Source organism: Candidatus Pelagibacter sp. PS_23 (genome assembly GCF_059417905.1).
This window is the reverse complement of sequence record NZ_CM182071.1, coordinates 743,274-857,464: the sequence shown is the minus strand read 5'-3', so window position 1 is coordinate 857,464 and position 114,191 is coordinate 743,274. Positions and strand designations below refer to the sequence as shown.

Genomic DNA, 114,191 nt, shown 5'->3' with positions numbered 1-114,191 from the left:
AATGGTAGATTCTTTAATGCGCAAATGGAAGGAACTCCACTTGTACAAGTATGGGATGGACAAATTCTTGACTATGAATATTTTGCATTAGTTAAAGATGGTCCAGGTTATGCTGACGGTAGCGCTATGAAAGTACTTAGAGAAATGACAAGTACTGAAGGTTTAGCTGGAAGTGCTAAGTATATTGCTTACGCTCCTTGGAGAAAATCTTCAATCGCTATTATAGATGCTGGAGAGCCATGGTTTAAAGATGGTAAAACAAGCATGGTACAACACATGCCTACAGCACCTCAAAATACAAAAAGATATATCCTAATGAACCCTGATTTCTGGGCAGATAACCAAGATGAAATCGGTGAAAAATGGGAAGCAATGAAAGCTGGTCTATAATTTAGTTTTATAGATTAAGTTTTTGTTATAAAATACTAGGGCGGTTACACAATAACCGCCCTTTTTTTTTAAAAAAATTTTATATATGAGTACAGAAAAAATATTATCATCAGACGGGATACCTCTAGAGATAAGCCTAAAAAAAGCTGAGAGAAAAAATAAGCTAAAGGCTTTAATGCTTGTAGGTCCGTTATTTTTATTCCTTATAATTACATACATATTTCCAATAGGAGACATGCTATTTAGAAGTGTAGATGATCGTATGATCACACAAAAATTACCTAACACATTTGCTGCTTTAGAAAAATGGGATGGAAAAGAATTGCCTGATGAAGCAACTTATGAGGCGTTTTATAAAGATTTCTATCCATTGGCTATAAACAAAGAAGCTGGAAAATTATATCAGAGATTAAACTATGAAAAATCTGGTTTTAGTAGTGGATTAAAAAAAACAAATAGAACAATTAAAAAATTTGAAAAAGCTAATTATAAAGAACAATTTATGGCAACCCATAAAATATGGAAAGACGTGGATTATTGGATTGCTTTAAAGAATACTGCTCCAAATTGGTCTTATGCAAAATATCTAAAAGGTCTTGATTTAAAATTTGATCAAGACAGAAATATTATTCAACAAGATGAAGACAGGAGAATTCATAAAATCCTCTGGTTAAGAACTATAAAAGTTGCATTCTGGGTAACTGTATTCTGCTTTTTGCTTGCTTACCCAATTTCACATTTATTGGCCACACTACCAATGAAATATAGTAATTTATTGATGATATGTGTGTTGTTGCCCTTTTGGACATCACTATTAGTTAGAACTTCTAGCTGGATGGTTTTACTTCAACAACAGGGCCCTATAAACGACCTAATTGTTTGGCTAGGTTGGGCTGCTGATGATAATAGACCTGAGTTAATGTATAATGTTGTTGGCACTTTTGTTGCAATGACACAAATTTTATTACCTTTTATGGTTTTGCCACTTTACAGTGTGATGAAAACAATATCTCCAAGCTTAATGAGAGCTGGAAAATCATTAGGTGGAACTCCATTTACTGCATTTAGACAAATTTATTTTCCATTAACAATTCCAGGAATTGGTGCAGGCTGTTTATTAGTTTTTATTTTAGCTATAGGTTACTATATCACTCCAGCATTAGTTGGTGGAGCGAGTGGATCATTGATTAGTAATACGATTGCGTATCATATGAAGAGTTCTTTAGATTGGTCGTTTGCCGCAGCACTAGGTTCTATGCTGTTAGTTGGAGTGTTAACAATCTACTGGATCTATAATAAATTAGTGGGAATTGATAATATTAAACTAGGATAAATTATGGCATTACCAACTTACACATCCTGGAATTATAGAATTTGGCATTATACTTATTTAACAATTTGTGGGTTGGTATTTTTCTTTTTAATAGCACCGCTATTTGTAATTTTACCACTTTCATTTAATGCAGAACAATACATTCACTTTTCCAAGGGAATGATAGCCCTTGACCCAGACGCATTTTCATTAAGATGGTACGAAGACATGATCTATGGGACTAAAAATCCTTGGGGACTTGCGACAAAAAACAGTTTAATAATAGCTTTCTTTGCTACAATTGGATCTACAGTACTTGGAACGGTAGCTGCTCTAGGGTTAAGTAGTAGGCATATGCCATATAAAGCAGCGTTCATGGCTTTATTAATATCTCCAATGATTGTGCCATTAATTATCTCAGGAACAGCAATATTCTTCTTTATGGCAAAAGTAGGTTTAGCTGCAACACATACAGGAATAATTTTATCTCATATTATTTTGGGTACACCGTTTGTAGTTATTACAGTTACAGCAACTTTAACAGGTTTTGATCATAGTGTAACACGTGCTGCATCAAGTTTGGGTAGTAATCCAGTTAATACTTTTATGAAAATAACATTGCCATTAATTTTACCTGGTGTTATTTCTGGTGCATTATTTGCTTTTGTAACTTCATTTGATGAAGTTGTTGTTGTGTTATTCTTAGCAGGACTTGAAAACACTACTATTCCAATTCAAATGTGGGTTGGTCTAAGGGAACAGCTAAGCCCAACAATAATGGCAGTGGCAACTTGTTTAATTATAATGTCCACATTAATTCTTGTTAGCGCAGAACTTTTAAGAAGAAGGTCTGAAAGACTAAGAGGGATTAATAGGTAATTGATTTACTAAGATCATTTTTTTTATTATAAACAATTCTTCAATTTTTAAATATTATGGAAATTAAAAAAGTAGTAGTTATAGGTTCTGGAACTATGGGTAGTGGAATTGCAGCGCATTTGTGTAATGCAAATATTCCAGTTACTTTATTAGATTTAAAAACTGAAATAAGTGAGCAAGCACGGGATAAAATTTACAAATCGAGACCACCACTTTTGTTAGATAAGTCCAAAATAAAAAACATTAAAGTAGGAAACATTTTAGATAATTTTGATGAAGTAAAAGAAGCTGACTGGGTAGTAGAAGCTGTTGTTGAAAGAATAGATATTAAACATGATATCTATAAAAAAATATTCAAAGAAAGAAAAAAAGGTGCGATAGTATCTTCAAACACATCATCTATTCCTATCAAAATATTATCTCAACACTTATCAGAGGAAGAAAAAAAAGATTTTTGCATTACTCACTTTTTTAATCCAGTCAGATACATGGGATTATTAGAGATAGTTAAAAATGAAAATAATGATTTAGATAAAATAAACTCTCTAAAAGCTTTTTGTGAAACAGAACTTGGAAAAGGTGCAATTATTTGTAATGACACGCCAGGCTTTTTAGGAAATAGAATAGGTGTTTTTGCAATGCAAGTTGCAATGACTGAAGCTTTTAAAATGAAACTTAGCATAGAAGAAGCTGATGCAATTTTTGGAAGACCAATGGGTATACCAAAAACAGGTGTGTTTGGTCTTTATGACTTAATTGGTATTGATTTAATGGCCGATGTTTTAAAAAGTTTTATTAAAGAATTATCAGAAAATGACCCTTTTCAAGTAGTTGCAAAAGAAATTCCTTTAGTAAAAAAATTAATTGAAACAGGATATACCGGTCGAAAAGGCAAGGGCGGATTTTATAGAGTTAATAAAACTGGTGAAGTTAAGGTTATGGAAGCAATTAATCTTGAAACTGGAGAATACTCTGCAAGTAAAAAAATTAATATTAAATCAGACAAAATAGACCTTAAAGAATTAATTTCTAGAGAGGATAAGTATGGTGAGTATGCTTGGTCTGTTATTTCTAAGATTATCAAATATGCTTCTTCTTTAGTTCCATCAATTACAAAAGATTTCAATGATATTGATGAAGCAATGAGATTAGGTTTTAATTGGACTAAAGGTCCATTTGAAATGTTAGAAGAAATCGGAGTTGAAACTTTTTTTGGTAAAATAGACGACTTTAAGGGAAATGCTTTTTTAGAAAATTTATCTAAAAATAGAAATCAAGATTTTTATGGATCTAGACAAAAATACACTGACATTGAAACGTTTGGAAAAGCTAAAAAGAAAGCATTAAGTGTAGATGGAAACAGTTCAGCACAGATATATAGATTTAATGATTATAATATTGTTGAGTTTACCACTAAAGCAAATGCTCTAGATTATGATTCAATGGATGCTTTAAAAAAAGCTACAGACAAACCTTTGATTATAATAAATGAAAGCATGCAGTTTTCTGCTGGAGTAAACTTGAGTTATACAATGGATTTTGCGAACAAAAGTGATTTTAAATCCATAGAAAAATTTATTAGATATTTTCAAGAAACCTGCAAGCATCTTAAGTATTCTAATCACCCGGTGATATCTGCACCATCAGGTTTAACTCTTGGAGGTGGATTTGAAGTAATGGTCCAAAGTAATTTTGTTGCTTCACATACAAATATTGTAGTTGGATTAGTGGAAACAATAGTTGGACTGATACCAGCTGGAGGTGGATGTAAGGAAATGTTGGCAAGATGGCTTGATACAGACGAGGCTAAAAAAGATCCTCATTATGCACCACTTAAAGTATTTGATATTATTGGTTATGGAAAAACAGCAACTTCACCAATTGAGGCAGAACCATTAAAATATTTAAGACCAGAAGATAAAAAAATAATGAATAGAAATAGTTTACTAGAAGTTTCAAAAAAGATCTTAGACGACAATAAAGAATTTAAAACTCCATCAGAGACTGAATTTAAACTACCAGGAAAAGAAATTTTAATAGAAATGAATAAAATTATAGAAAACCTTTATAATGAAAAAATAATTCGTGATCACGGTGTTACTGTTGCAAAAGAACTCGCTCATGTTTTGAGTGGAGGAGATACAACTATAGATAAAACTTTATCAGAAGATGATTTATTTAAATTAGAATTGGATGCTTTCATGAGATTAATAGAGACAAAAGAAACTCAAGACCGTATTAAACACACACTAGCAACAGGAAAGCCTTTAATTAACTAATATCTATCATCTTCTTCTTTCTTTACCTCGTTTTCTAATATTTCTTCTTTTTTTTCTTCTATTACTTCTTCTTTTTTAAATTCTATTATCTTTTCACTTTGTTCTTTTTCTTTAATTAATTGGTCATTAAACTTTTTAATCAATTCTTCTTCTTTTGCTATTTGCTCCTCATCAAATTTCCTTTCCCACTCTTTTATTCTCTCTTCTTCATCTTTAATTCTTTTTTCTTCGAGAATTCTAGCTTGAATTATTTTTTGTTCTCTTAAATTTTCTAATCTTATTTTTTCTTCTTTTAGTTGTAATTCTTCCTGGATTTTTCTTTGATTGAGTTCATTTAATCTTAATTCGTTAAGTTCTTCTATTTCTAATTGTTCTTTTAGTCTAAGTTGTTTTTCTTTTTCTCTTAACTCATCAGCTTCTTTTAATATTTTTATTTCTTTTTCTCTTATTCTTTCAATTTCAATTTTTTTGATACTTTGTTCAATTTCTTCAAGTTTTTGTTTTTGATAATTTAATTTATGTTCTTCTTCAATTAACTTTTGCATATTTTTTTTTTGTTTATCAATCTCAATATTTTTTAATCTTTCTTCTTCATCTTTTATTTTCTGTTTAGCTTCACGGGCTTTTTGTTTCTCAAGAGCCATTAATTTATCATTTTCAATTTTAGCTTTTTGTTGCTCTTGTCTTATTCTTTGTTTTTCAAAAAATTCTAATTTTAGTTTTTCTTCTTTTAATTTTAAATCATCTTGTCTTACTTTTTCCTCTTCTTCATCTCTTAGTTTTTGCTCTTCAGCTTTAATTCTTTGAGATTCAAGTTTAATTTTTTTTCTTTCAATCTGTTGCTGTTGTTTTATAATTTTTTCTTTCAGTTTTTCTTCATTAGCTATTCTTTGTTTTTCTTCCTTTATTAGATTTAATTCATTTTGTTTAATTAACCTTATTTCTTCATTTTTTTGTTTTTCTTGTTCTAACTTTTCTTTTTTTAATTCTTTAATTTTTTCTTCTTTTATTAATTTAATTCTATGCAGTTCTTTTTGTTTGGCTCTTTCTTTGAAATTATTGTATTTTTCTATTAGAGAAGATGATGTGAATTTTGTTAATTTTTCTATATTAATCTTTTTTAAAATTTTTAAGGGTTGTTCAATTAATTTTTTTTTACTTAAATTAATTTTTTTCCTAATTGTATTTTTTAGGACATTTTTCACTAACGTATCTCATCAATTTTCAATTAATAATAATAGTTATAGAGTGACTAAAATGGGTTCAACCTGAAATTTTATTCATTGTTAATTAAGCATTTTAAAGGAATTAATAAAATCTGGTCTTAATATATACTCTGAGCGTTTATCAGATTTTATTTTTTTCAATACTTCTAAACCATAAAGAACTTTTCCAACGGGTGTATATTCGCCTTCAAATAATGGTTCATCCTGTAGGATTATAAAAAATTGACTGTCTTCAGTATCATTCTTAAATGTTCGAGCTAATCCGACACTACCTTTGGTATAATTAAAATCATTATCAATTTCTGATTTAATTGTACCTAAACCTGATTTTCCAGTTCCAATTTTTCCATAATCTAAATTTCCTTTTTTTCCAAACTCTAAGTCACCAGCCTGGATAAGTTTATTTTCAATTACTCTATGAAAAGCAATATTCTCATAAGCGTTAGATTTAATTAAAGTTACAAATCTTTGAACAGCATTAGGTGAAATATTAGGGTAAAGTTCTATAATTACATTTCCACAAGGTGCATTTAAAACTGCGATATTATTTGGATTTTTAAAAGTAATATTCTTTGGATCAATATTTTTGACAAATAAACATTTATTCTTAACTATAAAATATGTGCAGAAAGTTGTGATAGCTAATAGGATTAAAAAAATAAAAATAAGTTTTTCTGATTTAGAAGCTTTAATTTTTTTTATCATTAAAAAGTAAATGTTTTATCTATTTCTTTTATTTTATTTTCAATATATGAAATTTTATTATTCAAAATAGGGTCTGATTTACGAATTTGGTTAATTTCTTTTTCCTTTAAAAATATCATGTGTGAGTAAACTTCCGCCATATCCTCTGAGGCTGTTGATTTAGAGTATTCTGTAAAAAAACCTTTCGTTTCTTTGTATTGTTCTAACCCTATATTTTCTGTACATGTAGAACATTCAGCATATTTAAAGTTAGAATTATTAAATTTAATCCACTCTTCTTCATTAAAAACCTCTTTATGTTGAAGATGTATTACATGAAAAACTTCATGATGGATTACTCTTTCAAAGTAGTTTTCATTAAATTTAATATCTAGTATTAATGTTTTCATTACATTATCTGGAATGCCAGCTGTATACAATTCTGAGATAGATAAATTTTTACACATAACAATATATTTCAGATTAATTTTTTTTAAATAATCATAAGAATATCTACTAAGATTTTTAAGAATAATTTTATATTTTGCATCCAAATCTTTTTTATTTGGATTTGAACAAACAATATTTTTTTGAGTACCTAGTCTAAAGGGTCTGACAGCATAAAAATACTTAAGTTTATTTTTAGTATTTATTTCATAAATCTCTAAATTAGGTATTTTGATGAGATTATAGATAGTGTTAGCTTTTACTGGTGTAATAAAGATTATTAATAGTAAAACGGCTCTTATTAGGTTCATAATTATAAAGATAGAAGATATTCCATTATTAAAGAATGTGGTACATTTTATTTATAAATGAAAAAAGAAAGAAATAAAAACCCAATTCAACCTGTTAGTGGAACTAAAGTTCCAAGATTTGCTGGCCCATCTACATTTGCAAGGTTGCCAGAATTGAGAGATGTTGAAAGTTGTGATGTAGCAATTGTTGGAATTCCATTTGATGCTGGAACTAGTTACAGACCAGGAGCAAGATTTGGTCCAATGAGTATTAGACAGGCTTCAAGACATTTAAGAACTAATTATCATCCAAGTTATGATGTTGAGCCTTTTAAGGTGCAGCAAGTTGCTGATGCTGGTGATATCACTTGTAATCCATTTAGCATTGATGAATCGATAAAACAGATTGAAACTGGTGCAACAGATTTATTAAATAAAGTTGGTGGTATAATTAGTCTAGGTGGTGATCATACAATTGCAGTACCTTTATTAAGAGCAATCAATAAAAAATGTAATGGACCAGTTGCCTTAGTGCATTTTGATGCACATTTAGATACTTGGGATACATATTTTGGAGCTCCTTATACACATGGAACTCCTTTTAGAAGAGCAAGAGAAGAAGGTTTATTTTTAGATGATGCTTCAATGCATGTTGGAATTAGAGGTCCTCTTTATAGTAGGGATGATATTAAAAATGATGAAGAATTTGGTTTTAAAATTATTCACTGCGATGAGTTTCAAACACAAGGTACAGATAAAATTGCAGAAAGAATTAAAAAAAGAGTCGGTAATAATCCACTTTATTTGTCTATTGATATAGATGTTTTAGATCCAGCTTTTGCCCCAGGTACAGGTACTCCTGAAATTGCTGGAATGACTACAAGAGAAATGGTCAATGTTTTAAGAGGTCTGTCTGGTTTAAATCTTGTTTCTGCTGATGTGGTCGAAGTTTCTCCAGCATATGATCATGCCGAAGTCACTTCGTTAGCTGCAGCAACTATTGTTTACGAACTAACAAATTTATTTGCAAAATCATAAAGAAAGGATAGTTTCTCAAAATGCTAGATAAGAAAAAATTTTACATTAATGGTGAATGGGTTTCTCCAAAAAAACCAAATGACTTCAAAGTAACAGATCCCTCAACAGAAGAAGAGTGTGCTGTTATATCTTTAGGTGGAGTAGAAGATGTAAACGATGCAGTAAGTGCAGCAACTAAAGCTTTTGAAACATGGGCATTTTCAACAAAAGAAGAAAGATTAAAATATTTAGAAGCTTTATATGCTGTTTATAAAAAGAGATGGGCTGATATGGCTAAGGCTATAACTCTTGAAATGGGAGCACCAATTGATTTTTCGACACAATTACAAGCAGGAACTGGAGCTAGCCATATAAAATCTTATATAAAAGTTTTAAAAGAATATACGTTTGAAGCAAAGTTAGGAGAGCATGCACTTAATAATAACATTTTACACGAACCAAAAGGAGTTTGTGCATTAATTACTCCATGGAACTGGCCAATGAACCAAACTTGTTTAAAGGTTATTCCAGCAATTGCTGCAGGATGTACAATGGTACTTAAGCCATCTGAAATAGCCCCATTATCATCAATGATTTTAGCAGAGATGATAGATGAAATTAAATTACCAAAAGGTGTATTCAATTTAGTTAATGGAGATGGAGCAGTTACTGGAAATGCATTAACAAGTCATCCTGATGTAAATATGGTTTCATTTACAGGATCTACTAGAGCAGGTGCTTTAATTTCTCAAAATGCAGCAAATGATTTTAAGAGAGTTAGTCTTGAACTTGGTGGAAAAGGGGCAAATATTATATTTAAAGATGCTGATGCCGAAGCTGTTGAAAGAGGTGCTCTAAGATGTTTTAGAAATTCAGGGCAATCTTGTAATGCACCAACAAGAATGTTAGTTGAAAAATCTATTTATGATGAAACTGTTGAAAGAGTAAAAAATTTTGCTAATTCAATGAAAGTTGATATTGCAACAAAAGAAGGTGATCATATTGGACCTGTTGTTTCAAAAGCTCAATTTGATAAAATCCAAGCTTTAATTCAAGTAGGCATTGATGAAGGCGCTAAACTAGTTGCTGGTGGAACTGGCAAACCAGATGGACTTGATAAAGGATATTTTGTTAAACCTACTGCTTTTGCAGATGTTAATAATCAAATGCAAATTGCAAGAACAGAAATATTTGGACCTGTTTTATCAATTATACCCTTTGAAACTGAAGAAGAGGCTATCGCTATTGCCAATGACACTCCCTATGGATTGTTAAACTTCATTCAAACTCAAGATCAAGAAAAAGCTAATCGTGTTGCTAGAAAATTAAGATCAGGAATGGTTGATATTAATGGTGCAGGCTTAGCACCCGATGCTCCTTTTGGTGGATATAAACATTCAGGTATTGGTCGTGAAGCAGGTAAATTAGGCTTAGAAGAATACTTAGAAGTTAAAGTAGTAAGTGGTTGGAACGATTAATTAGTTCACACTTAATGTTCATTATAGGTTTTTAAAAATTAAATAATCCTTATTTTTATTGGTTAATTTTACAAACTTAAGGTTGTATGTTTTTATTCTTTGACACAACATTTATAATCCATAATGTCGCACTAGTCGTTACCATAACTTTTTAATAGTTAGTAAGAGTAACAAAAATAATAGGGAGAAATAAAATGGGTAGATCGTCAAAACTCTACAATTCAGATTTGGCTCCAACTCCAAGTAGTAAGAAAAATTGGGGATGGTTTGAAATCTTTAACGTGTGGGCTAATGATGTTCAAAGTTTATTTGGTTATACTTTGGCAGCATCATTGTTTTTAGCATCAGGACTGAATGGTTGGGCTGTATTTGCTGCATTAATTCTTGCAGGATTTTTTATCATGTGGCTAGTAAACCTTTCAGGTAAACCAAGTGTAAAACATGGAATACCATATCCAGTTTTTGCCCGTGTTAGTATGGGTGTATTTGGAGCTAACTTTCCAGCAATGGCCAGAGGTCTTGTTGCAATGTTTTGGTATGGAGCACAAACTTATGCGGCATCAACAGCTGTAGCGCTTTTAATTACTGGAATTACAGGAATGGAAGGTGAAGTTATGCTTCTTGGCATGACAGGTGTAATGTGGGTTTCATTTATATTTGTTTCAGCATTCCAAGTTTATTTATTTTGGCAAGGTGTTGATCTTATCAAAAAATTCTTAAACTTTGCTGGACCAGCTGTTTATGCGGTAATGATTGTTTTAATGTTGGTTATATGGGCTAAAGCTGGTGGAGGACTTTTTTCAGAAGTAGGAACTATATTTTCTGGAGGAGAACGAACTGGTGGTTTTGAAGGCTTAGGATCATTTGGGGCATTCATAGCTGTATTTGGTATTATGGTTGGATATTTTGCTGCCGTAGTAATCAATTTTGGTGACTTTGCTAGATTTGTTAAAAATGAAGATGAAATGAGAAAAGGAAACCTATGGGGATTAGTAGGTAACGTGATCTTATTCTCTTTTATTACTTTAATGATCACAGGTGGAACAATCGCAATTTTTGGCGAATATGTTGCAAGCCCAACTGAGATGGTAGCTAAAGTAGACAACTTAGGATTAACAATTATTGCTGCATTCGCATTTTTTGCAGCGACAGTTGGTATTAATATGGTTGCGAACTTTATACCTCCAGCATATGACTTGGCCAATTTAATGCCAGATAAAATAAATTTCAAAACTGGTGGATTAATTACTGCTGGTTTTGGTTTTATCATTGGTGGTATGTGGGTTGCTGTTATTACACAAATGGGTCTATTTCCATTTGTTAATACACTAGGAGCAATTCTTGCACCTGTATTTGGTATTATGATGGTTGATTATTATATCATTAAAGATGAAAAATTAGATGTGGATGCATTATTTGATGATAGTCCAAAAGCTAAATATCATTACAGTGGTGGCTTTAATACTAAAGGAATGTTAGCGTGGGTACTTTCAGGTTACATCGCTGTTGGTACTGTTTGGCCAAACATTTTAATTTTAGGTTTAGGTGATTTCTTCGCTAACTTAGGCGGCGGCGGGGGATATGCATGGATAATTGGAGCATCATTAGGTGCCGTAGTTCATCTAGCTATATCAAAAAGATAAGTAAAGTTATAACTTAAAGCCCATCAATTCATTGGTGGGCTTTTTTTATATTTTAAATTCTAAAGTGATATTTTCTTTATTCAAATCATGAAGAACTAGATTGTCACCTTCACCTTTTCTATCAACAACCAAAAAATTCATATCCTCAGTTGCAATTAAAGGAAAATGCCAAATGCCAGCATTATAATTGACTCCAATTCCGTTTGGAATAATAAAAGCCTCTACTTTATTTAAATCAGGTTTATCACCTTCAGGAGCAACAAAAGCTAAAAATGTTGTTTCTTTCATTGGTATAAAGGCTTGGCTACCAAGTGGATGTTTTTCCATCATATCAACCTTCATAGGAAAAAGTCTTTTTAAAGCTGAAAAAATACTAATTATAGACTCTCCACCATCTTTCTTTGCATCCAGGTTAGCAATTCCATCATATCGTTTTGCGTAACCATCATTTATTTCTAAAGGCTTGATATCATCTGTTGTGATCATATCTCCAAACTTTTTAAAATTTTCTTTATTAATAGGTTTGGGTTTGATTGTTAAGTTAGTCATACATTTTTTCCATATATTCTAAATCGAGATATCCCACCATCCGGAAAAATATTAATTTTTATAAAATTAATTTTATCTTTTTTCATTAGGTTATTTTTAAAAATATGTACTTTGTTAGAGGATAATTTTGCATCTTTTAATAAATACTTCCATTTGACTGAAGAATTTACAATTTGTATAGAGCCTTTTATTGTTGGTAAATAAGCAGCTTGTAAAGAGCAATAGCTTGGAAAGTTACCTTTAAAGTGATGAGTAGAAATTTCAATTTTATCAATTTCTTTTCCATCTAAAGAATTTAATATTAGCCAATCAAATCCTGGGCCACGTCTTCTCCTTGTTTCCCATCCATCTCCCATATTTTTAGCTTTACCAGGGGCTAAAATATTTTCAGCCTTACCAAAGTGTTCATTGTTACAAGCAATAACAGAGGCACCATCTAATAGTGATGCAAGATTTGTTTTTTTATTTTTCAATTTATTAGATTTAGCAATTGAGCCAAATAACCTCAATCGAGCAACCCCACCATCAGGAAAAATATTAAATTTTATATGTGTAAATTTTTTTTTACTATTTGTAGTAAAGAAGTGATGGCTATTGGCTTTAGTTTTTTTCTTAGAAAGTAATGGTTCCCACTTTAATTGACTTATTTTATTTGAACTTGAGCTTGTTCCTTCAATAGAAATCATTGCTGGCTGATTTCCATTAAAATGTGATGTATCAACATCAACTTTTTTAATAGAACCAGGTTTTCCTAATTTTAAAATTATATAATCATGCCCTTTAGTTCTTTTTCTTCTAGATTCCCATCCATCCATCCATTTACCATTTTTATCAAACAATCCATCTTTAAAAATTGCTGGTAAAGGACTAATAATTCTATTTGCTGAAGCAAAAAAATCATCAGTTTTGAATATAACCTTAGTTCCCAATCTAGGTTGAGCTAAATCGATAAGACCATTTGTAAAAATAATTTTTTTTGACATTATTAAGAATAGTTTTTAATCCAATGTTTGGCTATATCAATTCTTTTACATATCCATACGTCCTCATGTTTAAGAATATAATCTAGAAATTTCTTTAAAGATTGAACCCTTCCAGGTCTTCCAATTAATCTACAGTGTAATCCTACTGACATCATTTTAGGGTTTGTTTTTCCTTCCTCATATAAAACATCAAAGCTATCTTTTAGATAAGAAAAAAAATGATCACCTGTATTAAACCCTTGATTGGTAGCAAATCGCATATCGTTGTTATCTAGAGTATAAGGAATAATTAATTGTTTTTTCTTATTTCTAGTTTCCCAGTATGGCAAGTCGTCACTATAAGAATCACTGTCATATAAAAAACCGCCATCTTCCATAACCAGGTCTCTAGTATTGGGGCTACATCTACCAGTATACCAACCACGAGGTCTTTCCCCAAAAATTTTTGTATGAGCTTGAATGGCAAGTTTCATATGTTTTTTTTCATCTGTTTTTTTAATATTTTGATAGTCAATCCATCTCCACCCATGAGATGCAACCTCATAATTAGCTTCTATTATAGCATTACAAACTTCAGGATTTTTTTCTAAAGCCATACCGACTCCAAAAACTGTTATAGGAATTTTTTTTTCTTGAAATAGTTTATGCAGTCTCCAAAATCCTGCTCTTGAACCGTACTCATAGAGAGACTCCATATTTATATGTCTACCTTTTATAGGCTGAGCACCAATGATTTCTGATAAGAAAATTTCTGAGTTATTGTCACCATTTAGAACACAATTTTCAGCACCTTCTTCATAATTCAAAACTATTTGAACAGCAATACGTGCATTATTAGGCCATTTAATCTTTTGATCTCTGGAACCATACCCAATCATATCTCTTGGATCTTTTTTAGACATAAAAAATTATAATTTACTTTGTATTGTTTAACAATTTATTAATTTGAAACAGATTCTGCTTTGATACCATCAAGTAAGTTTAAACATTTTTTAAGCTCATCCAAAACAATGAACTCATCAATTTTATGAGCTTGTTCAATTGATCCTGGACCACAAACCACTGTGCTAATCCCAATTTCTTGAAATAATCCAGCCTCTGTTCCAAATGAAACAACTTGCCTAGAATTATCACCTGTTAAACTCGAAATTAATTCACAAGCATCTGACTTATCTTGTCTATCAAACCCAACTATTTCACCAATAATATCTTTTTCAATTGAGGCATTAGGAAAAACTTTTTTCATTTCAGGTAATAACACCTCATTTGCATACTTGTCGATTTCTTGATTTAAAAATATCCCATCTTCTTTAACAACTGGTCGAGTTTCCCAATTAACATGACATTTGTCTGCTATTACATTGTGAGCAATACCACCAAACACACCACCAATAGAAAGGGTAGAGTGTGGTGGGTCAAAAATAGAGTCTTTTGGTGCTTTACTTTTAAGCTTCTCTCTAAGCTCAATTAATTTATTTACATATCTCGATGCATATTCAACAGCGCTTACACCTTTATGGGGTGCCGAACTATGTCCCGCTAAACCTTTAAAATAAGTTGTATATTCATAACATCCCTTATGAGCATCAATAATTTTCATATTAGTTGGTTCACCAATAATACAAATACCATCTTTAATATCTCTTTTTTTTAATTCCTCTATTAGTATAGGAGCACCTTGACATGCAGTTTCTTCATCAAATGTAAATGAGAAATGAATGTCTCTATCTAAATTTGATTTAGAGTAAATAGGAGCATAAGCTAAAGTGCATGCAATAAAACCTTTCATATCACATGAACCTCTACCGTATAATTTATCACCTTTAATAGTTGCTATAAATGGATCAGAGCTCCAGCCTTTTGAAACTGGAACAACATCAGTATGGCCTGATAATATAATTGGTTTTTTTTTATTTGAATTTTTAGCTTTTAGAGTAGCGAATAAGTTCACTCTTTTCTTTTCATCATCATAAGTTCTAAAAGAGGTAGCACCTAATTTTTTTAAGATACCATCACAATAATCAATTAATGAGCTATTATCTTCTCCTGAAATAGTTTTAAAAGCTATTAAGTCAGTTAAAATTTGAACTGAATTATTATACAATAGCTCTGAATTATTTTCTGTACTCATATTTATCAACCATTATATATTAAATATATGAAAGAACAAATCACCTATGATGACTTTGATAAAATAGATATTAGAGTTGGAACTGTAATCTCTGTAAAAAAAAATGAAAAAGCACGTAAACCTTCTTTAGTTATTGAAGTAGATTTTGGTAAAGAAATTGGAATTAAACAGTCTTCAGCTCAAATTACCCATTATTATAATGAGGAAAATTTAAAAGGAAAACAGGTTGTGGGTATTTGTAACTTTCCTGAGAAAAATATTGCAGGAATTGTTTCACAAGTTCTTATCTTAGGTTCAATTGATAAAGAGGGTAAGGTCATATTACTTCATCCATCTCAAGTATCTGAAAACGGTCTTCCAATAGCTTAATTTTTTATGCATCCAGAATTATTATTGCTAATAGGAATTTCTTTATCTTTAGGTTTTACACCAGGACCCAATAATGCTGTTGCAGCTTACTCAGGGTTTAATTTTGGTATCAGAAAAACTTTACCATTAATCTTAGGGGTTGGTTTTGGTTATACAGCTTTAATTATATTAATTAATTTTGTTTTAATATCAACTTTCAAAAATTATCCAATCATTCAGGAAATTATCAGAGTTCTTGGAACAATCTTTTTAATTTATCTAGCTTATAAAATTTCATTTTCAAAAATTTCTTCAGATGGAAGAACAGAAAATCCAGTAAAGTTTTTAGATAAATTTATTTTTCAGTTTATAAATCCAAAAGGAGTAATGGCGGGAGTTACATTGAGTTCAAATTTTGTAGAACAAGGAGAAAATTATTTGAATCACTCTATTTGGGTAATTACAGTTTGTAGTATAACAGCATTTTTAAGTATCACTTCATGGACATTTTTAGGTAAGTTTTTAAGGAAATTTGCCACAAATAATAATTTTATTAAACGATTTAATTATGCTATGTCATTGCTACTTATCGTTTGTATAATAGGGTTCTACATCTAAAAACTAAATGAAACCAGGGAATAAAAATTCATATAACTCATTAAAATCTATCAGTATAAATGATACTGAATACAAATATTATTCATTATCAGAAGCAGAAAAAAATGGTTTAGATGGAATTTCAAAACTTCCAAAATCCCTAAAAGTCTTATTAGAAAATTTATTAAGATACGAAGATGATTTATCAGTTACTAAAAGCCAAATAGAAGCAATTAAAGAATGGTTAAAAACAAAAAAATCATTGACTGAAATAGCTTATAGGCCAGCTAGAGTTTTGTTACAGGATTATACGGGAATACCAGCAGTTGCTGACCTTGCAGCCATGAGAGAAGCTGTTAAAGAAAAAAATAAAGATCCCAATACAATCAATCCACTTTCTGCAGTTGATCTTGTAATTGATCATTCGGTTCAAGTAGATAAATCAGCAAATAAAGATTCTTTTGAAAAAAATGTTGATATTGAATTTAAAAGAAACGGTGAGAGATACTCCTTCTTAAAATGGGGTCAACAAGCATTTAATAACTTTAGAATTGTTCCTCCTGGAACTGGAATTTGTCATCAAGTAAATTTAGAATATTTATCGAAAGTAGTCTGGTCTGAAAAATTTCAGGATGAGGATTATTTGTTCCCTGACACGTTAGTTGGTACTGACAGTCATACTACTATGGTTAATGGCTTATCTGTTCTTGGATGGGGTGTTGGTGGAATTGAAGCAGAAGCTGGAATGCTAGGTCAGCCAATTTCTATGCTAATTCCTGAAGTAATTGGATTTGAAGTTAAAAATAAAATGCCAGAAGGCACGACTGCAACAGATTTAGTTTTAACGGTTGTAAAAATGTTAAGAGATAAAGGGGTTGTTGGAAAATTTGTTGAATTTTATGGAGAAGGTTTAAAGAATTTAACTCTTGCTGATAGAGCAACAATTGCAAATATGGCACCAGAGTATGGTGCAACATGTGGCTTTTTCCCAATTGATGAAGAGACATTAAAATATTTAAGATTTTCAGGAAGAGATGAGAATACAGTAAACATAGTTGAGAAATATGCAAAAGAACAAGGTTTGTGGGCAAATGATCAAGTTGAATTTACAGATGCTTTATCATTAGACATGTCTACAGTTGTTCCGACAATTTCAGGACCTAAAAGACCTCAGGACAAAGTTTTATTAACAGATGCATCTACTGGATTTAAAAAAGTTTTTGAAGATGCAACTAATAGAAAAAAACACAATGTTTCAAAAGTATCAGGAACAGATTATGAAATTAAAGACGGTTCAATATTAATTGCAGCTATAACTTCATGCACTAATACATCAAATCCAAATGTATTAATTGGTGCTGGGTTATTAGCAAAAAAAGCAGTTGAACTTGGTTTGGAGACCAAACCTTGGGTTAAAACATCATTAGCACCAGGCTCACAAGTAGTTACAGATTATTTAGCAAAAGCAGGACTGAATGTATTTTTAGATAAACTTGGTTTCAATTTGGTTGGATATGGTTGCACGACTTGCATAGGAAATTCAGGCCCTTTACCAGAGGAAATTGTTAAAGCAATAGACAAGGAAAACATCTACGCTGTGTCAGTTTTATCTGGAAATAGAAATTTTGAAGGAAGAATATCTCCACATATAAAAGCTAATTACTTAGCATCACCACCACTTGTAGTAGCTTATGCACTTGCTGGTCACATGGAATTTGATTTATACAAAGAGCCTTTAGGAAAAAGTAAAGATGGTAAAGATGTATTTTTAAAAGATATTTGGCCATCTAATAAGGAAATTGAAGACACATTAAGAGAATCTCTAAATGCAGAGATGTTTGTTAAAAGATATTCAAATGTTTCAGAAGGCCCTAAACAGTGGCAAGAAATTAAAACTGAAAATACCAGTATTTACAATTGGGATTCAAGTTCAACTTATGTGAAGAAACCACCATTTTTTGAAAATTTATCTGATCAACCTGAGGGCTTTAAACCTATTAAAGATGCAAGACCACTTTTGATTTTAGGGGATATGGTTACAACTGATCATATTTCTCCAGCAGGAAATATTCAAAAAGAAAGCCCAACAGGTGAGTATTTTATGGAACATCAAATACTTCCAACAGATTATAACTCTTACGGATCAAGAAGAGGAAACCATGAGGTAATGATGAGAGGAACTTTTGCAAATATTAGAATAAGAAATGAAATGGCACCAGGAACAGAAGGTGGGTTTACAAAATTATATCCAGAAGAAAAAGTAATGCCAGTTTATAATGCTGTTGAGGAATATAAAAAAAGAGGCACAGACCTTGTTGTTATAGGTGGAAAAGAATATGGAACAGGATCGTCAAGGGATTGGGCTGCTAAAGGAACAAAACTATTAGGTGTTAAAGTTGTAATAGCAGAAAGTTTTGAAAGAATTCATAGATCTAATTTAATTGGAATGGGTGTTTTACCTCTACAATTTACCGAAGGACACGATAGAGTAAACTTAAAATTAATTGGTTCAGAGTTGATAACAGTTCTTCAAATTGAAGAGGGTATAAATGCATCAGATCATGTTCAAGTTGAAATAAAATATGCCTCGGGAGACATTAAAAAGATCAAAACGCTATGTAGAATAGACACTAAAAACGAATTAGAGTATTATAAAAATGGTGGAATACTTCAGTATGTATTAAGGAATATGATATAGAAATGGACGAAGAAATTACAATCATAGATACAAACGCAAGAAATGAGAGAATAAAGAATTTTTTTATAGATAATAAAAAAAAACTTATAATAATTATTTCAATAATATTACTAATTATAATTGGCTATCTATCATTTGAAAATTCTAGAGAAAAAAATAAAATTAAATTAGCTAATCAATACAACTTAGCATTAATAGATCTTAATCCTGAAAATAAACAAAAAACAATTGATGAAATGGTTAATGTTGTAAAAAGTAATGATGCAACTTATTCTCCATTAGCTTTATACCATCTACTAGACAATAATTTATTAGAGAACAATGATGAGATAAATATATTATTTAATGAGTTAATTGAAAATACAAAACTTGATAATGAAATTAAGAATTTGATTATATATAAAAAAGCATTATTTAATTCAGACTTTGTTAGCGAAAATGAATTATTGAAAATACTTAATCCAGTAATTAATTCTGAAAGTATCTGGAAGTCCCATGCATTATACTTACTTGCAGAATTTTTTTATTCAAAAGATGAAAAACAAAAAGCTAAAGAATTTTTTAACCAAATTATAATTTTACCTAATGCTAACGGCACAATTAAAACTGAGTCACAAAAGAGACTAAACAGAGACCTTGGTGAATAAAGTACTATTATCAGTCCTAATCCTCTTAATTTTAAACAACTGCTCAACTAGTAAAAAAGCAGGTTTTTGGAATAAAGATGACAAAAATCAACAGCAAATTGAAAATAACAAAACTATTTTAACCAAACAAATAAGACCTGAAGAAGAATTTAATTCAAATCTTTATGTTAAAATATCAAATGGCAAGCTAAATCAAAACAGCTTGAATGATCAAAATGATACTGGCGAACTAACTTATGAAGGGGTCTTAGAAAAAATTGGAAAATATAACTTTTCTAAATTTAATGATTTTGATTTTATAAGTCCCAGCCCTTTATTTTATAATAATAATTTAGTTTTTTATGACAACAAAGGAGAAATAACTCTTTACGATGAAAACCAAAAAACTTTATGGAAAAATAATTTTTATAATAAAAGTGAAAAAAAAATTAGGCCAAGACTAAATTTTGCATTAAAAAACAATATATTAATTGTAACAGATGATGTGGCAAAATATTATGCAATTAATATTGATACAGGAGAGCTATTATGGACAAAAACAAACATAGTTCCTTTTAACTCTAACATTAAAATAAAAAATGATGTTTTTTATGTGGTCGATTATAAAAATATTCTAAGATCAATATCAATAAAAGATGGATCAGAAATATGGAATTTAAAAACTGAAGAGTCTTTAACAAAATCAAATACCCAAATATCAATTGCGCTCGATGATAAAAATATTTATTTTAATAATTCAATTGGAGACATCACAGCGGTAGATATAAAATCTGGTCAACTGGTGTGGCAACTACCCACACAAAATAATAATATTAGTCAAAATGCATTTCAATTATCTAATTCAGAATTAGTTATCAATGAAAACACAATATTTTTCTCTAATAATAAAAATGAATTTTATTCTATTGATAGTGCTACAGGATTAATTAATTGGAAAACTGAGATCAGCTCAGATCTTAAACCTGTTGTTATTGGCAAACTTATAATAACCATATCTGAAAAAGGATATTTATATATTATTGACAAAAAATCAGGGAATATAATAAGAATTAACGATTTATATAAAAACTATAAAGATAAAAAAAGAAACCAAATAAAACCTACTGGTTTTATCGTAGCTTTGAATAAAATATATTTAACTAATAGTGACGGAAAATTAATTATTGTAAATAGTAATGAAGGTAACATCTTGAATGTAGTAAAAGTTTCAGGAAGTAAAATTTTGCAGCCATTTATAAATGAAAATAATCTTTTTTTAATAAGCAACGGTTCTATTATCAAATTTAATTAGTAATGTTTCTTAAGTTACTCGATAAATTAGGAAGAAAAAAAGTTGTTTTAGATCGTGGACCTTCCCACCCCAAATTTAATGAAGCTAAACCCTGGATGAATAGATATTATGTTTTATTAAGACATAGGCCTAAATGGTTTCCATTTAATATTTTATTACATGAAATGTTAGCAGACGATCATGGGGAAGGGGTTCATAATCACACATTTCCTTACATAACTGTTATATTAAGAGGGGGGTATTGGGAAACGTTAAAAAATGGAAGATTTTGGAGACCGCCTGGATATATTGGTTTTAGATCAGCAAATAATTTACACAGAGTTGATCTTAAACCAGGAACAAGACCTCTTACATTATTTTTATCTGGTCCTTTTGGATTAAGAAAAGGGCCTAGATCAGAATATGGTATAGATTTTAAAACAACAAATGAATTTAAATAAATTATTTCTTAGTTATTGTAAAATTAACAATTTAGAAATTAATCCCAATCAATTAGGCTCAATCGATGAGCTGAATTTATTCTATAATCAAAACTTTAATAAATCACTTCTAAAAAAAATATTTACTAAACAAAATTATAAAACAGGGTTTTATTTACAAGGGGATGTGGGTGTGGGTAAAACCATGATACTAAATTTTTTTTATAATAAATTTGATAAAACTAAACAAAGATTTCACTTTAACGAGTTTATGATTAGTTTTCATGACTTTGTATTTAAAAACAAAGAAAATAAACAAGAAAATATTATAGATAAATTTGTTCAAAAACTAAAAAATAAATCTAAATTAATTTATTTTGATGAGTTTCAGGTTACAAATATTGTAGATGCTATGATTTTAGGTAGCTTATTCAAAAAAATATTTGATGAGAATATTAAAGTTTTATTTTCATCAAATACTAAAATAAATGATCTTTACAAAGATGGATTACAAAGAGATCAATTTCTTCCCTTTATTAAAATAATGAAGGAAAGATCTTATGAGACACAATTAATTATCCAAGATGATTATAGGAAGTCTGTAAAAAACAGAAATGAAAGATATTTTTATCCATTAAATGAATCAACTAATTTTAAACTTAATAAATTTTTTAGAAAAATAACAAAAAATCTTACTAATCAAGAAATGATCTTAAGTATTAAAGGTAGAAAGCTTACTATTAAGAATTACTTTAATGGAATAGCACGTTTTGATTTTAAAGAGTTATGTTCTAAAAATATTGGAGCTGAAGATTACATTAAAATAACTGAAGTATGCAATTTTATTGTTATAGAAAATATTCCAATTTTTAATAGTGATAATTCTAATCAACAACAAAGATTTATTACTTTAATTGATATTCTTTATGAAAAAAATATACCACTTATGATAACTTCTCAATTACAATTAGATTTATTAAGCTCTTCTGAAGATTTAAAAAAAATATTTAAAAGAACTATTAGTAGGTTGTATGAATTAACATCTATTAAGTATACAAAGTTATGAGACAAGAGTTTTTTAACTTAGAATTGAGTACTAATGGCCAGAGTCTCTATGAATTTACAAGTCAAACTAACAAATGGATCAAGGATAATGAATTTAATAATGGAATTATCAATATAAGCATTCAACACACCAGTGCTTCTTTAATAATTCAAGAGAATGCTGATCCAGATGTTCAAAGTGATTTAGTAAATTTTTTTAATAAGCTCGTACCTATGGACAATTCCCTTTACATCCATACAGCTGAGGGAAAAGATGACATGCCTGCACATATAAAATCTGCGTTAACTAATAATCAAATCTCTTTAAGCGTTAAAAGCAATGAGTTATTACTTGGTACCTGGCAGGGTTTATATCTTTTTGAGCACAGAATTGAGAAGCAAAAAAGATTGATTATTCTTCATTATTTAGGAGATTAGTTTTTTTTAATTGTTTTAAAAGCATCTAGAGCAGCATTTCTTGCTTCAACGTGATCTACAATTGGTTTTGGATAGTTGATACCAACAATTACTTTAATCTGTTCTTGGAATTTGGTTTCAAGTTCCCATGGCTTGTATAAAAATTTATTAGGCATGTTTTTAAGTTCAGGAACCCACTTTTTTGTATAAATCCCATCTTTGTCAAATTTTTCACCCTGGAGAATAGGATTGAAGATTCTAAAGTATGGAGCTGCATCTGCACCACATCCTGCAACCCATTGCCATTGAGCAACGTTACTAGCTTCATTATAATCAACTAAACAATTTTTAAAATGTTTTTCACCCTCCATCCAATGAATTCTTAAATGCTTAACAAGAAAAGAAGCAACAATCATTCGAACTCTATTGTGCATCCATCCTGTTTCGTATAGTTCTCTCATTCCAGCATCTACAATAGGGTATCCTGTCATGCCTGCTTTCCAAGCTTTAAGAAATTTATCATTTTTAACCCAAGGAAAATTGTCAAAATCTTTTCTAAGATTGCCTTTTAACATTTGTGGAAAGTAATTAATTAAACTATGAGAAAATTCTCTCCATCCTAATTCATTAATATACTTTCTATATCCAATTTTTTTAATTTTAATGTCTTGGCATTTCTTCCAAATTGTTTCTACATGTATTTGACCAAATTTTAAGAAAGGAGATAACTTGGAGGTTCCATTAACACCTGGAACATCTCGTGCATCACCATAGTCCTCAATTTTATTATTTATTAATTCTTGTAAATATTTTTTAGCTTCTTTTTCTGATGGGTTCCAGTATTTCTCAAATTTTTTATACCAATTTTTTTTAGGTAAAATTTCTTTTATAGAAATTGAATTTTTAAATATGTTTATCTTTTTAGTTTTTGATTTAACTTGTATTAATTTTGAAGGTGCTTTTGAAATATAATGCTGTTCAGTTTTTTTCCAAAATGGAGTGAATACTTTATAGGGAGTGCCATCGTCTTTAGTCATTTCTTGAAATTCTACAAGAATGTTTCCTTTAAAATATTTATATTGAATCTCATTTTTAATAAATAGATCTCTTATCTTTTTACCTTTATTAATTACATCTGGCTCATAAACTTTACTCCAATAGACAGTAACATCATCTTTCTTTTTTAAAATTGATAATACTTCTAGTTCATCACCTAACTGAACTTCCAATGTGATATTTAATTTCTTTAGATCTATACTTAAATTTTCTAATGATTTAGATAGCCACCATTTTTGAGCCTCTCTTTTTTTATCAAAGTTTTTTGGGTTATATATATAAAGGGCACTTACATACTCATGATTTTGAGTTGCTGTCGCTAAGGCTTCGTTATATTCAATTCTAAAATCTTCTCTAATCCAAACAATGGCTTTTTTTGTCATATTTACTCAGATTTTTTGCAATCCATCACTTAGTAGTTTTTGATACATTGCACTATCAGTTAAACCTTCACAACCAAATAAAAGTACATTTGATTGTTCATTTAACTCTAGCTTATCTAAGTATTCTTTATTGTTAAATGAGCTTATTAACGCGATTATACCTGGGACCGCACATTCACCAGCTATTATTTTTTCATCGGATAAACGCTTTTCTGCTAGCAATGCTACAGTAGTTGAGATTGCTTCATCAGATATAGTTAAACAATAATTTGAAGAATTTTTTAAAATTTCCCAGGCAATACTTGATACATCACCACAAGACATTCCACCCATTACTGTTTCCTTTTTAATATCAACACTTGTGGGTTTATTATTCTTAATACTTTGAAATACACAGTCTGCATTTTCTGGTTCAACAATAATAAATTTCGGAATATTTTGTGATAATTTTGCAAAGCCAGCAATCATTGCTGCAGCCATCCCACCAACTCCAGCTTGAAGAAATACGTGTGATATTGAATTAGATTTTACTTCATCTAAAATTTCTTTAATCATTATAGTGTATCCAGCCATAATTAATTTTGGTACTTCCTTGTAACCTTCCCAAGACACATCTTGTACAATTTCCCAATTATTTTCTTTAGATTGTTTTATGCATTCTTTTAATGAATTGTCATAATTACCTTTAACTCTAATCACTTCAGCATCCAATTTACGCATTGCTTCAGCTCTAGATTCACTAACAAATTCACTTATAAATATTTTACATTTTAATCCAAGTCTTTGAGCTCCCCAGGCTACAGATCGACCATGATTTCCAGCTGTTGCTGTTGATACAGTTATATTCTCTTTTTCACTGGCAATCTTGTAGACAGCAAAAGCTCCACCTAAAGCTTTAAAAGATTTTAGATCAAACCGTTTATCCTCATCTTTGTAGTAAATATTTTTAAATTTTAATTCATCATTTAGTTTATTTAATTTAACCAATGGAGTGGGGGCATAATTATCCCAACTAGATATAGCCTTAATTGCTTCTTCTATAAATTTTTCTGGAAGTTGCGTAAGTATATTTTCTTTATTAAATTTATAATTTTTATTCTCTAAAAATGATGTAATAGACCAAAGGTCTTTCTGCATGATTGATTTCATTTATTAACAATCAAGAGTGCTATTTTTTTCCCAGTGAGTTACCGAGCTTTTTTTATCAAATTTTTCTTCTTGATTAAAATCATTAATTTCAGACCTTTTTAACTTTAGATAGCTTTTAATAGTATCACCACCAAATGCTTCCTTAATTTCTTTACTATTTTCTAGTTGATCTAATGCATCTTCAATTATGTCAGGTAATTTTTTTAGATTAGGGTAATTTTTATGATCAGTATACATATTACAAGATAAAGGTTCACCAGGATCTATTTTATTATTTATTCCATGCAAACCAGCGGCTATTACTCCAGCTTGAAGCAAATAAGGATTTACTGCTCCGTCCATTAACCTTAGTTCAAATCTACCTTTATCTGGAATTCTTATCATATGAGTTCTATTATTTCCTGTATAAGAAATACTACTAGGTGACCATGTAGCTCCCGATTTTGTTGGTGGTGCATTTATTCTTCTATAACTATTAATTGTCGGATTAAAAAATGCTGTCAAAGGCTGAGTAAGTTTCATAATTCCACCTAGAAAATTATATGCTAATTTGCTCAAACCTAATTTGTCTCCATTATCTAGAAATTTATTAATTTTTCCATTCCATAAAGAGATGTGAGCATGACAGCCATTTCCTGTTAGATTGCTAAAAGGTTTTGGCATAAATGTTGCTCTCAAACCATGTTTTTCAGCTAATGATTTCACCATATATTTAAAGAATACATGTCTATCAGCTGTAGTTAAACAATCTGTATAATCCCAATTCATTTCAAACTGGCCATTAGCGTCCTCATGATCATTTTGGTATGGGTTCCAACCCATAGTAATCATGCTATCGCATATTTCTTTGATTAAATCATATCTCCTCATTAAAGCAGACTGATCGTAACAAGGTTTTGATTGAGTGTCTCTTGCATCAGCAATTTTACTCCCATCTTCTGAGATCAAAAAATATTCACACTCTACACCTGACTTCATGACTAAATCTTTTTTATGTAATTTATTAATTTGCTCTTTGAGCATTACTCTAGGTGAAGCCTTAACTGGTTTACCATACATATATAAATCAGAAGCTAACCAGCCAATTTCTTTGTTCCAAGGCAATTGAATTAAACTTTTAGGATCTGGTAGAGCAAACATATCCCCATCTGCAGGAGACATATCTAGCCAAGTTGCAAAACCCGCAAAACCCGCCCCATTCTTTTGCATGTCTGCAATCGCTTGTGCTGGTACTAATTTTGATCTCAAGACACCAAAAAAATCTACAAAACTAATCAAAAAATATTTTATTTTTTTAGCTTTAGCAATTTTAGATAAATTAATAGGCATATTTTATTTCTTAATTTACAACTGTTAATTAGTCTTCACAATACTATTTTTTATTTTTTAGTCCTGGTATCCAATCTGTTCCAGCCAGCGGAACTCTTGCCATTGCTGCAGCTTCTACTGTTAAAGCTGCTAAATCTTCAGGTTCTAAATTTCTTACATCTGATTTTCCATTTGCTCTTGCCAATGTTTGCAACTCTAGGGTTAATGTGGATAAATAATTTTTTAATCTTTTTCCACCCTCTATAGGATTAAGTCTTTTTTCTAGTATAGGATCTTGTGTAGCAACACCAACAGGACATTTTCCTGTATGACAGTGATGACAATAACCAGGTTCTGTTCCAAGTTTTTCATAATCTTTTCTATATAGATCAGCATTACAATTTAATGCCATCATAGCTGCAGATCCTATTGATACAGCATCTGCCCCCATTGCAATTGCTTTTGCAACATCAGCACCAGTTCTAATTCCACCAGAAACAATTAATTGAACTTTTCTATGCATTTTTAATTCTTTTAAAGCATCTACAGATTCTCTTAACGCACCAAGTGTTGGTATACCCACATGTTCTATAAAAACATCTTGTGTTGCGGCGGTTCCGCCTTGCATTCCATCTAATACAACAACATCAGCACCAGCTTTTATTGCTAAAGTTGTATCGTAGTAAGGTCTTGCTGCTCCAACTTTTATATAAATTGGCTTTTCCCAATTGGTAATTTCTCTTAACTCCTGAATTTTTATTTCCAAATCATCAGGTCCAGTCCAATCAGGGTGTCGGCAAGCACTTCTTTGATCTATACCTTCAGGCAAAGTTCTCATACTCGCAACTCTTTTATTAATTTTTTGTCCAAGAAGCATTCCACCACCGCCAGGCTTTGCACCTTGTCCTACAACTATTTCTATAGCATCAGCTTTTCTTAGATCATCTGGATTCATGCCGTATCGAGAAGGTAATAATTGATATACTAGATATTTAGAGGATCCTCTTTCTTCTTTTGTCATGCCTCCATCTCCAGTGGTTGTCGAAGTTCCCATAGCAGAAGCACCTCTGCCCAAAGCTTCCTTTGCATTGGCACCTAAAGCTCCAAAACTCATTCCAGCAATAGTAATTGGTATATCTAATTTAATAGGATTTTTTGCAAAACGGTCTCCAAGTATTACAGAGGTATTACATTTCTCTCTATAACCTTCTAATGGATATCTAGACATGGAAGCTCCTAAAAATACCAAGTCATCAAAGTCTGGAACTTTTCTTTTAGCACCCAATCCTCTAATTTGGTAAATTCCTTCCTTAGCAGCTCTTTGAATTTCTTTAATTGTTGAAGATGGAAACGTTTTAAATTCTTTTAAATCTTTTTTCATAACTAATATGAGCTCACATTATCAATTTTAAAATTATATAAATTTCTTGCAGATCCATATCTTTTAAATTTTTTTGCATCTTCAGATATATTCAAATCTTTAAAAATTTTATTTAATTCCTTTATATTTTTATCATCCATTTGTTTTTCTATACAATCAGAACCTAAACTTTTAACCTTACCTTTAACAAATATTTTTGCCTCATAAATTGAGTCTCCTAAATCAGCATCAGCGTCTCCCAAAATAATTAAATTACCTTTTTGTGCCATAAATGCTGACATATGACCAACAGACCCCTTTACTATAATGTTAATCCCCTTCATTGATATGCCACATCTTGAGCTAGCGTCTCCTTCAATAATTAAAGAACCGCCATGACCAGTTGCTCCAGCAGACTGCGAAGCATTACCTTTGATAATTACTTTACCAGACATCATGTTTTCAGCTACACCCGTTCCAACATTTCCGTGTACGGTAATAGAAGCATTTTTATTCATCCCAGCACAATAATAGCCAGTGTGTCCTTTTATTGAAACTTCAATATCATCTTTTAAACCTGCACAAATAGCGTGTTGACCTTGGGGATTTAAAATTTGGAAACTTCTGTTATTTTTTTCTCTACCAACGTTTTGTAGTAGTTGATTAATTTCTCTTAGTTTTTTTTTATTTAGATCTAAATTCATAATTTACCAGTGATAAACAATACCAGGTTTTGGTTCAAAAATTTTAGCTGTGTTTACATTTGGCAAGTGCGCCATACATTGAAATTCTGAAGCAACCGCTACATAATCTTTTGTTTCTGCAACAACTGCTGGCTTGCAAGCTATTTCATCTCTCAACAATGCAAAACCATCTTTAGTACCAGCTATAAAGGTGTAGAAACCATCTAAATCTTTTAGGCTATTTTTTAGGGTTTCTTCTAGATTTTCTCCTTTTGAAATTTGATTAGAGATGTAACCAGCCGCAACCTCAGTATCATTTTCTGAATTAAATTTCTGACCTTCTTTTTTTAAAGACCTTCGTACGTTGTTATGATTTGAAAGAGATCCATTATGAACCAAGCACTCATCTTCTGATGTAGAGTAGGGGTGAGAACCTTGAGTTGTAATTGCACTCTCTGTTGCCATTCTAGTATGGCCTATTGCATGAGTTCCTGAAAAAGAAGATAATTTAAATTTTCTAACGACATCTTTAGGGTTTCCTGTTTGTTTAAAAATATTAATACTTTTACCATAGCCCACCAAAGAAACTTCTTTTAATTTAGTATCTAGGATTTCTAATACCTTTTTGGGTTTTTCCTCTGTTTCAAGAATTACATGATCCGAAAAAGTTTTAAGTGTTATTTTTTTTAAAAATTTAGATATTTTTTTTTTAAATTCTTTATCTGTTAATTGATTTAAACAAATAGAGTATTTAAATTTATTTTTATTTTGCTTTGTATATATTGCAAATCCAGCACTATCAGGGCCTCTAGTCGCCATACCATCAAGCATTCCAGATAAAAATTTACCAAGATCTTTTTCGTATTTCTTTGTTTTAAGATAAATCCCTACAATTCCACACATAAATTTTTAAGTTTATTTTATTAAAGATAGTAAGAATTCCTTATAGTAGAAAATATTTCCCACTACAATGATGATGATAGCTGCTATTACTCCGTACTTTGCTTTTGGAAAAACAACACCTCTCATCTTACTTGGTCTTTGATTTTCTTGATTATTCTCATTCATATAGAATTTTTATAAAAAAAAGGGCGCCACAATTAAGCAGCGCCCAAAGTTTATTTAATATTACCAGTCGGTAATATTGCTTTTATGATCATTTGCACCATGTCTTTTCTTAGCTAATCTTGAGAGTTTTTCACTCTCAGATTTAGCTGTGATGACATGCCACCCAATCCAAAAAACTACACCAAGAATAACTAGCAAAGTTTCAGTGGATCCAGCTCCCGGATAAATGGCTCCGACAACCTCTTCTGCACTTAAATGATCTATCCAGTTTGTAACTGTAGCCATATTTTTCTCCTTTACCTAGTTGCAGAGGCGACCGCTTTTTCAGCTTCTCTATCGTCCTCCATTATTTCATAGTCTAGTCCAGCTATTTCAACTTCACGTGGTATTCTTAATTTGCCAAATGCGCTTAGTATTCTAGCTAAAACATAACCTGGTAACATTCCAAGAACTCCGAACATTATAATTGCTCCAAGGAATTGTCCCAGTGGATTGATTGATGCATAAGTTGATCCGTCCCACATAGCTCCAACACTGTATCCAGATGAAGGATAGCCATTTAAAACAAATCCACAAATTACAAGACCAACAAACCCTGCATAACCATGCACTGCTACTGCACCAACTGCATCATCAATTTTGAACTTACGTTCAACCCAGTAATGCATTTTATATGAAATAACTACACCGATTGCACCAATAAGCATTGCTTGTATCGGGTGATACAAATCATTACCTGCAGATGCACAGATGATACCAGCCAGTCCACTTGAGTAAGTCCAGAATGGATCACCTTTAGCGACCACGTATCCAGCCAATAATCCACCTGATAGTGACATCAAGAAGTTATAGGTTATTCCACTCAGTGTGGTTGGGGTTACATATATGTTTGTTGCTGTCCAGTATGTGACACCTTCCATTCCATACTCAGGTCCAAGATCAAATATTGGTATATTACATGCCGCATAAAATCCCCAGAAACCAGTATAGATTAAAAATAATCCAACTGTAACTAGCCATGGATTTCTTGGTCCTATATTTCTTGGTTCACCACTTGATGAGAATTTTCCAATTCTAGGTCCTAGTACGATTAGAACACCTAAAGCAAATCCACCCGCAATTGCGTGAATTACTCCTGATGCATAAGCGTCATGATACCCTAAAATTTTAAGCATCCATCCATCAAAGTGCCATCCCCAAGCAGCATCAATTACCCAGAAACACGAACCAATTGCAATTGCTAAAATACCAAATGCAAAAGTTGTAATTCTTTCAATGATTGCTCCAGAAACAATTGAAGCAGCTGTCCATGAAAATAGTAAGAATGCAGCCCAGAATACTCCACTTATACGGTCACCTAAGTTGACAGCCATAAATTCAGTATTTGCCACATACCATTTCGCACTAAAAGTACTTTCATCAGTAATTAATGCTGAACTCTCATTCATTATTGAAGGTGCTATTCCCGGTCCTGTTGGGAATGCCCAGTAAATCCACCAACCAAAGAAAAACCAGGTTACCGTTACTAGTGGTATTACCATGGTATTTTTCATTAAAGTATGTTGGTGATGCTTGTATCGTGAGGCTCCAACTTCATACATACAAAACCCGACGTGAATCAGGAACATTAATACCACTGTTACCCAGTAGTAAAATTCTGTAAATATAACTGTAAGAGCGCCTAATTGATCATCCATAATCTCTCTCCTATTAGTTTTAAGAAAGACTATAAAATTTATAGAGACGTGACAAACTATACATTGCTTAAATAAGCAAGTAATAACTACAAGTTTTGAAAAATAATCAACCTTTGATTGAGGTACTAAAACTTAAGGTAAGCTTTTTTCAAATCAACAAGAGGGTGTTTTTTAGACATTTGAAACTTAACTAAAAGCTCTCTTGCGATCATATCTCTGTCTTGTTGGTTGTTTGGCAATTTGATTGATTTTGGAATTGTAACCCAGCCATTTGCATTTCTACAAAATACAGCAGGTCTATCTTCTTCATAACCCATGTGTATATCTTCTAGCCAATTAAGATCATCCCATCCCATTGCTTCAATATACTTTTTTAAGAATGGAGTGATTTTTTTATAATCAGGGAGTAAGTTAACATCATATCTATAACCAATATGTTGCCCAATCATTTTTTCTCTAGCAGTTTCTTTAGACTTTCCACCTAGATTTTCTTTTTTTACTTTTATTTTCGTTTTTTTCTTAACCATATTTACCTCTTATATTTTGTGATAGTTATCAACACCAACAGTGAAGTTGGTTCCTGTTAAAGGAACTTTTGCTAGTGCAGAAGCTTCCATTGTTAGTGCAGCTAAATCCTCTGGTTCTAATGAGTGAATATTAGTTTTACCACAAGCTCTTGCTAAAAGTTGAGCCTCTAATGTCATTGCATGCAAGTAATTATAAACTCTTAAAGCAGCATCATCAGGATTTAATCTAGCTCTTAATTTAGGATCTTGGGTTGCAACACCAACTGGACAACGACCAGTGTGGCAGTGATAACAGTCACCAGCCTTAACACCCATCTCTTTTTCAAAGTTTGCTTCTGGAATATCTTTATTGCAGTTTAAGGCTATTAAAGCACCAGTTCCAATTGCTATTGCATCAGCACCTAAGGCTAAAGCCTTCGCCATATCAGCACCATCTCTAATACCACCTGCATAAATTAAAGTTACCTGTCCAGTTTTACCCACATCATCAATAGCTCTTCTTGCTTCTCTGATTGCAGCAATTCCTGGGATACCAGTATTTGCAGCAGCTATATGTGGACCAGCTCCAGTTGAACCTTCCATACCATCTAAAAAGATTGAGTCAGGATTACATTTTGCAGCCATACGAACATCATCATAAACTTTTGATGCACCTAGTTTTAACTGAATTGGTACTTTGTTTTTTGTAAGTTGTCTTAATTCTTCAACTTTTAAAGCTAAATCATCTGGACCTAGCCAGTCGGGGTGTCTTGCTGGAGATCTTTGATCAATACCAGATGGTAAAGATCTCATTTCTGCAACTTGATCAGTAACTTTTTGACCCATTAAATGTCCACCCATTCCAACTTTTTGTCCTTGACCAATAAACACTTCTATTGCATCAGCAAGTTGAGCGTGGTGAGGGTTAAACCCGTATCTTGATTGAATACATTGATAGTACCATTTTTCAGAATATCTTCTTTCATCTGGAATCATTCCACCCTCTCCTGAACAAGTAGCACTTCCAGCCATTGTTGCTCCTCTTGCTAAAGCAGTTTTAGCTTCATAAGAAAGCGCACCAAAACTCATACCTGTAATATATACTGGTATATCTAGTTCAATCGGGTTCTCACAATTAGGACCGATAATAGTTTTTGTTTCACATTTTTCTCTATAACCTTCAATTACAAATCTAGTAAGAGTTCCTGGTAGGAATACTAAATCATCAAATGTTGGAATTTTTTTCATTAATGCCATTCCACGCATTCTGTATCTTCCAAGTTGAGCTTTGATGTGAATATCGTCTATAACTTCAGGAGTAAAAATAGCATTGTGACCTAATAGACTTTTATTTCTTTTACCATCTTCATGTGCATGAACATCAGCTTTTCCACCAACACTACCTTTAGCTTTTTTTAATTTTTTTTCATTTTTTTTTGTTTTCTTTTTAGCCATTAGATAGCTCCTTTCTTTTCATGAGGTTCTAGATTGTCATAGTTCCAAAGTTTTTTACCAGCTACAATTTTAGTCATTTTACTAACATCAAATTTTTCACCAATTTCTGCAACTTTTAATTTTCGTTTTAACCAATCTTGATCACTAGCAGTTAGATCAGCAGGCACAGCATCACTTCCAAATGATCCTATTTTTCCACCAATAAAGATTGTGCCATCATACATAGAGTCACCTAAGTTTATTCCAACATCACCAAGAATAATTATTCTTCCTCTTTGCATCATAAAACCAGTGAACGCTCCAGCATCACCACCAACAATGATAGTTCCACCCTTCATGTCAATTCCAGTTCTTGCACCAACACTTCCTTTGCAAATTAAATCACCACCTCTTATAGCGGCACCAAAGCAAGACCCTGCATTTTTCTCTATAACAACTTTTCCTGCCATTAAGTTTTCTGCACAAGACCAACCAACTCTACCATTAATTCTAACAGTAGGTCCATCACATGAACCCATACCAAAATAACCTAAACTTCCCTCAAAAATTAAATTTAATTTATTTAAAATACCAACCCCTAAACTATGTTTACCTTGAGGGTTTTTAATAACAATTGTGCCAAATCCTTGGCTCATTAAGTTATCAATTTCTTTATTAGCTTCTGGAGCTGTCATATCTTTAACATCTAGCTCTGTTCTTTTATTAAAATCTACATCGTAAGTTCCAAAATAATAAAGGTTTTCACCTTCATCAGGATTAAAAAACTTTTGTTGAGTTCTTCCTGTTAAAACTTCTGAGTGCATACCCATTGACTGGGCTTTAGTTTTTTTCTCTGTATTCTTTAAATTTGCCATACTTTTACCTCTCCATCAAATGGATCATATGTATCTATCTCTTGTGGTAGAACTGATCTGATTGCTATTTCTTCTGAGCCCATTGCCACTAAATCATCTGACTCATAAAGAACCAAAGGTTTTGCAGCCATAGTATCTTTTGCCATTCCTAAAGAATCTTTAGTTGCAACAAAATATGTAAACACTCCATCAAGACCTGTTAATGAAGCTTTCATGCCCTCTTCAAGGCTTGCTCCTTCTTTCATTTTTTGAGCAATATAAACCGCTATTAATTCTGAATCGCACTCAGACATAAATCTCATGCCTTTATTTTCAAGCATTCTTCTATTGTTCCAATAGTTAGTTAACTGACCGTTATGAACTACTGATACATCACTGAAAGGATAACCCCAAAAAGGGTGGGCTGATTTAATATCTACACCAGATTCTGTAGCCATTCTTGCATGGCCAATTGCATGAGTTCCAACTACTTTACCTAAATCATACCTATCAAGAACCATTTGAGCATTTCCTAAATCTTTAATTACCTCTAAGGATTTTCCCATAGATAAAATTTCAACACCTGGAATACTTTCAATCTTTTGTGAAAATTCTAGTAGATCTTTTACATCATAATCAAGCTCATATCTCAAAGAGTAGGGTAAAATTCTTTCCTCTTTTACTATTTTAGCACCTAGTTCAGATAAATATTGATCAACAATTTTCTTTCTTTTGTCATAAACAGAAACATCTTCCATTATGGATGAACTTCCTTCACCAACATTTTCTCCAACTTTAAAACGCATGATAAAATTTTTACCATCAGTATCTCCATACAAAGCATAACCTGTAGAATCTTCTCCTCTATGTTTTAAAGCTTGAAGCATTCCTTGTAGCTCACTTCCTACATTGGATGATTTTCCTCTATGTATTAATCCTGCTATTCCACACATATATTTCCCCTATTTTATTAAAGATTACGGTAGACAATCTAGATAAGTATCTAAGTCCCACTGAGTTGTTGCCCCTAAAAATCTTTCCCATTCATCATTTTTATACCAATGGAAAACTTTATACATTTCATCTGGCATAGCTGCTTTGATCACTTCATCTTCTGCCAGACGATCTAAAGCTTCACCTAGACTTAAAGGTAATTTTTTAACTTCTTTACCAGCTGCCTGAGCATCGTACATACTTCTAGATTCTGGTTTTCCTGGATCAATATTATTTGTTATCCCATCATCAAAACATTTCAATAATCCTGAACCCATCAAGTAAGGATTATGCATTGAGTCAACTGAACGATATTCAAATCTTCCTGGTGCAGAAACTCTTAATCCACATGTTCTGTTTTGAAATCCCCAATCAGCATAAACAGGAGCCCAAAAACCTGTATCCCATAATCTTCTATAAGAGTTTACAGTTGATGATCCAATTGCAGTTAATGCACCTAAATGTTTCATTACTCCACCAATTGCTTTTAATCCAACCTTACCTGGTAACTGAATATCTTTAGTATCAGGCATAAAGTAATTAGTTCCACCTTCAACATAAGTGAAAACTTCATCCATCGCTGGTATTGATTTGTGGGATAATTTATTAACTTTATCTTTTCCACCTTTCCACAAAGACATATTAGTATGACAACCACTTGCTGACACTCCCATAAAAGGTTTTGTCATAAAGCAAGCTATCAAATTAAACTCTCTTGCAACTTGAGCACAAATTTGTCTATAAGTTGAAAGTCTATCTGCATTTCTTAATACGTCATCATACATCCAGTTTAATTCTAATTGTCCTGGTGCATCCTCATGATCACCTTGAATCATGTCAAAGCCCATTGCTCTAGCGTATTCAAAAACTTTCATAAATACTGGTCTTAACGACTCGAATTGATCAATATGATAGCAGTAGGGTTTAGAAAAACCTTTACCTGTTGGTGAACCATCTTCATTTTTAGTTAACCACATCATTTCAGGCTCTGTTCCAACTCTTAATTGGTAGCCGTGTTTCTTTTTAAATTCTTGAGCGTGTATTCTTAAATTTCCACGGCAGTCTGAAGTTAAGTGTGCACCTGGGTTTTCTCTTTCTTCTCTATTTCTAAAGCAAGTAACAAACACTCTTGCAACTTTTTTATCCCAAGGGAGTTGGCAAAAAGTTTCAGGATCAGGAATACCAACTAGCTCTTTTGCTTCTGGACCATAACCAATATAATCTCCATGACGATCAACAAATAAGTTAGCTGTAGCACCGTAAACTAATTGAAAACCTTTTTCGCAAGTTCTTTCCCAGTGATCAGTAGGAATACCTTTACCTACAACTCTTCCAGTTACTGAAATAAATTGAAAAAAAATATATTCAACACCTAGCTCATTAATCTTAGCTCTAACTTGCTTTACTAATTTGTCTCTACCAGGTTGTCTTACGTGTCTATCTAAATCTGTCATTATCTCTCCCTCTAATGAATTTTTATTTAACGAACCGTAACTGAAAAATTTATTAGTGTCTAGGCTTGAAGTTTAACTCCAAGGGAACGGACTGTTAGAAGTTGGGTGAAGTTCACCTTTCTCGTAACGGTTGAATCTAAACGGTTTTAATAAATCACTTTCAGTTCCAAGAATTTCTTTTGCAACAAGTTCACCAACACCAATCATTTTGTAACCGTGGTTAGCATCAGCAATCATGTAAACATTTTCTAAAAATTTATCAAAAATTGGAAATGAGTCAGGGGTCATGCAACCAAGTCCACCTGAAGGGCCTTTTCTATAAAGATCAGATTTTCCTTCAAATCTTTTTTGACAATGAGCTAAAGCTGAGCACCACATATCATTAAACTCTTCTGTAGTTTGAAATTCAGGAGACTCAATTCCATAGGGGTCAACATTAACTTTATCAAAATGTTTATCAACTATGTAGGGTGACGTTCCACCTTGTACTCCCAAACCTTCGATATCAGGTTTATAATAAATTCCCCAAATTTTATCAGTAATTAATTTTTTTGTTTTATCAGAATATAAAGGAGCCGTAGAATCGACATGAATTACAGGTGGTTGACCACCATTATCCATTTTTAAAAAATCCTCATCAACACCAATTACACCTTCCTGTAGCATCCAGTATTTCCACATTTCAGTTTCATGAAATTTACCATCTTTATCTTTAATTTTTGCAGTTTTTGGTAGCTCTAGCATATTCCAAAAATCTCTCACCCAAGGACCAGCACCAACAACAACTTGATCGCACTCAATAATACCTTTGTCTGTTTCAACACCTGTAACAGCTTTACTGTTACTACCTCTTTTAAAACCTGTAACAGTTACCCCTTTAACAACCTTGACCCCATTTGATGTTGATTTTTCTTCAAGCGCTTTTATAGAATCTTTATTAAATGCATAACCACCTTTTTTTTCATGAAGAACTGAAGTTATCCCTTGAGCTTGCCAGTCACCAAACATATTTTTCATATACTTCATGCAGTCTGCTTCACCTTCTATAAATTCTGAATCATATCCTATTGCTTTTTGTTGTTTAGCTATTGAAGCAACATCTTCGTGCATAACTTCCGGTGAAATTTGCAAATAACCGACAGAGTTATATTTAAATGCTTTGGGATCACTTTCCCAAACCGATACTGAGTGAGCCATTAATTCTCTCATAGCGGGCTGAAAATAATTATTTCTAACAACACCACAAGCAATTCCACTTGCACCTGCTGCGATATCTTTTTTTTCTAGAACAACTATGTCATTTTCGTTTTTATAAGTTTCAGAAAGTTTCCATGCTGTACTTAAGCCATGAATCCCACCACCTATAATTACGACTTTTGCTTTTTTTGGTAAAGTTGACATAGCAAAACAATATTTTTTTGGATAAAAAAAAATACAATTTTTTATAGATCTATAAATTATATATATAAATTATATATTATAGATTTTTTTAAAAAGTGACTAATAACTTAACTTTTGCAGTGTATTTAAATATTCTTTAAACTCATTAATAAAAGTCTCACTAGGCACTATGTTTTTTATTCGCTGGTCAGTTGAAGTCTTTTCAAGACGAAAGAATCCTTTTTCACAAGCTTCATTAATAATCAATGCAGATTTTGGTCTAGAAGTTTTGAATAGTTTTGTCTTTAGCCCTTCAACAGATAACTTTTCATTATGTTTGTAAGCTGACATTACAAGTAGCATCATATGATAATGAGAAGGGGATTTTCTAAAAAAATAGTTGCTTGAAGTATGGGATTGCTTCATTTGGTCTTCCCAAAAACTTAAAAGATCTTTACTGTTATTAGGCATTTATTACGCTCTAACTCTTGATTTTGTTGGATCGTAGAAAGGAAAAGGTACAACTTTCGCTCCAATTCTTTTTTGATGACCATCAAGTTTACCAATTTCAACTTCAGTTCCAATCTCAGAATATTTTACATCTATTCTACAAAGCGCAATATTTTTTCCAAGTTTAGGGGATAGCATTCCACTTGTTATTACACCTACTTGACCACGACCTACATGAACACAATCTCCATGTAATGCCGGTTCATGACCTACTAATTCCAGACCAACTAATTTTTTTTGTGGATTTGCTTTTCTTTTAATTAATTCTTCTTTACCTATAAAATCATCTTCCTTAGTTTTAAGTGGAACTGTAAAACCAATTCCAGCTTCAAATGGATCTGTTTGATCGTCAAACTCATAACCATAAAAAATAAGGCCAGCTTCTATACGAACCATGTCTAAAGCTTCTAAACCTAATGGGGTAATATCAAACTCTTTACCAGCTTCCCAAACTTTATCCCAAACTTCTGCAGCATCTTTTGGATGACACCATATTTCATAACCAAGTTCACCCGTGTAACCTGTTCTTGAAATAACAATTGGCGTACCTGTTTCATGATCTATTCTTGCAATATTAAATCTGAACCATTCAAGTTCAGTGATTGATGGTTGGATTGGCGCCGTCCATACAAACTTTTCTAAAATTTTTCTACTATTTGGACCTTGAACGGCAATGTTATGAATATGATCTGTTGCAGATTTTATCCAAACTTTGTAATTTTTCTTCTTAGCTTGTTCTTTTAACCATTCACCACTGTATTCATCTCCACCGATCCATCTAAAATTATCTTGTCCTAATTTAAATAAAGTACCGTCATCTAGCATACAGCCATTTTCATAACACATAGCTGTATAAACAACTTGTCCGATAGATAGTTTTTTAACATTTCTAGTAAGTGTGTATTGCATTAAATTTTCTGCATCAGGTCCAAGAATTTCAAACTTTCTAAGAGGTGATAAGTCTGTTGCAATCGCACTTTCTCTACAAGCCGTATACTCTTTTATTGTTCCTGAATTTGTAAAATTATTAGCAAGCCAAAAACCTTTATACTCAACAAAATTTCTTGTTAGCTCAGAAGTTTTTTTATGAAACCCTGTCTCTTGTGTTAATTTAGGCTCTGAGTCTGTTTTCATTCTAAATGCTATTGCTTTTGAATATTTTTTTTCCTTTGAATAAGTCCTAACAAAAATATCAGTTGGATTCCAGCCATTTGCAGCATCTACATCACATGGGCAAGCAGAGGATATACAAGTTAAATCTTTTAAAGCCCTAAACAAAACATAATCCCCTGGTCTTGACCAAGGCTCATCAAAAGATGCAACATTATTAGCGTCAATAGCAGTATTGAAAAAAAGATTTATTGCAGACCAGCTTTTTCGAGAATTGATGTCATATTTATCCAGCCTATTATTAAAATTATCTGTACAATTTATGTGCCCCATATATCCCATGTCTTCATAGTATTTTGATGTGCAAGCAAGATTGAAAGTATCATGTCTTCCAACGGTATCTCTCACAACTTCAATCATAGCTTCATGATCGCCGTCATAAAACTTTGAAAATAATCCTGGCCCAGGGTAGGCACCACCCATAAAGGTTCGTGTTGTTTTATCATCAATAATGTTTTCAATACCGTCATTTAATTTTTGTGTATCAAAAGCTAAAAAATCAGAACACTGTCTTCCACCTGGATCAATTATTTGAATATATTCACCAGCTTTAACACTGTAGGTTTCAGCAGTTCTTCTTTTTACAAGTTGTTCTATAATTGGATCACTAAGTGGATCTGGTAAGATAAATTGTTCATCAGTTTCAATAAATTTAGCTTTATTTAAATAAATCGTTAAATCTGTTGGAGGATTTTGTTCATGAACATTCATTGCATCACCAGGTGCAGCAATCATTACAATGCATTTATCTTTTGAGGTTAGTGTTATTTTTTCACCCATCAAGCAATCATCGTTAAAAATGATAGATGCTTTAGCATTACTTAAATTTAAGTTTTTTTTCTTTAAAATTTTTGAAATTTTTTCATCGTTTGAGATAGTTTTTTTTGAAAAATCTGCGTTAGAATTTTCTTTTAAATTTAAAATAGATAAATCAGATTTACCTTTTGAATTAAAAACAATTATTTCACAAATTTGTTTTCCTTCTTCATTTATTATTTCTATTTTATCTTCTGGTAAAACTTCTATAATTGATAAACCTCCACCTCTTACAAAATATCTTTCAACTCCAGGTGGTAACGTTCTTAAACCAGGACTTCGTATATCTTTACTAGTATGTAGCATTGCCAGTGTAAATTTTGATAAATTACCTTAAGCATAATATATTCATAAGGGATTGACTATAAATTTAATAAATGAGAACATACTTTTATAACTTAATATTAAGGGAGAGAGAATAATGAAAAAAATAGTATCATTAATGTCTGCCCTAGTAATTTCAGTAGTAAGTTTCGCTGGAATTTCTAATGCAGCAGACAGTAAAAAGCCCATCGTAATTCCAACTCATAACTGGTCAAGCCAAATTGTAATGGCTCACGTTATTGGTGGAATTTTCGAAAGTATGGGAAATAACGTAAAATACGTAAATACTGATTCACAAGCTGTGTATGAGTCAATTCGTCTAGGTGATGTAAGTTTATCTCATGAAGTTTGGGAATCTGCTTTTGGTAAATCATTTACTACAGCGCTTGATAAAGGTGGTTTAGTTGATTGGGGAGATCATGAAGCTCGAACGCTTGAAGATATGGGATATCCAAACTGGGTTGCTGAAAAAGGATTATGTCCAGGTCTACCAGATTGGACTGCTTTAAAAAATCCAGCTTGTGCTAAAAACTTTACAACACCTGACTCAGGTGGAAAAGGAAGAATGTTAGAAGGACCTCAAACTTGGCATGGAGATTTGATACCTCAAAGGGTTGATGCTTTAGGCTTAGGAGATCTTTGGACAGTTAAATTTGCTGGAAGTGCAGATGCACTTTGGGCAGAATTAGTAGCTGCTGAAAAAGAAGGAAGAGGAACTATAATATTCAACTGGACACCAAACTTTACAGATGGTGCTGGTTTTACATTTATAGACTTCCCTCCATATACTGCTGGTTGTAGACCAGAAGATGGTGGTGACGGTAAATGTGGTTCGCCTGATGGTTACTTGAAAAAAGCTGTAAATGCAGACTTTCCAAAAACTCATCCAGCTGCGGCTGCAACGTTTAAAAAGATGTCATTCTCTACAAGTCACATTGGTGCAATGGCTGCTTTAGTTGACGTTGACAAAATGACTCACGAAGATGCAGCTAAAAAGTGGCTTGCAGATAATAAGTCAGTTTGGACTCCTTTTACTAAATAAGGATATAAACAAATAATTTAAGATCTCCCCCAATATTTATTGGGGGGGATTTTTTTATAGGTAATTTTTCAAGAAACATTCATATTATTAATGAAAAAAATTATACAAGTTATGAAATATTTTTTTTACATTTCCATAAGTTTATTTGTTTTTAATTTTTCTTTAGCACAAGATGTGAATATAGAGGAAAATATTAGTCTTAGCTTTGTATGTGAATTAGAAAAAAAAATAGTTAAGAATGCAGAATATAATTATCAAACTTTTTTAGCTAAGGATTTAGAGGATAAAGATTTAGATAAATTTGAAATCAATGCAAAACAACCAAAAACACTTTTAATAAATGGATTATCTTCATTTCTTTCAAAAAAAGAAAAACTAACAGTTAGAATAGTAAACAAAGACGTAGTTTTATTTAAAGCTATTGATGAAGAAAAAAACTACTCTGAATCAGGAATTATAAATAGAAAATCTGGTGAATTAATTCATGAAATTACAAGAGACATGAAAAGTGAAAACTCTGAAAAAGATATTTCTTTTTATTCATGTAAAAAAAATGAGAAAAAAGTCTGATTTTTTTTTATCTAATTTTGTGTAAAATATAATAATGAAAAAATATCTTATTTGTATTATTTTAAGTTTTTTAACCACATCTATAGCCCTAGCCCGAAGTACCGGATGTAAAGAGGGAAACTGTGAAAACGGCTTTGGAAAATGGGTGTACACAGATAAAACCACCTATGAAGGAGAGTGGGTTCAGACGCAAAAAGAGGGTAATGGAACTGAAACTTGGCCAAATGGCTATATTTATAAAGGTGAATTTAAAAATAGCGAATGGAGTGGTCAAGGTATTTTAACTTTTCCTGATGGCTCAACTTATGATGGGGAATGGACTAATGGCTTCATGAATGGTGAAGGAAAATTTACCTGGTCCGATGGAAAGGAAAAAATAGGAATTTGGAAAAATGGGAAGTTACAAGAATAATTAAAATAATAATGGAAAAAAAATATTTAGATAAATTAAGAAACTTACCTCATGCACTTAATCAATTTGTTGGTCTTATTTCAGTTACCGTTGTTGTAATTTTATTTTTTGTAACTCTAAATATCTTTTTTGGTCAAGGAGATGAATTAGTTAAAAAGATGAAAATAGAAGAAGAAAGAATTGCAAAAGAAAGAAAACTAAGTGAACTGACATCAAGTCTTCCATCAGGTATTTTAGTAACTTTTGATGGAACGAATCATTTTAAATTAACAGATGAATTGTATGAGGCAGTTTGTAATGCAACAAAACTTATTCCACAACGTGCAATTATGGGTGCAAATTTTTTAAATTTTAAGGCACATGAAATTTATACTAAGAATGGAAATCTAATTGATGAAACATTTGTTAAATGGGACAAAGACAAAAACAAATGTATTACAGGTTATACGGTAAGTGGAAATAACATTGGGATAGATGAAACAATTACTGTTACTGGTGAAGCTTTAAGTTTTTTAAGTACTGGTATTGATACAAGAGTTTATTTTATTAAAAATTTTTAAGGAGGAAAAACAATAAATAAAAATAATATACAGTGTATTTTATTTCTATTTCGTATAACTTATTAATACATTATGAGCGATCCTGTAATTAAATGTGAATCAGTTTACAAAATTTTTGGCTCTAACGCCAAGAAGATGCTTCATGAAGCAAATGGAAATGTGGATGCAAAAACATTTCAAGATAATGGGTGTATAGTTGGTGTAAATAATGCCTCTTTTGAAGTTGTAAAAGGTGAAATGTTAGTTGTGATGGGGCTATCTGGTTCAGGAAAATCAACATTACTAAGATGTATTTCTAGATTAACAGATGCAACAAGCGGAAAAATTTATATAGACGGTCAAGATTTACTTACACTAAATAATAAAGAATTAATTGAACTTAGAAGAAATAAGATGGGAATGGTTTTTCAAAGTTTTGCTTTACTGCCTCATAAAACAGTTGTTGAAAATATTGCTTTTCCACTTCAAATCAAAGGGATTAAAACTCAAGATAGCATCAATAAAGCAATGGAAATGGTTAAACTTGTAGGTCTTGATGGAAGAGAAAACTACTTTCCAAGAGAACTTTCTGGTGGACAACAACAAAGAGTAGGTATTGCTCGATCATTAGCGGTTGAGCCCGATATTTGGTTTTTAGATGAACCATTTTCTGCATTAGATCCATTAATTAGAAAAGAAATGCAGGATGAATTTTTAAGACTTCAAGAAAAGTTACAAAAAACAATTATGTTTATTACTCATGATTTTGATGAGGCATTAAGACTTGCTGACCGTATTGCAATTATGAAGGATGGAGTTATTGAGCAATTGGATACACCCGCCAACATTGTCTTAAATCCAGCAACTGAATATGTAAGAAAATTTACCGAAGAAGTACCTAGGGGAAAGGTTCTAAAAATAGCAGATCTAATGGAAAAACCAGAAACTGAAAATTTAAGTGATTTCAAAGTTTCGAAAAATGAAATAATTGAAAATGTGGCTGAAAAAATTTTAACTCAAGAAAAATCTGTAGCTGTTACAGATGAAAATAATAAAATTGTTGGAAGCGTTCACCCCTCAAAAATAATTCATACTGTTTTTTCAAGGGAGAAAAAATAAAGGCAAAATATGGAATTATTAAAAAAATATCCAAAATTTTTTCAATGGTTATTTTTGTTAATTGTATTTTTTAGCTTATGTTTTGCAATAGAAGTTCCTGAAACTTATAATTTTATAAGAGGCCAAGCCGAATTCATTAAAGACCCTAATCAAAGTACTTACACATTATTTGGTGCTGAGGTGAGATATTATGCGTTTGATGTTTTTTGGAGACTACCACCTTTACTTGGATGGTTGCCTATTTGGATAAACGATTCTTTATTTTTTTTAATGAATGAATGGATGCCAATGGAGTTTTGGAATGAAGACATTCAAGAGTTCAGAACTCAACCTCTACTTTTACAAATTACAAGAAATTTAACTTCATTTATGACGTTTCTTATAGAGTTAATAAGAGAAATTTTATTAGGAGGTGTTGAAACAATTGTTTCATTTAGTAGTTGGGATTGGATAGATGCAAATCCATGGGCAGAACTGCCAGGATTACCTTGGACAATCGTTACAGCAGGTGCGGTAATACTTGGATATAAATTAAGCGGTAAAGGCTTAGCTTTATTTGCAGGTTTAGTCATGATTTATATTTCTGTTTTTGGTCAATGGAAACCTTCGATGCAAACTCTTTCTTTTATATTAGTAGCAGCACCACTTTCTTTTCTTTTTGGTTTAACTTTTGGAGTTATGGCATTTAAAAGCAAACGTGTAGAAAAATTCTTATATCCAATACTTTTGGTTATGCAAACTATGCCTCAATACGCAGTATTAGTTCCTGCAATTGTTCTTTTTGGCATTGGTGATCATGCTGCAGTTATTATAACTATGGTTGTAGCGGTTCCACCAATGATATTATTAACCTTGTTAGGTCTAAGAGGAATACCCTCTGAGGTTATTGAGGCTGGTAGAATGAGTGGGTGTAATAATTGGCAACTGATGACTAAAGTATTAATTCCTACTGCTAGAAGAGACATTTTAATTGGAGTTAACCAGGTCATAATGGTGTGTTTTTCTATGGCAGTTATTTCAGCTTTTATAGGAGCAAAAGGTTTAGGGTTTAATTTATTATTAGCATTAAACCAGCTAAATATTGGATTAGCATTAGAGGCTGGTTTATGTATTAGTTTGATTGCAATACTTTTGGATAAGATGTCCTTAGCTTGGGCAAATAAGCAAATAGATTATTTTGGTAACTTGACTTATTTTCAGCGTAATAAAAATATATTATTTTTTGCAGCTGCTGTAATTCTAGGAATTATTTTTTCATATCTGGGGTCATTTTATTTTAAAGATGGGTCTAATTATTTATTTGAAGTTCCTCACAATAAAGGAATATCAACAGCAGATTTTTGGAATAAAGGTGTGGATTGGATTTGGGATACTTTCTTTCATACTTTAAAGATTTTTAATACTTGGTTGATAGTAGATGTGTTGCAACCCATGAGAGCTTTATATTTAAGAATGCCAGCAGTTGCTACTTTAGTTTTAGTCATTGGAGCGGGTTATATAATTGGAGGAATTCGTTCAGCTCTTGTAGTGGGCGGATTAACTTTATTTATCGCATTGAGTCCTTGGTGGGATAGAGCTTTAGTTACATTGTACATGGCAACTTTTGGAGTTTTTATATCCACTATAATTGGATTTACAGTTGGAATTATATCATTTCAAAACAAGCATACTGCAAATTTTATGCTGGGCGTTTGTGATATCTTTCAAACCTTCCCTTCGTTTGTATACTTGATTCCTGTGATGATGCTTTTTGGAGTTACAGATACTTCAGTATTAATTGCTGTAATAGTTTATGCAACTATACCTGCAACAAGGTATACTATTGAAGGTTTAAGAAGTGTTCCAGAAGCTTTACATGACGCTGCCACAATGTCAGGTGTAACTAAAGTACAAAGGTTATTAAAAATTGAATTCCCTTTAGCTTTTCCTCATATGATGCTTGGTTTAAATCAAACAATTGTATTTGCTTTGTTCATGGTAATTATCGGGGCTTTTATTGGAACAGAAGATTTAGGACAGTACATTCTAAAAGCTCTATCTGATAAAAAGGGTGCAGGTATAGGATTGACATTGGGACTTTGTGTTGCTTTTATTGGCCTAATATTTGACCATTTAATCAGAACGTGGGTTGGAAAAAGAAAAAAACACCTTGGTATAGGATAGCTAACATTTTCTTAAACTAGTTAATAAATTTTTTATTTATTTAAAAATGTTTTTAAAGAGTCGTCCATAGCTTCTTCCCATGGTGTATGGTGAATTGGTCCAACAGAGCCTGTCACTGGTGAAGCAAATGATTTATTTCTATAAGTCATTATATTTTCCACTTTATGATGTTCCCATTCTTTAAAAGTTTTTCTAATTAATTCAAAATCAATTTTAGGATAATCAGATAAATCATGAAGTTCTTTGGTGTACTCAGTTTGAAAATCTATCATTTGTTCAGGATTTTCTAATTTTTCTTCCATTGATACCCATTTATTAATATCTTTTTCAATTTCAGATTCATTTGGAACTTTAATTTTCCCCATTATAACATCCCTTGCAAACCAAGCCTGACAATCAAACATATTAAAAGTATGAAATTGATCTTGCATACCTAAATACATTAATTTGTGATTATTTTGCCAAACCACACCTTTGTATAGCATTGGTGGATACAATCTATTGCCAGTTTTTAATTTAAGATCTTCAGATATAAAAGGGAAATGATGAAGATATCCAGTACATAAAATTACAGCATCTGCTTCTTGCACGTGGCCATCTTTAAATATTGCCTTATTTCCCTCAAGTCTATCTAAGTGAAAAACTTCTTTCATGCCTTTGGGCCATTTAAATCCCATCGGATTGTGTCTATAACCAATAGTAACACTTTTTGCCCCATACTTATGACACTGAAGAGCAACATCTTCAGCAGAATAACTACTTCCTAAAACAACAACATTCTTGCCTCGAAATTCTTCTGCATCTCTAAAATCATGAGAATGCATTATTCTTCCAGGAAATGATTTCATTCCAGGATATTCTGGGATGAATGGAACCGAAAAATGACCAGTAGATACAATTACGTAATCAAAAATATCTTTCGAAATTTTGTCATTTTTTTTATCTCGATAAGTAACCTCAAAGTTACTGTTTACATAAGAAATATTAGTAACAGAGGTGTTAAATTTTATTTTAGATTTTATATTTCCCTTTTTAACTCTACCTAAAATATAATCATATAAAACTGCTCTAGGTGGAAAAGAAGGAATTGGTTTTCCAAAGTGTTCATCAAATGAGTAGTCAGCAAATTCTAAACATTCTTTAGGGCCGTTTGACCAAAGATATCGATACATACTATTAGGTACAGGGTCACCGTATTGATCAGATCCAGTTCTCCAACTGTAGTTCCATAATCCTCCCCAATCTTCTTGCTTATCAAAACAAACTATTTCAGGTATTTTTTCACCATTTTTTTCTGCTTGTTCAAAGGATCTTAAAGCGGACAAACCACAAGGGCCAGCGCCAATAATAGCTACTTTTGTCATAATATCATCTCTCTCTATAAATTTATAACTGTACTTTACCAACAAAATGCTAAAAGTTAATATAAAAAAATACTAAATTATGAAAAAAATTATTATTATTGGTGCTGGAGCAATGGGATCAGCTTTTGCTGTACCATGTCTTGAAAACCAAAATGAGGTAACACTCGTTGGTACGCATTTAGAAGATGATTTAATAAATAATATTAAATCTAATAACAATCTTCATCCAGCTTTAAATATTGAATTACCATCAAAACTGAAGGTAGAAAAATTTGAAAAATTACAATCAATACTTGAAGAGGGAGTAGACATCATGGTTGCTGGAGTTAGCTCGGTAGGAATTGAATGGTTTGTTAAGCAAATTACAAAGAGCTACAAAAAAAATCTTCCCATTATTTTATTAACCAAAGGCCTGGCTATTGAGGGTAATGAATTAATAACGCTTTCAGATAAAATTAAAAAACTTCTCAAAGATCAAGGTCATACACAAGTAAATGTTTCAGCGATTAAAGGACCCTGTTTGGCAACTGGTCTTGCATATAAAATGAGGACAGGCACAGTTATTGCAAACCCTGATATTAAAGAAACTGAAAAATTAAAAAAAATTATATCAACAGATTACTATTCAACAGAAGTATCAGATGACTTAACTGGCATTGAATTATCAGGTGCAATTAAAAATATTTACTCTATGTTAATTGGAGCCTCAGAAGGGTTAAGTAATTCAAAAGCACCTAAAGAAATTCAATCTAAATATTATTTAAATACATCAGCCTCATTAATTCATAGATCAATATCTGAAATGGTTGAGTTTGTTTCTTTCTATGGAGGAAGACCTGAAACTGTTTATGGCCTAGCTGGTTTAGGTGATTTATATGTTAGTGCAATAGGAGGAAGAAATAGCTTGATGGGAAAATATTTAGGTGAAGGATACCTTTATAAAGAAGCTAAAGAAAAATTTATGAAAAATATTACAGTTGAAGGTGCACAACTTGCATTGGAAATTGGTCCTAAAATTTTACAAGATCTTAATTCTAAACATTTTCCATTAATGTTTAGTATGTTAAATACTATATGTGATAATAAGAAATTAGAAATTCAATGGTAAAAAATATATTAATATTTGTTTTTATAATACTTGGAATGGTGGTTATTTTAAATTTTAGCGACCATAATCTTAAAAGAGCAGTAGATGCCTGTTTAGCTGGAAGCCAAAAACTATCTAAATCTAAAATTACTGACCTTGCGGAAGCTAAAAAATTTTGTGAAGAAGAAATTAAAAAAAATAAAAATTAGAAAAAGACTTGCTCATGAATTCAAACTGGAATTATCCAACAACTATGTGGGTTGGCAAAGGTAGAGTTAAAGACCTTAGTATTGCTTGTAAAACTTTAAATATTAATAAACCATTACTGGTAACCGATAGTGGTCTAGCCAAATCAAAGATTGTAATTAACGTTTTAAATAATCTAAAAGAAAATGGTATTACAGCTGAATTATATTCAAACGTTGTTGGTAATCCAACTGGCACCAATGTAAATGAGGGTGCTGATTATTATAATAAAAATAATTGTGATGGAGTAATAGCTTTTGGAGGAGGTAGTGGCTTAGATGTTGGTAAAGCAATAGCATTTATGTCGGGTCAAAATCTACCTATTTGGGATTTTGAAGATGTTGGTGATAACTGGACTAAAGCAAACTCAGATAAAATTGCACCAATTATTGCTGTACCTACTACTGCGGGCACTGGTTCTGAAACTGGCAGAGCATCAGTAATATTAAATGAAGAAACAGGCGTGAAAAATATTATTTTTCATCCAAAATTTTTACCATCAATAGTTATTTTAGATCCAATTTTAACAGTTGGATTACCAGCAAAAATGACTGCAGCAACTGGAATGGATGCACTAGCACATAATTTAGAAGCCTATTGTGCACCAGGCTATCATCCGATGGCAGATGGAATTGCTTTAGAAGGAATGAGATTAATTGATAAGTGGCTATTAGAAGCTGTTAGCAATGGATCTAATATTGAAGCAAGAATGAATATGTTAACAGCAGCTAGTATGGGCTCAACTGCATTTCAAAAAGGACTAGGAGCAATTCATTCTCTAAGTCACCCTGTCAATGCATTAAATAATATTCATCACGGTTTATCTAATGCAATATTTATGCCTTACGTGTTAACTTTTAACAAAGATGTAATTGAAAAGAAAATAATTAAAATTTGTGACTATTTAGAACTTAAAGACAAATCTTTTGATGGTTTTGTTAACTGGGTTTTAGATTTAAGAAAAAAACTTGATATGCCTCATAAATTATCAGAAGTGATTGATGAAAAAGATTTTGATATTGATAGATTATCAAAAATGGCTTTAGCAGACCCATCTACTGGAGGAAATCCAAAAAAATTAACTGAGGATGATATGAGGATAATGTACCAGAACAGTATGACGGGTGAATTGTTTAAATGAGTGATTTAAATATTTTAATTGTTGAAGGAAATATTAGAGAAGATAGTGAGTTTTTTATTAAAGCAGCTGGAGCTTCTGCAGCAGATAATTTAAAAAATTTAATCTTAAAAATAGAACCATCTGCAATTACTGAAATTATAAATCCTGGTAATGATGATGAGACTACGAATGCTCTAAAAGACATGAGTAAATATAATGGTATTGTCTTTACGGGTGGTGCAATGCGAATAAATGATATGACGGATGTGATTAAGAAACATATTAATTTTGCATCAAATTGTTTTACTCAAAAAAAGAAGATTTTAGCTATTTGTTGGGGATTACAAGTTTGTTCTACAGCAGCTGGAGGCAAGGTAAACCCTGGTAAAAATGGTGCTCACATTGGAATTGCATCAGATGTAATTATTAATAATGAAGGTGAGAAGCATTTTATTTACAAAGATAAGAAAAAAATTTTTACATCACCCGCATTTAATTTTGATGAAGTAAGTGAATTACCGGAAAATGCTATTCTTCTATCAAGTGATAAAGTTAACAATGTAATGGGTGTTAGTTTTAGAGCGGGAAACTCTGAAATTATTGGCTTACAGTATCATCCTGATTATGAGTACTTTCAGATGCTTAAACTTATTGAAGGTCGTAAAGAACGACTATTTGTAAATAAAAATTTTTTAAATGAAGAAGAGTATGAAAGTCATATCTCATACATAAAATCTCAAAACGAACTATTAGATTTTAATGACAGAACATGTGAAGTTAGAAACTGGCTTAATTATCTGCGTAACTAGTTTCTAAAATAGACCTTCAATTTCACCATCTTTATTTAGCTTAATTGAATCTGCTGCTGGAACTCTTGGTAACCCAGGCATCGTCATAACAGCTCCACATATAACAACAATAAACTCTGCTCCAGAAGAAAGTTTAATCTCCCTAATTGGTAAAGAGTGTCCTGTTGGTGCACCTTTTAAGCTTGGATCTGTTGAGAAGCTGTATTGGGTTTTTGCAATACAAATTGGAAAGTCACCATATCCAGCATCTTCAAAGCTTTTTAATTGATCTCTAATTTTAGTATCTGCAATAACCTCATCTGCTCTATAAATTTCTTTTGCAATTGTTTCTATTTTTTTAAAAAGAGGAGTTTTACTTTCATATAAGAATTTAAATTTATCCTCATTTTTCTCACATAATTCAGCAACATGACTTGCAAGTTCTTTTGTACCTTCGCCACCATTTGCCCAATGAGTACAAAGACTTGCTTTAACTCCAATAGTGTCACAAAATTCTATCAAAGCTTTTACTTCATTCTCTGTATCTTTAATAAAATGATTAACAGCTACTGCAACTGGTAAACCAAATTTTTTTACATTTTCTACATGTCTTTGAAGGTTAACTAGACCTTTTTTTAAGGCTTCTACATTTTCTGTTTTAAGATCATCTTTTGCTACACCACCATGCATTTTTAATGCTCTAATAGTTGCAACAATTACAACACAACTAGGTTTTAAATCTGATTTTCTACATTTAATATCAAGGAATTTTTCTGCACCAAGGTCTGCACCAAATCCTGCTTCTGTCACAACATAGTCAGCAAGTTTTAGTCCAGTCTTTGTTGCAATTACAGAATTACAGCCATGAGCAATGTTAGCAAAAGGGCCACCATGAATAATTGCAGGATTATTTTCTAAAGTTTGAGTAACGTTAGGTCGAATTGCATCTTTTAATAATACTGTCATTGGACCTTGTGCTTTTAAATCTTTAGCATAAACAGGTTTTTTATCTCTAGTATAAGCAATTGTAATATTTCCTATTCTCTTTTCTAAATCTTCTAAATCATTTGATAAGCAAAAGATTGCCATGATTTCAGATGCAACAGTAATATCAAAACCATCTTCTCTTGGAAAACCATTTGCAACTCCACCTAAGTTTATATTTATAGATCTTAAAGAACGATCGTTCATATCGATTACTCTTTTCCAGACAATTCTTCTAACATCTATATCAAGTTTATTTCCCCAATAGATATGATTATCAATTAAGGCTGACAACAAATTATGAGCTGATGTTATTGCATGAAAATCTCCAGTAAAATGTAAATTAATTTGTTCCATTGGAACTACCTGAGCATAACCACCACCTGCTGCTCCACCTTTCATTCCAAAAGAGGGACCAAGGCTTGGTTCTCTTAAACAAACAATGGATTTTTTTCCAATTTTGTTTAATCCATCATTTAAACCAACTGAAGTTGTGGTTTTTCCTTCTCCAGCTGGTGTAGGAGTGATTGCCGTCACTAATACAAGTTTTCCATTTGGTTTATCTTTTAAAGTGTCTAAATATTCTAAATTAATCTTTGCAATGTGTCTTCCCATTGGACTAAAAGCTGAGCTTTCATCGGGCACATTTATCTTGGCTAAAATATCATTTATAGGTTGCATTTTAGCTTCTCTAGCTATTTGAATGTCTGACTTAACTTCGCTCATTTTAAACTCCTATAAAATTAATTTTTAATGCCCAATTGATATCTTATTTTAAATTTTTGGAAACTTCTAAAAAATATATATAAAAAAAATAAGAACTATTTATATTCCTTTGTATAAAATTATTTTATGCAAAAATATTCTATATTTAATTTGATCAAAAATGCCTTCTCTGGTCATCAAAATTGGGATTTGGCTTGGAAAGATCCAACTCCTAAAAAAGAATATGATGTGGTTATAATTGGTGGAGGTGGTCACGGCCTAGCAACTGCTTATTATTTAGCTAAAGAACACAATATCACAAACGTTGCTATCATTGAAAAAGGTTGGATCGGGGGTGGAAATGTTGGAAGAAATACCACAATCATTAGATCGAACTACATGCATGACGATAATGCATTGTTCAGTGAGTTTGGAATGGATTTGTGGAGAAAGATGAGTCAGGATTTAAATTACAATGTAATGTTTTCTCCAAGAGGAATTATTAACCTTGCTCACTCAGATGCCCAGATGAATGTTTTCGCAAGGAGAGGAAACTCAATGCGATTAAATGGTATCGATGCAGTTTTATTAAATAGAGAAGAGGTAAAAGAAATTATTCCAATGGCTGACTTTTCAGACAATGTAAGGTTTCCTATATTTGGTGGACTGATGCAACCAAGCGCTGGAACAGCAAGGCATGATGCTGTTGCTTGGGGTTATGCACGTCAAGCGGATTCAATGGGTGTAGATATTATTCAAAATTGTGAAGTAACAGGTTTTGATGTTGTAGGTGGAAAAATTCAAGGAGTTAGAACTTCACGAGGAGATATTAAAGTTAAAAAAATTGGACTGTGTGTTGCAGGTAGTACAAATGTTTTAGCAGAGAAATTAAATATGACAGTACCAATTGAAACACATCTTCTACAAGCTTGTGTTTCAGAACCAGTTAAACCTGTTTTAGATAAAGTTGTAACTTTTGGTGCAGGACACTTTTATATTAGTCAGTCGGATAAAGGTGAGATGGTAATGGGAGGAGATTTGGATGGCTATAATAGCTATGCGCAAAGAGGAAACCTTCCAACCCTTCAACATGTTTTAACTGAAGGAATTGCGATGATGCCTTTTCTTAGCAAACTAAAAATGCTTAGAACTTGGGGTGGGATAATGGATATGTCTATGGACGGCTCGCCTATAATAGATAAAACTCATATTGAAGGATTATATTTAAATTGTGGATGGTGTTATGGTGGATTTAAAGCAACACCAGCATCAGGATGGACATTTGCACATACAATTGCACAAGATAGAGTTCACAAATTAAATGCTGGATATAGTTTAAATAGATTTCACACAGGTCACTTATTAGATGAAAAAGGACTTGGAACTAAAACGTGGATTTCATAAATGCTTCATATTAAATGTCCTCACTGTGGGATGAGATCTCAAAATGAATTTTCATACGGTGGTGATGCAACCGTTAAAAGACCAGAACTTAATAAAGAAGTTTCAGATCAAGATTGGGATAATTTTGTCTATAATAGAAAAAGTTTAAGAGGAAAACACAAAGAGCTATGGCAACATATATCAGGATGCAGACAGTGGATTAAAGTAGAAAGAGACACTGCAACTCACGAAATATTTAAAACCGTTAAAGCTAGCGAAGATATTTAATATGACACAAAATTATAGATTAGATAATGTTGGATTAATAAATAGAGATAAAAAAATCTCATTTAAGTTTAATGGAGTAACTTACTTTGGTTACGAGGGAGATACCTTAGCTTCAGCATTACTGGCTAATGGAGTTCATTTAATAGGAAGAAGCTTTAAATATCATAGACCCAGAGGTTTTTTTGGTGCAGGTGTAGATGAGCCATACGCAATTGTTCAATTATACAGAAATAATGAAACTGAACCGAATGTAAAAGCTACAGAACAAGAGCTCTTTGAAGGTTTGGAAGCAACAAGTGTAAATTGTTGGCCAAGTGTTAATTTTGATATTGGTGCTATCAACAATTTGTTAAAAATATTTCTTCCAGCAGGATTTTATTACAAAACGTTTATGTGGCCAAAAAGTTTTTGGTACAAAGTTTATGAGCCATTTATAAGAAAAGCAGCAGGACTTGGGGTTGCATCAATTGAACATGACAAGGAAAGATACGAACATAAATATGAGTATTGTGATTTGTTAATTGCAGGTTCAGGACCCTCTGGTTTAGCAAGTGCATATGCTGCTGCTAAAAATGGAGCAAGAGTAATTTTAGCAGAAGACAAGCCTAGATTTGGTGGAACTTTATTAACTAGCGAGGTTAATATTGGAAATCAAACAGGAAAAGAATGGGCTGAAAATATTATTTCTGAACTTAAAGAAATGCCTAATGTTATTGTTAAAAATAGATCTCAAGTATTTGGTTACTATGATCACAATATGTTAGTGATGTCAGAAAAATTAAGTGATCACTTACCTAAAACTAAAAAATATAATCCAAAACAAAGACTTTGGTATATTAGAGCAAAAGAAGTTTTAATTTCATCAGGATCAATTGAAAGACCTTTAGTATTTGGAAATAATGATACACCAGGTGTGATGCTGTCTTCTGCAGCAAAAGAATATTTAAAAGTTTATGGAGTGTTAGTTGGTAAAAAACCTTTAATATTTACCAATAATGATAGCGGATATGAAACGGCTATAGAGTTTAAAAAAAATGGTGTTGATCCAATTATTTTAGATACAAGAAAAGAACCAAAGTCAGAAATTATAGATGAAGCAAAAAAACTAGATATTGAAATTAAATTTTCTTACGTAGTAGTTGCTGCTAAAGGGTATAAAAAAGTTAAATCAGCTGAAGTTGCTAAAATTTCTGATGATAAAAACGAACTAGGAACTTTAGAAAATATTAATTGTGATTGTATTTGTGTTTCAGGCTTTTGGACACCAACAATACATTTAGCTTCTCAATCAGGAAATAAAACTACTTTTAATAAGGATATAGATGCATTTGTACCTGGATTATCAAAACAAAATGAAACAACTTTAGGCGCTGCTAATGGAACTTTTACATTAGAAGAAACTTTAAAAAGTTCATTTGAAACTGGATATGAACTTTCAAAAAAAATTACTAATAATGATAACAAAACATCATCACCAACAGTTATGGAAAAAAAATCTACCACCCATGATAAATTTTGGTGTGTGCCTTTGCCTAAAGGAAAAACATATAAAAGATTTTTAGATTTTCAAAACGATGTAGCTGTTTCAGATGTAGAAATTGCACTAAAAGAAGGGTATCGATCCATAGAACATGTAAAAAGATACACGACACTAGGAATGGCCACAGACCAAGGAAAAACAAGTAATCTCAACGGTTTGCAGCTAGTTTCAAATATTGAAAATAAAATAGTGCCAGAAGTAGGTCATACAACTTTTAGGCCTCCATATACACCAGTTACTATTGGTGCAATTGTTGGAAGAGAAGTTGGCAAACATTCAAAACCAACAAGAAAATCACCAATGCACACTTGGCATGAAAAAAATAATGCTGTGTTTGTAGATGCAGGTGTTTGGTTGAGACCAAGATATTATAAAATTGGAGAAGAAACTTTATTTGAAGGTTCAAAAAGAGAAGCTAAAAACGTTAGAACAAATGTAGGTGTTTGTGACGTAACTACTTTAGGTAAAATTGACATTAAAGGACCTGATGCAGCAGAGCTACTAAATAGAGTTTACACTAATGCTTGGTTAAAACTGCCAGTCGGTAAAGCAAGGTATGGTGTAATGTTAAGAGAAGATGGAATTGTTATGGATGATGGAACAACAACAAGAATTTCTGAAAACCATTATCATATGACAACAACAACAGCACAAGCAGCGAATGTTTTATCTCATCTTGAATATTATCTACAACTTGTATGGCCAGAACTAAATGTAAATGTGGTTTCAACTACAGAGCAATGGGCAGGAGCTGCAATTGCTGGGCCAAAATCTAGAGACTTATTACAAAAATTATTTCCAAATATTGATGCTTCAAATGAAGGATTACCTTTTATGGGATATTTAGAAGCAGATTTATTTGGAGTTCACGCACGAATTTTTAGAATCTCATTTTCAGGAGAGCTTGCTTATGAAGTTAATGTCGAATCTGATAATGGAAACTTTATGTGGGAGAAGATAATGGAAGTAGGACAAGAATTTAAAATTCAACCTTATGGCACTGAAGCATTATCAACTCTAAGAATTGAAATGGGTCACATTGCAGGATCAGAACTTGATGGCAGAACCATTCCTTATGATAACTCTTTAGAAGGACTGGTTAGTAAAAAGAAAGATTTTATAGGGAAACGCTCATTAGAAAGAGAAGCATTTATAGCTGAAGATAGACAAAAAGTAGTAGGGGTTGTTCCAATTGATAAGAAAACAAGTATCCCGGAAGGGTCTCATTTAGTTAAAGATGCAATGGCTCCAACACCAAATCCTAAATTAGGATATATTTCAGCATCTTGTTGGAGTGTTGAATACGATAATCCATTTTCACTAGCAATTCTTAAGGATGGAAAAAATATGATAGGGAAAAAACTATTTGCAATGTCTCCTTTAAAAAATAAAACAATACCAGTTGAGATTGTTTCATCGCATTATGTTGATCCAAAAGGTGAAAGAGTAAGATCATGACTTCAATTTCTGCTTTAAAGAATATTCATATCAAAGGTTTATTTGGTGATCATGAAGGAAAAAATGATAAAGAGCTGTTAAAAATAAGCGAATTAAGCGACTATCTAATCATTCAAATTGTTAAGTATAATAGTTCAGCAATAACTATTGAAAATATTAAGTTAGATGATTTGAACTTAAAAAATGAAACTCAAAATATAAGCTGTAACACCAATACAAGAATTTTATGGAATGGACCAAATAACTGGCTTTTAGTTTCTTCAAAGAAAGAAATTTTAAAAGAAATTAATGAAAAATTACCAGAAACAGATTTCGCCATAACAAATATATCTCATAGCAGAGCGATAATTCAAATAGAGGGAAAAAATACAAAAGAGATATTAAAAAAAGGATGTCCTTTTAATTTTAATGAATTGAAAAAAAATACTTGTTTAAATTCAATTTATAACGGAATGTCAGTTACAATTGATATGCTAGATGACAATCCAGATAAAGTTAGAATATTTACATTAAGAAGTTTTGGAGAATCTTTTTATCATTCAATTACTGATGCTTGCTTAGAATTTGGTTATAAAGGAATTTAAAAATTTATTGCTTTCTTGTTGCAATATAAACACCAAAAGTTGCCACAGCAAAACCAACTAAATCTAGATTATTCAATTTTTCATTCAAAAATATCCAGGCCATTATTGCAGTAGTAGGGGGTATTAAAAAAAATATAGAAACAGTTTTACTTGCTGAGTTGTTCTTAATTAAAAACATTAAGATTGTGAAAGCTCCAAAAGATACAAGGAATATCTGATGACTCATTGCTATTAAGAATGTGGATGTAAAATTAATATAAGGTTCACTAAAAATTAAAATAATTATTATATGAAAAGAACAGCCACCTATTGCTTGATACATATTACTTACAGACAAAGGTAAATCATTACTTATTTTCTTTTGCCATAAAGTTGATGTTGTAATAGCTAGAAGAGCAACAAAAGAAGCTATCACTCCCAAAACAGGAAGGCTTGATCCAATATCGAAACCTAAAACTAAAGTAGCACCAATAAATCCAAGGATCACTCCAATCCATTGTTTGAAAGTAACTTTTTCACCTAAAATTTTTCCTGCTAAAGCATTAGTTAAAATAGGCTGCAAAGTTACAATTAATGCAGCAATACCTGTAGGCATTCCTATTGAAACTGAATAAAAAACACCCCCCAAATAAATACCATGAAAAAGTACTCCACTAAAAAGTGACTGCAGAAGGTTTCTTAAATTTGTCAAAATTTTTTGTTTTGTATAAATTGAAAAAATATAGAAACCAAAAGCTACAACAAAAAATCTAAAGGCTAATGCAGCAAAAGGATCACTATTGTCTATTATTGGTTTTGTTGTCACAAAAGCTGAGGACCACAAAATGATAAAAATAAATGGAAAAATTTTAACCATACCGAAGTTATAGGTCATATTTTATATCAATATTAGAGATTAATATCCAAAATGAACACTTTCTCTCTTGAGTTGTACTTATAAATACTTAGGATTAGGTAGGAGTATAATGATTTTAAATAAAATAATTGCTGGATTATTTTTGTTATTTTTTCTTAATGGTTGTGTGCAAAGTGCAGCTTTATTAGGACCTGCCTATACATTAGCTAGTTCTGGTAATATCTATCAAGCTGGCCTTTCATATGGTTCTAATCAAGCAGTTAAAAAAATTACTGGTAAGTCTCCTACTGAAAATATTCAAAATCTTGTAGACAATAAAAAGAAAAAAATTAAGGAAGAAGAAAAACAGGAAGAGTTTTTTGCTTTAGTAAAAAGTAGAATAGAAAAAACAAGTAAAATTATTCAAATAGCTAATCAGTAATACCTAATAAAAGCTGTTCAGATTGCCCAGTTTCTTTACACCACAGCTCATAGCTTTCACACATACGCCATAAGAATTGGTGTGCTCTATCAGAAGCTTCGATGAGAGTATTATTTTCAGTTTCGTAAAGTTTAGGAATTTTAATTAAATTTTTAACAGTCATATCTCTTTGAATTTCTAGAAGTTTAATAGTTTCATCTGGTATTTTATTCCTAGTATCTTTGTCTAGATATTCATTTTTTTTTAATTCATCAAACCATTCATCATGTAATGCACCAGTACTTAATTTTATAAATTCATTAGTTTCCATGAATTTATTAATAGCTTGTTTTACATCAAGCTCCGGATCTTTATTTTTTTCAATAGAAACGTAGGAGTAAATAATTTCAGCCATATATATAACATATGGTTTTTTGACTTTTATATTCATCATCTATTTTTTATATTTTGCCATACAGGAGTTGGCTAATATTAAATTAGGATCAAGGTACAATTTTGAAACTTTAGCATTTTGTAAAGATTTATATGCAAAAATTGCAATAGGTATCTCAGTGCAGCCAAGTATTATTTTTTTACATTTTTGTTTGATTAAATATTTAATTGCAGGCTTAATAGTTTTTTCTGCTAGTTTTATATTGCCCATTTTTACATGTTTGATTGTTTTGTTTACTGAACTTGTTTGTAAATTACTTAAAGGTTTAATCAATACATAATCCTTTTTAAAAATTTTATCATAAATCTCAGTTTTTAAAGTTCCCTCTGTTGCAAGAAGTCCAATTTTAGAATTTTTTTTACAACTTTTTTTTGTTTGTATAAAAACTTCTTTAGGCATGTTAATGATCGGTATCTTGATTTTTTTCTTTAAATCTTCATACCAATAGTGTGCAGTGTTACAGGGTATAACAATAAATTTGCACCCACTTTTTTCTAATGATTTACATCCATCTAACAAACTTTTTAAAACTCTATTATATTTTTTTGTATTTTTTGAGTTTCTTGGAATTGTAGATAATGATTTAGTTTGAACACCAATAGATTCTGGTCTTCCAGGAATATTTGATTTGTTATAAAGCATGAATAAAGGGTATTCTTGATCACTTTTTCCTCTATTTAACATTGCGAGTTTATTGCAAAAATCAAGTCCCGCTTGAGTTCCCATTCCGCCTAAAATTCCAATCATAAATATATATTTTCTATTAAATTTATTTAATAATTCCTTAAAGAGGTTTGTTGATACCTCTCATAAAAACTAAAATTAAGCAACCATCTTTAGTAAAGGATGAGTGTGTAGAGCCTGGTTCAAAAGTAACAAAATCACCTTTTTTAAAAACTTTATTATCTGGATCAGTTAATTCACCTTCTAACATCAAAAATTCCTCAAAGCCTGTATGCACATGGGGCAAACTTTTAGCATTTGGTTCCATCTTTAAAAGATAAGTTCCATTACCACCATTTTCTTTATTATAGCTAATTTTATGCCAACTCATTCCAGGCACAACAACCCCATAATTATCAAATGGAGTGAATTCAACATCATAAAGGTCAGTTATTTTTCTATTTGTCATACTTGTTAGTTACTTATTATTAAATTGTTATATTCGATGATTATTAATAAAATATAAATATGCAAGATATATTTATTGAAGATATGGGAAGTGGCACTCCACTAGTGTTAGTGCATGGTTTTTTAGGATCATCTGAGATGTGGACTTTGCAAACTGACTTTTTTAAAAAGAATTTTAGAGTTTTGGCACCAGCATTACCCGGTTTTGGAAAAAGTAATAAAGTTAACTCATATAATTCAATTGAAGGTATGGCTAAATCTATATTGACAAGTTTAGAAAAAAAGAAAATAGAACGTTTTTATTTATTAGGTCACTCAATGGGTGGCATGATTGTGCAAGAAATGGCAAAGTTAGCAGGTGAAAAAATATTAAAGTTAATTTGTTATGGCACAGGACCAAGAGGAAATATACCTGGCAGGTTTGAAACCATAGATGCTTCCAGAGACAAACTAAAAACTAATGGACTGGATAATACAGCTTATAGAATTGCAAAAACATGGTTCATTGAAGAGGATAAATCTAAATATTTTTATTTATGTGAAGAAGCGGGTAAACAAACTTCTTTAGAGGCTGCGGACAATGCTCTTGTTGCTATGAAAAATTGGAGTGGTATTGAAAATTTAAAAAATATTAAGAACGAAACTTTGATAATTTGGGGAGATCAAGACAAAGCCTATAACTTCAACCAAGTAGAAACTTTAAAAGAAAATATTATAAATAGTGATCTTAGAATAGTTAATGGCTGCTCTCACAATGTTCATTTAGAGAAGCCAGATGAATTTAATACAATAGTGAGTGAATTTCTTAAAAAAAACTGATTGGTATTGGCTGAAATATTTAGCTAAATAATTAAAAAATTAATTTAATTAAAAAATCGCAGCCAATAGAAAGTGTGAATATTATGCAGTTTTTAAATTTACCGCTGAAGGACCTTTTGGACCATCTTCAACTTCAAAAGTCAAAGCTTGACCTTCATCTAAACCGTTCATACCAGCATCTCTAACAGCTGAAACGTGAACGAATACATCTTTTTCTTTATCTTCTCTTTCAATAAAACCAAAACCTTTAGTTGGATTGAACCATTTTACTTTTCCTTGTAGACTCATATTTATCTTCTTACTTTTTATTGTGTTACTTTTATTACTTATAATTAAGTAATTCACGCTTTGTTTAGATTTATTGAGGTTTTGTCAACTAAATTTAAAAGAATAAATAATTAAAGACTTATTTGTTGCTTATTAGCATGGTCATATAAATAGAGTTGATATCTTTTTTATAATGAGAGAAGGGCTCGCAGGGCTCAAAACCACACTTACTAAATAGTTTTCTGGCATTTAAAAAGAACTCACCAGCACCTGTTTCTAAACTTAATCTTTTAATATTAAGTTTTTTTGCCTCATTAATTAGATGATTTATGACTTTTGTACCATTTCCTTTACCTCTAAAGTTGTCACTAACCCTTATAGATTTGAATTCACCATGTTCATTATCTAGGAATTTTAATGCGCCACTTCCCATTAGGTTATTTTCTTCCCACAGGCTCCAAAATTTAATAGTTGGATCTTTTAATCCAGCTATATCAAGTACGTGAGCACTACCTTCAGGTGACACAGATCTTAACTCAATGAAATGCTTTATAAGTAGCTCATGAACTTCTGGATTATCAAAATTTCCTTCGATTGATTTTAGCATATGAGTAATATCTACTTAAGAAGAGTTGTTAGGTGCCCCATTTTTCTTTTTGGTTTAATTTCTTTTTTAAGATAATCAAAGAAAAATTCATTTTCATTGTGTTCTTTATTTCTGTAATTAGTAATTTGATCTCCAATTATATTTGTCATCATTGCATTGGATATTTTTTTAAGAGGTATTTGCTCTAGTTTACAAACTGCTCTTACATGATTTTCAAATTGACTTACATTATACGCATTAATTGTTAGATGCCCTGAGTTATGAACTCTTGGTGCAATTTCATTTACATAAAGGTTATCATTCCTGTCAATGAAAAACTCAACACACAAAGTTCCAACATATTTTAATTCTTCTGCAATTGTTGTAGCCCATAGTTTTGATTGTTCTAATATTTTATCACTAATCTCTGCTGGAATTTTAGAATTTCTTAAGATTTGATCTTCATGTTCATTTTCAATGGGTTCATAAATTTCATATTTTTGAATACCAAACCTAGTAATGATTATTGAAATTTCTTTTTTTAATTTTACTAATTTTTCTAAAATATAACCTTTTGAATAATCAACATCAATTGAGTCTAAATTTTCTAAACTGTTAATAGGGTGTTGACCTTTGCCATCATATCCTAATGTAGTAGTTTTGAGTATACCAGGTAATAAATCTTCAACAGAATCTATTTCAGATTTTTTTTCAATAGATACATATCTTGTAGTTCTTATATTTAGATTATTGATAAAATCTTTTTCTGCTAATCTATGCTGAATTATTCTATTTACAGAAGGTTTTGGTAAAACAGGTTTTATTTTATTAATTTCATTTAATGTTTCATAGGGAATATTTTCAAATTCATAAGTTACAACATCAACTTTACTCAAAAACTCATTAATCTTGTTTTTATCATTATATTCACCTTGTACAAAATCATTAGAAAAATTTTGGGCAGGAGCATCAATATCATTGCAAAAAATAACTGTTTTAATTTCAAGTTTATTTGCAGCAATAGCAAGCATACTACCTAACTGACCTCCCCCTATAATTCCAAGAATTGGTTTAGACATATTTTACAACTATTTGGGTTTTTTTTTAACAGATTTGCTTTGATTTAAACGAAACTGATTTAATTTTCTCTTAACAGTTAAATCACTAAGACCAATAATAGATGCAGCTAATAAGGCAGCATTAATTGCACCATCTTCTCCAATTGCTAATGTTCCAACAGGTATTCCTTTTGGCATTTGTGCAATGGATAGAAGACTATCAAGACCTTTCAGCTTTTTACTTTCAATTGGAACACCTAGTACCGGTAGAGAAGTAAGGGCTGAAATCATTCCTGGTAAATGTGCAGATCCACCAGCTCCAGCAATAATTACTGCAATACCATTTTTTTCAGCATTAATAGCAAATTCATACATTCTTTTAGGGGTTCTATGAGCTGATATTATTTTTGTTTCAAATTTTATGTTTAATTTTTTAAGAATATTTTGACAAAATGTCATGGTTTTGTAGTCAGATTGACTACCCATAACAATTGATACTTTGTTTAATTTATTTTTAGCCATTTGTTGTAATTTTATTCTAACGTAAATTGTTATTTCAAATTAAGCCTAAAATTTCAATAAAATTAATAGAATTTATCTATCTTATTGGTATTCTTTAAAACAAAGAAGATCACAATGAATTTTAAAATTGATAATTTACAATATTGTAACTGGTCTAGAGAAATTTTTCAGATCAATAAACAAGCAGGACTGGATGCAATCCATGTAACTATTGTTTACCACGAAGATTTTGATGAGCTAAAAACGGTATTAAAAAATTGGGAAAATCACTTTTCAGAAAATTCCGACTTAATTTTTCACGGTAAAAGTTTTAAAGATATTGAAAAAGCTAAATCTGAAAATAAAACTGCAGTTTTTTTTGGTTTTCAAAATTGTTCACCTATAGAAGATGATATTGGATTGGTTGAAAAAGTTTATGATTTAGGATGTAGGTTTATGCAGCTTACTTATAATAATCAGTCCTTACTAGCGACGGGATGTTATGAAGCAATAGATAGTGGGGTTACTAATTTTGGTAAAGAGGTAATTAAAGAGATGAATAGATTAGGTCTTGTAATAGACATGTCTCATTCAGCAGAAAAAAGTACAATTGATGCAATTGAGATAAGTGAAAAACCAATTGCAATAACTCATGCAAATCCATCATTTTGGCACCCAGCTAAGAGAAACAAATCAAACGAACTATTAAAAATTTTATCCAAACACAAAGGAATGTTGGGTCTATCTTTATATCCTCATCATTTAAAAGATGGAACAGATTGTTCTTTGGAAAGCTTTTGTGAAATGACAGCTAAGACTGCTGAGATTATGGGAGTTGAAAAAATTGGAATAGGTTCAGATCTTTGTTTAAACCAACCAGATACTATTGTTGAGTGGATGAGAAATGGTACTTGGACTAAAAGCAAAAATTATGGAGAAGGGTCTAAAAACAAACCTGGTTTTCCAAAACAACCTGATTGGTTTAAAGATGCAAGAGGATTTGAAAACTTAGAGATAGGACTTAAAAAAGTTGGTTTTTCAGAAAGTGAAGTAAATGGAATTCTTGGAAACAACTGGTACAATTTTTACAAAGAAATGAATCAATGAATATTTCTTTAAGAGATCCCAATGTAGTAATGAAGCTATCAAGACTTGGGTCTTTTCATCAATCTAAACTTTCATTTTTAAGAAGTTTTTTAAAAGAGTTTAAGGATTGGGATTACAAAAGAGATTTATTTGAATTAAACGAACATGGTTATGGTACTGCAGTTTATTCATTTAAGAAAAAAAATAGAGTGTATTCATTAATTTGTTTTGCAAATGAATTAGATGATAATGAAAGATCAGATAGAGTTATAGCTACCAAATGGGATGCAGCCTTCACACTTTTTGATGGTGTTCCAAAAAAACAAGATATTGAAAGATTAAAAAACGAAGTACCAAAACAAGAATTTGGCAGACTTTCTTATAAAGAGTTAACTCTTTCAAGAGCTAATAAATCAGTAAGAGTTTTCAATCATGTGGTTGAATGTTTAAGCGAAGGTAAGCAGCCTGATAATGATTTGTTAACTAGTGTTGGTTATTTATATAGAACCACAGCAGTTTATGGGTCAGGTAAATTTGGCTTAGCAGACAGATTTAGAATTAAAGACCGAGAAGAAATATATGGTCCATTTAGATTGGAAATGATGTTGGTTTATCTGGTAAGACAATTTACTTTTGATCAAGTTAATCACGTTGCAAAAAGTAAGAATCCAAAAAAAGCTGTAAATCTTGATATAAATATTTGTAAAGGTTTAGGAATAGGAAATTCTACAGGTCTTGGAATGGCTCCATTTATTGTTAATCATCCAACTCTTTTAAATAACTGGATTTCAGCAAGAGAAATTTCTTTAAAAAAAATAAGAGAGATAAAAACAATATCAGAGAAAGATAAAAACTTATTTTTAAAATGTTTAAAAAAATCAATAAAGAATATCACTTCTTGGAATACTGAAAGTAAATATCAAATAAATAAGATTAAATCTTTATTGAAAGATCTTAATGAATTTATTGTCTATCTAGATAATGAATTTGATTTTGAGCAAGATTATGCCTTTAACGAATTATATCTGTATTTAGAAAAAAAATATTGTGAAGAATGCATTGAATATGTCGTCTCAATGATGATGGAACCTTATGATGATATAACGTCCCCGTTAATTAAAGAAATGAGCTCTGAAGAAGAAAAATATTTCAATATTCCAACTGAGCGAACGGTAGAAGACTTAAAGCTAATTTTAGAAAAAAAATATCCAGATATCTTAACAATAGATTTTACCAAAGATGAAAATAATTTAAATTTTTGGTTTATCTCAAAAAATAAAGAGGAACCAAGACTAGCAAATAGATTTGATGAAGTGGGTGCTGAGTTAGAGCAACCCTTAGCAATTGCAAGAGATATTAAAAAACTTTATGAATCGTTAACGGTTGCTAAAAATAGTTGGACTATTGCTAAATTTTTATCAACCAATAATGAGTTAAGACACGTTGTAAGAAGAGCATTTATAGTAGAGAAATTTCCTTATTCTGAAATACAAGACAATACTATTGGCCAAGAAATAATGCCTATTGATATGTTGAGACTAAAATTATCTTTTTTTGGAGCATTAAAATTTGATCCACGTTCTGATAAGTGGCTAAGAATATGTATGTTTCAAGGAGCACCCCTACCAGAGCAATTAAAAAACTATGATGAACATTGGGTTTATAATTAATCATCATGAGATCATTAAGCGAAATAGATACAGTTTCTAAAAGATCAAGTAGAGCTGCAGGATATTCATGGGGGATTGCAGAAGAGATTGGAAAAAATATAAGACTACTCGAAATTTTTAGTTTGCCTGGAATTAAAAACTTAAATAGTTTTTTTAAGAAAAAAAAAGAAATAAGGTTAGAGAATATCAGCATCATAAAGCAAGACAATGAGGCTGGTAAAAATGAATATTGCCCAATAATCGCAGGGGTAAATTTTTTAGATCAGATTAAAACTCTAGAAACTTTAAATGAGATAACGTTTAAAAAAGTCTCATATCCATTACTTTTCCTACCATTTGTAAGTAGAGCAGCTGAGGTAATCGGTAAAAGAATATTCTTAAAAATGGATGACAGGGAGTTTTTATTAAACTTTAATAATAATATTTATTCTAATTACACTAAAAACGAAATTATTGAATCTGCTGAAAATATTTATTTAAAAGTTTTAGAAAACAGAGACTCGTTTGAAGAAAAAGAATGGAATGAGCTTTATAAGCTTTCAGAAGAAACGTTTGTTGAAGAAAATGAAAGCTTAAAACAAGGTGGAGCAGGAGCTGGCCTTACTGATAATGACTAAAGATTTTGATGATCAAGATAATAATGATGAAGAAGTTCTTCAATTAGATAATTTTTGTGAAGAGTGTAAAAAAGAAGACCCGAGTGTTTCTCAAAATTTAATTTTAACAGGATTTAAAACCTGTAATTCTTGTAAGCTTTCAAAAACTATATTTCCAATTTAACTGATATTGCTTATAGGCAAAGCATTCATTTTGCTCATTACAAAAGATATTGAAAGAAAAGCAATTATTAAAAAAGCTAAAAAGACTATTCCAAATGATTTAAAATTAGACTTTAGATTTAAAACTTGTTTTGTTGAAATGATTAATCCAGCAAATATCCAGAACTGAGTTAAAAATATAATTGGGATCATTAAATCTGGTGTTACAGCAAAAAATCTTAAAAGCCCTGGTGCATGAGCAAACCCAACAGCTGTTAAAACTTTTTTAAATGAAACTTTAGTATCTTTATCTGGAAATAATTTTACACCGATCACATAAATAAATAGTCCCCATACAAACCAAGTAAGAATGGCAGTTAAACCAGACATTGCAACAGCAGTTTTAATAACAGTGTTTGCTGCAACAGCTCCTGCTAACCCGTCTAGTATCATGATAAGGCCCGCAAAATATATTGCAGCTTCACCAAAGTTCTTATTATCTTTGTAAAGAGATTTATCTAATTTAATAGACCGAACAACTATATTTAAAAATTGACCAAACATTATTTATTTTTTTTACTATTTTTCTGAGCTTTGTAAGAAACAAATAGTGGAAAGAGTATTAAAGCAATTATTATTATTATGCAAATTACGATTAGGAATGATTTTGTCATTATTAGTGGGGGAGAATTAAACTCCCCCAAATAATTAATTTAACCTTTAACGACTTCTCTTGTGTTTGCGTTAAACGATTCTGTAAATGGAATATCCACTACCACAGCATCAACAGGCGTTCCTGGTGTGTCAGAATATTTAGCAGGTAAGTGAACTTTGTACTTAGTTCCAACTTTACCTTTTGGGAAACCATTAGCATTTAATGTTCCATCAAATGGCACATATCCCATTGCTATATTTTGACCTTTTTCAGGGTGATACCAAGGTGATGTGATAAATCCTACAGGATCTCCACCACTCTCAGGTGACACTAACCAAAAGTCAGGAGCATATTCTTCAATTGGTTTTCCGCCCAACTCAAGACCTACTAACTGAAGTTTGTAAGGTTTTTGACCAGCCTTAAGATCTGCACCCATTTTCTCTAATGCAGCTTTTCCAACATAGTCAGCTTTTTTATTCCACTCGCCTTTACCTGATAGTGATACTTGGTAACCAAGGTTACACTGGAAAGGATTGTGTTGATGATCCATATCTTGTCCCCAAGAAAGAATTCCAGCTTGAATTCTTCTGTGGTGAGCAGGGGCTATAACCATTAGGCTATGTTTTTTTCCAGCTTCAAGAACAGCATTCCACATATCATCAGCGTATTTAGTTGCCTCTCTTAAGTAGATTTCATATCCAGCTTCACCTGAGAAACCAGATTGTGAAATAACACAACTTCTGCCACCAACTTTTGCTTCAGCTAAACCATAGAAAGGCATGTTATCTAGATCCACTTGATCTCCAATAAGATCCTTCATTAAAGCTTTTGATTTAGGTCCTTGAATTTGCACTGGGCAAACATCAATTTCTTCAATTGTACAATCAAATCTTCCATCAGCGTTAACACCTTGAAGATACATTCCAATATCAGAGTCTGATAGTGAGAACCAAAATTCATCTTTTGAAATTCTAAGAAGAATAGGATCATTTAAAACACCACCATAAGCATTACATAAAATTACATATCTTGCTCTCATGGGTGAGATTTTAGTTGCATCTCTAGTTATAACGTAGTCAGTAAACTTTTCTGCATCCGGACCTTTAACTCTAATTTGTCTTTCAACAGCAACGTTCCACATTGTAACGTGATTTTTAATTGCTTCATACTCAACCATCGCTCCACCATCTTCAGGTTTTACATAACCTCTTGGGTGATAAATACGATTGTAAACAGTTGCTCTCCAACAACCAGCTTCCATTGATAGATGCCAGTATGGGGATTTTCTTACTCTTGTTGAAATTAACATTTCAACTTTTGTAGGTCCACTCTGTCTTAAGTTGTATGGTACTTCACGATCTGATTGATCAACTGAAGTCACATGATTTAGTTTAGTATAGTCAAATTCATTAGACATAACCGTTCTCCTTCAACCACTTGTTAGTTTCCTTCAAGCCGCCGAATGTATAAATGTGGAAGTTACCAGTAAACTCTTTCACTTTCCCAATTAATTCATTAGGGTCTTTAGGTTTCAATAAATCTAATGCCTTACTAAAATTAGACTTAAGAAAATTTATAGAATTTTTCGCCCCGACAATATTAGCAAATTTAATTAAGCTAGTTATTTTCATTGGCCCAGTAATTCCTACATGCACTGGTACTGACTGCTTAGAAATGAAATCTACGATAGGTTGACTTTCTAATAACCACTGGGTCACTATATAGTCGGCGTAAGGTTTTTTATCTATCATAGCTTTTTCTAATTCTTTATCAGAAATATCCTGACTTCCCTCTGGATGTCCTGCTATTCCTATTTTAATTCCATCAAAAAATCCTGTTTCTAAAATTTGAATTGAACTATCAAATTTTCCAACTGGCTCTCTACTTCCTCCAATAACTAAAGCTTGTTTAGCACCCACATCTTTACATCTTACAATGTAATCTTTAAGCTGAGCATCATCCGTAATTGATCGTGCTGGAAAATGTGGAACTGGATTAAATCCTTTTTTAACTAACGCCGCTGTTTGGTTAGCTGTCTCTTTATAGTCTCCTCCTGGAAGCATAGTTACATAAACATCCTTAACGGGAGGCAGTGTATTAAGATCTGTTTGAGGTCCAACCTCAAGTGAAAAATTCATTTTTCCTGATGATTATCTTTTTTGTATATGCTGTCAAAGAAATTCATCTTGTGGATAAAATATTTGTTGCCAAAAATTGTGCTGGTGATAATTTTTTTTAATGTCTGAAAATCTTAAAAATCTTCAACTTTCAAAAATCTTGGACTTGGAAAAAATTAGAGTGGTTGGGAACCCCATCGAGAAAGCCCATGGCCTACCAAACGAGTGCTACACTAGCTCTGATTATCTAAGCATTGAAAGAGAGAGGATTTTCAAGGATAAATGGACGGTGATTGGCGTTGGAAGTTCTGTGCCAAATGTAGGAGATGCTCAACCTTATAATTTACTAGGCATCCCTCTTATTATTTTAAGAGATAAAGAGAAAAAAATAAGGGTATTTCACAATGTCTGTAGCCATAGAGGCTTCAAGCTTTTAGATGAGGCTTGTGCTTTGAAAAATGTCTTAAGATGTCCATACCACTCCTGGTCCTACGATTTTGATGGAAAGTTGGTTGCGACACCTCACATAGGAGGCCTAAATGTTCATGAGACAGAAAAATTCAATAAATCATCGAGCAATTTAAAAGAGGTTAAAACCAGAATTTGGATGGATATAATATTTATCAATATAAATAGTAATGAATTAGAGTTTGATGAATATATCAAGCCTCTCGAAGAAAGATGGTCAAAATTTATATCTAAGGAAGATCAAAAATTACTTAAGCACTCAAAAGATCATGGATACTTCAGTCTTGATGTTAAGTGTAATTGGAAGTTTGCAATAGAGAATTACTGTGAAAGTTATCACTTGCCTTGGATACATCCTGAATTAAATAAAGTTTCAAATATTAGTGATCATTACCATATTCAAGGTTTACCAAATAGATTTGCTGGCCAAGGAACAAATAAATATGATCAACCTGTTAAAGGAAATCAAAGTTTCAATAATTTTCCAAATTGGCCTAAAGACTTATTCAAAAAGGCTGAGTATATCGCTTTATTTCCAAATGTAATGATTGGGCTTCATGTAGACCATTTTTATGTTTTTTGGTTAGAACCTAAGTCTATTAGTGAAACTAAAGAGCACTTAATGATGTATTATGTTGGTGATGATAGTGCAAATGGTTCTGAGTTTACTGAGATGAGAAAAAAAAATGCAGAATTTTGGAAAGAAGTAATGATTGAGGACATAAAAGCTATTGAGGGTATGCAAGAAGGTAGAAATTCACCCGTATATAATGGTGGGAATTTTTCACCCGTAATGGATAACCCTACACATGAATTTCATAAATGGGTTGCAACAAACTTAGTTTAAAATGAAAATAATATTAATTATGGGTCTTCCAGGATCTGGCAAAACAACTTTAGCAAATGAAATTGCTCCATTACTAAATGCTAAAAGACTTAATGCTGATGAAGTTAGAAAAGAAGCTAATGATTGGGATTTTTCAAAAGAAGGCAGAACAAGACAAGCAAGTAGAATGGCAGATTTTGCAAAAAAATTAAAAGATGATGGAAATTATGTCGTAGCAGACTTTGTTTGCCCAACACCGGAGGCAAGAAACTTATTTCCTGCAGATTATATAGTTTGGGTAAATACAATAAAAGAGGGACGTTTTGACGATACTAATAAGATGTTTATAAAGCCTGAAAAATTTGATTGTCAGGTTACAACTCAAGATGCTAAACATTGGGCACCAATAATTATAAAGGAGATAAAATAATGGCTTACGAATGGGATAATAAAAAACCAACAGCACAAATGCTTGGCAGATGGCAACCATTTCATGATGGTCACTATGCTTTATTTCAAGAAATTATTAAAAAAACAGGTCAAGTTTGCATTCAAATAAGAGATGTTCAAGGTGTTGACGATAATCCGTTTGATTTTGACACAGTTAAAAAAAATATTGAAGAAAAGTTAAACCCAGAATTTGAAGGAAGATTTAAAATAATGATGGTTCCTAATATTACTAATATTTGTTATGGAAGAGGAGTTGGTTACAAAATAGAAGAAGTTGTTTTGTCAGAAGAAATTCAACAAATTTCTGCAACAAAAATTAGAGCCAAAATGAGAGAAGATGGCAAACTTAAGTAATATTAAAATTAAACTTTTAAATAAAGATATTGCTTCAATCATCATTAATGAGCCAAAAACCTATAACGCTCTTTCATTAAAAAATTTAGGAGATTTAATTAAAGCTTTTAAAAAACTAGATGAAAACAAAAATATTAAGGTAATAATTATCGAAGGGTCTGGAAAAGGTTTTAGTGCGGGTCACAATTTAAAAGAAGTAAGTGGATTAAAGAAAAGAGAAAAATATCAAAAACTTTTTAATCTTTGCTCAAAGTTGATGCTTCAAATAGTTGAAGGAAAAAAGCCAGTTATTGCAAAAGTTCATGGAGCAGCATTTGCAGCAGGTTGCCAGTTAGTTGCAAGTTGTGATCTAGCTTACAGTACTAATGATGCAATTTTTGCAACACCAGGTGTAAATATAGGCTTATTTTGTAGCACACCGATGGTTGCTGTTAGTAGAAAGGTTAATAGAAAAAGAATGATGCATATGCTGTTAACGGGAGAGCCTATTAAAGCAGATTACGCAAAAGAAATTGGACTAGTTAATAATCATTTTTCCAAATCAAAATTAAACAATGAAGTATTAAAAGTTGCTAAAACTATTGCTTCAAAATCAAGTCTTACAATTAAAATTGGAAAACAAACTTTTTATAATCAATTAGAAATGCCATTGAGAAAAGCTTACGCATACACTAGTAAAATGATGACTAAAAATATGATGGCAATGGATGCTAAAGAAGGCATATCAGCGTTTCTACAAAAGAGAAAACCTAAGTGGAAACATAAGTAGTGAACGATAAAATAAAAGAAATTCTCTCAAAGTATAAAACAATAGCGATGGTGGGTGTTAGTAAAGATGATAAAAAGCCATCAACAATAGTGATGAAGTATATGCAAAAATATGGTTTTAAAGTTATTCCAGTTAACCCAAGTGCCAAAGGTCAAAAGATTTTAGGAGAAGAGGTTTTTGAAAAACTTGAAGATATTAATATACCTATTGATATCGTAGATGTATTTAGACCATCAACAGAAGCTAACAAGTATGCTGAAGAAAGTGTTAAAATTGGAGCAAAAGTTCTTTGGTTACAACTTGGAATTAGAAGTAATGATGCCAAAGAATTGGTGGAGAGTAATGATATTGAGTATATTGAAAATAGATGTACAAAGATGGAATATCAAAAGCTTTTTTTAAATATAAACCCAGCTTTTCCAGTTTTACAAAGTTAAATGAATATAGTTAATTTTACTCCAATCTCTGCATTTCTAGGTGGATCCTTAATTGGTTTAGCGGTAGTTATTTTTTTTGTATTTAACGGTCGATTAATTGGAATAAGTGGAATTGCCAGTAATTTTTTAACTTCAAAAGTTAATAGATTTGATAATTTTTTATTTTTAATTGGATTAATTATTGGACCTATTGTTTATAAAATATTTACTCAACAGGAAATCAATATCACAATTTCAAACTCATTTTATTTATTAGCAATTGCAGGCTTATTGGTTGGAGCTGGTACAAGAATAGGGGGAGGCTGTACTAGTGGACACGGCATCAGTGGAATTGGAAGATTTTCTTTAAGATCAATTATTGCAACAGTAACATTTATGATTGTTGGAATTTTAACTGTTCTGGTAAAAAATTTAATATGAATATGATTATATCTTTAATTTGTGGAATAATTTTTGGAATAGGTCTTACTGTTTCACAGATGATAGATCCCGCTAAAGTCTTAGGTTTTTTAAATATTTTTGGAGAATGGGACCCATCACTAGCATTTGTTATGATTGGAGCTTTAATAATATCCTCACCATTTTTTCACTTATTTAAAAATAATAAGAAACCAATTTTTGCTGATAAATTTTCTTATTCAAATAATAAAGAACTAAATAAGAAATTAATTATAGGTTCATCGCTTTTTGGTGCAGGCTGGGGCTTAGCTGGATTATGTCCAGGACCTGCAATAGCCTCACTGGCTTTATTAAATTTAAATTCTGTAAGTTTTGTAATCTTTATGTTTGTTGGGTTTTATTTGGTTAAATTATTAGATTTAACAACCCAAGCACGATGATAAAAATCATCTATATTTTTTTGAATTAAACTCTTAGCTAAATTATTAGCTTCAATCTCCTCAAAAGGTCCAAATTTTTTTTCTGTATCTTTAATGATAGTTTCAATTTTATTTGGATCTTTATGAATACCAGCAACTACGTAAAAATTTTTCATAGATTTTTAATTTTTCTAGTCTATACACCCTTAATGTAATGAAAAAAATATTTCTTTTATACGGGCACTATAATGAAAAGTCTTTTAATGCAGCTATTAGAGATACATTTATTAAAACAGCAGAAAAAAACGGTAATACAGTTGATTGTGTAGATTTATATAAAGATAAATTCAATCCAGTTTTTGCTGGTGAACAAGCTGGAGAAGACGTTCTAGATCATAGAAGACGTATTGAGAAATGTGATACTATTGTTCTAATTGCACCTATTTGGAACTTTAGAATGCCAGCTATTGTAGAAGGCTGGATAGATAAAGTTTTGTCACCCCCATGGGCTTACACATTTAAAAAATTAGTTGGAAATTATGGTTATCCAATGGGAAACTTAAAAGATAAAAAAGCTATAATCTTTTGTACCTATGGATCCCCAAGGTTAGCGGTTACAACATTTTTTTTAAATTTACCTATTAGAAGGCTAAAAAGAGGTGTGTTTCATATGTGTGGCATTTATAATATTGTATACAGAAGATATTTTGCAGTACCGTTTGTAACAGATGAAAAACGAAAAGAATTTCTTGAGGACGTTAAAAAGACAGCAAATAATATATAAAACCTTATTAATTTACTTTCTAAGTCTTACAATTTCACAAGCAGAATTAATAAAGCCTAATAGTAATATTGATCCATACCAGGTTGTGGAAATTCAGTTGAAAAGTTTACAAAAAAACAACTCTCCCACTATAGATAATGGCATTGAACAAACCTGGGAATTTGCTCATCCTAGTAATAGAAAAAGCACAGGACCTTTAGATAGATTTAAGACCATGCTGAAGGGCAAGTCATATAAAATATTATTAGATCATTTAGACCATGAAATTGTTCAAGAAAACCTTAACAATTCAGTAGCCTTGTTTGAAGTTAGTGTTCTTGGAAAAGACAAATCCTATTACAAATTTAAATGGCAGGTTGAAAAGTATAAAATAGATGGTCCCTTCAAAGACTGCTGGTTGACCACAATGGTGTCCGCTCCAATGCCCCTAGGATCTTCAATTTAATTTAGAGGGTAAACGAATTTTGTTTCGTTCGTAATGAAAATTTAGTAGGAATCGTGTTAATGAAATCTAAAGCTAAAGTTGTTGTAGTTGGTGGTGGTGTAGTAGGAGTTAGTGCTCTTTATCACTTAGCAAAAAAAGGCTGGTCTGATGTTGTTTTAATTGAGAGAAAAGAATTAACATCTGGATCTACTTGGCATGCAGCAGGTCTACTTCCATTATTTAATATGAGTTATTCGGTTGGACAGCTTCATAAGTATGCAGTGGATCTTTATAAAAAATTAGAAGAAGAGACAGGACAAAATGTTGGTTTCAGTGTTGTATCAAATATTCGTTTAGCAAGCACTAAAGATAGAATGGATGAGTATCATCAATATGCAGGTGTTGCTCAAACAATTGGTGTGGATGTAAAATTTTTAACACCAGATCAAGTAAAAGAAATTTGGCCATTGTGCCGTACAGAAGATTTACTTGGAGCAATCCAACACCCTGAAGATGGATACATTCAGCCAGCTGACTTAACACAAGCAATGGCAACAGGTGCTAGAAATTTAGGTGCAGAGATTTATAGAAACACAGCTGTAGTTGGAATGAAACAAACTAAAGATGGCTGGATTGTTGAAACAGATAAAGGTGCTATTGAATGCGAACATGTAATTTCTTGTTCTGGAAACTTTGCTAGACAAACTGGAAAAATGGTTGGATTAGATATTCCAGTAATACCAGTTGAACACCAATATATTGTAACAGAACCTCATCCAGATATCGTAAAAAGAAAAAAAGATGGCTTACCTGAAATGGGAGTTTTAAGAGATAGCGACAGCAGATGGTATATGAGAGAAGAAGCAGGTGGATTAATATTAGGACCATACGAAGATGGTGCGCCAGCTTGTTATGTTGATGGGCCATCAAAAGATTCAGAGTATGAACTATTTCAAGAAGATTTAGATAGATTAGCACCGCATATAGAAGGAGCTATTCATCGTGTACCAGCTTTTGGAGAAGTTGGAGTTAAGAAAGTTTATAATGGTGCAATTTGTTATACACCAGATGGAAACCCAATTGTTGGACCTGCATGGGGATTGAAAAATTTTTGGATTAATGAAGGACACAGTTTTGGAATAACTGCAGCAGGAGGAGCGGGTTGGCAACTTGCAGAATGGATAATTGATGGTGAGCCAACAATAGATATGCTTGGAGTTGAACCAAGAAGGTTTGGTGATTATGCAACAAAATCTTATTTAAAAGAAAAAAATGAAGAAGCTTACAATCATGTATTTAAAGTTCACTACCCAGATGAAGAAAGAGAGGCTGCTAGAGAATTAAGAACATCACCTTGTTATGACAGAATGAAAGCATTAGGTTCAGTATTTGGTCAAAAATTTGGTTGGGAAAGACCCAATTTCTTCGCAATTGACGGGATGGAGCAAAAAGATGACTGGTCATTTAGAAGATCAAAATGGTTTAAAGCAATTGAGCAAGAATGCAAAAATGTAAAAGAGAATGTTGGTCTTTTAGATATGACGGCATTTGCTAAATGTAGAATTAAAGGACCTGGTGCTGAAGAGTTTTTAGATTATTTAGTTGCAAACAAACTTCCTAAAAAAATTGGAAGAATTGGATTATGTCATGCACTTAATACTAAAGGTGGAGTGCACTCTGAATTTACAATCATGAAAGAAGCTGAGGGAAGTTACTATTTAGTTTCTGCAGGAGCAAACCAAAGATTAGACCATGACTGGATTCAAAAGTGGATGCCAACTGATGGTAGTGTTCAATTTGAAAATTTAACAAACAGTATGGGAGTTCTAGTTGTATCTGGCCCTAAAGCTAGAGAGCTAATGACAAGAGTTTCAAGAGATGATTTTTCAAATGAAAATTTTAAATGGTTGAGTGCAAAAAATATTGATGTTGGTAATGCACCAGTTAACGCTATGAGAGTAAACTTTGTAGGTGAGCTTGGCTGGGAGTTACACCATCCAATTGAATATCAAAATCACATCTTTGATAGATTAATGGAAGCTGGAAAAGATTTAGGTCTTAAGCCTTATGGAATTAGAGCAATGAATAGTTTGAGACTTGAAAAATCTTATAAACTTGTTGGCACAGAATTATCAATTGAATATTCACCTTACGAATCTGGGTTAGATAGATTTGTTCATCCCAACAAAGGAAATTTTATAGGATTGGATGCTTTGAATAAATGGAGAGAAAAAGGATTTTCAAATCAATTGGTTACCTTGGAAGTTCACAATATAGAGGATGCAGATGTTTTAGGGAATAATCCAATTTATGATAATGAAAAAGTTATAGGACGTGCAACTGGTGGAGATTTTGGATTTAGACTTGGAAAATCAATCGCATTAGGAATGGTCAAACCAGAGATTGCGACACCAGGGCAAAAATTGAAAATTGATATTCTTGGTAAAATGTACGATTGTACAATTTTAGAAGAAAGCCCATATGATCCTGAAAACAACTTATTAAGAGCATAATGAAAATATTAGTCGCTGTAAAAAGAGTTATTGATTACAATGTTCAAATCAGAGTTAAAGAAGATGGCACAGGAATTGTTACGGATAATGTTAAGATGTCAACCAACCCACCTGATGATAATGCAATTGAAGAGGCTGTAAAAATTAAAGAAGCAGGTAAAGCAACTGAAATAGTTGCGGTTACTATTGGTGAAGAAAAAGCACAAGAAACAGTTAGAAAAGCATTAGCTGTTGGTGCTGATCGAGGAATTCATGTTAAAGTAGATGGCGTAGTCGAACCCTTAGCAGTAGCTAAAATATTACAAAAAATTGTTGATAAAGAAAAACCTGATCTAGTATTTATGGGTAAACAAGCAATTGATGATGATTGCAACCAAACAGGACAAATGTTGAGTGCTTTATTGAACTGGCCTCAAGCAACTTTTGCATCAAAAATTGACATTAAAGACAATAAATTAGAAATAATTAGAGAAATTGATGAAGGCTTAGAAACTATTGAAGTTAACGTTCCAGCGGTAGTTACTTGTGATTTAAGATTAAATGAACCGCGTTATGCATCTCTACCAAATATTATGAAAGCTAAGAAGAAACCAATAGATCAAATGACAGCTGCAGATTTAGGTGTTGATGCAACACCAAGAGTTCAACAAATTAAAGTTGAAGAGCCACCAAAAAGAAAAGCTGGAATTAAAGTATCAAGTGTAGCTGAACTTGTGCAAAAGCTTAAAAATGAGGCGAAAGTTATATAATGTCAATTTTATTAATTGTTGAACATAACAATAAAGAATTAAGACCATTTACTCTTAACGCTATTACAGCTGCCTCTCAAATTGATGGCGATGTTCATGCATTACTAATAGGAAACAATTGCTCTGATGTTGCAAAAGTTTTATCTGAAATACCCTTGGTTAAAAAAGTAATACAAGTTGAAGCCACTCATTACGAAAATTTTCTACCGGAAAATTTTGCACCATTGATTGTTAAAGTTTCTGAAAATTATTCCCATGTAATTAGTTCGGCTAATACATTTGGTAAAAACTTAATGCCAAGAATAGCAGCTTTAATGGACACATCACAAGTTAGTGACATAATCAAAGTGGTATCTCCAGATACATTTATCAGACCTATTTATGCGGGAAATGCATTTGCAACTGTAAAAAGCACTGATGCAAAAAAATGTGTAACTATTAGACCAACTTCATTTGAACCTTGTGAAACTTCAGGTGGATCAGCACCCATTGAAAAAATGGATTCGGTAAAAGAGTTTACGTTATCTAAATTTATTAAAAGAGAAGAAGTTAAATCAGATAGACCAGAACTTGGAACTGCAAGAATTGTGATCTCAGGTGGAAGAGGTATGCAAAATGGTGACAATTTTAAATTAATTACTGATATTGCAGATAAATTAAATGCTGCAATAGGAGCTTCGCGTGCAGCTGTTGATGCAGGTTACATAAGTAACGAACATCAAGTTGGTCAAACGGGTAAAGTTGTAGTGCCAGATCTATATATTGCAGTTGGTATTTCTGGAGCAATTCAACATTTAGCTGGTATGAAAGAAAGTAAAATTATTGTCGCAATAAACAAAGATGGAGAGGCACCTATTTTTAGTGTTGCTGATTACGGTTTAGAAGCTGATTTGTTTGAAGCCCTTCCTCAATTCCTAGAAGAATTGAATAAATTAAACACTATACAAAAATAACAAATAATATAAAAAATTACCATATGCCTAGAGAAGCAATGGAGTATGACGTGGTAATTGTTGGTGGTGGCCCATCAGGACTATCGACTGCTATTAAACTCAAACAATTAGATCCAGAATTAAATATTTGCCTACTAGAAAAAGCATCCGAAATAGGAGCTCATATTTTAAGTGGCAATGTTTTTGAAACTAGAGCATTAGATGAGTTATTACCAAACTGGAAAGAACTTAATTCACCTATAAAAACTAAGGTTTCTAAAGAAAAATTCTTATTTTTAGGAAAATCTAAATCATTAAGCTGGCCAACATGGCTGCTTCCATCAGTTCAACAAAATCATAATAATTACATAATTAGTTTAGCAAATCTATGCAGATGGCTAGCAGAACAAGCAGAAGCTTTAGGTGTTGAAATATTTCCAGGTTTTCCCGCAAGTGAAATTTTATACAATGAAGATGGATCTGTTAAGGGAGTTGCAACTCAAGACATGGGAGTTGATAAAAATGGAAATAAAAAAGATGGCTTTGAACCAGGCATAGAACTATTAGGAAAAGTTACTGTGTTTGCAGAAGGATGTAGAGGGCATCTTGGAAAACAATTAATAGAAAAATATAATTTATCAGAAGGTAAAGATCCTCAACAATATGGAATAGGTTTTAAAGAAATCTGGGAAATCAGTGAAAAAAATCATGAAGAGGGAATGGTCATGCATACTGCAGGTTGGCCACTTGATAACAATACTTATGGTGGTAGCTTTATGTATCATGCAGAAAATAAACAAGTTTTTTTAGGATATGTAATTGGTCTTGATTATAAAAACCCACATCTTTCACCGTTTGATGAATTTCAAAGATTTAAAACTCACCCTGCAATTAAAAAGATAATTGAAGGTGGAAAACGTATTTCATATGGAGCAAGGGCTTTAATTGAAGGTGGACTTCAGAGTTTACCAAAAATGTTTATGCCTGGAGCTTTATTAATTGGTTGTGATGCGGGAACTTTGAATATGCCTAAGATTAAAGGATCACATACTGCAATGAAAAGTGGAATGATTGCTGCAGAAACAATAAACGAACATTTAAAAGAAAATAAAGATTTATCAATTTATGAGAATAAATTTAAAAAAAGTTGGATTTATGAGGAGCTCCACCAAGCTCGAAATGTTAAACCAAGTTTTAGCTGGGGTTTAATTCTTGGAATAATATTTACAGGAATTGATCAAATATTATTTAGAGGAAAATTACCTTTTACCTTAAGACATAAGCATGCTGACCATGAAACATTAAAACCAGCAAATGAAATGCCAAAAATTGATTACCCTAAACCAGATAATGTGATTACATTTGATAAAACAAGTTCTGTTTATTTAACAGGAACCAATCACACTGATAATCAACCTGTACACTTACAATTAAAAGATCCGAACTTACCGATAAATTATACTTTAGAAAAATTTGATGAACCTGCTCAAAGATATTGCCCCGCAGGCGTTTATGAAGTTCAAAATGAAAATGGTGTAAATAAATTTGTTATAAATTCTCAAAATTGTATTCATTGCAAAACTTGTGATATTAAAGAACCTTCTCAAAATATTACTTGGGTAACACCCGAAGGAAGTGGTGGGCCTAAATATGGAAATATGTAGTTAAAAGGATAAGATAATACCGGCAACAATAATTAAGCAAGACGTTAATCCAACAAAAACTAGGTTTGTTAGATTTTCTTTTTCTTTTTCTTTTCTAGCTCTATTTAAAAGAATATTAATATCTACTCTTCCAGATGATGAAACTTCCTCACTCTTTTCAGGGGTTGCTAAAGGAGGAAGATCATTTAACTCTGTAGAACTTATTTTTTCAGCACTCATGCAGATAATAAACCATCAAAATACAAACGACACAAATCACTAGATGTTCATTTTGGGTTGACTCTTGCTTAAATCATGTCCATTTTGGGTGGAAATATAATTTTATGAAGAAATTATTACCCGAAGTATCAAAGCAAATCCACAGTGAGGATATACTAGAAGTAATTGAGAAAAACTTTGTTTCGATAATGCCTGATTGGATACCACTACAATTAGCTTGGGTTAATAATGTTTACAGAACTTTTCATGATTATGAAAAATTTATGATCATTATGCATTTATTAATGAACACATTTGAAGCTTATTCAAAGAATTTTGTGAAGTTAAATTATGAGGAGTATTTTGATCAAAATGAGGTTGAAATAGAAACAATAAATGTAATAGAGATATCCAAATCACTTAATATACCAAAAGAAACTACTAGAAGAAAAATTAATGAATTAGAAGAAATCGGTGTAATAAAAAGAGTAAATAGAAAGATTATAATTGATAGAAACACTTGGCCAAGCATTAAACCTGAAGAAACAATAAAAAGAATGACGAGATTTTTATCAACTCTTTCAAATATATGTGTTGAAGAAGGGATAATATCAGAACCATTCAGCAGAGAACGTTTAACAGAAACAAGCAAGGAATATTTTTCATTTGTTTGGAAACTTTATTATGAAATGCAAATGCCTATGTTATTAGGATTTAAAAAAGTTTATGGCGATCTAGAATCCTTTCATGTTCATGGCATTTGTTTAGTCAATCACGCTTTGCACTCAAAAAAAAATAATAATAGTGAAATGAATAAAGAATTTTACTTAGAAAAGTACTTCTTTGCTGAGCAAAAGTATGAAGTAGGTGTTAACGCAATGTCTATCTCAGATATTACGGGTATCCCAAGAGCTACAGTTATTAGAAAATTAAATGTATTATTAAAACAAAAATTTTTAACAATAGATAGTAAAAAACATTATTCTATAACAGGAGTTTACCAAAAAAAAATATTAGACGTACAAAAAAACACCCTAAACAACTTATCTAAATTTTCTGCACGTATTTATAATTTAAGTTTAATGAAAGATAATTAAATTAATTAAGATAAATCAATAGCATTTTTCTTTAAAACCTCCATTGAAACAAGCTTTAAAGTTTTTTCATGTGTTCTTTTTAAATAAACAGGGCATGGTTTTCCAGCATCAGCAGCTCTTGCATACCAACTAGCACATACACACCAACCATCTCCAGCTTTTAGACCTGGAAACCCAAATTCAGGATGAGGAGTTATTAAATCATTCCCAGCTTCTTTACACCACTCTAAAAATTCTGTTGTAACTTTTGCACAAACCGTATGAACGCCGTGATCATTTTCATCTGTACTACAACAGCCATCTCTATACCACCCTGTTAAAGGATCGTTAGAGCATTCTTCTAGATCCTCACCTAGAACATTTTTTTGATTGTCACTCATTTAAATTTTTGTAGGATTAGGTTGGCCTTTGTAGACAACCTCTGGATCAAATGATTTTTCTTTTTCTTCAAATTTCATTTCAATTTCTCTACCATTTTCAATTGGGCCGAGTGGAATTGATCTATAGAAACACGATCTATAACCAACATGACAGCTTGAACCATCTCCAATATCAACCGTTAACCAAATAGAGTCTTGATCATCATCAATTCTAATTTCAGTTACTTTTTGAGTAAAGCCACTAGTTTTGCCTTTGTGCCAAATTTGCTGTCTAGATCTACTAAAATAATGAGCTTCTTTAGTCTCAATGGTTTTTTTAAAAGCTTCAACATTCATGTAACCATGCATCAAAACATCTTTAGTTTTTGAACACATTGTAATAACTGGAATTAATCCATCATTATCAAATTTTGGTGAAAGGAGTTTGCCCTCCTCGATTTCAACTATATTTTCTCTTTTTTTAAACATAATTAGGTAATTATGTAGCATATTGTTAGATATATTAAATATTTTAAAAACAATGATTTACTGTATAAAGTTGCCTTATGAAATTAGTCGAAGACACAGATAGCAAGATTTTAGATACCAAAAAAGTTTCTGACAAAGAAGCTGAAGAGGCTTTTAAAACTATTTTAACTTGGATGGGTGAAGACCCTAGTAGAGAAGGGTTATTAGAAACTCCCAAAAGAGTTGTTAAAGCATTTAAAGAATATTTTGGTGGATATACTGAAGATGCTGAAAAAATTTTAGAGAAAACCTTTGGTGATGTTGAAGGTTATGACGACATGGTTGTTGAAAAAAATATTTCAGTATCAAGTCATTGTGAGCATCATATGGCACCAATAGTTGGTACAGCACATGTTGCTTATATTCCAAATGAAAGAGTTGTAGGTTTAAGTAAACTTGCAAGAGTAGTAGAAGTTTTTTCAAAAAGATTACAGACACAAGAAAGATTAACAATGCAGGTTGCTCAAGCTTTAATGAATTCATTAGATGCAAAAGGAGTTGCTGTTACAATTGATGCAGCACACCAATGTATGACAATGAGAGGCATTAAAAAAGAAAATGCAACAACAGTTACAAATTATTTCTTAGGAGAATTTAAAAAAGATTTAAGTATTCAGAATAGATATTTAAGATTTATTAGTAAGTAACCTTCCTAAGGGAGAAAAGCATGTCGGATAATTTTAAAGCACTAGTTCTTAATCAAGAAGGTGAAAATTTTACACGAGAAGTAAAATCAATAGATAAATCATTTTTAAAACATGGTGATGTACTTGTTCAAGTAGATTATTCAGACTTAAACTATAAAGATGCACTTATTTTAAATAATGGGGCAAAATTAGTAAAAGAATTTCCACATATACCAGGTATTGATTTTGCAGGTACTGTTTTAGAAAGTGATAATTCAAAATTTGTAAAAGGAGATGAAGTGATCCTTACAGGTTGGAGAGTGGGTGAAATTTACTTTGGTGGTTATTCTCAGTTTGCTAAAGTTAATGGAGATTACTTAGTTAAAAAACCAAAAGATATCTCATCTAAACAAGCAATGATTTTAGGGACTGCTGGACTAACAGCATTATTATGTTCTTTTGCAATCAAAGCTAGAGAAGAACTTTTGTTAGGTGAAAAAGTAAAAGATGTTTTAGTTACTGGTGCATCCGGTGGTGTTGGAAGTATTGCAGTGATGATTTTAAATAAATTTGGTTATGATGTTACAGCTGTTACTGGAAAGGCAGAAAATGAAAAATATTTAAGATCATTAGGTGCAAAAAACATAATAAATAAAGCAGATTTAGATAAAGACGCTAGACCATTAGACAAAGGTTTATGGGACGGTGTTGTTGATACTGTTGGTGGAAAGATACTTGCTAATGCGCTTGCACAAACAAGAGACAATGGAATTGTTGCAGCCTGTGGAAACGCCTCTGATTATAAATTAAATACAACAGTTATGCCTTTTATTATTAGAGGTGTTAAACTTTGGGGAATTAACTCGGTTACAGCATCAATTAAAAGAAGGGAGTTTGTTTGGAATGAAGTTAAAAGTCTTATTGATTTTGAACAATTAGAAAAATCAATTAAAACTGTGAGTTTAGAAGATTTAATAGACATATATCCAAAAATGTTAAAAGGTGAGACATCTGGACGATATATTGTTGACCTTAATAAATAATGGATTGGGATAAATTAAAAATATTTCATGCAGTTGCAGAAGCGGGAAGCTTTACTAACGCAACAATAAACCTAAACTTAAGTCAGTCAGCAATTAGTAGACAAATTCAATCTTTAGAACAAGATCTTAAAGTACAACTCTTTGAAAGACACGCAAGAGGTCTTACATTAACTGAAAATGGTGAATATTTATTTAAAACAGCTCATGATGTAATTAGTAAATTAAAAGAGGTTGAATCAACCCTGGGAGATCAAAAAAATAAACCAACTGGTAAATTAACTATTACAACAGTTAGAAGTTTTGGTACCCACTGGTTAACACCTCGTATTCAAGAATTTATGACTTTAAACCCTGAAATAGAAATTGAATTAATTTTTGAAGATAGGGAATTAGACTTAAGTACGAGACAGGCAGATATAGGTATTTTCATGAGAAGACCTAAGCAGCTTAATTATATTCAAAAAAAATTAGTTGATCTAAAATATTATATTTATGGCTCTAATAAATATTTAGAAAAACATGGGATGCCTAAAACTATTTCAGACCTTAATAAACATAAATTCATTTCATTTGGAAAAGGAGCACCATCTCCTGTCTATGATCCAGATTGGGCTTTAAAACTTGGAATTAAAGATGGTAAAAAAAGAAAACCAGTAATGAAAGTTAATAGTGTTATGGGTTTACTTTTAGCAGTTGAAGCTGGTGTAGGTCTTGCAGCACTTCCAGAGTATTTAGTTTCAAATTCAAATAATATAATAAAAGTACTTCCTAGTTCGGAAGGACCTATAACAGAGGCTCACTTTGTCTATCCTCAATCACTTAAAAACACAGCAAGAATAACCGCTTTTAGGAACTTTTTGTTTAGTAAAATTGGTGATTGGAAGTCTTAATTAACTAGACTTATCATTAACATAAACTGAAACACCTCTAGAATTGATATCTACATCAAATTTTTTGTGTAAAGGTGGAAACGCTCTTTGTGGACAATCCAATCTATCACAAGTTCTGCAAGATACACCAATGGGAATTTCTGTAGTTTTATCACTTACATTAATGTTTTCAGTGTACACAAAATCTTTTGCATACTTTGCGTCACAACCTAGTCCAATTGATAAAATACTTTTTGATTGACCAAATCGTCCGACACCTTTTTCAACTGTTCTTGCAATACACACATATTTTTCACCATTAGTCATTTTACTAACTGCTGCTTGAATAACACCGGGTCTTGTGAAGGCTGAATAAACATTCCATCTAGGACATGCACCACCATATCTTGGTATATCAATTCCTGATAATGAAAATCTTTTTGAAATATTTCCAGCCATATCAACTCTTAACATGTGAAAAGGAATTCCAGGTAATTTTGGGTCTTGTAAACATGTTACACGGTGAGCAACTTGCTCAAAAGAAGTTGCAAATGTATTTTGTAAAAGTTCCAAGTCATATTTTAATTTTTTACATTCAGCATGAAAGGGCTTGTAAGGCATTAAAATTGCAGCACCACAATAATTCAATAATGCAACTTTAGTTAATTTTTTAGACTCATCTGATGGAAAAGAAAATTTTGATAAATAAATATCAATATCTTTCATTGCTCCTTCTTGAGCTATCTGAGCTGCTGCATGAAGTTTTTTTGTTTCTAGGGAACTATAATCACTTAACAAAAGTTCTTTTTTGCTCTTATTATAGATTTTAGAAAAAGGCTTTCCTTCTTCAGGTAAAATATCTTTTACTGTAATTGAATATTCTTTATTTAAATACTCACATAACGCAATATATCGAGTTCTATTATTTTTTTGAATTTTATCAAAAACTTTATTTGCAAATTCTTCTAATTTTGGAAAATAGTTTTTATGCTGTTGAAGAAAATCAGATATTACTTCGCCAGGAAAAGAGTTTTTTCTATTATCCACTATCTTACCTGAAATTTTTTCTATTTTATCAATTAGTTCGTGATCTTTCTTTTTAAGAATATCTCCTAATCTAACAAGGGCTCTACCGATCTTTGGGTTTGTGCCAACAAGGTCTTTAACTTCAGGACCAAGAATATCTAAGTCTTCAAATAATTTATCATCTAAAATTTCTGAAATTGTATTTTCTAAATTAATATCTGATTTTGAAGTTAAGTCTGAAAGTTGAATATTTAATTTTTCACAAACCTTAAGTAATAAATCTCCATCTATTTTTCTTTTTCCACTTTCAATTAAATTCAAATAGCTTGGAGAAATTCCTAGATCCTCTGAAAGTTTATTAGCTTGCAGTCCTAACTGCCTTCTAAAAGCTTTTATTTTTGGACCTATTTTAATATCTAATTGACTCATATAAGTTATTTGTAAATTTTGTAAATTTTAATTTACAATAAATTATGTTGTTTTACAAGGTTTTTAACGATTTTGTTGGAATTTGTAAATTTAGTAAATTATAAAGTTTACATGGACGATAAAATTAAAAATACTGAAAATGAAGCTCAAATCATAAGAGAAGAAGACATTTCTCAATATAATGCAAAAGGCATTTATATGAGAGATGATCACTGTGATTGGGGCTCAAGTGGAATGGATGCTTTAGTTGATCAAATCAACGACAGTAATTAATTCGTTCACTTAAAATATTTTCACAACATAACAGTAAAGGACTAAATGAGTGCTGAGAACATCTCATACGATTTAAAAAGATTTGCAGGAATTAAAAGAGATTATACCCCAGAAGAGGTTGAGAGATTAAGAGGTTCATTTAAAATTGAATACTCTATGTGTAAACACCAATCCAAAAAATTATGGGATTTGTTAAATTCAGAAAATTATATTAATACATTGGGATCTCTATCGGGAAACCATGCTATTCAACATGCAAAAGCTGGATTAAAAGCAATTTATTTAAGTGGATGGCAAGTAGCAGCTGATGCAAATACGGCTGGTGAAATGTATCCAGATCAATCCTTATATCCATATGATAGTGCGCCAAAATTAGTTGAGTCGATGAATAATGCATTAATTAGAGCAGATCAAATTCAGCATATGGAATTACAAGATGGTGAAATGAAATCAAAAGATAGAACAGATTATATGTTGCCTATTATTGCAGATGGTGAAGCAGGTTTTGGTGGTCCATTAAATGTTTTTGAATTAGCAAAAAAATTTATTAAAGCAGGTGCGGCTGGAGTTCACTTTGAAGATCAATTAGCTAGCGAAAAAAAATGTGGCCATATGGGTGGAAAAGTTTTAGTTCCAACTGGCACTATGATTAAAAACTTAAAAGCTGCAAGACTTGCAGCGGATATCGCAGATGTACCCTTAATAATTTTAGCAAGGACTGACGCTAATGCTGCAAAATTAATTACGAATGATTTTGATGAAAATGATAAACCATTTTTAACTGGTGAAAGATCACCAGAAGGTTTTTATTATGTTAAACACGGAATTGATCAAGCAATTTCCAGAGGTTTAGCATACGCGCCTTATTCAGATTTAATCTGGTGTGAAACTGCAACACCAAACTTAGAAGAGGCAAAAAAGTTTGCAGATGCAATTCATAAAAAGTTTCCTGGTAAATTATTAGCTTACAATTGCTCCCCCTCATTCAATTGGAAAAAGCATTTATCAGATGCTGAGATTGCAACATTTCAGCAAAAAATTAGTGAGATGGGATATAAATTCCAATTTATAACTCTTGCAGGATTTCATACTCAAAATATTGCAATTTTTGAACTTGCTGAAAAATATAAAACAGAAGGAATGACTGCTTATTCTAAAATCCAAGAGCTTGAGTTTGCTAGAGAAAAAGATGGCTATACAAGTGTTAAACACCAACGAGAAGTTGGAACATCTTATTTTGATGCAGTTTCAAATACCATAAGTAGTGGAAAAAGTTCTACAACTGCTATGGCAGGATCAACAGAATCTGAGCAGTTTTAATTAGTCTTTAATAACCTTTCTAAATATGATTATATATTTAGATGCTTATAAGTAGTATACTTTTAGTCATTCTTTATATTTCTCACAGATACATTGTTGCTTGGATTATCTACTACAATAAGACAGATGAACGTTTTGGTAATTCTGTATGGCGTTGGTCATATGACTATCAAGTAATTGGAGAAAGAGATGTTTCAGACCTTGATGATAAGCCATTTGTAAGAAAAAGAAGAGTTAGAAACCGGGCTGTTTCAATAATGTACTGCAATTTCTTTATAGGGTTTTATGCATTCATGTCTTTTCTAAGTAATTTGCTTATCCTGATATTAACTTAAATAATACCTTGTAAATTGCGTCAATAAATGCGATTGATAATCATTCGCAATGTTAATAATAAGCATTCTAAACTAATCAAGGGTAAAAAAATAAAGGAAAAAATGAAAAAAATTATACTTATTATATTAACCTTGAGTTTTTTTAAAAGCATGACTTTAGCTAATGAAGTTAATGTTTTTAGTGCAAGACATTACGATTCAGATATCCAGCTTTACAATAAATTTACATCTCAAACTGGAATTAAAGTGAATGTCATATCCGGCAAAGATAAATCTCTTCAAAAAAGAATTATAGAAGAAGGAAAAGATTCAAAAGCTGATCTTTATATTACAGCTGATGCTGGAAAGTTAGGACTTTTCGATTTAAAAGGGATGTTTCAAAACTCTATGTCGCCAGCAATTAAATCTGCAGTACCGGCAAACTTTAGATCTAAAAATTGGACAGGAATAGCTAAAAGAGCACGAATAATTTATTACTCTCCAGAGAGAGTAAGTGACAATGATCTTAATGGATTGACTTATGAAGGTCTTGCTGATCCTAAGTGGAAAGGTAGAATTGTTATAAGACAATCTAATAATATTTATAATCAATCTCTAGTAGCTTCATTAATAGATAATAATGGAAAAGAGAGAACTACTATTTGGGCAGAAAATTTGGTTAAGAATATGGCTAGAGACTCAAAGGGAAATGATAGAGCTCAGATTTTAGCTGTAGCAGCTGGCGAAGCTGATATTGCTGTTGCAAATACTTATTATTACGCACTTATGCTTTCTGGTAGTAAAGGTGCAGAGCAACAAGAGGCTGCAAAAAAAGTATTACCATTTTTCCCAAATCAGGGTGATAGAGGAACACATATGAATATTAGTGGAGGTGGAATATTAAAATATGCTCCAAATAAAGATAACGCAATTAAACTGTTAGAGTTTTTATTAACTAAAGATGCTCAACAACATATTGTTAATAATACGTATGAATATCCAATGATTGAAGGTGTTGAGCCTCATGGATTAATTACACAAATGGGGTTTAATTTTAAACAAGACCTTAAAACTAAAGTAGCTAATTACGGAAAAAATCAAGCTATCGCATTAGAGATAATGCTTAACGCGAAGTGGAAATAAAGAGGTTATAACACAGCGCGCTTTTAATATTAAGTTAATTACCCTGCTTGATGTTATTAGTGCGTTGTTAAAAAATGGGTAATAAGATTAACATTTGGTATTTTAGTTCTTTTGTCATATCCATAATTGTAGCTGTACCCATTATAACTGTATTCAGTAGTTTCTTTGAAACAACTGGAGGCTATGTAACAGTTTTAAAAAATACTTTTCTTTTAGATTATATTTATAATTCATTAATACTTTTGACAGGTGTTTTAACCTTAACTTTTATTATAGGAGTTGGTTGTGCTTATTTAGTTTCATTTTATAAATTTCCTGGTGTTAATTTCTTTAAATGGGCTTTAATCCTATCTTTTGCAGTACCAGCCTATATTTATGCATATTCATTAACTGCTTTTTTTGAAAACTATGGAACGGCTTTTTCAATTTTAAAAAACTTATTGGGCGAGGGAAATTACAACGCTCATATTCCAAAGTTTGATGGAATGTTAGGCGCAATAATTTCAATATCATTTTCGTTATTTGGTTATATTTACGTATTAACTAGAGCATCATTTCATTATCAGTCACAAAACTTAATAGAACTTGGTAAAAACCTTGGCTTTTCTAAGCAAAAATCATTTTTTAAGATAATCTTACCTTCAGCAAGACCTGCAATAGTTGCTGGCCTTTCGTTGGTTGCGATGGAGACCTTATCAGATTTTGGTTCTGTTTCATTTTTTGGAGTGTCGACTTTAACAACAGGTATTTATAATGCATGGATATCTTTTGACGATCTTACTTTAGCAAACAGGTTATCATCTTACTTGTTAATTTTTATACTTGGACTTTTTGTTATAGAAAATCTATCTAGAAAAAAAGCTCAATATCACACATCATCAAAAGGAGGGTTTAAATCAAAATCTGTAGTTCATTTATATAATTATAAATCAATTTTAGCGTTTTTATTTTGTACGTTAGTATTTTTCTTAAGCTTTTTATTTCCAGTTTTTCAAATGTTATATTGGACAATTATTTTTCCAAAACACTTTTTAGATTTAAATTTAATTGAATTATTCTCAAATACAATGTTGTTAGTTTTTTTATCGTGTTGCTTATTAATATTATTAGCCTTTATTTCAAACTATGGAAACAGAGTTTCAAAAAGTAAATTTTTAGAAGCATTAAATACATTTTCTATTTCTGGATATGCAATACCTGGAATTATTTTAGCAGTTGCTTTTATAACATTTATTTCATGGTTAGATCTCAATATGATTAATTATCTTGGAACAGAAACGATTAAACCTATTTTTATTGGATCAATTTTTGGTCTGATTTTAGTTTACTTTATAAGATTTTATTCCTTAGCAAATAATGGAATTAAATCTGGCTACCTAAAGATTAATTATTCTATAGATGAAAGTGCTTATCTTCTTGGTTATTCAAAACTTAAAACATTTAAAAATATTCATGTTCCTTATTTAAAGAATTCTGTTTTATTAATAGGTATTTTGTTAACTATAGAGATAATTAAGGAATTACCCATTACTCTAATTATGAGACCATTTAATTTTGAAACCTTTGCAACAAAAGCATACATTTATGCTTCCCAAGATTTACTTGAAGCTGCAGCGGCCCCATCATTACTGCTTATTCTTATTGCAAGTTGCTTTATTTTAATTACATCTAGATATATCCTTAAGGATTAAAATTATGACAAAAAATTTTTTAGAAATAAATAATGTAACATTTGCAGCAAGTGCTCAGAGCAAAGTAAATAATGTGTCTCTTACAATCGAAAATCAAGGAGACATTGTTTGTTTATTAGGCCCATCAGGTATTGGTAAAACTACTATTCTTAGAACAATTGCAGGTTTGGAAAAAATACAATCAGGAAAGATTATCTTAAAAAATAAAATCTTATCATCTGATAAAACTCATATTGAACCTGAAAATAGAAATATTTCTATGGGGTTTCAAGACAATTCACTTTTTCCCCATTATACGGTTTTAGAAAATATAAAATTTGGTGCTGATAGAAATAAAAAGAAGAAGAAAGGCTTAAATTTAAATGAAATAAATAAGCTTCTTCATATCGAACACATTGCTGATAAATATCCACATCAGATAAGTTCTGGAGAAGCTCAAAGAGCTTCATTAGCAAGGTCTTTGCTATCTAATCCTGATTTATTGTTATTAGATGAACCTCTTTCAAATGTTGATCAGAACTTTAAAGAAGAAATACAGGTTAAATTAAAGCAAATTTTAACAGAACATAAAATTACAACAATTATTGTAACGCACGACTCATACGAAGCTTTTTATTTGGGAACAAAATGTGGAATAATTTTAGATGGTCAACTTAAACAATACGATGATCCGTATAATGTTTACCATTTTCCAAACTCAATAGAGGTGGTTAATTTTTTAAATCGAGGCATATTAATCCCAGCAAAAGTTACAGGTGAAAATAGTTTAGAAAATGATGATCTTGGAACAATAACTGGAGATTTTATAAAACATTATCCAAAAGGGTCTGAAGTTCAACTTTTATTGCAGCCTGAAGATCTAGAACATGATGATCAAAGTAACTTAAAATTAGAAGTAGTAGATAGAAAATTTAGGGGAACAAATTTTATCTACACCCTTAAAACTACAAGTAATAAATTAATACCAGTGTTTGTCCATTCCCACCATATTCATCAACATGAAGTAGATGAAAAATTTGGTATCAAGCGTCCTATTAATATTGATCATATAGTTTGTTTCTAATACAAAATCTTAAATTAAAATGAATAATAGATTAAAAACATTATCCAAAGGGATTATTGATGTAAGTCCTTTAATGATACCGGTAGTTCCATTTGGAATTATATATGGTGTTATTGGAATGGAGCTAGGTTTGAGCGCGTATATGACATTTGGTATGTCTATTATAATTTTTGGTGGAGCCTCTCAAATTGTCTTATTGCAATTATTTTCTGGAGGTGCATCATCATTAGTTGCAATAACATCAGTTACGGCAGTAAACTCTAGACATTTGTTGTACGGTGCAGTTTTTTCTGAATATCTATCTCACTTAAGGCTTACTTGGAAAATTATATTATCCTATGTGTTAATTGATCAAGCGTTTGCGGTCTCAAATATTTATTTTAAGAAAAATTTAAATAATAAGTATAAACATTATCACCTATTAGGTGCTGGATTTACTTGTTGGACAATTTGGCAAATTTCAACAATTTTAGGAATAGTTCTTGGATCAGTAGTACCTGAAGAGTTAGGGTTAAGTTTTACGATTTCCTTAACCTTTCTTGCTTTGTTGATTAATGATTTTAGAAAATTTAAGAACGTAATTGTAATGCTAGTATCAGGTATTGTGGCAACCATTGGTTATAATGCTATTCCATTTCAAGCTTACATTATTGTAGCAGCACTATCAGCCTTATCAGTTGCTACTATAATTACATTAATTGATAAGAAGAAAAAATAATGCATTGGACAACAATTATATACTGTGGAATTTTGACTTATATGACAAGATTTTCTATGATCTTTTTTTTAAAGAGAGATATTTTGAATGAAAAGACAAAAAAAGTTTTATCCTATGTTCCATCAGCTATTTTTCCAGCAATAATATTTCCTCCTATATTTCTTAATGCTACAGGGTCTATAGACATTGATAGTAATCCAAAATTACTAGCAGCCATATTTGCCATTATCGTTGGTTATTTTAGCAGAAGTATTATTGTTACAATTTTAGCAGGCCTAGCTTCTTACTGGTTTCTAATTTTTGTATATTATCAATAAAAAAGCCTATATTTACTCCCAAAATGTTTGCAAAAGTTAAAATTAACAATGAGTTATTGGGCATACTATATATGCTTTTATGTCAGTTTTCATTTGCAACAAATGATGCTTTTGTAAAAAATATATACCAACACTACAATGAAATATTTGTTTTAAATCAAATAATTTTTATAAGAGGGATCTTTACACTACTATTTATTTTATTATTTCTTTACATAAAAAAACAATTAAATTTTAAGTTAATTTTTTCTTCGACAGAACTAAAGATAAGAGGATTTCTTGAGTCTTTAGCCGCATTATTTTTTTTTATAGGTATTGCCTTACTACCTTTTGCAAAAGTTTATATTCTATTAAGTATGGCGCCAATTATCTTAACTGCATTTGGGGCAATCTTTATGAATGAAAAAGTAAGATGGAGAAGATGGAGTGCTGTAATTTTAGGTTTTATTGGAGTTGTTGTGGTTGTTAATCCAGGGAAATTAGAGTTTGGTTATTATTTTATATTTCCAATTTTAGCAGCAATCATGCTTTCAATTAGAGATATGTACACAAAAAATTTTAAAAAAGATTATCATAGTCTTCAAACTGCATTTATGACGTGTTTTGTTGTGACTATTTTTTTTGGAATATTAAGTATTTACAAATTTTATGATTTTACCTTAAAAGATATTTTTATTTTATTCATTTCAGCTTTTTTTTTAGCAATGGGTTATATTTTTTCAATTGCAACTATCAAGATTGCACTTGTGTCTGTTACATCAACTTTTAGATATTCAGTGATTTTATGGGGCATTATTTATGGATATTTTTTATTTGATGAAGTTCCTTCAACTAATAGTTATATTGGCGCATTAATTATTATAATTAGTGGTTTAATTATCATATCAAGACAGAAACAAATTGGAGTTATAAAATAAAACAATGAGTTGTTAATTAATCTTGTATCTTATATATTAAGATTATGAAAAAAATACTCATCATAATTTTTACACTGATTTCATTCAACTCATTTGCTGTAGATAAAAGTACTACTTTTAATAATGAAATTTTTGAAAAAGCGCAACTTGATGGAAAAATAGTTGTCATAAACTCTTGGAATGAAACATGCACAACATGTAAGGCTCAAATTAAGATCCTAAATCAAGCCGAAAAAGACTTTGAGGACATCCTCTTTTTAAGCTTTGAGCAAGAAAAGGATAAGACTATTGCAAAACAATTAGGAATTGACTATTGGACAACAATTGTAATTTACCAAAATAACAAAGAGGTCTATAGAAGCATCGGTCAAATGAATAAAGACAAAATTTATTCTGCTATTAAATCTCTTTAATCTTTAAATAACATCATCATAATAAAGTTAAAAACATTCGTATTTTTAAAGATTTTATTATCTTGTATATTACAGTTTTAGTAGTAGATAATCAGAAATTATACCCATTTAATAACACTTATTTACACACTCTATAAAAATGAAAAAAAAGAAAATTGTTAAAGATAGCTACATTGTAAGAACAAAAAAAAGAATACTTAGAGACACAATAGAGTCTGAAAAAAAATATACTACTAATTTTAAAGACATTAGAAATTACTTTAAGATATTTAATAAATCTTTATTTAATAGCAAACTCAATCCGTTTAATGATGTAAAGATTAAAAGAATAGTGAGAGGATCAGGGCAATGTGTTGAATATATTTCCTATAGAAAAGGTACGAATAAATTTGTGCTCGAAATGATGCCTAAATATAAAAATAAAATGGAATTTTTAAATACCTTGTCACATGAAATGGTTCATTTATGGCAACAAACAATTAAAATAGATACTGGTAACCATAATAAATTATTTTTTAGTTTTAGAAATAAATTTAAAAGATTAAATTTGAAGTTAAGTTATTAAATTATAATTTTATAAATCTAAACCTTCTTTTTTCCAATTCTTAAGACCACCAATTAAATGAAAACAATTGATGAATTGATAGGATTTTGATAATTGAACTGCTAGTGTCGATCTGTGGCCATGGGCACAGTAAAATAAAATTCTTTTATTTTTTAATGTATCTTTATTTTTTTGAAGGTACTCATTAATTTCTGGAAAACGAACCACTGTACTATTTTTAATCATACCATCTTTATCTATTTCATTTTGCTCTCTAAGATCAATTAAAATTGATTGAGCATCATTTTTGATTTCATTAAATTTTTCTGGATTAACACCATTATTTACTTTTTGTTTATTAAAATCTATTCCTAATTGTAAATTACTAGGGACTGCAACATCCATCATACTTGGATTAGGTAAGTTTAAATTATTCATAATATTAATATACTGATCTACGGAATTTACTTGAAGTCTTGGGTTAAATTTTTTTTCTTCTATTATTGTGCTGACCATCTCTCCTTTATAATCATGAGCAGGGTAAACTAATGTTTCATCAGGTAGCTTTAAAAGTTTATTAAAAATTGAATTATAAGAATCTCGTGCATTTCCATTTTGAAAATCAGTTCTACCAGTTCCTCTAATTAGCAATGTATCTCCAGTAAAAACCCTATCATTCATCAAGAAGCTAAAACTTTCAATGGTGTGACCTGGGGTATAAATTGCTTGTAATTCCAAGCCATCAATTTTAATTGTCTCTTCATCTGTAACTTGCATTGCAACAACATCAGCAGGTGTTTTATCACCCATTACAGTAACACAATTTGTTTTATCTCTTAGTTCAGCAATACCCGAGATATGGTCAGCATGGATGTGGGTATCAATAACTTTTACTAACTTTAAATCTAATTCATTAAGAAGCTTAATGTATTGTTCAACATTTTCTAGCACAGGATCAATGATTAAGGCCTCTCTTCCTTTTGCTGAGGCTATTAGATATGTAAATGTGCTCGAGGCTTTATCAAATAATTGTCGAAATAGCATTGATTTACAATATCATTTTATTGAGGGTAGTTGAATTTATTAAGTAGTACGAAATCTTAAATAAATTTTGTCTAAATAATAAAATAAGGATAGCGCTCTTAATATCATAAACAAACATAAAGATAGCCAAATACCGGTATTACCCATTAATTTTGTTAAATATAAAGACGTTAATAAATAAGAAAACACTGAAAAAATCATGGCATTTCTAAGTTCTTTTGTTTGTGATGCACCAATAAATATTCCATCAAATTGATAGCAAAATGATGAAATTAAAGGCATGAGAATTAGCCATACCACATAAGATGAGCTTAGATTTCTAATACTTTCAATATCAGACATTAATTCAATAACGTACTTGTTGATAAAAAAATAAATTATAGAAATAATTAATCCAGTAAGGGTGCTTAAAATAAAAGAATTTTTAACAATCTTTTTAAACAAACCTATATCTTTTTTACCCAAAGAATATCCAACCATACCTTCAGTTGAAAATGCATAAGCATCAAGAATGAAAGCTGACAAAAAGACCAAGTTAATTAAGATGGCATTGGCTGCAATGTAGTCTTCACCAATTTGACTACCAAGGTAAGTAAACCAAAAAAATGAAAAAGTTAACAATATAGTTCTAATAAATATGTTTAAATTAATATTAAAAATGTTTTTAAGATTATTAAGATCTATTAATTTACTAATATCGATATTGATTTTAGAAATTTTATTTAGATACCAAAATGTATAAATTAGAAAAGTTGCAGATATTAGAAGTGCTGAAATTAAAGTCCCATAAGCAACTCCTTTAATATTTAAATCAAATTTTGAAACTAAAATAATACTTAAAATTATATTTAGAATTGAAAAAAGACCAACTGCTAAACTTGAGATTTTGGTCTTTTGTAATCCAACAAATAAACCGGTTATAATGTAAAGTGTTAACTCACCAGGTGCTGAATAGATTCTTATTTGAAAGTAATCCTGATAAAATTGCCTAGTCGTGTCTGATAAATTAAAAATACCCACACTTAGATTGAATATATAGTTTTGTAACAAAATTAAGATCAATGAAATTAGCAAAACAAAAACTAAATTTCGAATAACAATATTAAATATTTCTGAATAATCTTCTTTACCATAAGCCTGTGAAACCAAACCAACGGTTCCCATTCTTAAAAAACCAAAGCTCCAAAAAATCATAGAAAATAAATTAGCAGCAACAGAAGTTGCTGATAAATATGATAAGTTACCAAGGTTACCCATTAAACCAGTATCAATAATACCAACAAGTGGAATAGCCAAGTTTGCAAAAAAAATTGGAATAGATAATTTTAAAATGTATTTAATCGATGGGTTTTGCATTTAAGCAATAAACTTCATAATAGATTTAGCGGGGTTTGTTTTTTTAATCCAATCTTGAGGAATACCTTTTAAGCCTTTGTAAGCTGCAAAATAAGCACCAACAAAATTAGCACGAGAACAATTACATCCACCAGCCTTAATGGTTTTTATAACCGCTGTTTTAAAACTTTTAGAAGTGATGATTGCATGTATACCTCCATTAAAAGTACCTGGATAACTACACGCCTTACCAAATTTCTTTACAACAAAATTATGAGGTTTTGACTTAATTTTTTTAACTTTTTTGATATTTTCAATAACATTTTTAAAGTATTTTTTTTTTATATTTTTTTTTAAAAAACTATTAACTGGATCTTTGTCTCCTTTATCAGCTAAATCAATAATCTTAAGTTTTGCTAAAGCAAATTGTTCGCTAATTTTGCCATTAGCAACCGTTCTTATAATTTGTTTTGTTTTCTGCTCTGAATTGTTTGAAAAATAAAAGGGGAGACTTGCGCAATATCCATCAGACTCGTTAACTTTAGTTCCTCCCGTAATAGTTTTTTTTAATTTAATATTCTTAATTGTTTCTAAAATATTTTGATGGATCCATGGACCTTTCATAGCTGTTTTCCATTTAATTTTTTTGTATTTTTTTCTTAAAGATAAATTTTTCCAATATCTTGAACCTGGTCCAAAATTTTTGACAATATTTTTTTTAAAAAGTTTAATAACCTCTTTATGATTAGTTGTCGTAGTTAATGTTTTAAACATTACTTGACCCACATCATTGTAACCAGAAACTTCTCCTGTTTTAATGGAGTAGAATGGGGATCTATTTTGTTTAAAGAATGCAATATTTTTTTTTCCTTTAATATAAGATTTTAGTTTTTTTTCATCATAGACCCAATGCAAAGGTCGGGCTGCTGCATCTGCAACAGTTGCGCCAAGAAATATATGCAACTTTTTAAACATGAGTTACTAATACTTTATTTAAATATAAGTTAAAATGTTTTAAATTAGGTAATGTTAAGTATAAAAAATTGGGATAATAAAACTTGGATTTCATCAGCTAAATATATCCAGTCCTTTAATAATTTTTTATTAAAGCAAAAAAAACTAACTAAATACTCAAAAATTCTAGATATTGGTTGTGGCCGAGGTAAGATAATGGGTTCGTTATCCTCTAAACTCAAATTAATTAATAAGCCTGTTGGACTTGATATTGAAAATCACAAAGATTTTGACAAAAGAATTAGTTTTAAAAAAACAAATGCAATTCAATATCTAGGAAATAATAAAAAGAAATTTGATTTAATATTAATTAAACAAACTATTCATTTATTTAATCTAAAAGATATTAAGAAAATTTTAACTTATGCATACTCTAGTTTAGAAGTAGGAGGGATTATTTTAATTTTAACTTTAGATACAAAAGATAATGAAATACCCACATTTTCCTTGATGAAACAAAAACTTAACCAATCTTTTAAAAGAGATAGTCTTATTTGGAAAAAACTACTTAAGCTTAATATAAAAAAAAGTACTGCTAGCTTTAACTTTAAAGTTAATATTAAGAAAAACGTATATTTAAAAATGATAAAACAACGCTATATATCTACTTTATTAAAATTTAATTCACTTCAAATTTCTAACGGAATTAATGAGATTAATCTAAATTATAAAAAAAATATTTTATTCAACGATAAGCTTAAATGCATAATATTTACAAAACTATAAAGTATTTCTCGATATTTATATTAATCTTACCAATTAAAGTATTTAGTTTTGAAAATGAGAAAATTAACTTTGGAAAATTTTCACTAAATAAATATGAAGTAACAATTATGGAGTTTAATAATTATACAATTAAAAACGAAGTCATTACAGAAGCTGAAAAAAATGGTGGAGGTTACGAATGGGGTGCTGGTTGGGTTAAACGTGATAATTGGAATTATAAAACACCTTATGGAAAAAAACCTGATAGTGAATTAGAGCCCGCTGTTCATCTAAGTAGATTTGAAGTTGAGAATTATTGCAAATTTATAAATGGCCGATTGCCTACATTTGAGGAATGGTCTTATGCAGCTTACACTCAAATATTTGCATCCAATAAATTTGATAAAGATAAAACTTATAGATACCCTAGTGGAGATATAGCTAAAGAAATGAACTCCCAAGGTTTATTAAATTATGACAAGCATGTTGATGTAACAACATTACCAGAAGGTATAAATGGGCTAGTCGCAATGGGTGGTAATGTGTGGGAATGGGTCGATGATCAGGAAAAAAATAACTCTTTAACAGCAGGGGCCTCCTGGTGGTATGGAGGTTCAAAGACCAGTATTAATGGAGCTCAATATAAACCCTCGAACTTTTATGCAATCTATGTTGGTTTTAGATGTGCATTTGATAATTAAAAATTATAAAATTCTCTTTAAAATATTTTCCCTTAATAAAAATTTATGAAACAGTACTGCTAAAATATGTAATGCAATTAATCCAATTAATACATAATTTGCTAATACATGAATTGAATAAAACTGTTCTGAGAGTTCAAAATTATAAGTTAGATTAACTTTTTTGAAAAAAATAACTAAACTTTCACCATTAAATAATTTCTTAAAAATACCCGATATAGTTATTGTTAATAAAGCTAAATATAAAAAAAAGTGGTTTAACTTTGCTAAAACTTTTTGACCAGGAAAAGCATTGTCATTGAAATTTGGTGTAGGAGATAATAGTTTAAAAGTTAGCCTTATTAGAGTTGTGTAAAATAGGATTAATCCAAATAATATATGATAATTTTCTATATCAACCCTAAATTGATCAAAGTCTAAATCAACCAAATAAAACCCCAAAGGTATTTGAATTAGTAATCCTGCGGCAGTTAGCCAATGGATTAATTTGGCAAGTAATCCATATTTTGATATGTTATTAAATATAGACATGTTTAAATTAAACATATTATGACATTAATTAAAAACACTTTATTTTTTATATTTATATTATTTTATAGCTTCAGTGCTTTTTCAGAACAAACGGTTGAAGAGATTATCAAAGAAAGAAAATCTATTTTTAGTAAAAATTACAAAACTGCCAAAAGAGTCCAAGGTCTTGCTTCTAATGGAAGTTTAGACGAAGCAAAAAAACTAATGATTGAAATGAGCGATAATTATAAAAGATTAATTGATCTTTTTCCTGAAAATTCAAAAGTAGGATTTAAAACAGAGGCTTTACCTTCTATTTGGGAAAATAAAGATGAATTTAATTTATTAATGACAAAAGCTTCAAGCAATATGATCGAGTTAACGTCTGTCATTGATGGGGCAGAAGATATGAAGGCAACTCTTGGAAAATATATGTGGAGTAGCTGTAAAGCTTGTCACTCAAAATTTAGAGCTGAACATTAAGATTTAGTTGTTTGTATTTAAAAATTTTAATATTGTTTAAATATAAATGTCAGCCGTATTACCAAAATCAGCTAAAGTAGTAGTTATTGGAGGGGGTGTTGCTGGCTGTTCTGTTGCTTATCACCTTGCAAAATACGGTTGGAAAGACACTATATTATTAGAAAGAGATCAACTTACTTCAGGAACTACTTGGCATGCAGCAGGACTTGTTGGTCAATTAGGAGCATCAGCCACTATTACACGGCTTAGAAAATATTCCTTAAATCTTTATAAAGAATTAGAAAAAAAAACTGGATTATCAACTGGATTAAAACAAAATGGTGCAATCACAGTTGCAAGTACACCCGAAAGATTACAAGAATTATTAAGACAAGCAACAGCTGCGCAGTTGTTTGATGTTAATGTTGAAAGCGTTAATAAACAAAGAATAAAAGAACTCTATCCCGTTATAAATAATGATGACATTTTAGGTGGAGTTTATATGCCAGAAGATGGTCAGGCAGATCCTATAGGGGTTACTAATGTATTAGCTAAAGCTGCAAAGATGGAAGGGGCTCAGATATTTGAGAAAACTCCTGTTGAAAAAATATTGGTTAAAGACAAAAAAATTGTTGGTGTTCAAACTAAATTTGGCAAAATTGATTGTGAATACGTTGTAATTGCAACTGGGATGTGGTCGAGGCAAATTGGAGAAGATATTGGTGTAAGTATTCCATTATATCCAAATGAGCACTTTTACATAATCACAGAACCATTAGATAAATTACCTAAAAACTTACCAGTTTTGAGAGACTATAATTCCTGTCTTTATTTAAAAGAAGATGCTGGGAAAATGTTAGTTGGAATATTTGAACCTAATGCAAAACCTGCATTTAAAGACAAAGGAGTGGTGCCACTGGACTTTTCTTTTGGAGAGTTTCCAGATGATTTTGATCACTTTGAGCCTTATCTTGAAAAATCATTTCAAAGATTACCCATGTTAGAAACTGCTGGAATTAGAAAATTTTTTTCAGGGCCTGAATCTTTTACCCCTGACACGCAATATCTTTTAGGAGAAACTCCTGAAGTGAATAACCTTTTTACGTGTTGTGGATTTAATAGCATTGGGATCGCAAGTTCTGGGGGTGCGGGCAGAGTTACTGCTGAATGGATGATTAATGGATATATGAATGAAGATTTATTTTCACTCGATATTAAAAGATTTCAAAAATTTCATTCATCTAAAAAATTTATTATGGAAAGGGTAACGGAAACACTTGGTGATTTATATGGAATGCACTGGCCTTATAAACAGCATAATACTTCAAGAGATCAAAGACTATTACCGTATCATGAAGAATTAAAAAAAGAAGGAGCGTGCTTTGGTGTATCTGGCGAATACGAAAGACCTATGTGGTATGCACTAAATAATGAAAAAGCAGAATATGAATACAGCTTTGATTATCAAAACTGGTATCCTTCAGTTGAATTTGAAACAAAAAATACAATTACCAATGTTGGTCTCTTTGAACTTTCTCCATTTTCCAAATATGAAATAAAAGGAGAGCAAGCACACAGTGAATTGCAAAGAATAAGCACAGCTAATATTAAAGATGAAATAGGAAGATCAACATATACACAAATGTTAAATGAGGCTGGAGGAATTGAAACAGACTTAACGGTTATTTGTATTGATAAAAATAATTTTAGAATAATAAGTTCAGCTGCAACAAGAACTCACGATAAAGCACATATTTTAAAACATTTGTCACCTAATTTAGAATTTAAAGATATTACTGATGATCTTGTTTGTTTGGGAATTTTTGGACCAAAAAGTAGAAATTTAATTTCAAAAATTTCAAATGATGATTTTAGCAATGAAACATTTAAATTTGGTTATGGCAAATTTGTAACGCTTGGTTCAAAAAAAGTTTGGGCCCAAAGATTGTCTTATGTTGGTGAATTAGGATTTGAACTTTATATCGAAAATAAAGATGCTAAAGAAATTTATCAATTAATTGTAGATGAGGGAAAAAACTATAATTTATCTCATTGTGGTTCACACGCAATGGATATTATGAGAATGGAAAGTGGGTTTTTACATTGGGGTCATGATATTTCACCAGAAGAAAATCAATATGAAGCAGGATTAAATTTTGCAATTAGTTATAATAAAGAAATCAACTTTATTGGTAAAGAAAGCTTATTAAAAATAAAAGATCAAAAACCAAATAGAAGATTTATTATGCTATCACTTAAAGATAGTAAGCCAGGCACACCTCTATTATTACACGAAGAGCCTATTTATCTAGAAGATAAGATTATTGGGAGAACAACATCTGGCAATTATTCCTTTAATTATAAAAAAAACTTGTCTTTTGGATATGTAAGCTCAATACATTCAAATGAAGAACTTTCAAAAATGAACCTATATATTGAAGTTGCTAAACAGAAATTCCCAGCACTAGTAGAGATCGCTCCCCTAAAAGATAAACGTGCTAGATTGTTATAATTTTAGTTGCCGAGTTTAATAATTGATGGTTAAATAATCTCATGCAAAAAACTTATTTTCATGACAGAAAACATACCAGTGAAAAAAAAGTTCATAAAAAAACTATTCCAGCACAGTATATTGATCAAAAGAGAATTGTAGACATCAATAAATTATTGAACCGAGTAAAAATAGATAAGAAAAACGAAACTAAAAGACAAATCGTTTTTTATAGTTCAGTAATTTTAGCATTAACTCTTTTTTCAACTTTTATAGTAGTTATAAAATAATCATATTGATCAAAAGTTGATTGATCTAAATTAAAAACCTATTATAAATCATCAAGAATTAAGTGGCGGGGTAGCTCAGTCGGTTAGAGCGCAGGACTCATAAGCCTGAGGTCAGTGGTTCGATTCCACTTCCCGCTACCAAAAATCAACCCTTATTTAAGGTTGAACATTTTCAAATATCAATTGCTCCACTCATGCTCCAATGAGAATTGGTCATTGCGTTATCTAGAAGAAGAAATAACAAGTGAGAAGCACGTGTTAGATAACAGATTAATTAAAAATTTAAGAACAAGTTGTTCCACTTGAACCTGAACATTTTCCACCTGCTTCATCTCTGATACTATTTTGATTTACTGCCCAAGAGCCATGGATACTTGAATCCCAACCACAATCAGATTGTGCTTGAGCTTGACTTTCTCTTTGGTCTCCACCTACAAGTATTTGATTATAACAATCATTTACAAATTCTCTCATATTACGTTGCCAGCCATCACCAGTGGTTGAAACAATTGTATTATCACACTTTCCATCAGGTGTATTCCATCGTCCTCTATCTTCTTTATAAGCAATCAACAACAATCTACATGCATCAGATGAAATAGGACATCCTCCACCGTCACCGAAACTTCCAAAATGTGAATAGCACACTAATTGAATTTGTCCTTTCCTATGTTGTGATTGCGCTAATGTATCAACTGTTACAGACTCCCATTCTAGATTGTATGGGTTTTTAAAATGACTAAAATGTTGTTGGACTGAAAATGCAAAATTATTACAAGTTGTATTTCCATCCATTTTTTCACTAACCATATTTCCATCTTCATCATATTCTGCAATAAAACTATCAAGACCATTGTTTGCAGCAGCTAATTCTAACTCAATTACTTTTGAAATTGTTTTCCAATTTGCAACAAGCACCCTGTTCTTTGCCATTTTAGTGTAACCTTGAAAACTAACAATACCTACACTTGCAAGAATACCAATGATGGCAACTACCACTAATAATTCAATTAAGGTAAAACCTTTTTTATTATTTATTACTTTCATTTTAAGAAAACATATAAATTTTCAATAGATATCAAATTCGTGTTCTATCACCTTATCACGACATTTAGTTATTAGATACAGTTGTCCCTCTGACTGCCAATTATTGCTTAATTCATTTCCACTACTATCTCTTTTTAGAAGAGATACACTACCTCTCATATCATATCTATCTCCATCATAAATTTCCCTCCTTGCAGTACCACCAGAAACAGCACCAGAACCAGTGTAGGGATTAGTCATCGTTTTAAGTGTTGTTCTTGAACCTATATTTGAGTCTGGTTTTCTATGACTATCTTGACTAGAAATATCTCTTACAGTAAGACTGACTAATTGTTCAGTTGTCGTGTACCCATACTGATACACAACTGACATGCCGTTATAGAACATAGTATCACAATCAAATTCCCAAGATTGTTCATTATTCCACAAAAAATTAATTGTTGGGTTAAGCTCACACCACATTATATTTTCATAAACAGATTTAACTATGGTTCTAAAATTACCTTTGCAAGCTGATTCTTTAGCCCCAGCTGTATACCCATTATAAGCAACAACCCCGACAGATGATAAAATACCAATGATGGCAACTACCACTAATAATTCAATTAAGGTAAAACCATTTTTAATTTTTTTCATTGATTAAATATTTTTCCCATTAATAGCTAAAATTGTAAGATCATCCTTAATTATACTTTGTTCTTCATTTGACATATTTTGCAATGCACCAAACGCGGAAATTTCTATAAAAATATTTTCCAATTGTGTTGCAATATCGTGATCTTTATTCTTATTTAACAAATCTATTATACCCTCAGCTTCAATTTCATTTCCTTCAAAATCTTTACTTTCGCTTAAGCCATCGCTGTATATATAAAAAATTTTATCCTTCAATGAAATTTTATTTAAAACACTATTTAAATCAAGATTAATAGGCTGAACTCCAAGCGGCGGAATTTTGCTAGAAACATGTTCAGTAATTTTTTTATTCTCTGAAATTATACTTTCTGAATGGCCAGCATTAATAAATTCAAGATTTTTAGATTTTTTATCGTATACAGCAAATATTCCTGTTAAAAATTTTCCTGAACGTAAATTATATAAATTATCATTTATTAATGACACAATTTCAATAAGACTCTTTTTTTCCTCAACAAGGATTTCAAACAATGAGGTAACTCTTGCCATAATGAGTCCTGCATCCACTCCTTTGCCAGAAACATCGCCAAGAGTAAAAAAGATTTTATCTTCTAAATTTTTGAAATTATAAAAATCACCAGAAACATCCAAAGAAGGTACATTTTTTGCTAAAAGAATATTTTCCTCATTATTCTTTGGAAACATGAGTCTTTGTACTCTTGTTCCTTTTTTAAGTTCTTTTTCTGCTGAACTTTTTCTATTTAAAAATTTTAGATTTGTTTTTTCAATTCTTTCCCATGCTTCCTTAGGTGTAAGCCCTTGTTCTTTTGCTAACGCTATTAAGTCTTCCCAATTATTTATTTTTATCATTAAATAAATATTATCAAAATTTATTAATTATGAATTCTGTTATTTTGATACAATATGTTCTGAAAGTGGAGCGACAACACCAATGATGGTGTCAACATCTTGGCTTTCAACATTTAGTTCTTCCAAGGTTTGTTTTAGATGTCCAGCAACTCCATTAAAGTCTTCTTGAGATATTTTCATGCCTTGATGAGCAGTTTTCATATCAAGACCAGTATATTCTTTTGGTCCACCTAAAGCTTGAGAAATGAAATTAGTTTGGTGTGAAATTAAAACTTTCATGTCAGAATTTGTAAAAAACTTTTTCAAATTTTCATCAGCCATAAGCTTTTGATAAAAGTTAATAACAATTTGACCAACTGTTTTTTTTCCACCATATTTTTCAAAAAGTGTTTGAGTCATATTTTTAAAATATACTTATGTTTAATGTAATCAAAGTCATATTATGTTTATTTTGGGTTTTATTTGAAAGCTTTTAATAATTTTGATAAGTTAAAGCTGTTAGTGATTGGAACTAACTTTTTTTGCTCCACTCATGCTCCAATGAGAATTGGTCATAGCGTTATCTAGAAGAAAACATATAAATTTTCAATAGATATCAAATTCGTGTTCTATCACCTTATCACCACATCTAGTTATTAGATACAGTTGTCCCTCTGACTGCCAATTATTGCTTAATTCATTTCCACTACTATCTCTTTTTCTAAGAGATAATTTACCTCTCATATCATATTTATCTCCATAATAATATTCACTGGGTGTGTCATCATAAACATAACGACCAGTGTAGGGATTAGAAATCGTGTTAAGTGTTGTTCTTGAACCTATTGTTGAGTCTGGTTCTCTATGTCTATCTCGATTACTAATTTCAGTTATAGTAAGGTGGGCTATTTTTTCATTTGTCGTGTACCCAAGCTGAGACGAAACTGACATGCCGCCAACGAACATAGTATTACAATCATATTCCCAAACTTGTTTATCATTACCCCCTATAAAATTAATTGTTGGGTTAAGCTCACACCACATTATATTTTCATAAACAGATTTAACTAATGTTCTAAAATTACCTTTGCAAGCTGATTCTTTAGCCCCAGCTGTATACCCATTATAAGCAACAACCCCGACAGATGATAAAATACCAATGATGGCAACTACCACTAATAATTCAATTAAGGTAAAACCTTTTTTATTATTTATAACTTTCATTTTTAAAATTTATAATTGATTTGATGTATCTTTTTATATCAAAAGACGTCCATTTTAGGTTTAATAAACTAATGATATTTAAAAACCACTTTCTCTTACAAGAATAGCAATAATATTTTTACATTCTTATTTACGTATAGATATAAGGAGTCCCATTTATAAAAAAGGGTGGTGGGGTCATAACAACTTTCAATTTTCGAAATCCACTTGGTACCTCTATTGATATAAAATCTGTGCTCCACTCATGCTCCAATGCTCCAATAGAAGTTGACTAGAGTCTAAGTTTATGTAAATCTTAGACTAGAAAGAAAAGAGCAGAGACAAAGGAGTTTTGAAGATGTTCTTGCAGGATGCGTTGGCTCCAAGGGTCATGGCGCAGGACTCATAAGCCTGAGGTCAGTGGTTCGATTCCACTTCCCGCTACCAATTAATGCCCTGGAAAATCCATTAAGTTTTCAACCTTATAACCTTTTTTAACTAAATTATCAGATCCACCTAGGTCAAAAAGATTAATTGCAAAAACAAATGCAGCAATTTTGGCATTAGACATTTCCACAAGTTTAGCTGCTGCTTCAGCTGTTCCACCTGTTGCTATTAAATCATCTATAATCAAAACTGAATCATCTTTGTCAATTGAATCTTTATGAACTTCAATAGTTGCAGTTCCATACTCTAATTCAAAATCAACTGAATGAGTTTCAGCCGGAAGTTTGTTTTTCTTTCTAAACATAATAAAAGGTTTTTTAAGAAGATAAGAAACAGCAGAAGCAAATACAAATCCTCTTGACTCAATTGCAGCAATTTTATCTATTTTATAATTTTTTGATCTTTCAATTATTTGATTAATACATTCTTCAAATGCATCTGCGTCTTTAATTAAAGTTGTAATATCTCTAAATAAAATTCCTTTTTTTGGATAATCTGGAATAGATCTAATATAATCTTTTAAATTCATGATATTAATATATTTATATCTTTAGTAAAAAAAATCTATGGACAAATTATTCCTAGCAGCAATTAAAGAAGAAACGATTGGATTAGACTATTTTAACCATGTCGGAGTTGGAAAAATTAATGCAACTTATAACACATTAAAGTTAATCAATATTTACAAACCAAAACTAATTATCAATTATGGTACTGTAGGTGCAATTAATACTAAGTTAAAAGGAATCGTTGAATGCACCAAATTTTATCAAAGAGATATGGATGTTAGAGGGTTAGATTTTGAATTAGGCGAGACGCCTTTTGATAAAATTAAAGAAATTATTACATCAAAAGAAGGTTATTCTTGTGGAACAGGAGATAGTTTTGTTAATAAAAAAATTGATATGGAAGTTGATGTAGTTGATATGGAGGCCTACGCTATTGCAAAAGTTTGTAAGTTAGAGAATATTGAATTTAAATGTTTTAAATACATATCTGATAATGCAGATGAAAATGCTGATAATGATTGGAACAAAAATCTAGCAAAAGGGGCTAGTGCATTTGCTAATTTAATTAATGCTCAGTTTTAATTTAATTAAGTAAAATATCAAAAAATTGATTAATTGTTGAAAATTATCAATACACCTATATAAAACCGAGCAACTTAATATTAATAAAAAATTATAAGAGGGAATAATTTTTATGACTAAAGTAGGCGAGCATATAACTTTAGATATCATTGGCACTACTCAAGAATATGACCCTTCAATCTACGAGAACGTAATTCGTAAAATTGCAAAAGCTGCAGAAGTTACAATTCTTGAAATTTCAAAGTATAAATTTGAACCGCAAGGTTTTACTATCCTTGCCTTATTAGCGGAAAGTCATATCAGTTTTCATACGTTTCCAGAAAAAGGAATTATTAGTTTTGATTTTTTCACATGTGGGAAGGTAAGTCCTTCTATAGCTCTCGATATTGTCAAAAAAGAATTTAAACATAAGAGAATTGTCACAAAAGCTTTTGATAGAGATACTAAGTCTTTATATCATGACATTTACAGTTCACCTGGATTACAAAAATCATATGTTGTAAATGAAGTTTTAGAAGATTTTAAATCTAAAGTAGGTCAACATATTGAAATATTAGATTTAGAACAATTTGGTAAATCATTATTTATTGATAACGAAATTCAAGTCGCAACAAATGATGAAGTTTTGTATAGCTCAACATTTGTAAACGCTGCTTTAAAATTGAATAAAGATATGGGAACTGCTGCAATCATTGGTGGAGGTGATGGAGGAGTTGCAAGAGAGTGTACGTCTAAAGGTTTTGATTTTATAGACTGGTATGAACTTGATCCAGAAGTAGTTGAGGTTTGTAATAAACACCTTGGAAGCATTGGCAATAAATCAACTGAGAAAAATTCAGTTAAATGTATTTGGGGAGATGCTTTTGAAAGTATAAAGTCTGTTGAAGACGATAAGTACGATAAAATTTTTGTAGATCTTAACGATGACCAGTTTTGTATTGATCTTGCTGCCAAAAATATGGACTCATTAATTAGAATATTAAAGCCAAATGGAGTAATTACTGCTCAAGTAGGCAGCCAAGATAAAAAACCAGAGCAAGTGGAGAAATGGCTAGATGTTTTCAATAAGAATTTTGGAAATACAACTTTGGATAGGGTTTACATCCCAAGTTTTGACTGTTCTTGGAACTTTTCATCATCAATTAATCACTAAAAATTTCTTTTTAAATTCTCAAATTTGTGAAATAAATCCTCATAATCATATGGAGGAAAAAATGAATATATTTAAAAAAACAATATTAAGTGTTCTTGCTTCTTTATTATTAATCGGAAATGTTTACGCTGATAAAATAAAGATTGGAACAGAAGGTGCTTACCCACCATGGAACTCTAAGGATGCTTCAGGTGCTCTTATTGGTTTTGAGGTTGAGTTAGCAGAAGAGCTATGCAAAATCATGGGTCACGAGTGTACTATCGTTGAACAAGATTGGGATGGAATGATTCCAGCTTTGTTAATGAGAAAGTTTGATGCGATCATGGCAGGAATGTCAATTACTGCAGAAAGACAAAAAACAATTACTTTTTCACAAGGTTATGCAGATGAAGTTGCAGCCCTTGCAGTAATGAAAGGTTCAAGTTTAGAAGGCATGGATACACCAGAAGGAATTAATTTAACTTTAGGTGGAAGTGCTGTTAAGAAAACTCTTAAAACTATAACTGCTGCACTTGCTGGAAAAACTGTTTGTACACAAACTGGAACTATTCACCAAAACTTTTTAGAGTCTGGTGATGTAGGCAAAGTAAATGTTAGAACTTATAAAACTCAAGATGAAGTAAATTTAGACTTAACTTCTGGTAGATGTGATGTTGCATTAGCTGCAGCTGTTGCATTCACTGATTATGCGGATAAATCAGGAAAACCAGTAGTATTAGTTGGACCTACTTTTTCAGGTGGTGCTTTTGGTAATGGTGTTGGTGTTGGAATTAGACAAGGTGGAGATGATGCAATCGGTACAAGAGATGCAAAACTTCTTAAAGATTTCAACAAAGCAATTAACACTGCTAGAAAACAAGGAATCATCAGCAAATTAGCGATCAAGCATTTTGGCTTTGACGCTTCTATGTAAATAATATTTTGAAAAGGCGACTATTTATTTAGTCGCCCTTTCGATATGGATCTTTTATCATTCGGAAAAACAGGCTGGGGAGACGAGTTGTTTTATGCAACTCTAATGACAATTGCAGTGGCAGTTACTGCAATGTTAATTGGTTTTTTATTTTCATTAATCTTTACGCCACTTAAATTATCAAATAATAAATTTCTAAATTTTATTGGTAATACGTACACTACAGTAATCAGGGGCGTTCCAGAATTATTAGTAATTTACCTTTTCTTTTTTGGGGGAAGTGGAGCCATAATGTACGTTGCTTCAATTTTTGGATACTTTGAATATATTGAGATTAATGCATTTATTACGGGCTCAGTTGCAATCGGTATTATATCTGGCGCTTATTCAACAGAAGTATTTAGAGGAGCGATACAATCAATAGATAAAGGTCAATTTGAAGCTGCCAAAGTTTTAGGGGTTAGTAAATTTGTACAATTTTATAAAATAATTCTACCTCAAATGTTAAGACTTGCTATTCCAAACTTAAGTAATGTTTGGCAAATCACTTTAAAAGATACATCTTTAATATCAGTTACAGGTTTAGTTGAGATTATGAGACAATCTTATATTGCAGCAGGTTCTACTAGAGATCCCTTATTCTTTTACTGTTTTGCGGCAGTTTTATATTTGATGCTTACGTTTTTAAGCATGAAACTAATTAACAGACTTGAAGTCAAATATAGCAGGGGCTTTTAATGGATTTTGATTTAATGATAACAAGTTTGCCAAAACTACTTAGTGCTGCAGTTATAACTTTAAAATTGTTATCAGCATCATTAATCATTGGTTTATTTATTGGATTTTTATTTGCAGTTTTAAGATTAAACAAAAACCCATTTATTAATAAATTTGCTTATGGATATTCTTATTTATTTAGAGGAACTCCATTATTAGTTCAGATATTTATAATTTATTATGGTCTTGGACAAATCGAGTGGTTAAGGTCAACTTTTCTTTGGGTCATTTTAAAAGAACCCTATTGGTGTGCAATTATTGCATTTGCCTTAAATACAGGGGCTTATACTTCAGAAATTTTAAGATCAGCTTTTCAAACTATAAAACCTGGAATAATTGAAGCGGGTAAAAGTTTAGGGATATCAAGTAAAATTATTTTATATAAAATTCAAATTCCTGTAGCGATCAGACAATCTTTACCAGCTTATGGGAATGAGATTATATTAATGATGAAGGGCACATCTCTTGCAAGCACGGTAACCTTAATGGATATTACAGGAGTTGCAAAACATATTGTATCAACGACTTATAAACCTTTAGAAGTGTTTCTTTTAGCAGGTGGAATTTATTTATTTATGACTTTTATTTTTCACAACTTGATAAAATATTTAGAAAAGAAATATAGTTTTCAATAAGAAGTGTATTCTTTAATCTCTTTAATCTTAGAGCCAGTGTGATTATTCATCTCTAATTTTATTTTAGCACGATCATCATTTAAAAAATGAACATCTCTTGATAATTTTATAAATTTTTCAGTAAAATCAGAATTTTTTTCACACAATC

125 protein-coding genes and 1 tRNA gene (2 of these 126 cut by a window edge) are annotated in these 114,191 nt (G+C 31.0%); 73 read left to right on the top strand and 53 right to left on the bottom strand.

The genetic code is table 11. The features are described 5' to 3' along the window. From AC5SLY_RS04635 to AC5SLY_RS04620, 4 genes are all read left to right on the top strand, one after another. Positions 1–390, top strand: the final stretch of a protein-coding gene (locus AC5SLY_RS04635) for an extracellular solute-binding protein (protein WP_494598625.1). The gene continues 732 nt to the left of window position 1, outside the view; only the last 390 of its 1,122 coding nucleotides appear in the window; the start codon falls outside the window, past its left edge; its stop codon occupies positions 388–390. A gap of 85 nt (positions 391–475) precedes the next feature. Then, positions 476–1,723 (top strand): ABC transporter permease, encoded by a 1,248-nt coding sequence (locus AC5SLY_RS04630; protein ID WP_006997948.1) that lies wholly within the window; start codon positions 476–478, stop codon positions 1,721–1,723. Positions 1,724–1,726: 3 nt separating this feature from the next. Continuing rightward, a complete protein-coding gene (locus AC5SLY_RS04625; protein ID WP_006997949.1) occupies positions 1,727–2,581 on the top strand; it encodes an ABC transporter permease in 855 nt (284 codons plus the stop codon). Between the two features lie 56 nt (positions 2,582–2,637). Beyond that, entirely contained in the window at positions 2,638–4,860 is a 2,223-nt protein-coding gene (locus tag AC5SLY_RS04620) for a 3-hydroxyacyl-CoA dehydrogenase/enoyl-CoA hydratase family protein (RefSeq protein WP_494598624.1), read from the top strand. Here the strand turns inward: AC5SLY_RS04620 and AC5SLY_RS04615 are convergent. From AC5SLY_RS04615 to AC5SLY_RS04605, 3 genes are all read right to left on the bottom strand, one after another. Further along, positions 4,857–6,065, bottom strand: a complete 1,209-nt coding sequence (locus AC5SLY_RS04615) for a primosomal protein (protein ID WP_494598623.1) — start codon at positions 6,063–6,065, stop codon at positions 4,857–4,859. The two genes, AC5SLY_RS04620 and AC5SLY_RS04615, sit on opposite strands and share 4 nt — an antisense overlap. 81 nt (positions 6,066–6,146) lie before the next feature. Beyond that, complete coding sequence (locus AC5SLY_RS04610) at positions 6,147–6,791, bottom strand: peptidylprolyl isomerase (protein WP_006997952.1); 645 nt, start codon at positions 6,789–6,791, stop codon at positions 6,147–6,149. Continuing rightward, positions 6,791–7,528, bottom strand: coding sequence for a putative zinc-binding metallopeptidase (locus AC5SLY_RS04605; RefSeq protein WP_494598622.1), 738 nt, complete (start codon positions 7,526–7,528; stop codon positions 6,791–6,793). The genes AC5SLY_RS04610 and AC5SLY_RS04605 overlap by 1 nt, the downstream gene beginning before the upstream one ends. Before the next feature lie 57 nt (positions 7,529–7,585). On the opposite strand from AC5SLY_RS04605, the gene speB reads away from it, so the two are divergent. From speB to AC5SLY_RS04590, 3 genes are all read left to right on the top strand, one after another. After that, positions 7,586–8,545, top strand: a complete 960-nt coding sequence (gene speB, locus AC5SLY_RS04600) for an agmatinase (protein ID WP_006997954.1) — start codon at positions 7,586–7,588, stop codon at positions 8,543–8,545. 20 nt (positions 8,546–8,565) lie between these two features. Then, positions 8,566–10,002: an aldehyde dehydrogenase family protein gene (locus AC5SLY_RS04595; RefSeq protein ID WP_006997955.1), complete on the top strand. Its 1,437-nt coding sequence runs from the start codon at positions 8,566–8,568 to the stop codon at positions 10,000–10,002. A gap of 194 nt (positions 10,003–10,196) precedes the next feature. Next, positions 10,197–11,645 (top strand): NCS1 family nucleobase:cation symporter-1, encoded by a 1,449-nt coding sequence (locus AC5SLY_RS04590; RefSeq protein ID WP_006997956.1) that lies wholly within the window; start codon positions 10,197–10,199, stop codon positions 11,643–11,645. 45 nt (positions 11,646–11,690) lie between these two features. On the opposite strand, the gene AC5SLY_RS04585 is transcribed toward AC5SLY_RS04590, so the two are convergent. From AC5SLY_RS04585 to argE, 4 genes are read right to left on the bottom strand one after another with little or no spacing between them, the layout of a single operon-like run. Continuing rightward, positions 11,691–12,194, bottom strand: coding sequence for an ureidoglycolate lyase (locus AC5SLY_RS04585; protein ID WP_006997957.1), 504 nt, complete (start codon positions 12,192–12,194; stop codon positions 11,691–11,693). Further along, positions 12,191–13,177 carry an allantoicase gene (gene alc, locus AC5SLY_RS04580; RefSeq protein ID WP_006997958.1) on the bottom strand — a complete coding sequence of 329 codons (987 nt, stop codon included), beginning with the start codon at positions 13,175–13,177 and terminating at the stop codon, positions 12,191–12,193. The genes AC5SLY_RS04585 and alc overlap by 4 nt, the downstream gene beginning before the upstream one ends. Positions 13,178–13,179: 2 nt before the next feature. Then, positions 13,180–14,079 carry an allantoinase PuuE gene (gene puuE, locus AC5SLY_RS04575; protein WP_006997959.1) on the bottom strand — a complete coding sequence of 300 codons (900 nt, stop codon included), beginning with the start codon at positions 14,077–14,079 and terminating at the stop codon, positions 13,180–13,182. A 38-nt stretch (positions 14,080–14,117) separates the two neighbouring features. Beyond that, the gene (gene argE, locus AC5SLY_RS04570; protein WP_018414305.1) at positions 14,118–15,308 is read right to left on the bottom strand and encodes an acetylornithine deacetylase; all 1,191 of its coding nucleotides are present in this window, start codon (positions 15,306–15,308) and stop codon (positions 14,118–14,120) included. Between the two features lie 27 nt (positions 15,309–15,335). Here argE and AC5SLY_RS04565 point away from each other — a divergent pair, with 27 nt between their 5' ends. Genes AC5SLY_RS04565 through AC5SLY_RS04530 form a run of 8 tightly spaced genes read left to right on the top strand, consistent with a single transcriptional unit; the run spans position 15,336 to position 22,790 of the window. Then, positions 15,336–15,677, top strand: coding sequence for a tRNA-binding protein (locus AC5SLY_RS04565; RefSeq protein WP_006997961.1), 342 nt, complete (start codon positions 15,336–15,338; stop codon positions 15,675–15,677). Positions 15,678–15,683: 6 nt separating this feature from the next. Next, positions 15,684–16,274: a LysE family translocator gene (locus AC5SLY_RS04560; RefSeq protein ID WP_006997962.1), complete on the top strand. Its 591-nt coding sequence runs from the start codon at positions 15,684–15,686 to the stop codon at positions 16,272–16,274. Between the two features lie 7 nt (positions 16,275–16,281). Then, complete coding sequence (gene acnA / locus AC5SLY_RS04555; protein ID WP_006997963.1) at positions 16,282–18,951, top strand: aconitate hydratase AcnA; 2,670 nt, start codon at positions 16,282–16,284, stop codon at positions 18,949–18,951. Positions 18,952–18,953: 2 nt separating this feature from the next. Further along, the gene (locus AC5SLY_RS04550) at positions 18,954–19,598 is read left to right on the top strand and encodes a hypothetical protein (RefSeq protein WP_494598621.1); all 645 of its coding nucleotides are present in this window, start codon (positions 18,954–18,956) and stop codon (positions 19,596–19,598) included. Next, the gene (locus tag AC5SLY_RS04545) at positions 19,591–20,889 is read left to right on the top strand and encodes a PQQ-binding-like beta-propeller repeat protein (protein ID WP_494598620.1); all 1,299 of its coding nucleotides are present in this window, start codon (positions 19,591–19,593) and stop codon (positions 20,887–20,889) included. Before AC5SLY_RS04550 ends, AC5SLY_RS04545 begins: the two co-directional genes overlap by 8 nt. 2 nt (positions 20,890–20,891) lie before the next feature. After that, complete coding sequence (locus AC5SLY_RS04540) at positions 20,892–21,329, top strand: hypothetical protein (RefSeq protein WP_011282304.1); 438 nt, start codon at positions 20,892–20,894, stop codon at positions 21,327–21,329. After that, the gene (gene zapE / locus AC5SLY_RS04535; RefSeq protein ID WP_494587170.1) at positions 21,316–22,374 is read left to right on the top strand and encodes a cell division protein ZapE; all 1,059 of its coding nucleotides are present in this window, start codon (positions 21,316–21,318) and stop codon (positions 22,372–22,374) included. The genes AC5SLY_RS04540 and zapE overlap by 14 nt, the downstream gene beginning before the upstream one ends. After that, a complete protein-coding gene (locus AC5SLY_RS04530; protein ID WP_494598619.1) occupies positions 22,371–22,790 on the top strand; it encodes a secondary thiamine-phosphate synthase enzyme YjbQ in 420 nt (139 codons plus the stop codon). Before zapE ends, AC5SLY_RS04530 begins: the two co-directional genes overlap by 4 nt. Here AC5SLY_RS04530 and AC5SLY_RS04525 read toward each other — a convergent pair. The 17 genes from AC5SLY_RS04525 to AC5SLY_RS04445 all read right to left on the bottom strand — a co-directional run bounded on the left by AC5SLY_RS04525 (position 22,787) and on the right by AC5SLY_RS04445 (position 40,896). Next, positions 22,787–24,208 carry a cryptochrome/photolyase family protein gene (locus AC5SLY_RS04525; RefSeq protein ID WP_494598618.1) on the bottom strand — a complete coding sequence of 474 codons (1,422 nt, stop codon included), beginning with the start codon at positions 24,206–24,208 and terminating at the stop codon, positions 22,787–22,789. The genes AC5SLY_RS04530 and AC5SLY_RS04525 overlap by 4 nt on opposite strands. A gap of 6 nt (positions 24,209–24,214) precedes the next feature. Continuing rightward, positions 24,215–25,345 carry a diaminopropionate ammonia-lyase gene (locus tag AC5SLY_RS04520; protein WP_494598617.1) on the bottom strand — a complete coding sequence of 377 codons (1,131 nt, stop codon included), beginning with the start codon at positions 25,343–25,345 and terminating at the stop codon, positions 24,215–24,217. A gap of 15 nt (positions 25,346–25,360) precedes the next feature. Next, positions 25,361–26,686 (bottom strand): type III glutamate--ammonia ligase, encoded by a 1,326-nt coding sequence (gene glnT, locus AC5SLY_RS04515; protein WP_494598616.1) that lies wholly within the window; start codon positions 26,684–26,686, stop codon positions 25,361–25,363. A gap of 43 nt (positions 26,687–26,729) precedes the next feature. Continuing rightward, positions 26,730–28,046, bottom strand: coding sequence for an FMN-binding glutamate synthase family protein (locus tag AC5SLY_RS04510; protein ID WP_494598615.1), 1,317 nt, complete (start codon positions 28,044–28,046; stop codon positions 26,730–26,732). Positions 28,047–28,048: 2 nt separating this feature from the next. Then, positions 28,049–28,729 carry a GltB/FmdC/FwdC-like GXGXG domain-containing protein gene (locus AC5SLY_RS04505; protein ID WP_011282299.1) on the bottom strand — a complete coding sequence of 227 codons (681 nt, stop codon included), beginning with the start codon at positions 28,727–28,729 and terminating at the stop codon, positions 28,049–28,051. 3 nt (positions 28,730–28,732) lie between these two features. Beyond that, positions 28,733–29,611 carry a class II glutamine amidotransferase gene (locus AC5SLY_RS04500; protein ID WP_011282298.1) on the bottom strand — a complete coding sequence of 293 codons (879 nt, stop codon included), beginning with the start codon at positions 29,609–29,611 and terminating at the stop codon, positions 28,733–28,735. A gap of 12 nt (positions 29,612–29,623) precedes the next feature. Beyond that, the gene (locus AC5SLY_RS04495) at positions 29,624–29,776 is read right to left on the bottom strand and encodes a hypothetical protein (RefSeq protein ID WP_006997975.1); all 153 of its coding nucleotides are present in this window, start codon (positions 29,774–29,776) and stop codon (positions 29,624–29,626) included. A gap of 60 nt (positions 29,777–29,836) precedes the next feature. Then, positions 29,837–30,061, bottom strand: a complete 225-nt coding sequence (locus AC5SLY_RS04490) for a hypothetical protein (protein WP_006997976.1) — start codon at positions 30,059–30,061, stop codon at positions 29,837–29,839. 11 nt (positions 30,062–30,072) lie between these two features. Beyond that, complete coding sequence (locus tag AC5SLY_RS04485) at positions 30,073–31,473, bottom strand: ammonium transporter (RefSeq protein ID WP_011282297.1); 1,401 nt, start codon at positions 31,471–31,473, stop codon at positions 30,073–30,075. Between the two features lie 125 nt (positions 31,474–31,598). Beyond that, the gene (locus tag AC5SLY_RS04480) at positions 31,599–32,000 is read right to left on the bottom strand and encodes a hypothetical protein (protein WP_006997978.1); all 402 of its coding nucleotides are present in this window, start codon (positions 31,998–32,000) and stop codon (positions 31,599–31,601) included. A gap of 9 nt (positions 32,001–32,009) precedes the next feature. After that, the gene (locus tag AC5SLY_RS04475; RefSeq protein ID WP_006997979.1) at positions 32,010–33,434 is read right to left on the bottom strand and encodes an FMN-binding glutamate synthase family protein; all 1,425 of its coding nucleotides are present in this window, start codon (positions 33,432–33,434) and stop codon (positions 32,010–32,012) included. After that, positions 33,434–34,288, bottom strand: coding sequence for a GltB/FmdC/FwdC-like GXGXG domain-containing protein (locus AC5SLY_RS04470; protein WP_011282296.1), 855 nt, complete (start codon positions 34,286–34,288; stop codon positions 33,434–33,436). Before AC5SLY_RS04470 ends, AC5SLY_RS04475 begins: the two co-directional genes overlap by 1 nt. Beyond that, positions 34,276–35,220, bottom strand: a complete 945-nt coding sequence (locus AC5SLY_RS04465) for a class II glutamine amidotransferase (RefSeq protein ID WP_011282295.1) — start codon at positions 35,218–35,220, stop codon at positions 34,276–34,278. Before AC5SLY_RS04465 ends, AC5SLY_RS04470 begins: the two co-directional genes overlap by 13 nt. Before the next feature lie 24 nt (positions 35,221–35,244). Further along, the gene (locus tag AC5SLY_RS04460) at positions 35,245–36,714 is read right to left on the bottom strand and encodes a glutamine synthetase family protein (RefSeq protein ID WP_027307086.1); all 1,470 of its coding nucleotides are present in this window, start codon (positions 36,712–36,714) and stop codon (positions 35,245–35,247) included. Between the two features lie 72 nt (positions 36,715–36,786). Continuing rightward, complete coding sequence (locus AC5SLY_RS04455) at positions 36,787–38,115, bottom strand: NAD(P)/FAD-dependent oxidoreductase (protein ID WP_011282293.1); 1,329 nt, start codon at positions 38,113–38,115, stop codon at positions 36,787–36,789. A gap of 99 nt (positions 38,116–38,214) precedes the next feature. Beyond that, positions 38,215–38,565 (bottom strand): hypothetical protein, encoded by a 351-nt coding sequence (locus AC5SLY_RS04450; RefSeq protein WP_011282292.1) that lies wholly within the window; start codon positions 38,563–38,565, stop codon positions 38,215–38,217. 3 nt (positions 38,566–38,568) lie between these two features. Then, positions 38,569–40,896 (bottom strand): trimethylamine N-oxide demethylase, encoded by a 2,328-nt coding sequence (locus AC5SLY_RS04445; protein ID WP_494598614.1) that lies wholly within the window; start codon positions 40,894–40,896, stop codon positions 38,569–38,571. A gap of 115 nt (positions 40,897–41,011) precedes the next feature. Here AC5SLY_RS04445 and tmoX point away from each other — a divergent pair, with 115 nt between their 5' ends. From tmoX to tmoV, 6 genes are all read left to right on the top strand, one after another. Next, positions 41,012–41,956 carry a trimethylamine N-oxide ABC transporter substrate-binding protein TmoX gene (gene tmoX, locus AC5SLY_RS04440; RefSeq protein WP_006997986.1) on the top strand — a complete coding sequence of 315 codons (945 nt, stop codon included), beginning with the start codon at positions 41,012–41,014 and terminating at the stop codon, positions 41,954–41,956. Between the two features lie 90 nt (positions 41,957–42,046). After that, positions 42,047–42,526, top strand: a complete 480-nt coding sequence (locus tag AC5SLY_RS04435) for a hypothetical protein (RefSeq protein WP_006997987.1) — start codon at positions 42,047–42,049, stop codon at positions 42,524–42,526. Between the two features lie 34 nt (positions 42,527–42,560). Then, positions 42,561–42,938, top strand: coding sequence for an MORN repeat-containing protein (locus tag AC5SLY_RS04430; RefSeq protein WP_006997988.1), 378 nt, complete (start codon positions 42,561–42,563; stop codon positions 42,936–42,938). 11 nt (positions 42,939–42,949) lie between these two features. Continuing rightward, positions 42,950–43,498 carry a hypothetical protein gene (locus AC5SLY_RS04425; protein ID WP_011282290.1) on the top strand — a complete coding sequence of 183 codons (549 nt, stop codon included), beginning with the start codon at positions 42,950–42,952 and terminating at the stop codon, positions 43,496–43,498. Between the two features lie 72 nt (positions 43,499–43,570). Next, positions 43,571–44,596, top strand: coding sequence for a trimethylamine N-oxide ABC transporter ATP-binding protein TmoW (tmoW, locus tag AC5SLY_RS04420; protein WP_006997990.1), 1,026 nt, complete (start codon positions 43,571–43,573; stop codon positions 44,594–44,596). 9 nt (positions 44,597–44,605) lie between these two features. Continuing rightward, complete coding sequence (tmoV, locus tag AC5SLY_RS04415; RefSeq protein WP_027307083.1) at positions 44,606–46,759, top strand: trimethylamine N-oxide ABC transporter permease protein TmoV; 2,154 nt, start codon at positions 44,606–44,608, stop codon at positions 46,757–46,759. Positions 46,760–46,791: 32 nt separating this feature from the next. On the opposite strand, the gene AC5SLY_RS04410 is transcribed toward tmoV, so the two are convergent. After that, positions 46,792–48,123, bottom strand: a complete 1,332-nt coding sequence (locus AC5SLY_RS04410; RefSeq protein WP_027307082.1) for a trimethylamine monooxygenase — start codon at positions 48,121–48,123, stop codon at positions 46,792–46,794. A gap of 79 nt (positions 48,124–48,202) precedes the next feature. Between AC5SLY_RS04410 and AC5SLY_RS04405 the strand changes: the two genes are divergently transcribed. Genes AC5SLY_RS04405 through AC5SLY_RS04390 form a run of 4 tightly spaced genes read left to right on the top strand, consistent with a single transcriptional unit; the run spans position 48,203 to position 51,385 of the window. Then, on the top strand, positions 48,203–49,231 hold the full coding sequence (locus AC5SLY_RS04405; protein WP_494598613.1) for a glycerol-3-phosphate dehydrogenase: 1,029 nt from the start codon (positions 48,203–48,205) through the stop codon (positions 49,229–49,231). Then, entirely contained in the window at positions 49,225–49,419 is a 195-nt protein-coding gene (locus tag AC5SLY_RS04400) for a hypothetical protein (protein WP_011282287.1), read from the top strand. The genes AC5SLY_RS04405 and AC5SLY_RS04400 overlap by 7 nt, the downstream gene beginning before the upstream one ends. A gap of 14 nt (positions 49,420–49,433) precedes the next feature. Continuing rightward, on the top strand, positions 49,434–50,597 hold the full coding sequence (locus AC5SLY_RS04395; protein ID WP_494598612.1) for an iron-containing alcohol dehydrogenase: 1,164 nt from the start codon (positions 49,434–49,436) through the stop codon (positions 50,595–50,597). Then, positions 50,594–51,385, top strand: coding sequence for a type 1 glutamine amidotransferase (locus tag AC5SLY_RS04390; protein ID WP_011282280.1), 792 nt, complete (start codon positions 50,594–50,596; stop codon positions 51,383–51,385). The genes AC5SLY_RS04395 and AC5SLY_RS04390 overlap by 4 nt, the downstream gene beginning before the upstream one ends. Before the next feature lie 3 nt (positions 51,386–51,388). Here the strand turns inward: AC5SLY_RS04390 and AC5SLY_RS04385 are convergent, their stop codons facing one another. Continuing rightward, a complete protein-coding gene (locus AC5SLY_RS04385) occupies positions 51,389–53,074 on the bottom strand; it encodes a formate--tetrahydrofolate ligase (RefSeq protein WP_027307074.1) in 1,686 nt (561 codons plus the stop codon). 126 nt (positions 53,075–53,200) lie between these two features. Between AC5SLY_RS04385 and AC5SLY_RS04380 the strand changes: the two genes are divergently transcribed. The 4 genes from AC5SLY_RS04380 to AC5SLY_RS04365 are packed head-to-tail and all read left to right on the top strand — an operon-like array spanning position 53,201 to position 58,306. Further along, complete coding sequence (locus AC5SLY_RS04380) at positions 53,201–54,457, top strand: sarcosine oxidase subunit beta family protein (RefSeq protein ID WP_027307073.1); 1,257 nt, start codon at positions 53,201–53,203, stop codon at positions 54,455–54,457. Continuing rightward, on the top strand, positions 54,458–54,724 hold the full coding sequence (locus AC5SLY_RS04375; RefSeq protein ID WP_006997999.1) for a sarcosine oxidase subunit delta: 267 nt from the start codon (positions 54,458–54,460) through the stop codon (positions 54,722–54,724). It begins immediately after the preceding gene. A gap of 1 nt (position 54,725) precedes the next feature. Then, the gene (locus tag AC5SLY_RS04370) at positions 54,726–57,722 is read left to right on the top strand and encodes a sarcosine oxidase subunit alpha family protein (RefSeq protein WP_006998000.1); all 2,997 of its coding nucleotides are present in this window, start codon (positions 54,726–54,728) and stop codon (positions 57,720–57,722) included. Continuing rightward, positions 57,719–58,306 (top strand): sarcosine oxidase subunit gamma family protein, encoded by a 588-nt coding sequence (locus tag AC5SLY_RS04365; protein WP_018414298.1) that lies wholly within the window; start codon positions 57,719–57,721, stop codon positions 58,304–58,306. Before AC5SLY_RS04370 ends, AC5SLY_RS04365 begins: the two co-directional genes overlap by 4 nt. 4 nt (positions 58,307–58,310) lie before the next feature. Here the strand turns inward: AC5SLY_RS04365 and AC5SLY_RS04360 are convergent, their stop codons facing one another. Beyond that, the gene (locus tag AC5SLY_RS04360; protein WP_026225083.1) at positions 58,311–59,162 is read right to left on the bottom strand and encodes a DMT family transporter; all 852 of its coding nucleotides are present in this window, start codon (positions 59,160–59,162) and stop codon (positions 58,311–58,313) included. 109 nt (positions 59,163–59,271) lie between these two features. Here AC5SLY_RS04360 and AC5SLY_RS04355 point away from each other — a divergent pair, with 109 nt between their 5' ends. Next, positions 59,272–59,583 (top strand): hypothetical protein, encoded by a 312-nt coding sequence (locus AC5SLY_RS04355; RefSeq protein ID WP_018414296.1) that lies wholly within the window; start codon positions 59,272–59,274, stop codon positions 59,581–59,583. On the opposite strand, the gene AC5SLY_RS04350 is transcribed toward AC5SLY_RS04355, so the two are convergent. From AC5SLY_RS04350 to AC5SLY_RS04340, 3 genes are read right to left on the bottom strand one after another with little or no spacing between them, the layout of a single operon-like run. Continuing rightward, a complete protein-coding gene (locus AC5SLY_RS04350) occupies positions 59,573–59,977 on the bottom strand; it encodes a hypothetical protein (protein ID WP_494587159.1) in 405 nt (134 codons plus the stop codon). The two genes, AC5SLY_RS04355 and AC5SLY_RS04350, sit on opposite strands and share 11 nt — an antisense overlap. Positions 59,978–60,016: 39 nt before the next feature. Then, complete coding sequence (locus tag AC5SLY_RS04345) at positions 60,017–60,763, bottom strand: aspartate/glutamate racemase family protein (protein WP_006998005.1); 747 nt, start codon at positions 60,761–60,763, stop codon at positions 60,017–60,019. 37 nt (positions 60,764–60,800) lie between these two features. Continuing rightward, entirely contained in the window at positions 60,801–61,148 is a 348-nt protein-coding gene (locus AC5SLY_RS04340) for a cupin domain-containing protein (RefSeq protein ID WP_006998006.1), read from the bottom strand. A gap of 59 nt (positions 61,149–61,207) precedes the next feature. Here AC5SLY_RS04340 and AC5SLY_RS04335 point away from each other — a divergent pair, with 59 nt between their 5' ends. Next, the gene (locus AC5SLY_RS04335; protein WP_006998007.1) at positions 61,208–61,966 is read left to right on the top strand and encodes an alpha/beta fold hydrolase; all 759 of its coding nucleotides are present in this window, start codon (positions 61,208–61,210) and stop codon (positions 61,964–61,966) included. Between the two features lie 81 nt (positions 61,967–62,047). Here AC5SLY_RS04335 and AC5SLY_RS04330 read toward each other — a convergent pair whose 3' ends face one another. The 4 genes from AC5SLY_RS04330 to purE form a co-directional block, all read right to left on the bottom strand. Beyond that, positions 62,048–62,254 carry a cold-shock protein gene (locus AC5SLY_RS04330; protein WP_006998008.1) on the bottom strand — a complete coding sequence of 69 codons (207 nt, stop codon included), beginning with the start codon at positions 62,252–62,254 and terminating at the stop codon, positions 62,048–62,050. A 118-nt stretch (positions 62,255–62,372) separates the two neighbouring features. Next, complete coding sequence (locus AC5SLY_RS04325; protein ID WP_018414294.1) at positions 62,373–62,840, bottom strand: GNAT family N-acetyltransferase; 468 nt, start codon at positions 62,838–62,840, stop codon at positions 62,373–62,375. Positions 62,841–62,851: 11 nt separating this feature from the next. Then, complete coding sequence (locus AC5SLY_RS04320) at positions 62,852–63,898, bottom strand: 5-(carboxyamino)imidazole ribonucleotide synthase (protein WP_006998010.1); 1,047 nt, start codon at positions 63,896–63,898, stop codon at positions 62,852–62,854. Positions 63,899–63,907: 9 nt separating this feature from the next. Further along, entirely contained in the window at positions 63,908–64,399 is a 492-nt protein-coding gene (purE, locus tag AC5SLY_RS04315) for a 5-(carboxyamino)imidazole ribonucleotide mutase (protein WP_006998011.1), read from the bottom strand. A 114-nt stretch (positions 64,400–64,513) separates the two neighbouring features. Between purE and AC5SLY_RS04310 the strand changes: the two genes are divergently transcribed. The 4 genes from AC5SLY_RS04310 to AC5SLY_RS04295 are packed head-to-tail and all read left to right on the top strand — an operon-like array spanning position 64,514 to position 67,914. Continuing rightward, complete coding sequence (locus AC5SLY_RS04310; RefSeq protein ID WP_006998012.1) at positions 64,514–65,485, top strand: membrane dipeptidase; 972 nt, start codon at positions 64,514–64,516, stop codon at positions 65,483–65,485. Beyond that, on the top strand, positions 65,482–67,134 hold the full coding sequence (locus AC5SLY_RS04305) for a hypothetical protein (protein ID WP_494598611.1): 1,653 nt from the start codon (positions 65,482–65,484) through the stop codon (positions 67,132–67,134). The genes AC5SLY_RS04310 and AC5SLY_RS04305 overlap by 4 nt, the downstream gene beginning before the upstream one ends. A gap of 5 nt (positions 67,135–67,139) precedes the next feature. After that, positions 67,140–67,751 (top strand): DUF3726 domain-containing protein, encoded by a 612-nt coding sequence (locus tag AC5SLY_RS04300; protein WP_006998014.1) that lies wholly within the window; start codon positions 67,140–67,142, stop codon positions 67,749–67,751. Further along, positions 67,744–67,914: a hypothetical protein gene (locus tag AC5SLY_RS04295; RefSeq protein ID WP_006998015.1), complete on the top strand. Its 171-nt coding sequence runs from the start codon at positions 67,744–67,746 to the stop codon at positions 67,912–67,914. Before AC5SLY_RS04300 ends, AC5SLY_RS04295 begins: the two co-directional genes overlap by 8 nt. Here the strand turns inward: AC5SLY_RS04295 and AC5SLY_RS04290 are convergent. The 3 genes from AC5SLY_RS04290 to AC5SLY_RS04280 form a co-directional block, all read right to left on the bottom strand. After that, positions 67,911–68,456 (bottom strand): hypothetical protein, encoded by a 546-nt coding sequence (locus AC5SLY_RS04290; protein WP_006998016.1) that lies wholly within the window; start codon positions 68,454–68,456, stop codon positions 67,911–67,913. The genes AC5SLY_RS04295 and AC5SLY_RS04290 overlap by 4 nt on opposite strands. 149 nt (positions 68,457–68,605) lie before the next feature. Next, positions 68,606–69,964, bottom strand: coding sequence for a glycine cleavage T C-terminal barrel domain-containing protein (locus AC5SLY_RS04285; RefSeq protein WP_006998017.1), 1,359 nt, complete (start codon positions 69,962–69,964; stop codon positions 68,606–68,608). Then, positions 69,957–70,685 carry a methylenetetrahydrofolate reductase gene (locus AC5SLY_RS04280; protein ID WP_006998018.1) on the bottom strand — a complete coding sequence of 243 codons (729 nt, stop codon included), beginning with the start codon at positions 70,683–70,685 and terminating at the stop codon, positions 69,957–69,959. Before AC5SLY_RS04280 ends, AC5SLY_RS04285 begins: the two co-directional genes overlap by 8 nt. Before the next feature lie 100 nt (positions 70,686–70,785). Here AC5SLY_RS04280 and AC5SLY_RS04275 point away from each other — a divergent pair, with 100 nt between their 5' ends. Genes AC5SLY_RS04275 through AC5SLY_RS04245 form a run of 7 tightly spaced genes read left to right on the top strand, consistent with a single transcriptional unit; the run spans position 70,786 to position 74,807 of the window. Then, positions 70,786–71,979 carry an aromatic ring-hydroxylating dioxygenase subunit alpha gene (locus tag AC5SLY_RS04275; RefSeq protein WP_018414292.1) on the top strand — a complete coding sequence of 398 codons (1,194 nt, stop codon included), beginning with the start codon at positions 70,786–70,788 and terminating at the stop codon, positions 71,977–71,979. Between the two features lies 1 nt (position 71,980). Beyond that, positions 71,981–72,388 (top strand): P-loop nucleotide/nucleoside kinase family protein, encoded by a 408-nt coding sequence (locus tag AC5SLY_RS04270; protein WP_006998021.1) that lies wholly within the window; start codon positions 71,981–71,983, stop codon positions 72,386–72,388. Beyond that, the gene (locus tag AC5SLY_RS04265; protein WP_006998022.1) at positions 72,388–72,762 is read left to right on the top strand and encodes a hypothetical protein; all 375 of its coding nucleotides are present in this window, start codon (positions 72,388–72,390) and stop codon (positions 72,760–72,762) included. Before AC5SLY_RS04270 ends, AC5SLY_RS04265 begins: the two co-directional genes overlap by 1 nt. Then, positions 72,746–73,531 carry an enoyl-CoA hydratase gene (locus AC5SLY_RS04260; RefSeq protein ID WP_006998023.1) on the top strand — a complete coding sequence of 262 codons (786 nt, stop codon included), beginning with the start codon at positions 72,746–72,748 and terminating at the stop codon, positions 73,529–73,531. The genes AC5SLY_RS04265 and AC5SLY_RS04260 overlap by 17 nt, the downstream gene beginning before the upstream one ends. Then, positions 73,531–73,968 carry a CoA-binding protein gene (locus AC5SLY_RS04255; RefSeq protein ID WP_006998024.1) on the top strand — a complete coding sequence of 146 codons (438 nt, stop codon included), beginning with the start codon at positions 73,531–73,533 and terminating at the stop codon, positions 73,966–73,968. Before AC5SLY_RS04260 ends, AC5SLY_RS04255 begins: the two co-directional genes overlap by 1 nt. Then, positions 73,969–74,388, top strand: coding sequence for a YeeE/YedE family protein (locus AC5SLY_RS04250; protein ID WP_006998025.1), 420 nt, complete (start codon positions 73,969–73,971; stop codon positions 74,386–74,388). Continuing rightward, a complete protein-coding gene (locus AC5SLY_RS04245; protein ID WP_006998026.1) occupies positions 74,385–74,807 on the top strand; it encodes a DUF6691 family protein in 423 nt (140 codons plus the stop codon). The genes AC5SLY_RS04250 and AC5SLY_RS04245 overlap by 4 nt, the downstream gene beginning before the upstream one ends. Here AC5SLY_RS04245 and AC5SLY_RS04240 read toward each other — a convergent pair. Then, on the bottom strand, positions 74,765–74,962 hold the full coding sequence (locus AC5SLY_RS04240) for a hypothetical protein (protein ID WP_006998027.1): 198 nt from the start codon (positions 74,960–74,962) through the stop codon (positions 74,765–74,767). The two genes, AC5SLY_RS04245 and AC5SLY_RS04240, sit on opposite strands and share 43 nt — an antisense overlap. Positions 74,963–75,000: 38 nt before the next feature. Between AC5SLY_RS04240 and AC5SLY_RS04235 the strand changes: the two genes are divergently transcribed. Genes AC5SLY_RS04235 through AC5SLY_RS04210 form a run of 6 tightly spaced genes read left to right on the top strand, consistent with a single transcriptional unit; the run spans position 75,001 to position 81,852 of the window. Then, complete coding sequence (locus tag AC5SLY_RS04235; RefSeq protein WP_006998028.1) at positions 75,001–75,570, top strand: NAD(P)H-dependent oxidoreductase; 570 nt, start codon at positions 75,001–75,003, stop codon at positions 75,568–75,570. Then, complete coding sequence (locus tag AC5SLY_RS04230) at positions 75,515–76,015, top strand: hypothetical protein (RefSeq protein ID WP_006998029.1); 501 nt, start codon at positions 75,515–75,517, stop codon at positions 76,013–76,015. The genes AC5SLY_RS04235 and AC5SLY_RS04230 overlap by 56 nt, the downstream gene beginning before the upstream one ends. Before the next feature lie 59 nt (positions 76,016–76,074). Beyond that, complete coding sequence (locus AC5SLY_RS04225; RefSeq protein WP_018414291.1) at positions 76,075–78,507, top strand: FAD-dependent oxidoreductase; 2,433 nt, start codon at positions 76,075–76,077, stop codon at positions 78,505–78,507. After that, on the top strand, positions 78,507–79,256 hold the full coding sequence (locus AC5SLY_RS04220; RefSeq protein ID WP_018414290.1) for an electron transfer flavoprotein subunit beta/FixA family protein: 750 nt from the start codon (positions 78,507–78,509) through the stop codon (positions 79,254–79,256). Before AC5SLY_RS04225 ends, AC5SLY_RS04220 begins: the two co-directional genes overlap by 1 nt. Continuing rightward, positions 79,256–80,209 (top strand): electron transfer flavoprotein subunit alpha/FixB family protein, encoded by a 954-nt coding sequence (locus tag AC5SLY_RS04215; RefSeq protein ID WP_011282254.1) that lies wholly within the window; start codon positions 79,256–79,258, stop codon positions 80,207–80,209. The genes AC5SLY_RS04220 and AC5SLY_RS04215 overlap by 1 nt, the downstream gene beginning before the upstream one ends. 23 nt (positions 80,210–80,232) lie before the next feature. Next, positions 80,233–81,852, top strand: a complete 1,620-nt coding sequence (locus AC5SLY_RS04210) for an electron transfer flavoprotein-ubiquinone oxidoreductase (protein WP_494598610.1) — start codon at positions 80,233–80,235, stop codon at positions 81,850–81,852. Here AC5SLY_RS04210 and AC5SLY_RS04205 read toward each other — a convergent pair whose 3' ends face one another. After that, the gene (locus AC5SLY_RS04205; RefSeq protein WP_494587151.1) at positions 81,853–82,071 is read right to left on the bottom strand and encodes a hypothetical protein; all 219 of its coding nucleotides are present in this window, start codon (positions 82,069–82,071) and stop codon (positions 81,853–81,855) included. 104 nt (positions 82,072–82,175) lie between these two features. Between AC5SLY_RS04205 and AC5SLY_RS04200 the strand changes: the two genes are divergently transcribed. Beyond that, positions 82,176–83,147, top strand: coding sequence for a hypothetical protein (locus AC5SLY_RS04200; RefSeq protein ID WP_494598609.1), 972 nt, complete (start codon positions 82,176–82,178; stop codon positions 83,145–83,147). Between the two features lie 5 nt (positions 83,148–83,152). On the opposite strand, the gene AC5SLY_RS04195 is transcribed toward AC5SLY_RS04200, so the two are convergent. After that, positions 83,153–83,527: a DUF2237 family protein gene (locus AC5SLY_RS04195; RefSeq protein ID WP_018414286.1), complete on the bottom strand. Its 375-nt coding sequence runs from the start codon at positions 83,525–83,527 to the stop codon at positions 83,153–83,155. Continuing rightward, positions 83,528–83,995: a phosphoribosyl-AMP cyclohydrolase gene (gene hisI, locus AC5SLY_RS04190; protein ID WP_041185798.1), complete on the bottom strand. Its 468-nt coding sequence runs from the start codon at positions 83,993–83,995 to the stop codon at positions 83,528–83,530. It abuts the gene before it with no gap. Positions 83,996–84,072: 77 nt separating this feature from the next. Between hisI and folE the strand changes: the two genes are divergently transcribed. Genes folE through AC5SLY_RS04175 form a run of 3 tightly spaced genes read left to right on the top strand, consistent with a single transcriptional unit; the run spans position 84,073 to position 86,593 of the window. Next, positions 84,073–84,681, top strand: a complete 609-nt coding sequence (folE, locus tag AC5SLY_RS04185; RefSeq protein WP_006996650.1) for a GTP cyclohydrolase I FolE — start codon at positions 84,073–84,075, stop codon at positions 84,679–84,681. Positions 84,682–84,701: 20 nt separating this feature from the next. Then, complete coding sequence (locus AC5SLY_RS04180) at positions 84,702–85,703, top strand: oxidoreductase (protein WP_018414283.1); 1,002 nt, start codon at positions 84,702–84,704, stop codon at positions 85,701–85,703. Further along, positions 85,703–86,593 carry a LysR family transcriptional regulator gene (locus tag AC5SLY_RS04175; protein WP_011282246.1) on the top strand — a complete coding sequence of 297 codons (891 nt, stop codon included), beginning with the start codon at positions 85,703–85,705 and terminating at the stop codon, positions 86,591–86,593. Before AC5SLY_RS04180 ends, AC5SLY_RS04175 begins: the two co-directional genes overlap by 1 nt. Here the strand turns inward: AC5SLY_RS04175 and AC5SLY_RS04170 are convergent, their stop codons facing one another. Next, positions 86,594–88,027: a helix-turn-helix domain-containing protein gene (locus AC5SLY_RS04170; protein WP_006996653.1), complete on the bottom strand. Its 1,434-nt coding sequence runs from the start codon at positions 88,025–88,027 to the stop codon at positions 86,594–86,596. It lies immediately after the preceding gene. A gap of 111 nt (positions 88,028–88,138) precedes the next feature. Here AC5SLY_RS04170 and AC5SLY_RS04165 point away from each other — a divergent pair, with 111 nt between their 5' ends. The 10 genes from AC5SLY_RS04165 to AC5SLY_RS04120 all read left to right on the top strand — a co-directional run bounded on the left by AC5SLY_RS04165 (position 88,139) and on the right by AC5SLY_RS04120 (position 96,761). Then, on the top strand, positions 88,139–88,300 hold the full coding sequence (locus AC5SLY_RS04165; RefSeq protein ID WP_006996654.1) for a hypothetical protein: 162 nt from the start codon (positions 88,139–88,141) through the stop codon (positions 88,298–88,300). 45 nt (positions 88,301–88,345) lie between these two features. After that, the gene (aceA, locus tag AC5SLY_RS04160) at positions 88,346–89,620 is read left to right on the top strand and encodes an isocitrate lyase (protein ID WP_494598608.1); all 1,275 of its coding nucleotides are present in this window, start codon (positions 88,346–88,348) and stop codon (positions 89,618–89,620) included. A gap of 437 nt (positions 89,621–90,057) precedes the next feature. Beyond that, positions 90,058–91,077 (top strand): Fe(3+) ABC transporter substrate-binding protein, encoded by a 1,020-nt coding sequence (locus tag AC5SLY_RS04155; RefSeq protein ID WP_011282242.1) that lies wholly within the window; start codon positions 90,058–90,060, stop codon positions 91,075–91,077. Between the two features lie 74 nt (positions 91,078–91,151). After that, entirely contained in the window at positions 91,152–92,768 is a 1,617-nt protein-coding gene (locus tag AC5SLY_RS04150) for an ABC transporter permease (RefSeq protein ID WP_011282241.1), read from the top strand. A 4-nt stretch (positions 92,769–92,772) separates the two neighbouring features. After that, positions 92,773–93,831 carry an ABC transporter ATP-binding protein gene (locus AC5SLY_RS04145; protein WP_018414277.1) on the top strand — a complete coding sequence of 353 codons (1,059 nt, stop codon included), beginning with the start codon at positions 92,773–92,775 and terminating at the stop codon, positions 93,829–93,831. A 19-nt stretch (positions 93,832–93,850) separates the two neighbouring features. Next, the gene (locus tag AC5SLY_RS04140) at positions 93,851–94,549 is read left to right on the top strand and encodes an AzlC family ABC transporter permease (RefSeq protein ID WP_011282239.1); all 699 of its coding nucleotides are present in this window, start codon (positions 93,851–93,853) and stop codon (positions 94,547–94,549) included. After that, a complete protein-coding gene (locus AC5SLY_RS04135) occupies positions 94,549–94,866 on the top strand; it encodes an AzlD domain-containing protein (RefSeq protein WP_018414275.1) in 318 nt (105 codons plus the stop codon). Before AC5SLY_RS04140 ends, AC5SLY_RS04135 begins: the two co-directional genes overlap by 1 nt. Further along, positions 94,836–95,783: a DMT family transporter gene (locus tag AC5SLY_RS04130; RefSeq protein WP_041185797.1), complete on the top strand. Its 948-nt coding sequence runs from the start codon at positions 94,836–94,838 to the stop codon at positions 95,781–95,783. Before AC5SLY_RS04135 ends, AC5SLY_RS04130 begins: the two co-directional genes overlap by 31 nt. A 44-nt stretch (positions 95,784–95,827) precedes the next feature. Continuing rightward, complete coding sequence (locus AC5SLY_RS04125) at positions 95,828–96,196, top strand: thioredoxin family protein (RefSeq protein ID WP_271499634.1); 369 nt, start codon at positions 95,828–95,830, stop codon at positions 96,194–96,196. 139 nt (positions 96,197–96,335) lie between these two features. After that, a complete protein-coding gene (locus tag AC5SLY_RS04120) occupies positions 96,336–96,761 on the top strand; it encodes a SprT-like family protein (RefSeq protein ID WP_494598607.1) in 426 nt (141 codons plus the stop codon). Between the two features lie 9 nt (positions 96,762–96,770). Here AC5SLY_RS04120 and AC5SLY_RS04115 read toward each other — a convergent pair whose 3' ends face one another. From AC5SLY_RS04115 to AC5SLY_RS04105, 3 genes are read right to left on the bottom strand one after another with little or no spacing between them, the layout of a single operon-like run. Then, a complete protein-coding gene (locus AC5SLY_RS04115; RefSeq protein WP_494598606.1) occupies positions 96,771–97,784 on the bottom strand; it encodes an MBL fold metallo-hydrolase in 1,014 nt (337 codons plus the stop codon). A 39-nt stretch (positions 97,785–97,823) separates the two neighbouring features. Next, a complete protein-coding gene (locus AC5SLY_RS04110) occupies positions 97,824–99,140 on the bottom strand; it encodes an MATE family efflux transporter (RefSeq protein WP_494598605.1) in 1,317 nt (438 codons plus the stop codon). Next, positions 99,141–100,094 carry an ADP-ribosylglycohydrolase family protein gene (locus AC5SLY_RS04105; RefSeq protein WP_494598604.1) on the bottom strand — a complete coding sequence of 318 codons (954 nt, stop codon included), beginning with the start codon at positions 100,092–100,094 and terminating at the stop codon, positions 99,141–99,143. 51 nt (positions 100,095–100,145) lie between these two features. Here AC5SLY_RS04105 and AC5SLY_RS04100 point away from each other — a divergent pair, with 51 nt between their 5' ends. Both AC5SLY_RS04100 and AC5SLY_RS04095 read left to right on the top strand, forming a co-directional pair. After that, positions 100,146–100,859, top strand: coding sequence for a class I SAM-dependent methyltransferase (locus tag AC5SLY_RS04100; protein ID WP_494598603.1), 714 nt, complete (start codon positions 100,146–100,148; stop codon positions 100,857–100,859). Continuing rightward, positions 100,835–101,539 (top strand): formylglycine-generating enzyme family protein, encoded by a 705-nt coding sequence (locus AC5SLY_RS04095; RefSeq protein ID WP_011282232.1) that lies wholly within the window; start codon positions 100,835–100,837, stop codon positions 101,537–101,539. The genes AC5SLY_RS04100 and AC5SLY_RS04095 overlap by 25 nt, the downstream gene beginning before the upstream one ends. Positions 101,540–101,542: 3 nt before the next feature. On the opposite strand, the gene AC5SLY_RS04090 is transcribed toward AC5SLY_RS04095, so the two are convergent. After that, the gene (locus tag AC5SLY_RS04090) at positions 101,543–102,085 is read right to left on the bottom strand and encodes a cytochrome b (RefSeq protein ID WP_006996670.1); all 543 of its coding nucleotides are present in this window, start codon (positions 102,083–102,085) and stop codon (positions 101,543–101,545) included. Between the two features lie 3 nt (positions 102,086–102,088). Here AC5SLY_RS04090 and AC5SLY_RS04085 point away from each other — a divergent pair, with 3 nt between their 5' ends. The 4 genes from AC5SLY_RS04085 (at position 102,089) to AC5SLY_RS04070 (ending at position 105,433) form a co-directional block, all read left to right on the top strand. Next, positions 102,089–102,532 carry a cytochrome c gene (locus AC5SLY_RS04085; RefSeq protein ID WP_006996671.1) on the top strand — a complete coding sequence of 148 codons (444 nt, stop codon included), beginning with the start codon at positions 102,089–102,091 and terminating at the stop codon, positions 102,530–102,532. 46 nt (positions 102,533–102,578) lie between these two features. Continuing rightward, a complete protein-coding gene (locus tag AC5SLY_RS04080) occupies positions 102,579–105,023 on the top strand; it encodes a GcvT family protein (RefSeq protein WP_494598602.1) in 2,445 nt (814 codons plus the stop codon). 41 nt (positions 105,024–105,064) lie between these two features. Next, a complete protein-coding gene (locus tag AC5SLY_RS04075) occupies positions 105,065–105,292 on the top strand; it encodes a hypothetical protein (protein ID WP_018414269.1) in 228 nt (75 codons plus the stop codon). Between the two features lie 64 nt (positions 105,293–105,356). After that, positions 105,357–105,433, top strand: a tRNA-Met gene (locus AC5SLY_RS04070). 141 nt (positions 105,434–105,574) lie between these two features. Here AC5SLY_RS04070 and AC5SLY_RS04065 read toward each other — a convergent pair. From AC5SLY_RS04065 to AC5SLY_RS04040, 6 genes are all read right to left on the bottom strand, one after another. Then, positions 105,575–106,339, bottom strand: coding sequence for a type IV pilin protein (locus tag AC5SLY_RS04065; RefSeq protein ID WP_494573857.1), 765 nt, complete (start codon positions 106,337–106,339; stop codon positions 105,575–105,577). 21 nt (positions 106,340–106,360) lie between these two features. After that, positions 106,361–106,975 (bottom strand): pilin, encoded by a 615-nt coding sequence (locus tag AC5SLY_RS04060; protein WP_494573856.1) that lies wholly within the window; start codon positions 106,973–106,975, stop codon positions 106,361–106,363. A gap of 3 nt (positions 106,976–106,978) precedes the next feature. Next, positions 106,979–107,845: a PP2C family protein-serine/threonine phosphatase gene (locus AC5SLY_RS04055; RefSeq protein ID WP_018414266.1), complete on the bottom strand. Its 867-nt coding sequence runs from the start codon at positions 107,843–107,845 to the stop codon at positions 106,979–106,981. A gap of 39 nt (positions 107,846–107,884) precedes the next feature. Next, positions 107,885–108,244 (bottom strand): group I truncated hemoglobin, encoded by a 360-nt coding sequence (locus tag AC5SLY_RS04050; protein ID WP_006996981.1) that lies wholly within the window; start codon positions 108,242–108,244, stop codon positions 107,885–107,887. Positions 108,245–108,430: 186 nt separating this feature from the next. Further along, positions 108,431–109,048, bottom strand: a complete 618-nt coding sequence (locus AC5SLY_RS04045; protein WP_018414265.1) for a type IV pilin protein — start codon at positions 109,046–109,048, stop codon at positions 108,431–108,433. Between the two features lie 427 nt (positions 109,049–109,475). After that, complete coding sequence (locus tag AC5SLY_RS04040; RefSeq protein WP_006996677.1) at positions 109,476–110,003, bottom strand: adenine phosphoribosyltransferase; 528 nt, start codon at positions 110,001–110,003, stop codon at positions 109,476–109,478. A gap of 37 nt (positions 110,004–110,040) precedes the next feature. On the opposite strand from AC5SLY_RS04040, the gene AC5SLY_RS04035 reads away from it, so the two are divergent. The 5 genes from AC5SLY_RS04035 (at position 110,041) to AC5SLY_RS04015 (ending at position 114,043) form a co-directional block, all read left to right on the top strand. Next, on the top strand, positions 110,041–110,565 hold the full coding sequence (locus AC5SLY_RS04035; protein ID WP_018414264.1) for a 5'-methylthioadenosine/S-adenosylhomocysteine nucleosidase: 525 nt from the start codon (positions 110,041–110,043) through the stop codon (positions 110,563–110,565). Between the two features lie 112 nt (positions 110,566–110,677). After that, positions 110,678–111,718 (top strand): adenosylmethionine decarboxylase, encoded by a 1,041-nt coding sequence (gene speD / locus AC5SLY_RS04030; RefSeq protein WP_018414263.1) that lies wholly within the window; start codon positions 110,678–110,680, stop codon positions 111,716–111,718. A gap of 61 nt (positions 111,719–111,779) precedes the next feature. Further along, on the top strand, positions 111,780–112,631 hold the full coding sequence (locus AC5SLY_RS04025; protein ID WP_006996680.1) for a transporter substrate-binding domain-containing protein: 852 nt from the start codon (positions 111,780–111,782) through the stop codon (positions 112,629–112,631). Positions 112,632–112,676: 45 nt separating this feature from the next. Next, positions 112,677–113,369, top strand: a complete 693-nt coding sequence (locus AC5SLY_RS04020) for an ABC transporter permease (RefSeq protein ID WP_006996681.1) — start codon at positions 112,677–112,679, stop codon at positions 113,367–113,369. Further along, positions 113,369–114,043, top strand: coding sequence for an ABC transporter permease (locus AC5SLY_RS04015; RefSeq protein WP_006996682.1), 675 nt, complete (start codon positions 113,369–113,371; stop codon positions 114,041–114,043). The genes AC5SLY_RS04020 and AC5SLY_RS04015 overlap by 1 nt, the downstream gene beginning before the upstream one ends. Here AC5SLY_RS04015 and AC5SLY_RS04010 read toward each other — a convergent pair. Next, on the bottom strand, positions 114,037–114,191 hold the 3' portion of the coding sequence (locus tag AC5SLY_RS04010; protein WP_006996683.1) for a DUF6165 family protein. It continues 235 nt past the right edge of the window; 155 of the gene's 390 nt are visible here — the last part of the coding sequence; its start codon lies off the right edge, out of view; its stop codon occupies positions 114,037–114,039. The two genes, AC5SLY_RS04015 and AC5SLY_RS04010, sit on opposite strands and share 7 nt — an antisense overlap.

Excerpts from the sequence above, each read along its gene's own strand:
- AC5SLY_RS04115 (WP_494598606.1), bottom strand. The coding sequence starts at position 97,784 with ATGCTATTTCGACAATTATTTGATAAAGCCTCGAGCACATTTACATAT.
- AC5SLY_RS04305 (WP_494598611.1), top strand. The coding sequence starts at position 65,482 with ATGAATATTTCTTTAAGAGATCCCAATGTAGTAATGAAGCTATCAAGA.
- AC5SLY_RS04435 (WP_006997987.1), top strand. The coding sequence starts at position 42,047 with ATGAAAAAAATTATACAAGTTATGAAATATTTTTTTTACATTTCCATA.
- AC5SLY_RS04380 (WP_027307073.1), top strand. The coding sequence starts at position 53,201 with ATGCAAAAATATTCTATATTTAATTTGATCAAAAATGCCTTCTCTGGT.
- puuE (WP_006997959.1), bottom strand. The coding sequence starts at position 14,079 with ATGTCTAAAAAAGATCCAAGAGATATGATTGGGTATGGTTCCAGAGAT.
- AC5SLY_RS04485 (WP_011282297.1), bottom strand. The coding sequence starts at position 31,473 with ATGGATGATCAATTAGGCGCTCTTACAGTTATATTTACAGAATTTTAC.
- AC5SLY_RS04025 (WP_006996680.1), top strand. The coding sequence starts at position 111,780 with ATGAATATATTTAAAAAAACAATATTAAGTGTTCTTGCTTCTTTATTA.
- aceA (WP_494598608.1), top strand. The coding sequence starts at position 88,346 with ATGAGTGCTGAGAACATCTCATACGATTTAAAAAGATTTGCAGGAATT.
- AC5SLY_RS04375 (WP_006997999.1), top strand. The coding sequence starts at position 54,458 with ATGCTTCATATTAAATGTCCTCACTGTGGGATGAGATCTCAAAATGAA.
- AC5SLY_RS04520 (WP_494598617.1), bottom strand. The coding sequence starts at position 25,345 with ATGCAGAAAGACCTTTGGTCTATTACATCATTTTTAGAGAATAAAAAT.
- AC5SLY_RS04390 (WP_011282280.1), top strand. The coding sequence starts at position 50,594 with ATGAGTGATTTAAATATTTTAATTGTTGAAGGAAATATTAGAGAAGAT.
- AC5SLY_RS04135 (WP_018414275.1), top strand. The coding sequence starts at position 94,549 with ATGCATTGGACAACAATTATATACTGTGGAATTTTGACTTATATGACA.
- AC5SLY_RS04605 (WP_494598622.1), bottom strand. The coding sequence starts at position 7,528 with ATGAACCTAATAAGAGCCGTTTTACTATTAATAATCTTTATTACACCA.
- AC5SLY_RS04405 (WP_494598613.1), top strand. The coding sequence starts at position 48,203 with ATGAAAAAAATTATTATTATTGGTGCTGGAGCAATGGGATCAGCTTTT.
- AC5SLY_RS04370 (WP_006998000.1), top strand. The coding sequence starts at position 54,726 with ATGACACAAAATTATAGATTAGATAATGTTGGATTAATAAATAGAGAT.
- AC5SLY_RS04455 (WP_011282293.1), bottom strand. The coding sequence starts at position 38,115 with ATGTCAACTTTACCAAAAAAAGCAAAAGTCGTAATTATAGGTGGTGGG.
- AC5SLY_RS04430 (WP_006997988.1), top strand. The coding sequence starts at position 42,561 with ATGAAAAAATATCTTATTTGTATTATTTTAAGTTTTTTAACCACATCT.
- AC5SLY_RS04200 (WP_494598609.1), top strand. The coding sequence starts at position 82,176 with ATGAAGAAATTATTACCCGAAGTATCAAAGCAAATCCACAGTGAGGAT.
- AC5SLY_RS04225 (WP_018414291.1), top strand. The coding sequence starts at position 76,075 with ATGAAATCTAAAGCTAAAGTTGTTGTAGTTGGTGGTGGTGTAGTAGGA.
- AC5SLY_RS04410 (WP_027307082.1), bottom strand. The coding sequence starts at position 48,123 with ATGACAAAAGTAGCTATTATTGGCGCTGGCCCTTGTGGTTTGTCCGCT.
- argE (WP_018414305.1), bottom strand. The coding sequence starts at position 15,308 with ATGAGTACAGAAAATAATTCAGAGCTATTGTATAATAATTCAGTTCAA.
- AC5SLY_RS04340 (WP_006998006.1), bottom strand. The coding sequence starts at position 61,148 with ATGACAAATAGAAAAATAACTGACCTTTATGATGTTGAATTCACTCCA.
- AC5SLY_RS04540 (WP_011282304.1), top strand. The coding sequence starts at position 20,892 with ATGTTTCTTAAGTTACTCGATAAATTAGGAAGAAAAAAAGTTGTTTTA.
- AC5SLY_RS04595 (WP_006997955.1), top strand. The coding sequence starts at position 8,566 with ATGCTAGATAAGAAAAAATTTTACATTAATGGTGAATGGGTTTCTCCA.
- AC5SLY_RS04180 (WP_018414283.1), top strand. The coding sequence starts at position 84,702 with ATGTCGGATAATTTTAAAGCACTAGTTCTTAATCAAGAAGGTGAAAAT.
- AC5SLY_RS04480 (WP_006997978.1), bottom strand. The coding sequence starts at position 32,000 with ATGGTTAAGAAAAAAACGAAAATAAAAGTAAAAAAAGAAAATCTAGGT.
- AC5SLY_RS04280 (WP_006998018.1), bottom strand. The coding sequence starts at position 70,685 with ATGAATTTTTCACTTGAGGTTGGACCTCAAACAGATCTTAATACACTG.
- AC5SLY_RS04110 (WP_494598605.1), bottom strand. The coding sequence starts at position 99,140 with ATGCAAAACCCATCGATTAAATACATTTTAAAATTATCTATTCCAATT.
- AC5SLY_RS04620 (WP_494598624.1), top strand. The coding sequence starts at position 2,638 with ATGGAAATTAAAAAAGTAGTAGTTATAGGTTCTGGAACTATGGGTAGT.
- AC5SLY_RS04170 (WP_006996653.1), bottom strand. The coding sequence starts at position 88,027 with ATGAGTCAATTAGATATTAAAATAGGTCCAAAAATAAAAGCTTTTAGA.
- tmoX (WP_006997986.1), top strand. The coding sequence starts at position 41,012 with ATGAAAAAAATAGTATCATTAATGTCTGCCCTAGTAATTTCAGTAGTA.
- AC5SLY_RS04500 (WP_011282298.1), bottom strand. The coding sequence starts at position 29,611 with ATGTGTGGAATTGTAGGGATTTATCTTAAAACAAAGAAATACGAAAAA.
- AC5SLY_RS04275 (WP_018414292.1), top strand. The coding sequence starts at position 70,786 with ATGTCTGAAAATCTTAAAAATCTTCAACTTTCAAAAATCTTGGACTTG.
- acnA (WP_006997963.1), top strand. The coding sequence starts at position 16,282 with ATGAAACCAGGGAATAAAAATTCATATAACTCATTAAAATCTATCAGT.
- AC5SLY_RS04590 (WP_006997956.1), top strand. The coding sequence starts at position 10,197 with ATGGGTAGATCGTCAAAACTCTACAATTCAGATTTGGCTCCAACTCCA.
- AC5SLY_RS04360 (WP_026225083.1), bottom strand. The coding sequence starts at position 59,162 with ATGGTTAAAATTTTTCCATTTATTTTTATCATTTTGTGGTCCTCAGCT.
- AC5SLY_RS04220 (WP_018414290.1), top strand. The coding sequence starts at position 78,507 with ATGAAAATATTAGTCGCTGTAAAAAGAGTTATTGATTACAATGTTCAA.
- AC5SLY_RS04175 (WP_011282246.1), top strand. The coding sequence starts at position 85,703 with ATGGATTGGGATAAATTAAAAATATTTCATGCAGTTGCAGAAGCGGGA.
- AC5SLY_RS04230 (WP_006998029.1), top strand. The coding sequence starts at position 75,515 with ATGAAAAACGAAAAGAATTTCTTGAGGACGTTAAAAAGACAGCAAATA.
- AC5SLY_RS04085 (WP_006996671.1), top strand. The coding sequence starts at position 102,089 with ATGACATTAATTAAAAACACTTTATTTTTTATATTTATATTATTTTAT.
- AC5SLY_RS04215 (WP_011282254.1), top strand. The coding sequence starts at position 79,256 with ATGTCAATTTTATTAATTGTTGAACATAACAATAAAGAATTAAGACCA.
- AC5SLY_RS04140 (WP_011282239.1), top strand. The coding sequence starts at position 93,851 with ATGAATAATAGATTAAAAACATTATCCAAAGGGATTATTGATGTAAGT.
- AC5SLY_RS04055 (WP_018414266.1), bottom strand. The coding sequence starts at position 107,845 with ATGATAAAAATAAATAATTGGGAAGACTTAATAGCGTTAGCAAAAGAA.
- AC5SLY_RS04295 (WP_006998015.1), top strand. The coding sequence starts at position 67,744 with ATGACTAAAGATTTTGATGATCAAGATAATAATGATGAAGAAGTTCTT.
- AC5SLY_RS04015 (WP_006996682.1), top strand. The coding sequence starts at position 113,369 with ATGGATTTTGATTTAATGATAACAAGTTTGCCAAAACTACTTAGTGCT.
- AC5SLY_RS04460 (WP_027307086.1), bottom strand. The coding sequence starts at position 36,714 with ATGACAGATTTAGATAGACACGTAAGACAACCTGGTAGAGACAAATTA.
- AC5SLY_RS04250 (WP_006998025.1), top strand. The coding sequence starts at position 73,969 with ATGAATATAGTTAATTTTACTCCAATCTCTGCATTTCTAGGTGGATCC.
- AC5SLY_RS04195 (WP_018414286.1), bottom strand. The coding sequence starts at position 83,527 with ATGAGTGACAATCAAAAAAATGTTCTAGGTGAGGATCTAGAAGAATGC.
- AC5SLY_RS04505 (WP_011282299.1), bottom strand. The coding sequence starts at position 28,729 with ATGAATTTAGATCTAAATAAAAAAAAACTAAGAGAAATTAATCAACTA.
- AC5SLY_RS04065 (WP_494573857.1), bottom strand. The coding sequence starts at position 106,339 with ATGAAAGTAATAAATAATAAAAAAGGTTTTACCTTAATTGAATTATTA.
- tmoW (WP_006997990.1), top strand. The coding sequence starts at position 43,571 with ATGAGCGATCCTGTAATTAAATGTGAATCAGTTTACAAAATTTTTGGC.
- AC5SLY_RS04450 (WP_011282292.1), bottom strand. The coding sequence starts at position 38,565 with ATGCCTAATAACAGTAAAGATCTTTTAAGTTTTTGGGAAGACCAAATG.
- AC5SLY_RS04470 (WP_011282296.1), bottom strand. The coding sequence starts at position 34,288 with ATGGCAAATTTAAAGAATACAGAGAAAAAAACTAAAGCCCAGTCAATG.
- AC5SLY_RS04120 (WP_494598607.1), top strand. The coding sequence starts at position 96,336 with ATGAAAAAAAAGAAAATTGTTAAAGATAGCTACATTGTAAGAACAAAA.
- AC5SLY_RS04345 (WP_006998005.1), bottom strand. The coding sequence starts at position 60,763 with ATGATTGGAATTTTAGGCGGAATGGGAACTCAAGCGGGACTTGATTTT.
- AC5SLY_RS04625 (WP_006997949.1), top strand. The coding sequence starts at position 1,727 with ATGGCATTACCAACTTACACATCCTGGAATTATAGAATTTGGCATTAT.
- AC5SLY_RS04490 (WP_006997976.1), bottom strand. The coding sequence starts at position 30,061 with ATGGCTACAGTTACAAACTGGATAGATCATTTAAGTGCAGAAGAGGTT.
- AC5SLY_RS04475 (WP_006997979.1), bottom strand. The coding sequence starts at position 33,434 with ATGGCTAAAAAGAAAACAAAAAAAAATGAAAAAAAATTAAAAAAAGCT.
- AC5SLY_RS04080 (WP_494598602.1), top strand. The coding sequence starts at position 102,579 with ATGTCAGCCGTATTACCAAAATCAGCTAAAGTAGTAGTTATTGGAGGG.
- AC5SLY_RS04530 (WP_494598619.1), top strand. The coding sequence starts at position 22,371 with ATGAGACAAGAGTTTTTTAACTTAGAATTGAGTACTAATGGCCAGAGT.
- AC5SLY_RS04350 (WP_494587159.1), bottom strand. The coding sequence starts at position 59,977 with ATGGCTGAAATTATTTACTCCTACGTTTCTATTGAAAAAAATAAAGAT.
- AC5SLY_RS04400 (WP_011282287.1), top strand. The coding sequence starts at position 49,225 with ATGGTAAAAAATATATTAATATTTGTTTTTATAATACTTGGAATGGTG.
- AC5SLY_RS04060 (WP_494573856.1), bottom strand. The coding sequence starts at position 106,975 with ATGAAAAAAATTAAAAATGGTTTTACCTTAATTGAATTATTAGTGGTA.
- AC5SLY_RS04290 (WP_006998016.1), bottom strand. The coding sequence starts at position 68,456 with ATGTTTGGTCAATTTTTAAATATAGTTGTTCGGTCTATTAAATTAGAT.
- AC5SLY_RS04610 (WP_006997952.1), bottom strand. The coding sequence starts at position 6,791 with ATGATAAAAAAAATTAAAGCTTCTAAATCAGAAAAACTTATTTTTATT.
- AC5SLY_RS04385 (WP_027307074.1), bottom strand. The coding sequence starts at position 53,074 with ATGAGCGAAGTTAAGTCAGACATTCAAATAGCTAGAGAAGCTAAAATG.
- AC5SLY_RS04630 (WP_006997948.1), top strand. The coding sequence starts at position 476 with ATGAGTACAGAAAAAATATTATCATCAGACGGGATACCTCTAGAGATA.
- AC5SLY_RS04465 (WP_011282295.1), bottom strand. The coding sequence starts at position 35,220 with ATGTGTGGAATAGCAGGATTAATACATAGAGGAAAATCATCCAATGTA.
- AC5SLY_RS04425 (WP_011282290.1), top strand. The coding sequence starts at position 42,950 with ATGGAAAAAAAATATTTAGATAAATTAAGAAACTTACCTCATGCACTT.
- AC5SLY_RS04525 (WP_494598618.1), bottom strand. The coding sequence starts at position 24,208 with ATGACAAAAAAAGCCATTGTTTGGATTAGAGAAGATTTTAGAATTGAA.
- AC5SLY_RS04105 (WP_494598604.1), bottom strand. The coding sequence starts at position 100,094 with ATGTTTAAAAAGTTGCATATATTTCTTGGCGCAACTGTTGCAGATGCA.
- AC5SLY_RS04285 (WP_006998017.1), bottom strand. The coding sequence starts at position 69,964 with ATGTCTAATGAATTTGACTATACTAAACTAAATCATGTGACTTCAGTT.
- AC5SLY_RS04145 (WP_018414277.1), top strand. The coding sequence starts at position 92,773 with ATGACAAAAAATTTTTTAGAAATAAATAATGTAACATTTGCAGCAAGT.
- AC5SLY_RS04585 (WP_006997957.1), bottom strand. The coding sequence starts at position 12,194 with ATGACTAACTTAACAATCAAACCCAAACCTATTAATAAAGAAAATTTT.
- AC5SLY_RS04550 (WP_494598621.1), top strand. The coding sequence starts at position 18,954 with ATGGACGAAGAAATTACAATCATAGATACAAACGCAAGAAATGAGAGA.
- hisI (WP_041185798.1), bottom strand. The coding sequence starts at position 83,995 with ATGTTTAAAAAAAGAGAAAATATAGTTGAAATCGAGGAGGGCAAACTC.
- AC5SLY_RS04310 (WP_006998012.1), top strand. The coding sequence starts at position 64,514 with ATGAATTTTAAAATTGATAATTTACAATATTGTAACTGGTCTAGAGAA.
- glnT (WP_494598616.1), bottom strand. The coding sequence starts at position 26,686 with ATGCCTATTAATTTATCTAAAATTGCTAAAGCTAAAAAAATAAAATAT.
- AC5SLY_RS04320 (WP_006998010.1), bottom strand. The coding sequence starts at position 63,898 with ATGTCTAAACCAATTCTTGGAATTATAGGGGGAGGTCAGTTAGGTAGT.
- AC5SLY_RS04210 (WP_494598610.1), top strand. The coding sequence starts at position 80,233 with ATGCCTAGAGAAGCAATGGAGTATGACGTGGTAATTGTTGGTGGTGGC.
- AC5SLY_RS04245 (WP_006998026.1), top strand. The coding sequence starts at position 74,385 with ATGAATATGATTATATCTTTAATTTGTGGAATAATTTTTGGAATAGGT.
- AC5SLY_RS04090 (WP_006996670.1), bottom strand. The coding sequence starts at position 102,085 with ATGTTTAATTTAAACATGTCTATATTTAATAACATATCAAAATATGGA.
- AC5SLY_RS04260 (WP_006998023.1), top strand. The coding sequence starts at position 72,746 with ATGGCAAACTTAAGTAATATTAAAATTAAACTTTTAAATAAAGATATT.
- AC5SLY_RS04205 (WP_494587151.1), bottom strand. The coding sequence starts at position 82,071 with ATGAGTGCTGAAAAAATAAGTTCTACAGAGTTAAATGATCTTCCTCCT.
- AC5SLY_RS04235 (WP_006998028.1), top strand. The coding sequence starts at position 75,001 with ATGAAAAAAATATTTCTTTTATACGGGCACTATAATGAAAAGTCTTTT.
- AC5SLY_RS04150 (WP_011282241.1), top strand. The coding sequence starts at position 91,152 with ATGGGTAATAAGATTAACATTTGGTATTTTAGTTCTTTTGTCATATCC.
- AC5SLY_RS04325 (WP_018414294.1), bottom strand. The coding sequence starts at position 62,840 with ATGCTAAAATCAATCGAAGGAAATTTTGATAATCCAGAAGTTCATGAG.
- speD (WP_018414263.1), top strand. The coding sequence starts at position 110,678 with ATGACTAAAGTAGGCGAGCATATAACTTTAGATATCATTGGCACTACT.
- AC5SLY_RS04050 (WP_006996981.1), bottom strand. The coding sequence starts at position 108,244 with ATGACTCAAACACTTTTTGAAAAATATGGTGGAAAAAAAACAGTTGGT.
- AC5SLY_RS04335 (WP_006998007.1), top strand. The coding sequence starts at position 61,208 with ATGCAAGATATATTTATTGAAGATATGGGAAGTGGCACTCCACTAGTG.
- folE (WP_006996650.1), top strand. The coding sequence starts at position 84,073 with ATGAAATTAGTCGAAGACACAGATAGCAAGATTTTAGATACCAAAAAA.
- AC5SLY_RS04035 (WP_018414264.1), top strand. The coding sequence starts at position 110,041 with ATGGACAAATTATTCCTAGCAGCAATTAAAGAAGAAACGATTGGATTA.
- AC5SLY_RS04040 (WP_006996677.1), bottom strand. The coding sequence starts at position 110,003 with ATGAATTTAAAAGATTATATTAGATCTATTCCAGATTATCCAAAAAAA.
- AC5SLY_RS04560 (WP_006997962.1), top strand. The coding sequence starts at position 15,684 with ATGCATCCAGAATTATTATTGCTAATAGGAATTTCTTTATCTTTAGGT.
- zapE (WP_494587170.1), top strand. The coding sequence starts at position 21,316 with ATGAATTTAAATAAATTATTTCTTAGTTATTGTAAAATTAACAATTTA.
- AC5SLY_RS04365 (WP_018414298.1), top strand. The coding sequence starts at position 57,719 with ATGACTTCAATTTCTGCTTTAAAGAATATTCATATCAAAGGTTTATTT.
- AC5SLY_RS04020 (WP_006996681.1), top strand. The coding sequence starts at position 112,677 with ATGGATCTTTTATCATTCGGAAAAACAGGCTGGGGAGACGAGTTGTTT.
- AC5SLY_RS04510 (WP_494598615.1), bottom strand. The coding sequence starts at position 28,046 with ATGAAAAAAGATTTAAAAGAATTTAAAACGTTTCCATCTTCAACAATT.
- alc (WP_006997958.1), bottom strand. The coding sequence starts at position 13,177 with ATGTCAAAAAAAATTATTTTTACAAATGGTCTTATCGATTTAGCTCAA.
- speB (WP_006997954.1), top strand. The coding sequence starts at position 7,586 with ATGAAAAAAGAAAGAAATAAAAACCCAATTCAACCTGTTAGTGGAACT.
- purE (WP_006998011.1), bottom strand. The coding sequence starts at position 64,399 with ATGGCTAAAAATAAATTAAACAAAGTATCAATTGTTATGGGTAGTCAA.
- AC5SLY_RS04395 (WP_494598612.1), top strand. The coding sequence starts at position 49,434 with ATGAATTCAAACTGGAATTATCCAACAACTATGTGGGTTGGCAAAGGT.
- AC5SLY_RS04095 (WP_011282232.1), top strand. The coding sequence starts at position 100,835 with ATGCATAATATTTACAAAACTATAAAGTATTTCTCGATATTTATATTA.
- AC5SLY_RS04155 (WP_011282242.1), top strand. The coding sequence starts at position 90,058 with ATGAAAAAAATTATACTTATTATATTAACCTTGAGTTTTTTTAAAAGC.
- AC5SLY_RS04125 (WP_271499634.1), top strand. The coding sequence starts at position 95,828 with ATGAAAAAAATACTCATCATAATTTTTACACTGATTTCATTCAACTCA.
- AC5SLY_RS04240 (WP_006998027.1), bottom strand. The coding sequence starts at position 74,962 with ATGAAAAATTTTTACGTAGTTGCTGGTATTCATAAAGATCCAAATAAA.
- AC5SLY_RS04100 (WP_494598603.1), top strand. The coding sequence starts at position 100,146 with ATGTTAAGTATAAAAAATTGGGATAATAAAACTTGGATTTCATCAGCT.
- AC5SLY_RS04165 (WP_006996654.1), top strand. The coding sequence starts at position 88,139 with ATGGACGATAAAATTAAAAATACTGAAAATGAAGCTCAAATCATAAGA.
- AC5SLY_RS04355 (WP_018414296.1), top strand. The coding sequence starts at position 59,272 with ATGATTTTAAATAAAATAATTGCTGGATTATTTTTGTTATTTTTTCTT.
- AC5SLY_RS04445 (WP_494598614.1), bottom strand. The coding sequence starts at position 40,896 with ATGCTACATACTAGTAAAGATATACGAAGTCCTGGTTTAAGAACGTTA.
- AC5SLY_RS04265 (WP_006998022.1), top strand. The coding sequence starts at position 72,388 with ATGGCTTACGAATGGGATAATAAAAAACCAACAGCACAAATGCTTGGC.
- AC5SLY_RS04495 (WP_006997975.1), bottom strand. The coding sequence starts at position 29,776 with ATGAATGAGAATAATCAAGAAAATCAAAGACCAAGTAAGATGAGAGGT.
- AC5SLY_RS04045 (WP_018414265.1), bottom strand. The coding sequence starts at position 109,048 with ATGAAAGTTATAAATAATAAAAAAGGTTTTACCTTAATTGAATTATTA.
- AC5SLY_RS04075 (WP_018414269.1), top strand. The coding sequence starts at position 105,065 with ATGCAAAAAACTTATTTTCATGACAGAAAACATACCAGTGAAAAAAAA.
- AC5SLY_RS04330 (WP_006998008.1), bottom strand. The coding sequence starts at position 62,254 with ATGAGTCTACAAGGAAAAGTAAAATGGTTCAATCCAACTAAAGGTTTT.
- AC5SLY_RS04565 (WP_006997961.1), top strand. The coding sequence starts at position 15,336 with ATGAAAGAACAAATCACCTATGATGACTTTGATAAAATAGATATTAGA.
- tmoV (WP_027307083.1), top strand. The coding sequence starts at position 44,606 with ATGGAATTATTAAAAAAATATCCAAAATTTTTTCAATGGTTATTTTTG.
- AC5SLY_RS04300 (WP_006998014.1), top strand. The coding sequence starts at position 67,140 with ATGAGATCATTAAGCGAAATAGATACAGTTTCTAAAAGATCAAGTAGA.
- AC5SLY_RS04270 (WP_006998021.1), top strand. The coding sequence starts at position 71,981 with ATGAAAATAATATTAATTATGGGTCTTCCAGGATCTGGCAAAACAACT.